At 45.8% G+C, this 115,343-nt stretch carries 78 protein-coding genes (1 of these 78 running past the window's edge); 63 read left to right on the top strand and 15 right to left on the bottom strand.

Annotated features, from left to right (window positions below):
- The 7 genes from H5336_RS00370 to H5336_RS00340 all read left to right on the top strand — a co-directional run.
- Window positions 1-475, top strand: partial view of an NAD(+) kinase gene (locus H5336_RS00370; protein WP_185230368.1) — the 3' portion only. Its footprint begins 410 nt before the window's first position; only the last 475 of its 885 coding nucleotides appear in the window; the start codon falls outside the window, past its left edge; the stop codon is at window positions 473-475.
- 18 nt (window positions 476-493) lie between these two features.
- Complete coding sequence (locus H5336_RS00365) at window positions 494-1,486, top strand: metallophosphoesterase (protein WP_185230367.1); 993 nt, start codon at window positions 494-496, stop codon at window positions 1,484-1,486.
- A gap of 17 nt (window positions 1,487-1,503) precedes the next feature.
- The gene (locus H5336_RS00360; RefSeq protein WP_185230366.1) at window positions 1,504-2,373 is read left to right on the top strand and encodes a rhomboid family intramembrane serine protease; all 870 of its coding nucleotides are present in this window, start codon (window positions 1,504-1,506) and stop codon (window positions 2,371-2,373) included.
- Window positions 2,370-2,636: a YeaC family protein gene (locus H5336_RS00355; RefSeq protein WP_185230365.1), complete on the top strand. Its 267-nt coding sequence runs from the start codon at window positions 2,370-2,372 to the stop codon at window positions 2,634-2,636. The genes H5336_RS00360 and H5336_RS00355 overlap by 4 nt, the downstream gene beginning before the upstream one ends.
- A 2-nt stretch (window positions 2,637-2,638) precedes the next feature.
- Window positions 2,639-5,308, top strand: a complete 2,670-nt coding sequence (gene pepN / locus H5336_RS00350; protein WP_185230364.1) for an aminopeptidase N — start codon at window positions 2,639-2,641, stop codon at window positions 5,306-5,308.
- Window positions 5,309-5,429: 121 nt separating this feature from the next.
- Window positions 5,430-5,975, top strand: coding sequence for a cytochrome b (locus H5336_RS00345; protein ID WP_221627953.1), 546 nt, complete (start codon window positions 5,430-5,432; stop codon window positions 5,973-5,975).
- Window positions 5,976-6,060: 85 nt separating this feature from the next.
- Window positions 6,061-6,693: a YceI family protein gene (locus H5336_RS00340; protein ID WP_185230363.1), complete on the top strand. Its 633-nt coding sequence runs from the start codon at window positions 6,061-6,063 to the stop codon at window positions 6,691-6,693.
- A 29-nt stretch (window positions 6,694-6,722) separates the two neighbouring features.
- Here H5336_RS00340 and H5336_RS00335 read toward each other — a convergent pair whose 3' ends face one another.
- Genes H5336_RS00335 through H5336_RS00310 form a run of 6 tightly spaced genes read right to left on the bottom strand, consistent with a single transcriptional unit; the run spans window position 6,723 to window position 14,184 of the window.
- Entirely contained in the window at window positions 6,723-8,450 is a 1,728-nt protein-coding gene (locus tag H5336_RS00335; protein ID WP_185230362.1) for a BatD family protein, read from the bottom strand.
- 31 nt (window positions 8,451-8,481) lie between these two features.
- Entirely contained in the window at window positions 8,482-10,557 is a 2,076-nt protein-coding gene (locus tag H5336_RS00330; RefSeq protein ID WP_246438981.1) for a VWA domain-containing protein, read from the bottom strand.
- Window positions 10,558-10,560: 3 nt separating this feature from the next.
- Window positions 10,561-11,613, bottom strand: a complete 1,053-nt coding sequence (locus H5336_RS00325; RefSeq protein WP_185230361.1) for a vWA domain-containing protein — start codon at window positions 11,611-11,613, stop codon at window positions 10,561-10,563.
- A gap of 1 nt (window position 11,614) precedes the next feature.
- Complete coding sequence (locus tag H5336_RS00320) at window positions 11,615-12,214, bottom strand: DUF4381 domain-containing protein (RefSeq protein WP_185230360.1); 600 nt, start codon at window positions 12,212-12,214, stop codon at window positions 11,615-11,617.
- On the bottom strand, window positions 12,214-13,188 hold the full coding sequence (locus H5336_RS00315) for a DUF58 domain-containing protein (protein WP_185230359.1): 975 nt from the start codon (window positions 13,186-13,188) through the stop codon (window positions 12,214-12,216). The genes H5336_RS00320 and H5336_RS00315 overlap by 1 nt, the downstream gene beginning before the upstream one ends.
- Window positions 13,189-13,218: 30 nt before the next feature.
- Window positions 13,219-14,184, bottom strand: coding sequence for an AAA family ATPase (locus H5336_RS00310; RefSeq protein WP_185230358.1), 966 nt, complete (start codon window positions 14,182-14,184; stop codon window positions 13,219-13,221).
- A gap of 263 nt (window positions 14,185-14,447) precedes the next feature.
- Here H5336_RS00310 and H5336_RS00305 point away from each other — a divergent pair, with 263 nt between their 5' ends.
- From H5336_RS00305 to H5336_RS00295, 3 genes are read left to right on the top strand one after another with little or no spacing between them, the layout of a single operon-like run.
- The gene (locus H5336_RS00305; RefSeq protein ID WP_185230357.1) at window positions 14,448-19,307 is read left to right on the top strand and encodes an NAD-glutamate dehydrogenase; all 4,860 of its coding nucleotides are present in this window, start codon (window positions 14,448-14,450) and stop codon (window positions 19,305-19,307) included.
- Between the two features lie 6 nt (window positions 19,308-19,313).
- Window positions 19,314-19,541, top strand: coding sequence for a DUF2835 domain-containing protein (locus tag H5336_RS00300; protein WP_185230356.1), 228 nt, complete (start codon window positions 19,314-19,316; stop codon window positions 19,539-19,541).
- Window positions 19,542-19,590: 49 nt separating this feature from the next.
- The gene (locus H5336_RS00295) at window positions 19,591-20,625 is read left to right on the top strand and encodes a quinone-dependent dihydroorotate dehydrogenase (RefSeq protein WP_185230355.1); all 1,035 of its coding nucleotides are present in this window, start codon (window positions 19,591-19,593) and stop codon (window positions 20,623-20,625) included.
- 221 nt (window positions 20,626-20,846) lie between these two features.
- On the opposite strand, the gene H5336_RS00290 is transcribed toward H5336_RS00295, so the two are convergent.
- Window positions 20,847-21,050 carry a BatR family protein gene (locus H5336_RS00290; protein ID WP_185230354.1) on the bottom strand — a complete coding sequence of 68 codons (204 nt, stop codon included), beginning with the start codon at window positions 21,048-21,050 and terminating at the stop codon, window positions 20,847-20,849.
- A gap of 359 nt (window positions 21,051-21,409) precedes the next feature.
- Here H5336_RS00290 and rlmKL point away from each other — a divergent pair, with 359 nt between their 5' ends.
- The 6 genes from rlmKL to H5336_RS00260 all read left to right on the top strand — a co-directional run bounded on the left by rlmKL (window position 21,410) and on the right by H5336_RS00260 (window position 29,921).
- Window positions 21,410-23,722 carry a bifunctional 23S rRNA (guanine(2069)-N(7))-methyltransferase RlmK/23S rRNA (guanine(2445)-N(2))-methyltransferase RlmL gene (gene rlmKL, locus H5336_RS00285; RefSeq protein ID WP_185230353.1) on the top strand — a complete coding sequence of 771 codons (2,313 nt, stop codon included), beginning with the start codon at window positions 21,410-21,412 and terminating at the stop codon, window positions 23,720-23,722.
- On the top strand, window positions 23,716-25,728 hold the full coding sequence (gene uvrB / locus H5336_RS00280) for an excinuclease ABC subunit UvrB (protein WP_185230352.1): 2,013 nt from the start codon (window positions 23,716-23,718) through the stop codon (window positions 25,726-25,728). Before rlmKL ends, uvrB begins: the two co-directional genes overlap by 7 nt.
- Before the next feature lie 33 nt (window positions 25,729-25,761).
- Window positions 25,762-28,623, top strand: coding sequence for an intermembrane phospholipid transport protein YdbH family protein (locus H5336_RS23560; RefSeq protein ID WP_185230351.1), 2,862 nt, complete (start codon window positions 25,762-25,764; stop codon window positions 28,621-28,623).
- A 10-nt stretch (window positions 28,624-28,633) separates the two neighbouring features.
- Window positions 28,634-28,825, top strand: coding sequence for a YnbE family lipoprotein (locus H5336_RS00270; RefSeq protein ID WP_185230350.1), 192 nt, complete (start codon window positions 28,634-28,636; stop codon window positions 28,823-28,825).
- 10 nt (window positions 28,826-28,835) lie between these two features.
- On the top strand, window positions 28,836-29,171 hold the full coding sequence (locus H5336_RS00265; RefSeq protein ID WP_185230349.1) for a YdbL family probable chaperone protein: 336 nt from the start codon (window positions 28,836-28,838) through the stop codon (window positions 29,169-29,171).
- A gap of 192 nt (window positions 29,172-29,363) precedes the next feature.
- Window positions 29,364-29,921: a porin family protein gene (locus H5336_RS00260; protein WP_185230348.1), complete on the top strand. Its 558-nt coding sequence runs from the start codon at window positions 29,364-29,366 to the stop codon at window positions 29,919-29,921.
- A 558-nt stretch (window positions 29,922-30,479) separates the two neighbouring features.
- Here the strand turns inward: H5336_RS00260 and H5336_RS22775 are convergent.
- Window positions 30,480-31,409, bottom strand: coding sequence for a cellulose binding domain-containing protein (locus H5336_RS22775; protein WP_246438980.1), 930 nt, complete (start codon window positions 31,407-31,409; stop codon window positions 30,480-30,482).
- 1,106 nt (window positions 31,410-32,515) lie between these two features.
- Here H5336_RS22775 and H5336_RS00250 point away from each other — a divergent pair.
- From H5336_RS00250 to H5336_RS00140, 24 genes are all read left to right on the top strand, one after another.
- Window positions 32,516-33,607: a hypothetical protein gene (locus tag H5336_RS00250; RefSeq protein WP_185230347.1), complete on the top strand. Its 1,092-nt coding sequence runs from the start codon at window positions 32,516-32,518 to the stop codon at window positions 33,605-33,607.
- A gap of 119 nt (window positions 33,608-33,726) precedes the next feature.
- A complete protein-coding gene (locus H5336_RS00245) occupies window positions 33,727-34,221 on the top strand; it encodes an SF0329 family protein (RefSeq protein ID WP_185230346.1) in 495 nt (164 codons plus the stop codon).
- 307 nt (window positions 34,222-34,528) lie between these two features.
- On the top strand, window positions 34,529-34,810 hold the full coding sequence (locus tag H5336_RS22565) for a hypothetical protein (RefSeq protein WP_221627952.1): 282 nt from the start codon (window positions 34,529-34,531) through the stop codon (window positions 34,808-34,810).
- A 502-nt stretch (window positions 34,811-35,312) separates the two neighbouring features.
- Complete coding sequence (locus tag H5336_RS00235; protein WP_185230344.1) at window positions 35,313-35,699, top strand: tautomerase family protein; 387 nt, start codon at window positions 35,313-35,315, stop codon at window positions 35,697-35,699.
- A 123-nt stretch (window positions 35,700-35,822) separates the two neighbouring features.
- Complete coding sequence (locus H5336_RS00230; protein WP_185230343.1) at window positions 35,823-36,152, top strand: hypothetical protein; 330 nt, start codon at window positions 35,823-35,825, stop codon at window positions 36,150-36,152.
- Window positions 36,153-36,267: 115 nt separating this feature from the next.
- A complete protein-coding gene (locus H5336_RS00225) occupies window positions 36,268-36,678 on the top strand; it encodes a hypothetical protein (RefSeq protein WP_221627951.1) in 411 nt (136 codons plus the stop codon).
- Between the two features lie 118 nt (window positions 36,679-36,796).
- Entirely contained in the window at window positions 36,797-37,180 is a 384-nt protein-coding gene (locus tag H5336_RS00220; protein WP_185230341.1) for a DUF5958 family protein, read from the top strand.
- An 867-nt stretch (window positions 37,181-38,047) separates the two neighbouring features.
- Window positions 38,048-38,413: a hypothetical protein gene (locus H5336_RS00215; protein ID WP_185230340.1), complete on the top strand. Its 366-nt coding sequence runs from the start codon at window positions 38,048-38,050 to the stop codon at window positions 38,411-38,413.
- 133 nt (window positions 38,414-38,546) lie between these two features.
- On the top strand, window positions 38,547-38,963 hold the full coding sequence (locus H5336_RS00210; protein WP_185230339.1) for a hypothetical protein: 417 nt from the start codon (window positions 38,547-38,549) through the stop codon (window positions 38,961-38,963).
- A 113-nt stretch (window positions 38,964-39,076) separates the two neighbouring features.
- Window positions 39,077-39,514, top strand: coding sequence for a hypothetical protein (locus H5336_RS00205; RefSeq protein ID WP_221627950.1), 438 nt, complete (start codon window positions 39,077-39,079; stop codon window positions 39,512-39,514).
- 95 nt (window positions 39,515-39,609) lie between these two features.
- Window positions 39,610-40,041 (top strand): hypothetical protein, encoded by a 432-nt coding sequence (locus tag H5336_RS00200; RefSeq protein ID WP_185230337.1) that lies wholly within the window; start codon window positions 39,610-39,612, stop codon window positions 40,039-40,041.
- 127 nt (window positions 40,042-40,168) lie between these two features.
- Window positions 40,169-40,642, top strand: coding sequence for a hypothetical protein (locus H5336_RS00195; RefSeq protein WP_185230336.1), 474 nt, complete (start codon window positions 40,169-40,171; stop codon window positions 40,640-40,642).
- A gap of 650 nt (window positions 40,643-41,292) precedes the next feature.
- Window positions 41,293-42,807, top strand: a complete 1,515-nt coding sequence (locus H5336_RS00190) for an IS1182 family transposase (RefSeq protein ID WP_185230335.1) — start codon at window positions 41,293-41,295, stop codon at window positions 42,805-42,807.
- A gap of 165 nt (window positions 42,808-42,972) precedes the next feature.
- Window positions 42,973-43,494 (top strand): hypothetical protein, encoded by a 522-nt coding sequence (locus H5336_RS00185; protein WP_185230334.1) that lies wholly within the window; start codon window positions 42,973-42,975, stop codon window positions 43,492-43,494.
- Window positions 43,495-43,617: 123 nt separating this feature from the next.
- Window positions 43,618-44,133 carry a hypothetical protein gene (locus tag H5336_RS00180; RefSeq protein ID WP_185230333.1) on the top strand — a complete coding sequence of 172 codons (516 nt, stop codon included), beginning with the start codon at window positions 43,618-43,620 and terminating at the stop codon, window positions 44,131-44,133.
- A gap of 122 nt (window positions 44,134-44,255) precedes the next feature.
- On the top strand, window positions 44,256-44,645 hold the full coding sequence (locus tag H5336_RS00175; protein WP_185230332.1) for a hypothetical protein: 390 nt from the start codon (window positions 44,256-44,258) through the stop codon (window positions 44,643-44,645).
- A gap of 146 nt (window positions 44,646-44,791) precedes the next feature.
- Complete coding sequence (locus H5336_RS00170) at window positions 44,792-45,631, top strand: alpha/beta hydrolase (RefSeq protein ID WP_185230331.1); 840 nt, start codon at window positions 44,792-44,794, stop codon at window positions 45,629-45,631.
- A gap of 767 nt (window positions 45,632-46,398) precedes the next feature.
- Complete coding sequence (locus H5336_RS00165; protein ID WP_185230330.1) at window positions 46,399-47,130, top strand: DCL family protein; 732 nt, start codon at window positions 46,399-46,401, stop codon at window positions 47,128-47,130.
- Window positions 47,131-47,706, top strand: a complete 576-nt coding sequence (locus H5336_RS23270) for an AAA family ATPase (RefSeq protein WP_221627949.1) — start codon at window positions 47,131-47,133, stop codon at window positions 47,704-47,706. It begins immediately after the preceding gene.
- A complete protein-coding gene (locus H5336_RS00160) occupies window positions 47,630-49,309 on the top strand; it encodes an AAA family ATPase (RefSeq protein ID WP_221627948.1) in 1,680 nt (559 codons plus the stop codon). The genes H5336_RS23270 and H5336_RS00160 overlap by 77 nt, the downstream gene beginning before the upstream one ends.
- Window positions 49,306-49,773 carry a hypothetical protein gene (locus tag H5336_RS00155; RefSeq protein WP_185230329.1) on the top strand — a complete coding sequence of 156 codons (468 nt, stop codon included), beginning with the start codon at window positions 49,306-49,308 and terminating at the stop codon, window positions 49,771-49,773. Before H5336_RS00160 ends, H5336_RS00155 begins: the two co-directional genes overlap by 4 nt.
- A gap of 433 nt (window positions 49,774-50,206) precedes the next feature.
- Complete coding sequence (locus H5336_RS00150; RefSeq protein ID WP_185230328.1) at window positions 50,207-50,500, top strand: DUF1330 domain-containing protein; 294 nt, start codon at window positions 50,207-50,209, stop codon at window positions 50,498-50,500.
- A gap of 1,293 nt (window positions 50,501-51,793) precedes the next feature.
- Entirely contained in the window at window positions 51,794-52,294 is a 501-nt protein-coding gene (locus H5336_RS00145; protein ID WP_185230327.1) for a LytTR family DNA-binding domain-containing protein, read from the top strand.
- Between the two features lie 152 nt (window positions 52,295-52,446).
- Window positions 52,447-52,989, top strand: coding sequence for a cytochrome b (locus H5336_RS00140; protein ID WP_185230326.1), 543 nt, complete (start codon window positions 52,447-52,449; stop codon window positions 52,987-52,989).
- A 415-nt stretch (window positions 52,990-53,404) separates the two neighbouring features.
- On the opposite strand, the gene H5336_RS00135 is transcribed toward H5336_RS00140, so the two are convergent.
- Window positions 53,405-53,935: a hypothetical protein gene (locus tag H5336_RS00135; protein ID WP_246438979.1), complete on the bottom strand. Its 531-nt coding sequence runs from the start codon at window positions 53,933-53,935 to the stop codon at window positions 53,405-53,407.
- A gap of 8 nt (window positions 53,936-53,943) precedes the next feature.
- The gene (locus tag H5336_RS23265) at window positions 53,944-54,072 is read right to left on the bottom strand and encodes a hypothetical protein (RefSeq protein WP_281385316.1); all 129 of its coding nucleotides are present in this window, start codon (window positions 54,070-54,072) and stop codon (window positions 53,944-53,946) included.
- A gap of 512 nt (window positions 54,073-54,584) precedes the next feature.
- Here H5336_RS23265 and H5336_RS00130 point away from each other — a divergent pair.
- Together H5336_RS00130 and H5336_RS00125 are read left to right on the top strand one after the other, a co-directional pair.
- Window positions 54,585-55,085 (top strand): RDD family protein, encoded by a 501-nt coding sequence (locus H5336_RS00130; RefSeq protein WP_185230325.1) that lies wholly within the window; start codon window positions 54,585-54,587, stop codon window positions 55,083-55,085.
- Window positions 55,082-55,741, top strand: coding sequence for a YoaK family protein (locus tag H5336_RS00125; RefSeq protein WP_185230324.1), 660 nt, complete (start codon window positions 55,082-55,084; stop codon window positions 55,739-55,741). The genes H5336_RS00130 and H5336_RS00125 overlap by 4 nt, the downstream gene beginning before the upstream one ends.
- Window positions 55,742-56,046: 305 nt before the next feature.
- Here the strand turns inward: H5336_RS00125 and H5336_RS00120 are convergent, their stop codons facing one another.
- Entirely contained in the window at window positions 56,047-57,414 is a 1,368-nt protein-coding gene (locus tag H5336_RS00120) for an immunoglobulin-like domain-containing protein (RefSeq protein WP_185230323.1), read from the bottom strand.
- Window positions 57,415-57,894: 480 nt separating this feature from the next.
- Between H5336_RS00120 and H5336_RS00115 the strand changes: the two genes are divergently transcribed.
- The 8 genes from H5336_RS00115 to H5336_RS00080 all read left to right on the top strand — a co-directional run bounded on the left by H5336_RS00115 (window position 57,895) and on the right by H5336_RS00080 (window position 90,779).
- Window positions 57,895-58,185, top strand: a complete 291-nt coding sequence (locus H5336_RS00115) for a winged helix-turn-helix domain-containing protein (RefSeq protein ID WP_185230322.1) — start codon at window positions 57,895-57,897, stop codon at window positions 58,183-58,185.
- 49 nt (window positions 58,186-58,234) lie between these two features.
- Window positions 58,235-58,429: a hypothetical protein gene (locus H5336_RS00110; protein ID WP_185230321.1), complete on the top strand. Its 195-nt coding sequence runs from the start codon at window positions 58,235-58,237 to the stop codon at window positions 58,427-58,429.
- A 1,265-nt stretch (window positions 58,430-59,694) separates the two neighbouring features.
- Complete coding sequence (locus tag H5336_RS00105) at window positions 59,695-61,545, top strand: TolC family outer membrane protein (protein ID WP_185230320.1); 1,851 nt, start codon at window positions 59,695-59,697, stop codon at window positions 61,543-61,545.
- Window positions 61,546-61,562: 17 nt separating this feature from the next.
- Entirely contained in the window at window positions 61,563-63,683 is a 2,121-nt protein-coding gene (locus tag H5336_RS00100; RefSeq protein WP_313555568.1) for a type I secretion system permease/ATPase, read from the top strand.
- Window positions 63,680-65,113: an HlyD family type I secretion periplasmic adaptor subunit gene (locus tag H5336_RS00095; protein WP_185230319.1), complete on the top strand. Its 1,434-nt coding sequence runs from the start codon at window positions 63,680-63,682 to the stop codon at window positions 65,111-65,113. The genes H5336_RS00100 and H5336_RS00095 overlap by 4 nt, the downstream gene beginning before the upstream one ends.
- A complete protein-coding gene (locus H5336_RS00090; RefSeq protein WP_185230318.1) occupies window positions 65,110-65,778 on the top strand; it encodes a response regulator transcription factor in 669 nt (222 codons plus the stop codon). The genes H5336_RS00095 and H5336_RS00090 overlap by 4 nt, the downstream gene beginning before the upstream one ends.
- An 89-nt stretch (window positions 65,779-65,867) precedes the next feature.
- A complete protein-coding gene (locus tag H5336_RS00085) occupies window positions 65,868-90,281 on the top strand; it encodes an immunoglobulin-like domain-containing protein (RefSeq protein ID WP_185230317.1) in 24,414 nt (8,137 codons plus the stop codon).
- A gap of 168 nt (window positions 90,282-90,449) precedes the next feature.
- Window positions 90,450-90,779, top strand: coding sequence for a tryptophan synthase subunit beta like protein (locus H5336_RS00080; RefSeq protein ID WP_185230316.1), 330 nt, complete (start codon window positions 90,450-90,452; stop codon window positions 90,777-90,779).
- On the opposite strand, the gene H5336_RS00075 is transcribed toward H5336_RS00080, so the two are convergent.
- Together H5336_RS00075 and H5336_RS00070 are read right to left on the bottom strand one after the other, a co-directional pair.
- Window positions 90,776-92,710 carry an EAL domain-containing protein gene (locus tag H5336_RS00075; protein ID WP_185230315.1) on the bottom strand — a complete coding sequence of 645 codons (1,935 nt, stop codon included), beginning with the start codon at window positions 92,708-92,710 and terminating at the stop codon, window positions 90,776-90,778. The two genes, H5336_RS00080 and H5336_RS00075, sit on opposite strands and share 4 nt — an antisense overlap.
- Before the next feature lie 19 nt (window positions 92,711-92,729).
- Window positions 92,730-93,395 (bottom strand): transglutaminase-like cysteine peptidase, encoded by a 666-nt coding sequence (locus H5336_RS00070; protein WP_246438978.1) that lies wholly within the window; start codon window positions 93,393-93,395, stop codon window positions 92,730-92,732.
- A 1,402-nt stretch (window positions 93,396-94,797) separates the two neighbouring features.
- On the opposite strand from H5336_RS00070, the gene hpf reads away from it, so the two are divergent.
- From hpf to H5336_RS23555, 6 genes are all read left to right on the top strand, one after another.
- Window positions 94,798-95,148: a ribosome hibernation-promoting factor, HPF/YfiA family gene (gene hpf, locus H5336_RS00065; protein WP_185230314.1), complete on the top strand. Its 351-nt coding sequence runs from the start codon at window positions 94,798-94,800 to the stop codon at window positions 95,146-95,148.
- Window positions 95,149-95,392: 244 nt separating this feature from the next.
- Window positions 95,393-95,974 carry a hypothetical protein gene (locus H5336_RS00060; RefSeq protein WP_185230313.1) on the top strand — a complete coding sequence of 194 codons (582 nt, stop codon included), beginning with the start codon at window positions 95,393-95,395 and terminating at the stop codon, window positions 95,972-95,974.
- Between the two features lie 503 nt (window positions 95,975-96,477).
- Window positions 96,478-99,555, top strand: coding sequence for a DUF2135 domain-containing protein (locus tag H5336_RS00055; protein WP_185230312.1), 3,078 nt, complete (start codon window positions 96,478-96,480; stop codon window positions 99,553-99,555).
- Window positions 99,556-99,853: 298 nt separating this feature from the next.
- Window positions 99,854-99,982: a hypothetical protein gene (locus H5336_RS23260; protein ID WP_281385314.1), complete on the top strand. Its 129-nt coding sequence runs from the start codon at window positions 99,854-99,856 to the stop codon at window positions 99,980-99,982.
- A gap of 39 nt (window positions 99,983-100,021) precedes the next feature.
- Window positions 100,022-100,198, top strand: a complete 177-nt coding sequence (locus tag H5336_RS00050; protein WP_221627947.1) for a BrnA antitoxin family protein — start codon at window positions 100,022-100,024, stop codon at window positions 100,196-100,198.
- Complete coding sequence (locus tag H5336_RS23555; protein WP_313557678.1) at window positions 100,189-100,272, top strand: BrnA antitoxin family protein; 84 nt, start codon at window positions 100,189-100,191, stop codon at window positions 100,270-100,272. Before H5336_RS00050 ends, H5336_RS23555 begins: the two co-directional genes overlap by 10 nt.
- A gap of 1,037 nt (window positions 100,273-101,309) precedes the next feature.
- On the opposite strand, the gene H5336_RS00045 is transcribed toward H5336_RS23555, so the two are convergent.
- Together H5336_RS00045 and H5336_RS00040 are read right to left on the bottom strand one after the other, a co-directional pair.
- Window positions 101,310-101,456: a hypothetical protein gene (locus H5336_RS00045; protein ID WP_185230311.1), complete on the bottom strand. Its 147-nt coding sequence runs from the start codon at window positions 101,454-101,456 to the stop codon at window positions 101,310-101,312.
- 100 nt (window positions 101,457-101,556) lie between these two features.
- Window positions 101,557-102,189, bottom strand: a complete 633-nt coding sequence (locus H5336_RS00040; RefSeq protein ID WP_185230310.1) for a Tc toxin subunit A-related protein — start codon at window positions 102,187-102,189, stop codon at window positions 101,557-101,559.
- Between the two features lie 671 nt (window positions 102,190-102,860).
- On the opposite strand from H5336_RS00040, the gene H5336_RS00035 reads away from it, so the two are divergent.
- The 7 genes from H5336_RS00035 to H5336_RS00005 form a co-directional block, all read left to right on the top strand.
- On the top strand, window positions 102,861-106,874 hold the full coding sequence (locus tag H5336_RS00035; RefSeq protein ID WP_185230309.1) for a TOMM system kinase/cyclase fusion protein: 4,014 nt from the start codon (window positions 102,861-102,863) through the stop codon (window positions 106,872-106,874).
- Window positions 106,875-106,924: 50 nt separating this feature from the next.
- A complete protein-coding gene (locus tag H5336_RS00030; protein WP_185230308.1) occupies window positions 106,925-107,737 on the top strand; it encodes a hypothetical protein in 813 nt (270 codons plus the stop codon).
- Window positions 107,738-107,777: 40 nt separating this feature from the next.
- Window positions 107,778-108,218: a hypothetical protein gene (locus H5336_RS00025; protein ID WP_185230307.1), complete on the top strand. Its 441-nt coding sequence runs from the start codon at window positions 107,778-107,780 to the stop codon at window positions 108,216-108,218.
- Between the two features lie 33 nt (window positions 108,219-108,251).
- Window positions 108,252-110,519: a TOMM precursor leader peptide-binding protein gene (locus H5336_RS00020; RefSeq protein ID WP_185230306.1), complete on the top strand. Its 2,268-nt coding sequence runs from the start codon at window positions 108,252-108,254 to the stop codon at window positions 110,517-110,519.
- Window positions 110,520-110,536: 17 nt separating this feature from the next.
- Entirely contained in the window at window positions 110,537-111,751 is a 1,215-nt protein-coding gene (locus H5336_RS00015; RefSeq protein WP_185230305.1) for an amidohydrolase family protein, read from the top strand.
- Window positions 111,752-111,803: 52 nt separating this feature from the next.
- A complete protein-coding gene (locus H5336_RS00010) occupies window positions 111,804-112,754 on the top strand; it encodes an FHA domain-containing protein (protein ID WP_185230304.1) in 951 nt (316 codons plus the stop codon).
- Between the two features lie 240 nt (window positions 112,755-112,994).
- Window positions 112,995-115,343: GNAT family N-acetyltransferase (locus tag H5336_RS00005; protein WP_185230303.1), on the top strand; the 2,349-nt coding region annotated here is incomplete at its 3' end.

Genomic DNA, 115,343 nt, shown 5'->3' with positions numbered 1-115,343 from the left:
AGCACTTTCAGAAGGGCTGGCCCTTAACGATGTCGTTATTCATCCGGGTAAATTTATCCGAATGATTGAGTTCGAACTCTATATCAACAACGAGTTTGTCTACCGCCAACGTTCCGATGGGTTGATTATTTCCTCTCCTACGGGTTCTACAGCCTACGCGCTAAGTGGTGGGGGCCCTATTATGCACCCTAATTTAGACGCTATTGCGTTGGTTCCGCTTTACCCACATACCCTGAGCAGTCGTCCTATTGTGGTGGCAGGTAGTAGTGTTATTCGCCTGATCGTGTCAGAACAGAATAACTTGAACCCTCTGGTTACATGCGACGGTCAGAGCCAAACGATGACACAGCCGGGTGATGAAGTAATCATTACAAAGTCTGAGAAGGCGCTAACCTTAATTCATCCAGAAGGTCACAACTTTTATGAGACCTGCCGAACAAAGTTAGGATGGGCCAGCGATACTGGAAATACTTAACGGATACAAACTGACAATATGGCTTACAGTGGTTACGACATCATCGGCGATGTACATGGTTGCGCCAATACACTGGAATTATTGCTCCAGAAGCTTGGCTATGAAAACTGTGCACCCACACAAACGTGGCCCTTATACCGTCACCCCACGCGTACGGCGGTTTTTTTAGGTGATATTGTTGATAGGGGCCCGCGCATACGCGAAGCGCTCCACGTTGTAAAAAATATGGTCGATGATGGTAGCGCGGTATGTATTATGGGCAACCATGAGTTCAATGCGCTCGGTTATACTACTGCGGCACCTGAAGCGAGCGGTAAAACCTACGTGCGAGAGCACAACACCCGGCACAATCGGTTAATTGCAGAAACACTCAGCCAGTTTGCCGGGTACCCTGAAGAGTGGCGAATGTTTTTGGACTGGTTTGCAACGCTGCCAGTACTTGTGGAGTTTTCGTCTTTTAGGGTGGTTCACGCCTGTTGGGATACTGCGTTAATTGATGAGTTTTTAGAGCGTAATGGCGGCTCCAATAGCATCTCTCACAGTTTTATCCAAAATTCCGCCATAATCGACAGCTTCGAAAACCGTTTTCTTAATCGCCTTACTCGAGGCACGGACATTAAATTGCCCGATGGCAGAAAAATAACCGGTGGAGACGGCTATGAAAGGCGAGCTTTCAGAACTAAGTTTTGGGCCGATTCCCCCGAAACATTTGGTGATGTAGCCTTCCAGCCCGACCCATTACCCAAAGACATTGACTCGATGCCTTTGGGTTCAGAACACAAAAACGCACTTTTATCCTACAGCGACACTGAAAAACCTCTGTTTGTGGGCCACTACTGGCTACAGGGAGATCCCGCGCCCATTAAAAAAAATCTAGCGTGCCTAGATTACAGTGCCGTTAAATTTGGGCGGCTGGCATGCTATCGCTACGATGGTGAGGCGGAACTCGATAAATCGAAATTCGACTGGATAGACGTAACACTTGAACTTAATGCTGGAAACTCAGCCTGAAATATTAGAATAATCGTATGGCCTGGACAAAAATTGCCGAGTATCCTGTTGATTCGAATCTTCAGCAGCTCCATGATTACCTTCAATCACAAAATGTTCAACATCGAATAACTGAACAGGCAGGCCTACAGGTTTTATGGTTGGCTAATCCTGCTCAAGTATCGCTTGTTAATACTTTTTTTTCGTCAGACTCCAAGGGTGACCTTTTCCGCGCCGGTAAGCCAGTAGTTGAAACAGGAGCTGAAAAGGGTGGGGGCCAAACCGTGCGGCCTTCACAGCTTACCTTCGCACAAATGCTGCGATTATTTCCACTAACGTTAGTGATAATAGCGCTTGGTGTCTTGGGCTACCTCATCGCCAGTGTATTGAACGTAGCATCGCTGGAAAGTGCGTTAAGGTTCTTGCCTTTTCAGGTGTCTGTATCTAAAGGTGAAATATGGCGTTTGCTGACGCCAACTTTCTTACATTACGGTAGCCTGCATATACTGTTTAATAGTTTATGGGTGTGGGAATTTGGCCGGCGTATAGAAGTGTTTGCTGGTAAACGAGGTTATTTGATCACTTTTTTAATTATTGCGATTGCAGCAAATTTTAGCCAGTTTTTCGCCATCTCCGGTAATCTCTTTGGTGGTCTTTCCGGCGTTGTTTATGGCTTTATGGGCTATTTGCTTGTGTGGGGTCGTTTTCACAAAAGCCCCTTAGTTAAGATGCCCTCTAGCATTTATATATTCTTTTTGGTTTGGTTAGCGCTTGGATATTCAGGCCTCATTGATTTGTTTATCAGTGGTAGCGTCGGCAATGCCGCACACTTGGGTGGCCTAATAGCAGGGCTTATTGTTGCCACCGCCGAAGTTTTGTATTTCAAACATAAAGTAAAACCGAAATGAATATTGAATCAATACTAAAATCGATGACACCGGAAATATATCGCCGGTTTAAAACCGCAGTGGAAGTTCGAAAATGGCCTGACGGCAATGCGTTAACGCAAAGTCAAATAGAGACGTGTATGGAGGCTATTATCGCTTACGAACATCGCTATATTAGTGAAACAGAGCGTACAGGTTTTATGCCTACCAAAGAAACGCCCTGTGAAGATAAGCACGAACATTCGCCAGACGAAGAAACAGAATTAAAATGGACAGGAAAATAACCGTGAAAGATGCCCAGCCCGCAGCGATCCATTTAAAAGATTATAAAGCACCCGATTTTTCCATCACTCGTACGCGTCTAGAGTTCGAGCTATTTGAGACTTATGCCGATGTGCGCGCAACCCTGACGATACAAAGACAAACCTCGGACAAAGAGGCGGCTCTGGTTCTTGATGGTCAAGAGTTGGAATTATTGTTTGTTTCCGTTGATGACGCAGAAATTCAGGCGACTAATTATCAGTTAACGGACGCTACGCTTGCGATAAGTAATGTTCCAGATAGGTTTAAATTAGTCTGCGTTACTCGGATAAAGCCCCAAGAAAACACCTCTTTAGAGGGGTTGTACAAGTCACACAAAATGTTCTGTACACAGTGTGAGGCCGAAGGTTTTCGGAAAATCACCTACTATTTAGATAGGCCCGATGTATTAAGCGAATTTACAACGCGCATCACGGCCGATAAAAGCAAATACCCTGTATTGCTGTCTAATGGCAATAAAATTGCTGAGGGTAACTCGGAAGAAGGCCGGCATTGGGTTGAGTGGCAAGACCCGTTTAAAAAACCAAGCTACCTTTTTGCCCTAGTGGCCGGAGATTTGGTGAGTCTAGACGATACTTTTACCACTATGAGTGGCAGAGAAATATCGTTACGTATATTTGTTGAAGAAAAAGATCATAATAAGTGCGATCACGCGATGATTTCACTTAAAAAGGCAATGACATGGGACGAGCAAGTCTACGGACGTGAATACGATCTAGATATATTCATGATTGTAGCCGTGGACGACTTTAACATGGGAGCCATGGAAAATAAGGGGCTGAATATATTCAACAGTAGCTGTGTGCTGGCCAGTAAAGAAACAACAACAGATGACAGTTTTCAGTCTATTGAAGCCATTGTAGCGCATGAATACTTCCACAACTGGTCGGGTAATCGGGTTACCTGTCGAGACTGGTTTCAGTTGAGTTTAAAGGAAGGCTTTACTGTATTCAGGGATTCGGAGTTTTCGTCCGACATGGGCTCGCGTACAGTTAAGCGCGTAGAAGATGTCAATATGCTGCGTACGCATCAATTTGCGGAAGATGCTGGGCCTATGGCACACCCGGTACAGCCAGCATCCTTTATTGAAATCTCCAACTTCTATACCCTAACGGTTTACGAAAAAGGTGCAGAAGTTGTACGCATGATTCACAGCTTACTGGGTGCTGAAGCCTTTCGTAAAGGCAGTGATTTGTATTTTGAACGCCACGACGGAGCTGCGGTAACCATAGACGATTTCGTTCGTGCAATGGCGGATGCATCCGGCCGAGATTTTAGCCAATTTATGAATTGGTACCGCCAAGCGGGAACGCCCAGGGTTTCGATTTCAGCTAGTTATCGAGAAAAAGAAAATGAATTCGAGCTAACGGTTAAGCAAAGTTGCCCGGCGACACCTGAATCGAATGTTAAAAAGCCCTTCCATATGCCAATGGCTTTGGCGCTTGTTGGTGAGCGGGGGCCTATAGAGTTGCAGTTAAAAGGGCAGTTGGGCAAGGGGAATAATGAGTGTGTGCTTGAATTAACCGAGAACGAGCAAACGTATATTTTTAGCGGTGTTAAAGAAAGGCCTGTACCGTCACTGTTCCGTAACTTTTCTGCACCTGTAAAAATTAACTACAATTATAGCTTGGAAGATTTACAGCGCATTATAGCTAAAGATACCGATGGCTTCTGTCGGTGGGATGCCAGTCAACAAATGGCGGTGAAATCAATATTTTCGGTGATGGATGCCCTTGGGAACGAACCGTCTCCCACCGTTAATTCGCAGCTGCTGGATGCTCAGAGTGATATTTTACAACAAGCCATTGATACAATTGATGGCAAGGATACGCAAGACTTGCAAATGCTTGCGTACACAATGGCCTTGCCCAGCGAAGAATATCTATCTGAAATTCAATCTTCCATTGATGTAGAAAAAACGCATCACGCACGCATTCGGGTAAAGCGAAAACTCGCAATTCAATTTTATGACCGCTACCTCGCGATTTATGAACGCTTGGCGTGTGATGAAATATTTTCTACCGACGCACAAAGTATTGCTCGACGAAGCCTCAAAAATACGGCTCTAAGCTATTTGGTCGCCAGTGGAAAAGCTGACGCGGTGGAACTTTGTAACCGGCAGTTGCAGAATGCAACGAATATGACTGATGAGCTGGCGGCCTTGACCAATATCGTTCACAGCAGCAGTAAATCAGCTGAATTGATAAAGAGCGATTGCCTGCAAAGTTTTTATAAGAAATGGCAGCATGAGACTCTGGTGCTAAATCGTTGGTTCGCGCTACAGGCGACGAACCCAAACCCCGGTACTTTGGAGCAGATACAGGCGTTAATGGGCCACGCTGCATTTGATATCAACAACCCTAATAAATTGCGGGCTTTGGTTGGCGGGTTTTCAAATCGTAACCCAAGCTGTTTTCACGATCGTTCAGGAAGTGGCTACGCGTTTCTGAGTGATAGAATTATCGAGCTGAATCAAAAAAACCCACAAATAGCTGCCCGTTTACTCACTCCGCTTACACGCTGGAAGAAGTACGATGAACAGCGTCAGGAAAACATGAAAAAGGCGCTTGGCCGGATACAAGCCGTGCCAGCATTGTCCAAAGACGTATACGAAGTTGTGTCGAAAAGTCTGTAGTACTGGAGTGAATTGTACTGGTGTTAACGGTGCCGGAGTTAATGGTACGGAAGTCAGTAAATTTAAGTGGGCGGTTCTGAAATGAGTTGTTGCAAAACCTTTGTGCAGAGGAGGAGGTATAATGAAGGTGACAAAGACGCAATCCTATAGTGTTTTACATAAAAGTATTCACTGGCTATCGGCATTAGCGATTGTAAGCTTATTCGGTTTGGGCCTGTGGATGGAGGGCTTAGATTACTACAGTTCCTGGTATCAAAAAGCACCTGCACTACACATGGGTATTGGCTTTTGTTTGGTATTGGTTACGCTCTATCGCTTGTTTGGGCGTTGGCGTAATGGTGTACCATCGCCGTTGACCAGCCATAAACCATGGGAAAAATGGTTGGCGCATGCGGTGCACGCTTTTTTTTATGTCGCCATTTTTAGTATGTTTATGAGTGGCTACTTTATTGCGACCTCTAAAGGTCAGCCCTTGGGTGTATTTGGCATTATTCATATTCCTGCACTAATAACGGAATCTGACGCACCATGGTTAAAAGAGTTTGCTCACGAGACCCATGAGATATTGGCTTATACTATTATTGCCATTATGTGTTTACATGCGCTTGGAGCGATAAAGCACCATATAATTGACAAAGATAACACGTTGCGCCGAATGACTCGTTAGTTATCTACACGAGCCAAGATTACTGAGTCATTAGTAGATAGTCATTAGTCGGGGGTTATCCCCACTCTACAACAGGAGATAAGACATGTTCAAAAAAACAGATGTAAGTGCGGTGCAAGCCGTTAAAAAAAGTATCGCGAAGTTTGCGCTCGTAGGCATAGCTAGTTTCGGTGCCGCCTTTGTATCTCAAGTCGTTGTCGCTGAAAAATATGTTATTGATACCAAGGGCTCACATGCGTTTATTCAATTTAGGGTAAAGCATTTGGGCTATAGCTGGCTGTACGGTCGCTTCAATACCTTTAGCGGCGAATTTCATTACGACCCGGCCGCCCCGGAAGCCAGTAAAGTTACGGTTGATGTGGATGTGACCAGTCTCGATACTAATCATGCCTTGCGGGAATCGCACCTAGCAGACAAAAAATACCTTAATTCCAAAAAGTTTCCAAAAGCGAGTTTTCAAAGTACCGCCTATAAAGTTACGGAAGGCAGTAAGGGCGTGCTAGAGGGTAATTTAACTTTAATGGGTGTAACCAAACCGATAACCGTTGATGTTGAATACATCGGTGGGGGCAAAGACCCCTGGGGTGGTTTCCGTCAGGGGTTTGAAGGTCGCGCAACTATTATGCCGAAGGACTGGGGTCTGGATATGGGCAGTAAATTGGGTGTAGCCTCTGCTAATGTCGAACTTATATTGTCTGTTGAAGGCATTAAGCAATAAAGATCCCTTAAAGACTTAGTTCTAGGTCTTTATGTGTTTGCCTCTTCGCTATAAAGGGGGGGCAAACGTTTTTCATTTTTTTCTTTCCCTTGTAGTGTCTTCCATTCCTTCAATGCGGCAAACAATGAGTTTGCATTCCACTTGCTGTCGCCGCTCTCTGAAAACATGGCGTGATCGAGTGCGGCTAAATAGTTTTGAACATTTGTTTGTCCGCACAATCGGCCTACATCAGAAAGGCTGTTAATAGCGTGGTCTGGCCAATGAAGTTTTGCCCAAGAGATCAGCGCCTCTCGCACCTGTTGAAGGTCGTTGTTAACACAGGATCGCTCTAGGTTTTTCCATGCGGCCTTTTCGTTGCTACTGTTGTTTTTCTGTAAGGTGTGGGCGCGATTACGCTTACCCGCGGGGCTGCTCTGTTTAAGTTTACTAAGAGTGAACAACCACAAAGCCGCAAAAACTAAACATAGAAACATAAAAATAATGGCCAACACTTGCCAAATGCGGTTCAGCTCTTGCGTTATCGGGGTTGCCGTTTGTGCAGACGTAACGCCTAGTGGTGGGGCGGTTGTAGGTTGTTGAACCTCGTCATCCCCGGCGGCTACCAAGAAAGTGCGTTCGGGTATTTCGGCGTATTGAAGTGTATTAGTGGTGGTGTCCCACCAGGGTACTTTTATACCCGGTAGTGTGACTTCGCCGCCTTCAGCGACCACAATTGCCATACTTTCAACACGTTCGGATACCAAGCCCATCTGGCCTGCGGTGGCGGATGTACTGGCTTGATCAGCGTAAATTTTTACGCGGCTATCGGTTGGTTCTATAACAACCTCTGGTAGCTGAGAAGACATTAGGCCCTTGGCCTGTAGTTTCAATTTTAAGGTTATGGGCTCGCCAACCTTAAAGCTGCTAAGCGGTTTGCTCCAATGTTCAGTTAGGGTTATACCCGTTGATGGTAGCCAGGTATGTGATTGGGGGAATACATCAGGTTGCGCTTCAACCTGAATGGTTTTCGCATCGGTCTTAAGGCGCTTTAACTGATAGCGGCCGCCGCCCATGCCAAAATTTCGCGTTTGCGAGCTGCGCCCAATTTTGGCTGTCCAGGTTTGGTTAGGAATCTCAATAACGCCACTGGATTGAGGGAAGAGAGCGTAGTTAAATTCCGCAACCTGATAAGGATTGCCACCTATATTTTTTTGGTAACGGCTATTTTCCAATTCCTCAATAAGTACGTTGTCTAGGCTTAAGTCCGGCTTGTCTAGCCCTTCAATGGATACTGAAAAATACAGGCGATAGGTCAGCCGAATCTGTTCCTGTACATAGCTTCGTGGGGTATCAACAATGGTTTCGATAAAGACATTATCGCGCACACCTGCCGGGCGTTGGGTCTGTGCCGATACGGTAATTTCAAGCGCGTCACTGAATTGGCCGTGAAATTTAAAGGATGGGATTAGTAGCCGGCCGGGTTGGCGGGGCATTAAAACCATGCTCCATTCGGTATAGGACTGAACCTGTCCATTTATGGATCGAAACTGGTTGCTTTCCTGCTGGTTCAAAATTTCAAATTGGCTACTGAGGGCACTGAAGTCTGGTTGGCCATTTTTATTACCCGAATAGCGAACGAACAGCGTCAGTGTTTCGTCTGCAGAGACTGTTGTACGATCAACTCTTGAAGTAAGAGTGGCCGCTGATGCCGCAGCTGAGATAAATACTGACAAAAACAGCATCAGTACCAAAAACGATTGAAGGGGTTGTTTAAACACGTTATCTATTCTCATGCACATTGGAGTTGGGTTACCAGCGTTCTTCATTTAAATTTTCGTCAGGTAGCTTTGGCTGTTGTTGTCTTAAGGTGCGCTTTCGCTGCCCGTGTTCGTATTGAAATTTATTTCTCAAAAGTCCGCTTGGGTCATCGGGTACCTTTCGTAACCATTGTTCGAGAGACTGCTCTGCTTCTTGTTCTTCGCGGCTGATCTGTGGACGAATAACGCTGCCATTCGCCGGCGCATCTTCATCGTTTTCGGCATTTTCTTCGTTAGATTGCTCGGGTTGTTCCTGGCCAACGGCGGCCTGCTGCTCATCTTTGCTTTGAGGTTTTTCGTCGGCTTCTTGCTCTGTGTCAGCGGCGCTAGTGGATTGATCTTCGCTTTCAGATGTGTCTTCGTTTTGTTCGCCGTAGGCCTGTTCCAGCGCCTGTTTTTGCTCTTCACTTATTGGCTGGTCAGATTCTTCGTTTTGCCCCTGTTGCGACTCTCCTTGTTCTCCTTGCTGCCCTTGCTCACCGTTTTTCTGGTCATCTCCTTTCTGAGGTGAATCTGAGTTTTGCTGCTGGTCCTTGCTGTTTTCTCCTGACGGCTGCTCACCACTGGATTTTTGGTTGGCGTCACTGTCGTTCGGGTTTTGTTGACTGTTTTTATCTTCGCTGTTTTGCTCCTGACTATCTTGATCCTGGCTGTTTTCGCCATCTTCGCCTTGCTGTTGATTTTCCTGCAGGGATTTCAATTTTTCCGCAATCGCAAGATTGTCGGCAGCTACTGTAAGGTTTGGGTCGAGAGAGAGTGCTTGGTTGTAGGATTGTATGGCATCGTCGTAGTTGCCCAGATGTGTTTGGGCAATGCCTCGGTTGTAATGTGCCTGCGCTGAATCGCCTTTAAATGACTCTAAAGCGCTGTCAAAATTCCCTGCCTTGTAGTGTGCGATGGCTTTCCAGTCTTCATTTTTAAAGGTGGTTGCGGCGGTCTCTGGTGCGCTTTGTAGTAGCTCGGCTGCCCGTTGGTCTTTTGTTTTCCAGAGGTCTTGCCACTCATAGGCATCTGCTGTTTGTGGTGTGCCTGCAACAATAAAAACAAAACCAAAAGATAACAGCCAGCCGCGACGAAAGGCTAGCGCTGCAAACGGAAGTATTAGCAGCAGTAAGTAGGGGCCTAATTCAAACCACTGGTCAAACTCTCGGTTTACTTCCCTAGTGTCTGTTTTAGTGGGGTGCAAAACGAAATTTTTAATGGAGATTAAATCAAAATCCGATTGTGAAAAAGGTATATACACACCGCCAAGCTCAGAGGCCGTTGCACTAAGCGTATTCTCGTTCAATTTAGCGATAACCATTTCGCCGTTACGGTCGTATGCGAATCCACCATTTTTGAGTGGGATGGGTGCGCCGCCGTTTGTGCCTACCCCCCAAATACTAACGGTGTGAGCTGAAGCGTCGTGTATTTGTCCAAGTTCGGTTATAGCGCTTTGGGCTATGCCGTCGGTTACAAATATTATGTCACCTTTGGGTATACCGCCGTCTTTTAACAACTGGTTGGCAAGCTCTAGTGCCATTTCAGTATTACTGCCTTGGGCGGGCATAACGTGAGGGTGTAGCCCTTTCAGTAAGCTAATGATTGTTTCGGTATCGTCGGTAAGTGGGGTTACAACATGCGCCTGCCCACTGTAAGCAATAAGCGCTGTAAGGCCTTCGTTTCTTTCTCTTAGTAAGTCAATTAGCTTTAAGCGCGAGCGTACCAATCGGGAGGGCTTTACGTCTTCCGCAAGCATAGAAGGGGACATATCCCATGCGATGACCAAAGCCGAGGTGCTCTGATGAATAGGCTGAGAAATTTTCCCCGATGTTGGTCCGGCTAAAGCGAATATTAGTAGCAGCCATATAACAAAAAGGCCGACTAGGGGGTAGCGGCTGGTACGTGTGGTTTCGCCATCCATTAAAAAGGGCAGCAAATGGCTAGCGACTACAGACTGCCAATTAGATGTCTGGCTTTGGAAGTGCCATAGCTTAAAGCTGAGGTAGGCCGCAGGCAGTAGCAGCAGTAGCCAAAAGGGCCGAATAAAATGGAATTGCGAAAGCGCGGTATTCAGTGCATCTATCATCGCTTAACCAACCTCATGCTGCTGTTGACTAAAAGGGTTTGGCGTTTTGCCTTTTGTTGAATTTATACGTAAAAGTTTTAGTATCGGCATTGCCATACTCAGTAAAATGGCTAAAGCAAGGGGCCAGTAGAATAATGCACGGGTAGGGCGAAAAGTATTCTTGGCCTGCTCTATAGGTTCTAGCTTATCCAGCAATGCGTATATTTGTTGCAGCTCTCGCGGGTCGTGGGCGCGAAAATAAGTGCCGCCGGTGGAGTCGGCTATATATTTTAAGGTGTCTTCGTCCAGCTCACTGGAAGGGTTTACCATGCGCGACATACCGCCGAAAATACCCATACGTTGAATCATTTCATTGGCGCCAACACCTACGGTGTAAATCTTTATTCCGGCTTGTTTTGCTAGGTCTGCGGCTTGCCGTGGTGAAACCTCGCCGGCGGTATTTGCGCCGTCGGTGAGTAATATGAGTACACGTTGGGAGGCGGGCCGGTCTCGCAAACGTTTTATGGCTAGGCCTATGGCGTCACCAATGGCGGTATTTTCACCGGCAAATCCAAGGCGTGATTCATCGAGCAATTGACTGACGGTCGCTCGGTCAAATGTTAAAGGCGCCTGTAAGTAGGCCTGGGTACCAAAAAGAATAAGTCCAATACGATCTGATTCACGGCGTTGAATGAAGTCTGATACAACATATTTAACAACAGCAATGCGCGGAATTTGCTCGTCGTTCACGAGCATGTCGGGAGTTTCCATGCTCCCAGAAATGTCCACAGCCAAAAGTAGATCCCGGCCACTTGCCGGTATTTCTATGGGGTCGCCAATCCATTGTGGGCGTGCGGCAGCTGTAACGATTAGCAACCACGCGCAAATATAGAGAAGTAGTGAGCTAAGCTTTCGCCGTGTTACACCTTGACCGCTATCATTCTGCAGGGTACTTGCACGCGTAAAAAAAGGAACGAGCAAAGCCGATTCTTGGCGTTGTACGGCGGGTAAAAATAGATAGGCTATTAAGGGTAGCGGTGCGAGTAAGAATACCCATGTCCAGGCAAATTCGAACATATTAAACGGCCCCCGGTAAACAGCGTTCGGTAATGGGTTTTAGCTGTGCAGTGGAATAGGTTTTATGGTGTTTGATCCAAAACCTACTGGCCTTGATAACCCGCGATAGTTCGATGGTGGTACCGGGTTGATATTTCGCTTCACCGGTAATGTGGATAAGTGCGCCCTGTTCTTCAATGGTTAGCTTATGCAGGGCGCAAGTATTGAACAGTAGAGCCTTCCAGTGTTCACCGTAGGTGCCTCCCATTTCGTTTCTAAGGGAGGGGTAGGCGCTAAAAAACGCCCGCTTTAACAGGCTGTTAATGGCAAAAATTTGCTTGTGCGCCGGTTCGTTGTGTTGAATGTTATTTAGCTCAGCTAACGCTAGCTTGCGGTACAGTGAACGCTTTTTGTGCTGTACCGTTTTAATAACCAAAATGGTAATGGCCGTTACCCCAATAAACAGCGCAAGCCACCAGCCAATAGCTAAAGGCCAAAGACCAATGGCGTCGGGTAGCGCTGGGTCGTGGAGTTGTGCTAACAATTGTTGTACAGGGTCTGGCTGCCCTTGGGGTGGCTGCAGGGGTTGTTGAGGCAGTAATTGCGCAAGAGACGGCAGCATTATCGAGCCCCCCTTGCGGATTTTTTATTGCGCGACGCAAATAGGTCATTCACGTGATGTTCAATTTTTTTACTGATATCAATCGCCCGTAGGGTGGCTCCGGCATTTTGACATTGGCTTGTGAGAAGCGCGTGCGCCTGCGAGAAATTCTGTTCGTAGCCGCTAAGCAAGGCGTTGTTTAATGTATCGAGGGTGAGTTTATCGTGTTTATTCGAGATACTGAGCGACATGGCTTTTGGTAGCGACTGCTCGAGCGGGTCGAATACTTTCAGCAGGGTAACGTCTGTGTGTTTGGCCAGCATGTGTAATGATTCTTCGCAGTCGCTGGTAATATCGTTAAAGTCACTGATCACGAATACCGCCGTACCGGGCTTTGCAACGCGACGCAGGTCGGTAAAGATTTCTTGTGTGGAAATACCGCCGGGTACGGCAATTGGGCTGGTTAAGCGGTGATTATAGTCTTGCAAACGATTAACCAGTGCCAGCAGCGCATGTTTACCACGCCGAGTACGTAAATCTTCTTGCGCCGTATCTCCAAAAATCAACGCGCCTATTCGGTCGTTATTTTGTAGTGCAATCCAGCCAATGGCTGCGGCCATTTGTGCCGTCGCATAGGATTTAAATACGGTTTGACTGCCAAAGAACATTGGCGAACGTTGGTCTACAGCGATAAGCACCGGCCGCTCACGCTCTTCTTGATAGAGCTTTGTATAGGCTTGCGTGCTGCGTGCAGTTACTCGCCAGTCAATGCTGCGTACGTCATCGCCGGGTTGGTAAGGTCGCACTTCGGCAAATTCCATTCCGCGACCGCGGAAATGGGTTTTTACTTCGCCGTCAGCAATAGCACTGCTGCGTTTACGCGCGGTTAATTGCAGGTCTTTGGTATAAAAACGTAAACCAAGCATGTCGTCTATGGATACATAAACGCCCTTTACATTTTTTTTAAGCGGGCTGTTAGTAGCAGCACTCTTCATGTAACAACAACCTCTTCGCTACACCGGTGGTTATACCGCAGGAACACGGTTAATTAACTCATCTACGATTTTGTTAGCGGTCTGGCCATTGGCCTCGGCTTCAAAGCTTAAGATCAATCTGTGTCGATACACATCATGGATTACCGCGCGTACATCCTCTGGGCTAACGTAATCTTTTCCATTCAGCCAGGCATGGGCGCGCGAGCAGCGATCTAGGCTAATGGTTGCGCGGGGGCTTACGCCAAAGTCTAACCAGCGTGGTAGGTCTGAACCATAATGGCTGCGGTTACGTGTGGCGTCGGTGAGTTGCACAATATAGGTCTCAACCGGTTCTGCCATATGTAGGCTCAACGCTTCCTCACGGGCGGCAAAAATCGCCGTTTGATTCACCGGCTCTGCCATGGTGTCTTTCGGTCTGGACTGGCTCGCCTCTCTGCGGCTCAGGTGCAGAATTTGCCTTTCAGCATCGGCGTCGGGGAAATCCACCTCTACATGCATTAAAAAGCGATCGAGCTGTGCTTCGGGAAGAGGGTAGGTACCTTCCTGTTCAATGGGGTTCTGTGTCGCCATTACCAGGAAAAGTTCGGGTAGCTTATAGGTGGCTTTACCCACACTTATTTGGCGCTCTCCCATTGCCTCCAGTAGCGCAGATTGCACTTTCGCTGGGGCGCGGTTAATTTCGTCGGCCAGTACCAAGTTGTGGAAGATAGGGCCCGCCTGAAACTCGAACGTACCTTGTTCTGGCCGGTAAATATCTGTACCGGTCACATCGGAAGGCAATAAATCGGGCGTAAACTGCACCCGATGGAAATCGCCCTCAATTCCCTCAGACAGGGTTTTAATGGCTTTTGTTTTCGCCAGCCCTGGAGCACCCTCAACTAACAGGTGGCCATCGGCGATTAAGGCGATCAATAAACGGTCATTTAAGTGGGGTTGACCAATAATCTGGCTGTCGAGCCAGGTGCGTAAATTATCAATGGCTGCTTTAGTACTCATCGTGTCGATATACCATTAGAAATCATATGAAACTTATTGATATTAAAGGGTTTTAAGGCTATACATAAAGGTTGAATCCGCGTTTTTTATTGTGGCGGAAAACCTAGCATCGCCAGCTTATTACGTGCGAATATTTTACTCGCTGGGTGCACTATGACTCTGCGATATGTGTCAGGTTCCCTCTACTGCACATACAGGTAAGGGCACTCCGGCGCTATATCAACTGCAAACCCCCAAAACTACAAACGAATGAGGACATATTCGTGGATATAACTTTGTCATCCCTTGCTAACCGCTCACATTTTAGCCACAACTTTGGTAAATGGATTCGGGAAAATAAGGGCAGTAAAGGCAGCGAGCAACTGTTGTCGTTTATCCGTGTGTATCTAGAGCGCTTTCCGCTTGAAGAATGGGTAGGGCGCAATATTGGCGACCTCTACGGTTTGTGTTTTGGTCTTTTTCATCAGTTTAAAAATCCACCAGCAGACGCTGCGAATGTGCAGGTGTTCAACCCTTCACTCGAAGAGCACGGCTGGCAGTGTGGCCGCAGCGTCATCATTATTCACCAGAAAGATATGCCCTTTTTGGTGGATTCTGTACGTATTGCACTCAGCCGTTGTGAAGTCCCCATTTACACCATAAAGAGTACGGTATTACGGGTTAGTCGTTCTGCCGATACCTTGGCATGTTCTCTTAGTGCGGGTAATGACAATATCGAGGGCGAAAAAGAAGCGCTCATGTATTTAGAGGTGAGCCTGCAACCGAGTGACGAAGAGCTTAAACACATTCGTAGCCAACTGGTGTCGGGGCTGAACGATGTTGCTGTGGTGGTAAATGACCACCAGCCAGTACTTGAAAAGCTGGATGTAGCGAAAGCTAACCTAGCAAAGCATTTTCCCAACAATAGTGAAGTACAGGAGTTTGTGGGTTGGCTTCGGCACCGTCATTTCGCCTTTTTGGGGTATCGAGATTACGAGCTGGTGACTAACGGCAAGAAAAAAGAGTTGCGAGAAATTATTGATCAGCGTCTTGGTGTATTTAGAAATGCATCCACAGAAACTGCCGTAGTACCCCAGACTGAATTCAGCTTAGGCATCAAAGATTTCTACGAAGGCGATAGCCTAATCTGTTTTTCCAAGGCGTCTACCCACAGTAGTGTGCATCGGGCGGTGTACCCCGATTATGTAGTGTTAAAAAAATACGATGACAAGGGTGAACTGTGTGGGGAGGTAAGGTTTTTGGGGCTGTTTACCTACGAAGTCTTTATGTTGTCGCCATTCGATATTCCGATACTGCGCAAAAAAGTAAACGACATTGTTGCACGCTCCGATATGGACCTAAGCAGCCACGATGGCAAAAACCTGCGTAGAACCATAGAAAGCTACCCGCGGGCAGAGCTGCTCTTAACCGATACCGACTCGCTGTTCACCAATATAATGTCCATTGTTGAAACCAATGAGCGGCATATGGTTCGCCTAATTGTACGGGCAGACCCTTTTGGCAATTTTGTAACCTGCAATGTTTTTGTCCCGCGCGAAGTATACAGCACCAGCGTTCGCCAAAAAATTCAGGACATTCTCTCGGAAACATTCTCTTCGAAGGACTTCGATTTTAATACCTACTTCTCTGAATCCAGCATGGTACGGGCACAATTTATTTTCAGAATAAGTAAGCCGTATCCACAGGAGTTAAGTCTAAGGGAGCTTGAGGATCAGGTCGTTGAAGTAACGCGTAACTGGGATGATAACCTTCGGGCATCACTCGTAGAGGAGATGGGCGAGAGTCGGGGTATCAGCAGCTATAATTTGTACAAAAACGGATTCGCTTCTGGCTACCAGGAAAATTTTGATGCGCGCTATGCCGTGCAAGATATTAAACTAATAGAAGGCCTGCAGTCTGACGATAACATCGCCATGAATTTTTATCAGCCCATTGGGTTTGACGAGAATCGAATGCGATTCAGAGTGTTACACCGCAACGAGGCGCTAGTGCTCTCCGATATTATACCTATATTGGAACACCTTGGTTTAAGAGTAATAGGCGAGCACCCCTATAAAATTTATAAGAAAGATGGCACGCGCTTTTGGTTACACGACTTTGAGTTGGACCTGGGTATTGGTGCCGATTTAGATGTACACGCGGTAAAGTCACTGTTTGAACAGGCATTTGCCGCTGTTTGGCGGAATCAGGCCGAAAGTGATGCGTTCAATAAACTGGTGTTAGGCGCGCGCTTGAATTGGCGAGAAGTGTGTTTGTTGCGAGCCTATGCGGGTTACATGAAGCAAATTGGTTTTAATGCGGACCAAAACTTTATTGCTGAAACACTAGCCAATCATACCGAAATTACCCGTAATTTAGTGGCTGTATTCAAAACCGCCTTTGATCCAAGGCTAAATAAAGAGTCTAAAACCGAAGAGCGTGTTCAGCGTTTAACGAGCAAAATAAAAACCGCACTCGATGACGTTGCCAATTTAAATGAAGACAGGGTATTGCGTAGGTACCTGGAGCTTATTGATGGCACACTGAGAACCAACTTTTTTCAAACCGAAAACGGTACAGCCAAAGACTATATTGCGTTTAAGTTTTCTCCACGGTCCATTCCCGATATCCCCGAGCCACGCCCGTTATTCGAAATATATGTGTATTCCCCTAGAGTAGAAGGTGCACACCTACGGGGCGGCAAGGTTGCACGTGGTGGCTTGCGTTGGTCCGATCGCCTGCAGGACTACCGAACTGAAGTGCTTGGCCTAGTAAAAGCCCAGCAGGTTAAGAATGCCGTTATTGTACCTAACGGCGCCAAGGGCGGATTTGTATGCAAAAAACCACCACTGCAGGGGGGGCGTGATGCCATTCTTGCCGAGGGTATTGCGTGCTACAAAACGTTTATCTGCGGGCTTTTAGATCTTACCGATAACCTGGTACACGGCAGTGTTGTTACCCCTGATGCGGTTGTGTGCCGAGACGAACAAGATCCCTACCTAGTTGTAGCCGCAGACAAGGGCACGGCAACATTTTCCGATATAGCCAATGAAATTTCATTGAAATACAACCACTGGCTGGGGGATGCTTTTGCATCCGGTGGCAGCCAGGGTTACGACCACAAAGGCATGGGCATTACCGCCAAGGGCGCGTGGGTGTCGGTACAGCGGCATTTTCGTGAAATGGGCGTTGATATTCAAAAAGAAGATTTCTCCGTTGTCGGTATAGGGGATATGGGTGGCGATGTTTTCGGTAATGGCATGCTGCTGTCAGAACATATTTGCCTTAAAGCCGCGTTTAACCACCTACACATATTTATAGACCCAACACCTCATTCCGCTACTAGCTACAAAGAACGAAAGCGGTTGTTCGAAACCCCACGCACCTCCTGGGCAGATTACGAAAAAACACTTATTTCGGCTGGCGGCGGGGTGTTTTTGCGAGCGGCGAAATCCATCGCGATAACGACGGAAATGAAAGCGGCCTTTGGTATAGACGCCGATGCGCTAACGTCAACGGAATTGATTTGCGCGTTGCTAAAATCGCCGGTAGACCTGATTTGGAACGGTGGTATAGGCACTTACGTAAAAAGCCATTCGGAATCCCATGCGGATGTAGGCGATAAAGCCAATGATTCATTGCGCGTTAATGGTGGTGAGTTACGTTGTAAAGTGTTTGGGGAGGGCGGGAATCTTGGCGTAACACAACGGGGTCGTATTGAATATGCCCTCGCAGGCGGCGCCTGTAATACCGATTTTATCGACAATGCAGCCGGTGTCGATTGCTCCGATCACGAAGTTAATATCAAAATCTTGTTAGACGAACAGGTTGTCAGTGGTGATTTGACCACCAAACAACGAAACAAATTACTGTCGGATATGACCCAAGAAGTATCTGATTTGGTGTTACAAAACAACTATCGGCAAGCGCAGGCTATTAGTATTGCGCAATTTCAAGCCAGTGTACGGTCTACAGAATATCGGCGTTTCGTCAGCTTTCTAGAAAATACCGGCCGCTTAGATAGAGGCCTTGAATTTTTACCCAGTGACGAAGAAATATCCGAGCGGGGCGGGCAGGGTAAGCACCTTACGCGGCCGGAATTGTCGGTATTAATCAGCTACGCCAAAGTTATGATGAAAGATGAGCTGATAAATTCCGATATTGCAGAAGACGCCTATATAGCCCAAGCCATAGAAACGGCGTTTCCCAAAACAATCATGAAAAAGCTAAAAAAGCCGCTTTACAAGCACCGGTTGAAAAAAGAAATTGTCGGCACGCAGATAGCGAATGACTTTATCAATAACTTAGGTATAACCGCCGGCCATCGGCTAATAGAAACAACCGGTGCTTCGGTGGCGGAAATAGCCCGCGCCTATGTTGTGTCGCGTGATGTGTTTGAGTTTGAAGCGTTTCAGCAGTACATCAAATCTCTGGATCACAAAGTGGCCAGTAGCCTTCAGGCCGAATTGTCGGCCAACATGATTCGTCGGGTGCGCCGGGGTACTCGCTGGTTTTTACGGAATCGGCGCCTTAACCTTAACCCGGAAGCGGATGTAGAGTTTTTCAAAAGTGGGTTAAAGACGGTTCACCGAACAACTGGCAATGTTATGGAGGGTGCCGCGCGGGAAGAATGGCTGGCGCGCTCACGCTTGTTTGAAGAACTAAAGGTACCCGAAGACTGGGCTCTGCGGTTGGCCATGCCGGACAACCTTTTTTCTGGGTTAGGTGTCATTGAATCGTCGCTAGCCGCAAAGGTAGATGTGGAGCTAGCTACAGAGGTTTTCTTCGACCTGCTAGACCGCCTCGACTTGAATTGGTTTGCCTCACAGCTGTCCAACGTAAAAGTCGAAAATTACTGGCAAGCTTTGGCGCGGGAATCCTATTTGGACGAGCTAGATAGCCATTTGCGGCGTTTAACCATAGCACTCGTGGGTTCAATGGAATCGACGCAGCAAGATGACATCGCCGCCGTTCTGGATGCCTGCTTCGGTGAGAATGAATCCCTTGTGGTACGTTGGCGGCGCATGATTACGGAGGTTCAAAGCTCCTCGGCTACGGATTATGCCATGTTCTCGGTAGCGCTTCGGGAGCTGCTGGACTTGGTGGTGGCCACTGATCATTATGCTCAAAAGACCAAAGGCTAGTGCGCTATGGCTGAGTCTACTGTCCAACTCCGCATGACCATAACCGCAGAGGAGTACTTGAAATCGTATGCGGGTACGGCCAAGTCAGTACATGCGGTTACCCTCGATGGCCGGCGTATTCAATTTCCTGCAAGTATATTGCGTCCGTTTGTAACACGAGAGGGTATTCAGGGCCACTTTGCCATCGACTATGATGAGAACAATCGGTTCAGTAAAATAGAAAAACTGGGCTGATTTCTGTATCCTTGCGGCGGTTAAAATCTTCCCTCAAGACAGGCAGTTTATGTATTCCCTCGCACGAAATATCCTCTTTAAGCTTGATCCAGAAGTCGCTCACGATATCTCCCTGGATGCCATGGGCGCTGCCGAGCGCCTTCATTTACTTCAACCCTTCGTTAAGAGAATGGTTGAAGACCCCGTAGAGGTGATGGGGCTCCGTTTCCCCAACCGGGTTGGGTTGGCGGCAGGGCTGGATAAAAACGGCGAATATTTCAATGCACTGGGTAAGTTAGGTTTTGGTTTTGTGGAAGTAGGTACCGTAACCCCTCTGGCTCAGCCAGGTAACCCTCAGCCACGGTTGTTTAGGTTGAAAAACGAGCAGGGCATTATCAACCGTATGGGTTTCAACAATAATGGTGTTAATCACTTGGTGGAGCGCGTACGTCGTCGACGCTACCAGGGGGTTTTGGGTATTAACATGGGTAAAAACAAACTTACGCCAGAAGAAAATGCCCTGAGCGATTACCAGAAATGCATGGAGGCGGTGTACACCTCTGCAGACTATATAGCCATTAATATTTCGTCGCCCAACACGCCTGGCTTGCGCAATTTACAATTTGGCGAGAACCTGGAGATACTTTTAAAGGGTATAAAAGCCAAGCAAGTGGAATTGCAGCAACGCCACGGCAAAAACGTTCCTGTGGCGGTGAAAATAGCGCCTGATATGAGCGATGATGAGTTAAAAAGTGTTGCCGATACGTTACTCAAGCACAACTTCGACGCCGTTATAGCCACAAACACCACTATTTCCAGAGAGGGTGTTGAGCATTCGGTTTTTGCTAGCGAGGCCGGTGGATTAAGTGGTTCACCCGTGCGGGACAAAGCAACCCACGTTATTCGAACGTTGGCTGAACATCTACAGGGCAAAATGCCGATTATTGGCGTAGGCGGTATTATGACCGGAGAAGATGCAGCCGAAAAATTGCAGGCAGGGGCCAGCTTAGTGCAGCTGTATACGGGGTTTATATACCGAGGGCCGGAATTGGTAGCAGAAGCCGCTAACGCCGTGTCGGCGGTAGCGGCTTCCAAAAGCCCCTGATTATGGGGCTTAGGTGCTCTGGCGATTGGAGCCGAGCATGGGCTGATCCCTCAGTATAGCTTCACACGTGTTGGGTGTGGTGTCCCTTTTGAATTCTATGGCCTGTTGTGGTTTAACAAGCGCACTGCAATGGGTTGAATGCGATAACAATAGGCTTTGCAGTACGCTTTTTCCGGCTGGGTAGCATTACGCAGTCGCCAGCTTAAGAGTGCAGCTTGCCATTAATAGCTTTGAAGCTTCTGGACTTGCGCCAGAGTATTGAAACCATTCCAATGGTCTTCCCGTCCTTCACGCCAACCGGAGAGCCATACGTGTCTGGCTTCGCCTGTACCGTGTGGGCATAGGCTTCGTGATCTGCCAGTGGTTCCGGCCATATATCCACGAGCGAAAGCTCGTTCAGAGTGGGCTCTTTTTTGGCGTTTCATACGGGTAGTACCTCGCTTGGTTTATGACAGTGCATACTCTATTGAAACAAGAGTTTCTAGGAACAGCTGTTCTCAAGAACGAATAGTATTCAGTAACTACCGTTTTCAGAAGCCAGAGTTTCTAAAAACTACAGCCCGCCTATTGCGGGCTAAGGTTAAAGTGATATTCCCTTTTTTAATCGCTCTATGGAGCATAGTAAATCCATTTGGTACAACAAGTTTGGGTTTTAAGTTAAACCCTAATATCGCCCTTTATTCGGCGAAGCGGACCGCTAGTCTCCCAAACAACAGATTAAAAGTGAACGATTTAAAATTCATAGCTACATCGCCTGATATGGCCTCAGAGAATAAAATAATCCATGAATAACCCCATACCCAGTTACTTTGCAACATGCCCCAAGGGCCTGGAAAGCTTGTTAAAACAGGAGCTTGAAGACCTGGGTTCAAGTAATTTAAAAGAAACAGTAGCCGGTGTTTACTTCAGCGGCGACCAAGGCATTCTTTACAAGGCCTGCATGTGGTCAAGGCTCGCAAACAAGATTCTAATGCCACTTTTTAACGACGGCGATAAACCCACCGTCGATAGCGCCGATGACCTTTATACTGCTGCAAAAACAATACCATGGGAGGAGCACTTCCCCGAAAATGGTACTTTACTGGTTGAATTCACCGGTACCAATGATGCCATTCGCAACACGCAGTTTGGAGCTCAGACCGTTAAAGACGCGGTGGTGGACCGTATTCGAGACAAAACCGGCAGCCGTCCGGATGTTAGTAAAACGTCACCCGACATCCGTATTAACGCACGTTTGGCGAAGAGCGTTATATACATAAGCCTCGAGATAAACGGTGCAGGTTTGCACAAACGTGGGTACAGGGTGGGCCAAGGTGGTGCACCCCTAAAAGAAAACCTCGCGGCGGCAATACTGCTACGGGCAGGCTGGCCTGAAATATACAAAGCGGGCGGTGCCTTACTAGACCCTATGTGCGGCTCCGGTACATTTTTACTGGAAGCCGGCATGATGGCGTGCAAAATGGCGCCGGGCTTATTGCGCGCACGGTTTAGCCGGCCAGACAGGCAAGACATCTTCCTAGCGGAAGGTGACGTGTTCGACCCACAGGTTGTTGGCTTTGGCTTCGAAAAATGGCAAAAGCACGACCCAGCCCTGTGGCAACAAATTGTTGATGAAGCCGAGGCCATACACAAGCAAGCACTGGAAAGTGCTCAACCTGAAATTCGCGGTTACGATATTGACCATCGAGTATTGGGTACAACGCGACGCAACATTACCGTTACTGGGTTAGACGATATTATTCGTGTCACTAAAAAAGATGTGTCTGAATTCAAAAAGCCCACCCATAAAGAGATGCAACCTGGCCTAATCATTTGTAACCCACCTTATGGCGAGCGCTTGGGTGAAGTTGAAGCCCTAAGGCAAACGTATTTTACCTTGGCGCAAAGATGCAAAGAGGAGTTTTCGGGTTGGCAATTGGGCGTTTTCACCGGCAATAAAGAGCTTGGCCGTGAATTGCGTTTGCGCCCTAAAAAGAAATACCAGCTATACAATGGTTTGATACCCAGTGAACTATTGATGTACGACGTTCGCGATGAGGGCACGGTAAAGCGCGCAACCGATGTAGAAGTTGTCGATGGCGAAGATGGCAGCAAAAGTTGGTTTAATGCACGAGAATTACCGCTGAAAGAGCGGCCATTAAGCTCTGGTGCTGCAATGGTGGCAAACCGGTTAAAAAAACGCCGTAAGCAATTGGTGAAGTGGACGAATAAAAACCGCATAAACAGCTTCCGATTGTATGATGCCGATATGCCGGAATACGCCGCCGCCATCGACCACTACCTACTCAGTAATGGCGACATACACTGCCATATACAAGAATATGCGCCGCCCAAAACAATAGATGAGGCGAAAGCCCAAGAACGTTTCGACGACCTAGTTCATGCGTGCGCCGTTGTTTTGGACCTGTCTGAATCGCAAATATCCACACGGGTGCGGCGAAGAAACAAAGGTAAAACACAGTATGAAAAAGAGCTCGCGAATACGCCTAACGTTCCGCTCTATACCCTAGAAGAGGGGGCCGAGCTAGAAGTAAACTTTGATGATTATTTAGATACAGGCCTTTTTCTGGACCACCGCCCCTTAAGGCGCAGAATACGCCAAGAAGCCCGCGGTAAAACATTTTTGAATCTGTTTTGCTATACGGCAACGGCAACGGTGCAGGCCGCGTTAGGTGGCGCCACTAGTTCGGTTAGCGTTGATATGTCTAATACCTATTTAGACTGGGCTCAACGCAATTTGGAAAGAAACGATATTAATCGTGATGAACACACACTTATACGCAACAATTGTGAAGATTGGTTGAAGGTCTGTCGTCAGGGCTTCGATTTAATTATGCTCGACCCGCCAAGCTTTTCCAATTCTAAACGAATGGAAGGCGTGTTAGATATTCAGCGCGATCATGTGGGTTTAATAACCCGCTGTATGGAAATACTTAACCCCGGTGGCACACTCTACTTTTCAAACAATTTGCGTAGCTTTAAATTAGATGAAGAAGCGTTGCAACAATATAACGTGCGTCAAATCAGCAAAGAAACATTGGACCCCGACTTTATCGCCAATCCAAGGATTCACTATTGCTGGGCGATTCAATGTTAGAAAAAACCTTTAAGCCGTTTAAGGTCCACAGCAAGTACGAACCTGCTGGCGATCAACCTAAGGCCATCGTTAGTTTACAGCGAGGCATTGAAGCGGGCTTGGCACATCAAACACTGCTCGGGGTAACCGGTTCGGGTAAAACCTTTACCATTGCCAAATTGATTGAAAAAGTTCAACGGCCCACATTGGTGATGGCCCACAATAAAACCTTGGCGGCTCAACTCTACGGTGAATTTAAGGAGTTTTTTCCTGAAAATTCCGTAGAATATTTCGTTTCATACTATGACTATTACCAGCCAGAGGCCTATGTTCCCTCCTCGGATACGTTTATTGATAAAGACGCATCGGTAAATGAGCATATAGAACAAATGCGACTTTCAGCCACGAAAGCGCTAATGGAAAGAAAAGATGCAATTATAATTGCAACCGTCTCGGCCATATACGGTTTGGGCGACCCCGATGCCTATTTAAAAATGATGCTGCACCTAGTACGTGGTGATCAGGCAGACCAGCGGCAGATATTACGCCGACTCGCCGAGCTGCAATATACCCGCAACGATATAGATTTTCATCGTGGTACTTACCGTGTTCGTGGCGAAGTAATTGATATTTTCCCCGCCGATTCTGAAACCGAGGCGTTTCGAATAGAGCTGTTCGATAATGAAGTAGACAACCTATCGTCTTTCGACCCGCTAACCGGGGAAGTACATGCCAGGCTTCCACGTATAACCATATACCCCAAAACCCACTATGCAACGCCAAGACAAACCATTCTCGATTCCGTCGTTTTCATTGAAAAAGAACTAAAAAGTCGGCTAGAGCAATTGCGGGAAATGGACAAGCTAGTAGAGGCTCAGCGGTTGGAGCAACGCACAAAATACGATATGGAAATGATGCGCGAACTTGGCTATTGCACGGGCATTGAAAACTATTCTCGCTACCTGTCGGGCAGAGAAATTGGCTTGCCGCCGCCTACTTTATTTGATTATTTACCTGCGGATGCACTGCTGGTCATAGACGAATCGCACGTAACCGTTCCGCAGATTGGCGGTATGTACAAAGGCGACAGATCCCGAAAAGAAACCCTCGTGGAGTATGGTTTCCGTTTGCCATCGGCGCTGGATAATAGGCCCTTAAGGTTTGATGAATGGGAGCGCTTAGCACCGCAGGCAGTATTTGTATCCGCTACCCCTGGCGCGTACGAGGCGGAGCACCAAGGGCAGGTCGTGGAGCAGCTCGTACGCCCAACAGGTTTATTAGACCCTGAAATAGAAGTGCGGCCAGCAACAACTCAGGTAGACGACTGCCTGTCTGAGATTAATCTTAGGGCCAGTAAAAGTGAGCGCATCTTAGTGACTGTGCTGACTAAACGCATGGCCGAAGATTTAACCGAATTTCTGGCGGAACATGGTGTGCGCGTGCGCTACCTTCACTCGGATATTGATACCGTAGAGCGGGTGGAAATTATTCGAGATCTACGTCTCGGTGAATTTGATGTGCTGGTGGGTATTAACCTATTACGGGAAGGCTTAGATATGCCCGAGGTGTCGTTAGTGGCCATTTTTGATGCCGATAAAGAAGGCTTTTTACGCTCCGACCGCTCGCTAATTCAAACTATTGGCCGAGCGGCTCGAAACCTTCACGGTAGAGCGATTCTCTATGCGGACAAAATTACCGGCTCCATGCAGCGCGCCATGGACGAGACCTCACGGCGTCGTGAAACGCAGATAGCCCATAACACCAAGCACGGTATTACGCCTAAAAGCATTATAAAATCGGTATCCGATATTATGGAAGGCGCGCGGGCGCCGGGTTCACGACCAGGCTCACGTAAAAAAGTGGCGGAAAATTCGGCTAGTTATTTGGCCGAAATACCCGAAGGAAAAGATTTGTGGCACCACATACAAGACCTTGAAAAAGACATGTTTGAAGCGGCAAAAAATCTAGAGTTCGAAAAAGCGGCACAATTACGTGATCGAATATCCGAATTAAAGTTAAAAGGGTAGTCAACCTTTCACAGGGAAAAGTTGGGGCTTTCAGTGACAAAAAAAAGCGCGCTACGTGCTTTAATTATTACACCTGCCATCTTACTGTTACTGCTAGTGACGGCGAGAATACTGCTGCCTTGGTATGGGCCTGCGCTTATAAATCTTGCGCTTGCGAACACAGGCGCACACGTAAATAGCTTGCAAATTAATCAGCTAGGTTGGCGCCGTGTGCAACTGGCACAGTTGAGTGTAACGCTAGAGCAGGGCGCAAATGTTCGGCTACACAATATTCAACTTGCTCGCCCTAGCAGTGAAGATAAGTATTATCGGGTAAGCATTGAGTCTGTAGGCATCACGGGCTTCGCGCAAAACCCTTCTACACCGCAAAGTCCCTCTAATAATAAGACACTACTATCGAATTTGTTACCCAGCAAACTGTTTAGTGGGGCGCCGTCAATTAAGTTGAATGTCGGCCAGTTAACCGTTAACCAAATGCCACAGCCAATAGCATCTGTTGTGTTAACGGAGAATATAGTCGTGGAGTTAAACCCAGAGGGCTTTCAACTTTCAGCGGTAATCAAATTGGCGCAACCGAAAGATGCACTGCATGTTTCCATCAGTGTTACACAGGGCGATAGTTTAGCGTTGACTATACTGCCAGAAAACGCCGAAGCGCCAATGATAGAGTTGCTGGCAACCATTACGGAGGAAAAAAACCAGCTTATCGGTGATGTCGATATCACCGCCGACGAAAGAGTTCTAGCGCTTATTGAATACGAGGTTATGGATACGCTGCCATTATCGCAAGGCCACCTAAAAACTGAAATGCGGTTTAACGTGCACGACCAACCCCTTGAAGCGTATAAAAACGCGCTCAATCAAAAAGTCTCCACAAACGAGTCCCTTAGTTTTGAACTTAGCGGTTCACTGGGCGTACTTGCAAAACTGGAATCACAACAACCTCTTCAATCACCGCCTCAACCAGAAGTAAGCATACTTCATTCGCTTCCCAGTAGCCTTGTAGAACTTGAAGCCGACTTCAATGCGGGTTTTACCGGCGCTACGGTCGAAAACGCGAGTGAAGGCTGGGTTACCGTTTTTAGCCGCCCAAATACAAACAATCCGCTTTTAAAGGCAACGAGTCTGTGGCAGAAGAAACAACACCGTATATGGGTAGAGCTGCCGAAGCCGTTTAAGTTTTCGTTTGGCAGCGGTGAACCCACTGACCCCCTAAATAAAAATAAAAGTAAAATTAAATTTACAGAGAACAGCGCGTGGTTCATGCGATATACAATTGATAACGTTAATGCCATAGCCGCTCAGTTTACGCCTATCACGATTGAGGGGCTTTTGGGGAAGCACGAACCACTAGGGTTTGCATTGAACACAAAAATGGAGGCGAATGCGTTACCGTTAATGTTGCAGTTTGGACTTATTGGCGAGCAGGGTTTCATTACAGACGCGGAAAAATCAGTCGCAAAACTAGCGGCAAATCTACGCTATTCAGCTAACCAGCTGAATATAACAATTGAAGAGCAGGCTGAGTTTGGCCTATGGGCAGCACAAAGTAATGATGTGTCTATTGAACGGCTGGCGATAACACTGCCCCCGCAGGCGATTGCACTGACGCTTGCTAGCGGGCTAGTGGACCAATTACATTGGTTGGTAACGTTGGAAGGCCTCCAGTTTGGCGATAACAGCATTTCAGCTGTGAACTTTGAGGGGCAAATAAACGCAACCGCGAAAGACTTTGAAGGCAGGTTAGCGGTAGACAGCTTTAAACTAAATCCGCTCGATAAGTCTCGCCGGTTTACAGTATCGCCTTACCATTTGTATGCGCAGTTTCCTGTCGTAAGTCCTCAATTGCTTACAGGCGCTGAAATTACAGCGAGAGAGGTTATAGAGGCCGCGAAAAACACCTATTTTACGGTGTTTAATCAATGCGACGAAAAACTACTTTCCGGTGAGCTTAGTCAGTTTTCGACACTGATTCTGACGGCTGAAAAAACCTTTACCGCGCAAGGTACGCTATCGCAGTGGCTCGACCTACCCTCGCCAGACCTAGATTTGGTGTCGGGTGATGCTTCGCTGGATTTTAAATGGCGCTTTAACGACCCATTGCCATCCATCAGCGTAACCCTTAACGACGGAGAGTTAGCCGGTGGCCTGGGTACAGTGAGCGGTGTTCAGCTAGGGTTAAGTACACAGAAGGCAGAATTGGCTACTCGTTATGCACTTACTGGAGCAGCCAGCGCAATGAATGTAGGCATATTGGCCGAAGACATAAGTTTCTCAACGCATATGACCGCGGTTGAGGAGGGCGTTGAAGTTGCGATAAACGCGCTGAATGCCAATGTGTTTGGCGGTACACTATCCATTCAAGACGAGCGATGGCGAGCAGGTAGTGATGAAGTGGTTGTTCTCAAATTCAAGAATATTAGCTTGAGCAATATAATTGAAAGCCAGAGTTTAGAGGGGTTACATACGTCAGGCTATTTAAGTGGTGAGCAACCGGTATCGGTATCGGCTAATGGCGAGTTCGCACTTCTCAAAGGTAGGCTAGAAAATGTCGAAGGCGGTGTAATACAGTACGAGAACGCCTTATCGGAAAGTGTAGACATTAACGATCAGCTTAAGCTCACCATGGACGTACTCAAAAATTTTGAATATGAATCCCTTAAAACAGAAACAGAGTACCAACAGGGCAAGCTTATTTTGCATTCGAAAATCTCGGGTAGTAACCCTTCTGTAGCGGGCGGGCAAAAAGTAGATCTCAACTTGAATACAGAAATAGGGTTAAACTCTGCAATCGAGGTCATGCGCTTACAGGCTGGCCTGGAGGCAGAGGTAAGTAAAATGTATGATTCCAAATCGCGCTATACTTCAGGCAAATATTGCCAGAAATCTTACTAAGGAGTTTATTATGCGCCTATCACTATTGGCGTTTTCGATAGTTGGTTTGTTAATGGCTACAGGGTGTTCACCAACGGTGAGAGTAGAGCCTTCCGACAAACCCATTACCATCAACCTAAATGTAAAAATAGAACACGAAATTCGTGTAAAAGTGGATAAAGAACTCGATTCCGTTCTTTCCGACGATTCTGGTTTGTTTTAGGAGAATAGCCATGAAAACTGCTCAAAATATTTTAATGGCCGTTATGGCTATGCTGTTTATCGCGCTACCAGCTCACGCTTTAGATTTACGTCAAGCCAAAGCACAGGGCCTTGTAGGTGAAATGGTTAGTGGGTACCTGGGTTCACCGCAGGCTCAGCCTTCTTCTGAAGTCAGCGCGCTTATCGACGATATCAACACAAAGCGTAAGGCGCAGTACCAAAAAATAGCCAATAGCCAAAAACTGCCGTTAGCATCGGTAGAAAAGCTTGCAGGTGAAAAAGCGTTTGATAAAACGGCCAGTGGTCATTACATAAAAGCGCCGGGTGTTGGCTGGAAGAAAAAATAGCACCGCGCGATATTTGATGCCCCGAGGCATATATTGGCGCCAACGCTCGAAAACTAGGCGGCGATCATAGTCGTTATAGCCATGTTTGGCGTACAAATGACTTAAAATGAGTGCCTGTGATAGTTTTTGTGATAGTTTTTCCGGTGTGCTCCGCGTACTATTGCTGGTTCAGGGATATTGGGAGTACTTATAATGAAAAATCTTAAAACTTTGCTTTGCGTACTGGCCATAGCTCCGCTCAGTTCCATGGTGCAGGCCGGCTCCGATAGCGGCATCTACGTTGGGGGTTCCCTTGGTACCGCTAAGCAGTCGATGACTTTCGAGCTGGTAAAAGGTGAGATCGATGAGTCCGATATGGGCTACAAGTTCTTTGCAGGCTATAATTTTGGCTTGTTTCCGTTGGTCGACTTGGCAGTAGAGGCGTCCTACATAGATTTTGGCTCTGTTTCGAGTAACGTAATCAATCAAGAGTTTGATGTAGAAACCTCAGCCTGGAATGTATACGGTGTTGCCGGTATTAACCTTGGTCTCGTTGGGTTGTTCGGTAAGGTAGGCACGGTTGCCTGGGAGAGTGATGTTACTTTTGACACGCTTGATCAGGATAGAGCCCTAGATGGCACCGACATGGCCTACGGCATAGGCGCAAAAATTCAGCTAGATTCCTTCGCTGTTCGTGCCGAATATGAATATTTCGATTTTGAAGATATTGATACCAATATGTTTTCCGTTGGCGCTTCTATTACCTTTTAATAGATTCGTGTAGCCAAGTACTAAGTACCATTGTAAAAACGCCTCTATATAGAGGCGTTTTTTTTGCCAAAAATTTAATTCGAATACGCACAACAACTGAATTTTTTGGTTACTTGAAATAGAGTTGCGCGCGCTAATTGCCCGTTCACGAAGCGGTAATGAAATAGAAATGGCCATTGAGTATATCGAAGGTAAAGAAAGCTAAGCACTATGTGCCGAGTCTCCACAAGGTCAACGCTGCTACCGTAATATGTAGCCCATAAACCAATGCTATCTTTGATTATCAGGCGCTAGGGTGCGTTTGCTGTTAGTCGTCTAAACCGAAGCCTGCAGGTAAAGATAAAATTTAAAGGGTTGCTCTCGAGGGCAGGCCAGCCATTATATTGACGACATCTGATGAATAACGTAGAGCCCTATATCTGAGAGTCTGTTTCGAGCAGAGTAGTAGCTTTCATTCTGCTCTTAGCTAGCCGTGTAGGTGTAATTGACTAATTTAAGTGGCGAGTAAAGAGCCGACGCACTTCAGTGCGTCGGTTTTATTTCAAAGTATAAAAGTAATTACTGGCAAATAGCGCTTGATATTTGTGTGTCAGAAATAGCGTGGGCAACCGTTGTAATGGGGCCCATAATACCAAAAGTTACTTCTTGGCCAGGCTGAATATTTCCATTCCAGTCAAGGTTAGATGCGCTAAAGAATGGGCCCGCGCCGGAAAGGGTTGCGTTCCAGGAGTTGGTAATGGTCGCAGAGCCGGGTAATGTTAAATCTAAATTCCAACCTTCGATAACGTCCTGAGACATATTGCGAATACGCACGTCTGCTGCATAGCCGTCTTGCCACTGAGAGTGAACAACGATATCGCAAACCGCAGGTGGCACATCTACGGCCATGACCGTGGCTATTCCCACGCGAGACGCCGAGGCTACACGATCTTTAAGGAAGTATTCTTCAACGTCAAATTGTGTGCCTATAGTTGAGAGCAGCGCAATAATTGAATCGTCGGTGTCGTTGCCTAGGGGTAAATAGAGGGTGCGCTCAAAAAACCAAGTGTAACCAGGTTGAAAACTAGCCGTTCCAAGTGTTCTGTCGGTGAGTTGTACCGGGCTTGTGCCGTCATTTCTACCATTGAAAACGTAATCGGCTGAGCCAATACCGATATGTCCCGTTGCAGGCTCCAAACCTTCTGGGACCGACGTTGTGGATACGACATTAAAATGCACTGGGTGCAGGTTTTTTTCGTAGAGGCCATCTTGATAGGGGCCGGGCTGAGTTAGATCAAAATCACCGAGTTCTGCGGTTATTGTCCATGTGTCAGTTGCAGAATTAAGGGCTTGAGCCACTTCCGTGTCTGAGCCGGTAGTCTCTTCCCATGTGATTTCCAGTTGCAGAGTTACCGCTGTAGATTGTGCGAAGGCCGCTGAAGAAGCTAGGCTCGCAAGAAAAACAGACATAAAAATAAATACAGAACGTAACCTTTTTGTTAAAAACATATCTAATCCCTATAAATATTAACATTTAAATAGTAACAAGAGAAACACGCCATAACGCGTTCACTTGTTAGTTGGCGAACAGAAAAAATATTTTGTACGACGGCAGCGGAGTGCCCCACACCTTTTAAAGGGCGAACATAAAGCTGAAAAGAAAAGAATTACTGAAGTACCAATATTCGAATGTCCTTATTCGTGGCGTACCGGAGAACAGAAAAAACCGATCTTATTGCCGTACCATTTCGGTTGAGTGAAATATTATAAGGTTAAAAGTCGTTGCAAAGTAAAGAAAGTAAATTTCGGCACATAAAATAACATGTTAAGTAGATATTGGAAATGTAAGTCGTTCGATGTGCTGTCGTTGATATGCATCATTACCCAGAAGAACAAAACGATATTCTCGTAATGGACGACTTACTGCTCCATGTTGTAATTGCTATTAGGTCGGGTATATCGGTGAAGCGGGAAAATTAACAGCGCCTTTCTTTGTGCCGATTCAGAGACGAGCTGTGTTTGTAAACTGAAAATCGGCAAATACGACCTGTGTCAGTAAACTATTGGGAATAGATGCGGAATGGAGAGGGTTCGATAGATTCTGCCTAAGTGGCCCCTAATGATCGGCGCTTCCCGATGCCACCTGGATATTACTTAAAAAGGGAGATGTGTTAGACGGCGAGCATTTGGATTTTCATGGAAATGCGACCTAACACTATTTGCATTAGGTTTGGCGTGAAAATAACCAATAGTTAATGGGAGCGTAACCTTTAAATAACGGTACTAGTCGAGAACCCTAAAAAAATAGTCGATTTTTTCCTCATATATCTGGGGCTGTTGTAAAAATAGCCTGTTTGTTTAATAAATTCAAAGAGTTACGTGGGTTGAGGGAATTCGGTGATATGAGGCCATTGGGACCATTTGTCCTTTTGGGATTTAGGCGCCACTTGGCGGAAAGCTTGACGTGGCGGGGGTTTCAGCGTAGTTTTCGGGTTTCCAAATAAAAAATATGCGCGCCCCGAAATATGACGCCTGGGGCGCGATATACAAATGTTAGGATTCCATCAAACATGAACCAATAGGCGAGCATGGGAAGAGTAGGAAAAAAATTAAAAATGAAACGATTCAAGCAGGCAATGAAAGATATTGCCAAGAATCGTGGATTTCAGTCAAAGGAAACCATATTGGAAAGTTACGTTGTTCCATTACCAAGGCGGATGACATTAGAATCAACTATTCAATTTGCTAACGACCTTCATAGTCTACCTAAAGCCTTAGAGTATGTTCTAGATTTTCAGCATGTTGGGAGAATAGAGCCATACTCTCTACTTTTCCTGAGTAGTGAAATTCAGCGGTGTAGAGAAAGGTACTCTGAATGTAAATTTTTAGTTATGAATCACCAAAGTAAAACATATGCTGCACATATGGGATTTTTTAAGGCTTTCGGCTGTGACTTTGGTAAAGACCCGGGGGAGGCCTCGGGCAGTGCAAGATACTTGCCGATAAATATATGGAGCGCAGATAGACTAAGAGAAAAAGCTGCAGAGAATTACGAGGCTGTAGGAGAATTTATTGAACGTGAAGCTGAAAAAATGTCCGGAATACTAACACAGTCGGACAGCGGAGATTTATTTGATACGCTAACCTATTCTATCCGTGAAGTTATCCGAAATGTTGTAGAACATAGTGAAGCTTCGCAGTTTGGTTTTTGTGCTCAATATTGGCCATCTTATGGAAAAGTTGAACTTGCATTATTGGATCGTGGAATCGGAGTTCGCGAGGGGTTATCCTCTAACCCGCACCTAAAAATTGAAAGCGATCACGAGGCGCTTAATTGTGCATTGATGCCCGGTATATCAGGTAAAGCGTTTAAGGGAGTGCGAAGGGATAAAAATGACGTATGGGCTAATTCTGGTTTTGGGTTGTATATGACTAGCCGTTTGTGTAGAGAAGGAGGTAGCTTTTTTATAGCAAGTGGAGAGACTGGTTTGTATTTGTCAGAAAACAAGAAGCGCAATCTAAATACGCCATTTAAAGGTACTGCGCTCAGGTTAGTGCTAAATACCGAACGTTTGTCTAGCTTAAGTAGTATGCTTTCTAAATATCGTAAAGATGCTAGTGAATTTAAAAATACATACAGTGAGAAAAATAATATTGCTGCCTCAACTGCTTCAAAAATGTTACGAAGAGATTTTAAAAAATCCTAACAAAAGTGTCATAAGGACATTTTTTACTTCGCTTCGTTTTGGGGTGGCTACGCCACTTTACCCCAAAACTACACTACATAAAAAATGCCTCATACACAGGCGTTAAGTACCCCCATACTATGAAATGGACTAAGTTAAAGAAAAATGTCGAATCGTTCTTTTCTGAGAAGGTAAAAGGAAGAGTTGAGCTTCGAGCCGCAAGCTATAATGGAACTCACGACAATGATGGTCGCGGCTATATTACTGTTGATGGAAAAGAAGTGTGGAATATGTGCACTTTGAGTTATTACTCCAAAGAGCATGAGAAAATTTTAAAGCAACTCGATGCTGGAGCAGAAAATATATGCGATGCTCAAATTAAGGGTATTGCTGAACTAGATAAAGAAGGCACTTATAGCCAGTGGGGCTATTACAATCACCTACAAGATTACTGCTCATATTCAATAGATTTAAGTTTAGTGTCGGATGTGCCGCTTATTAAGTCCCTCGCGATGTTGGACTCTAGAGTTGGTAAGCGAAGACTTAAATCGCTAGATGTTTCCAGTGATCATGAAATGGTCGTATATTTCTTTAATTTACGGTGTCAGCTAGAAAATATTCAGTTCAGTACTTAACAAATAGCTGCACGCGGACCCATTTTGCTACGCTCGTTTTGTGTAGTCGCTGCGCTCCATTTTACACAAAACGCTCTCCGTAAAATGGGCCGGTGAGCTAGGCGTTATGTACCCAAGTTACCCAGAAATATGAGTAAATATAGTGGCTAATCCGAAATTTGAATTCGAAATAGGAAGCAAATTACTGACTATCGAGTGTAGTCATTTTGGTAAAGAAACGGTCAAACTCGATGGTAATCTGATATCCGAATCTAATGCGTTGGTTATTAGAAATAGACATCACATAGAGGTCGACAGTTGCAATTATATGGCTGAGCTACAAGTAAACAATATTTTTACCGGTAAGTTAACCTGCAATTTATATCAATCGGATAAATTGCTATTTTCTCAATTCACTAAGGCTGAGCTTGGTGAAAAAAACAAAGTGATTAGCTTGGTCTTGCTGCTGGTTTTTTGTGCGCTTCTTGGCGGCATAATTCCAAAAATGGGTTCATGGGTATGGTTAAGTCCTGTACTATTTATAATTTGTGTTGTTGTGGCTATGTCTGGTAGAGAGCGGATATACAATGTTCAAACCAAAAATACATAACCAGCGTCTGCTGCCGACATTTTCTCCGTGGCTTCTTTTGTGCTAAGGCACAAAAGAAGCCACGGAGAAAATGCGGCAGAGCCAAACGTTATGAGCGCGGTTCGAAAATAAATAAAACGAGTCATGTGCTTGATTTACGGCACGTTGTAGCGGGTCTCTCGGCGTTAAAGTAAGTCGGTTTTTTGTATCTCACCAGTTTCTTTCCTGGTGCCAAATAGTAGTTTTATAGGTGGTGGTAAATAGCACTTCGCATTTAGCCACCACTTTCATAATATGGGGTTTGTTGGTGGGGTGGTGTGTTCTTTCCTGCTGCCATCGGCAAACTAAATTAAAAACGTGGTTTTGTTGTGGTACTTACTGCCGTCGCATAACCAGTCGGTCACCCTGACGCTGCATACTCCGCCGCTTTTTTGTGCATTCCGCTTCGCTACATTCTTGCACAAAAAGCAGCTCCATATGCAACGCAGGCTACCTTAGCGTTATACGTAAACATGGACTCAGTATGATCGTAGTATATGGAATAAGAGAAAAGCTAAATCCAATTAAAAGTCGGCTGTCTGATATTATTCATGGCTGCATGCAATCGACACTTGGCTTACCAGAAGACAAGCGTGCTCATCGTTTTATCCCCATGTCGAAAGATGATTTTTATTTTCCAGGGGGCCGAAGTGACGCTTACACTGTCATTGAGGTAAATATGATGTCTGGTAGAAAAGTAGAGACCCAAAAGGCTCTAATTAAATCGCTTTTCAAAGAAGTGGAGCGACATCTGTCAATATCTCCAGTTGACTTAGAAATCACAATAAAGGAGCAGGCTCCGCATCAGTGGGGTTTTCGAGGCATTACAGGTGATGAGGCTAATGATCTCAAGTATAAAGTCAACGTATAACCAAGCTAGTAACCTGACACTGCATGCTACGCTTCTTTTTGGTGTGGCTGCGCCACAATACACCAAAAATCCGCTACGCACGCAGTGCAGGTTCTAGCGGCGTTATACGTCAAGGAGGGTTCAGTGCTAAAAAAAATATGCCCTTGGTGTGGCGAGAAAACTACATTAAACCAACTCGGTCGAAGGCCAGTTAAGAAGAAGCCGCAGTGGTATGAGTTTTCTAGAAGTGTGCGGGTTTGTCCATACTGTGCGGGTGCAGTGAAGCCTGGCGGTAAATCGATGTGGTTTATGGTTCTAGCTTTGCCTGCATTTATGTCGTTCATGATAGATTCATTCACGGGTTTTAACGTGCTGAAAGAGTTGGATGCCGAAACCGCTGGCTGGGTACTGTTTTTACTTGGGTGTATTGGTGCATATTATTTTGGAATATTTGAAAAAGTAGAAAACGTATAACCAGGCTATCAAGCAGACCTCCATTCCGGTGTTTGATTTTGTGCTGGCCGCTAACGCTAGCACAAAACAATCACCTCCATTACGGCTGCTTATAGCAGCGTTATGTGAAGTGAACATGGATCAAATATATACCATTGATGAATACTACGATGGACCGGTTTGTGGCGTCGCCGATCTAAATGGTGAGCCTCATTATTATGAGTGTATCTTTGATGAGAGAAACGATGAGTACTCGAAAAATTATCGGCTTTCCCCAATCACCAACGGAACTTTCTTGTTGGCTCAGGAGCAGTGGGCAATTTGGCTTCGCTGGAATGAAGCTTTTGAGAAAGGAGAAGTTGAAGCTAGTACGCATCCAGCATTACCTAAAGATCAAGAACGAAATAGAGAAATTGATAAAATCACAAGTATTGAGAAATCAATCAACGAAAAAGACCATTGTATCAAGCAAGCACAATTTGTTGTCCCCCAAAAACCTGGTTGGGCTTCTTGCTGGTATGTTGAGTGGAAACCTAGCATCACATAACAAAGCTATGCACCGGAAAACAAAAGCTACGCGTTTTTGTGCAACTCGCGCAAGCGCTCAAACATAGCACAAAAACACTCCGCTTTCGTTTCCGGTGATAGCGGCGTTATGACTCAATATGAATGAGCGCGAGATTTCTATAAATAAAATTGCGCAGGGGTTAATTCCCTTGGAGCAAGGTATGGAATGGTTTCAGTCCTCCGACGAAGAAACTCGTACCGAAATAATGAAAACACTAGATTTATGTATATATCAGTCTCATCCGAGTAAAGAAGATATAGAGAAAGGAATTGTAGCGTCTGGTCTAAAAAATACGTATTCGCCATGCGTTCTGATTCGAGTGAAACCGTTTAATGAAGTTCGCCGAAAAGTGTTACGCATGTCGGGTATAGATCAAATTAGGTCTTTCAAACTGTTCGTTAATGTTTTTAGTGTTGCAGATGAAAGGCGTAGAAAAGAACAGTGCGAGAGTGGCTGTACACATGATTGGCATAACCTGTAAAAGTTATAACAAGGCCAGTCAATCTGACCTCCGTAAACTGTCTTCTTTTTTGCAAAAAAACGCAAAAAAGCAGCCAGTTCACTCCGGCAGTTGCTGGCGGCGTTATGAGCGCGGTTCGAAAATGAATTAAATGAGTCATGTGCTTGATTTACGGCACGTTGTAGAGAGTCTCTCGGCGTTAATGTAAGTGGGTTTTTTGTATCTCACCAGTTTCTTTCCTGGTGCCAAATAGTAGTTTTATAGGTGGTGGTAAATAGCACTTCGCATTTATCCACCACTTTCATAATATGGGGTTTGTTGATGGGGTGGTGTGTTCTTTCCTGCTGCCATCGGCAAACTAAATTAAAAACGTGGTTTTGTTGTAGCGCCAACCGCCGCCGCATAACCAGTCGGTCAACCTGACGCTGCATACTCCGCCGTTTTTTGTGCATTCCGCTTCGCTTCATTCTTGCACAAAAACAGCTCCATATGCAGCGCAGGCTACCTCAGCGTTATGAGCGCGGTTCAAAAATAAATAGAACGCGTCATGTGCTTGATTTACGGCACGTTGTAGAGAGTCTCGCGGCGTTAATGTAAGTAGGCGCTTTGTATCTCACCAGTTTCTTTTCTGGTGCCAAATGTAAGTTTTATGGGTGGTGGTAAATAGCACTTCGCATTTAGCCACCACTTTTATAGTATGGGGTTTGTTGGTGGGGTGGTGTGTTCGTTCCTGCTGCCATCGGCAAACTAAATTAAAAACGTGGTTTTGTTGTAGCGCCAACCGCCGCCGCATAACCAGTCGCTCCATAAGACGCCTACTGCGCAGTTCGTTTTACGCATTCCGCTTCGCTACATTTTAGCGTAAAACAAACTACACAGTAGGCGCTTATGAGCTTAGCGTTAGATTTACAAATGAAAAAGTATACAGATTATTTTATTAAGACTACAGGTGGGCAGTTCCTCTGGAGTGAATTCCGAAGAGAGGCTATGGCATCATATTTTTTGTATAGCACTATATATGCCGTGGCCGGTGTAATTCTTGGAGCAGTGTTTGGCCAGGTATTTGCGCTCTTGGTGGTTGGTAGTATTTTTTGCTTTGTTGGTATGATCGGAGTACTTACGTTTGTAAGTGGCAGAGTCCAGAGCGTCATACTTATCGAAAATGCAGATATAAACAAGGCTAAATATGCGCTGTACCTTTGCATTTATACGGGTGCATTTGGCTGCCTTATCGTTTTATGGTCTTTTGTGTGAGTGTGCAAAAATCTAACAATTTGCTCCATTTGACGCAGCGGTCTACGTTCCTTTTTGTGCATTCGCTGGCGCTCATTGTTGCACAAAAATCCACTACAACCGCTGCGCGAATGAGCAAGGCGTTAGGCATTAAATGAGCATCATGAAATTTAGCTGGGCTGAGCTTATAAATGAAATAGCTAGGATGCATATTTCAGGCCTAGGCGAGTCTGAAATTTCATCTAAGCTTGCCGAAGCTTCTCTGAGTGGGTGCGGGGAAATTGAGCGTGTAGAAATTGACTCCACAATTGCATCACCATTTATTCAGCTGAATATGCCGCGGATTGAAGTGTCACATCATGACAAAGTCATAACTGGGAATTTTCTAGCATTGAATTTTTCTGCAGTAAACGTCGACGATCTGGATGGTTTAGAAAAAGGTACTTCTATCAGCTTTAGTACACGTATAATTAAATCAAATGGTCCGTTTCCCGGTGTCGGTATTTCGGAGTTTGATGATGAAAGGGAAATATTAATAATGTTGGGCACTAAGGAATCCGAACTTGCCTAACAAAGCCAGCAAATCTGACTTCCGTGAGCTGTCTTCTTTTTTGCAAAAACACGCAAAAAAGCAGCCATCTCACTCCAGCAGTTTCTGGCGACGTTATGCACAAAGTTGAGATTATGAAATTACTTAAAGTAAGCATGTTAGTCGCGATATTTATTTTGTCGGGTTGTGCCGGATTTCCTCTTTCCAATCCTACAGAAAATGACCTTAACGGAAGCTGGGTATCCGTAGGCTTGGCTCCGTACGCTATTTTGGAATATAGAATTGGTGGGAAATCTATTCTCGCTATGGGTGGTGCTGAAGGCGAAGTAGATATTGCCACCGTAGACCAGTTCTCACCATTAGAAAATGAATTTATAGTTCTGGTTACATCAGTGACTGATAAAGGGGATGTTACAGAATTTGTCGGTAGTTTTTGGGGCGGTCAGTTGGCTCTTAGGGAAAAGGATGTGGAAGAGATTACGATGTGGTTTAGCCGGGCTGAAATTACTGAGAAAGCAAAGCGTCGAGTAGAAGATTCAGTTAAAAGCTTCCTTGAAAATACTAATGAGTAAATGCATAACAAGTGTAGCCACCTGACAAAAATTGCTACGCGCCTTTTTGTGTTTTCGCTACGCTCAATTTTACACAAAAAGGCACTCCGCAATTTATGCAGGTGCTACAGGCGTTATGTTTAATCGTCAGTTCAATTGGTAGATTGATGTATAGCGAGATTTTAAGTGGATTATTAGGTGTTCTAATTGGAGGGCTTATTGGCCATCGCCTTTCTTTAGGTCGTGATATGAGGCGTGAGTATAACGACGTAGTTCAGCCAGTGCGCTTATCCATTCTCAAAGCACTAGACGATATTGATAAAGGGCATGCATGGAAAGCCTTCACCGAAAACGACATTGATAAAATTAGAAATATTTTAGATGAAAATAAGCGGTTAACCTTAGATAGTTTGGTAAAAAAATATTGGGAAGCTTATAAGCAAGCCCATAATTCTGATGGATGTAGTGGGCAAATAATCATTAAAGAAAATATTGACCCCGTTATTACTGTGGCAAAGGAAATTCGTGAATTCATCAAGCCCAAATAAACATAACAAGCCGCTCAACCATCAGCAGCTAAAGCTGCTTGGACCTCCGCTGCGTTGCTCGTTTTGCGGTTTCACGCTACGCTACCGCAAAACCATCAACACAGCTCCGGCCGGTTAGCGGAGCGTTATGCGTAAATCCAATGCAGTACCTCAGGTAAAAGGAGTTGATTATCCGGTGGTTAATTATTTTATAGCTATAGTACTTTTTCTGTTTTCTGGTGCGGTACTGGCTGTAGATGGCAACAGTTGGGGTAGTATGAGTAAGAGTGAAAAACTCTACTATCTAGCTGGTCTTAGGGATAGTTATACTGGTTACTATCTAGAAGTAGTTAATGCAGCATGTGATAGTGTAGATGCCAAGACGAGTTCTTGTGCCAAAAAGGCTATGGATCAATATTTTGAAAGTGACTACCTATCAAGTACGAATCTTCTGTTGTTGGTAGATTTGCTGGATCACATGTACGCCAATCCTTTTAATCGAGCTATCGATGTAACTTCTCTTAGTGAGCTAGCGGTTAAAAAGAGCAAGGGTATCGATATAGAGAAGGAGTTAGTGAGCGCTCGGGAAATAGCAGCGATCAGTGCAAAGTATAAAAAGTAGCTAATAAAGTGTGTCGAAAACGCATAACCAACTCAGCAAGCGGGACCTCCGTTACGGCGCTCGTTTTTGTGTTGGTCGCTACGCTTACACAAAAACAATCGCCTCCACTGCGGCCCCTTCTGCAGGGCGTTATGCGCCACCCGTAAATATTGCGAAAAGTTAGGTGGTTTCTATTTGAGCATTGTGCCGACTCAATTGGAGTTCTTTCTTAATGTGTAAGTTGTAGCCGTAGGCAACAACTAAGCGCTTCGTAGAAAACGAGTGCGAGTTATTCACCAAACCAAATTGTAAACAGCACAAATTGGTTTGGCTTAAAGCTGTAGGTGAGTCTAGTTTATTGGTGTTCGTTCCTTTCAAGTGCCTTTTGTGTAAATCATATTGGCAAGAACGAATGTAGAGTTAAGGCGCAGTTGTTTATGCGTTCAATATAGGTAAAGTGCCAAGCACATAACCAGTGGGTCAACCTGATGCCGCATGCTACGCTCCTTTTTGGGCTGCTGCGCAGCTTACCCCAAAAAGGTGCTCCACACGCGGCACAGGTTACCCAAGCGTTGAAGCTGTCGAATTACTCCAAAAAACGCAATATTTCGGCTGAATTGACTACTTTCTTCTAGTAAAATGAACCTACTATCCATTTACTGGAAATGCAGATGGGCAATAACTTCAAAGAAAGTGATTCGAGTCAAGGTCGATTTATTTCTGTTATCCCGGATGAGCAAATAACGGAGGGCAGCTTTGATGAAACGGTTCAGCTTTTAATCGATAAAGTTGCTGATTTAAGCTCGTTCGAAGCGAGTTACAATAATTCTCAGGGTGGAGCCTCAGCTTACCCGCCATCAATGTTGTTAAAAATTATACTGGCCGCTTATTCTCGCGGCATTACCAGTAGCCGAAAAATAGAAAACCTTTGTAAGTTCAACACCGTTTTTATGTGCTTGTCTGGATTTCTTACTCCGGATCACTCGACAATAGCGGCATTCGTATCTAAGCAGCATAAGCAAATCGAAGATCTATTTGTTCAAATCGTCGTTGAATGCGATTACTTGGGCTTGATAGGCGGCAATTGTTTTTCAATAGATGGCACTAAATTGTCATCTAATGCCAGTAAAGACAATTCGGGCACAATTTCTGACTTCGAGAAGAAGTACGAGAAAATAAAGAATGGTGTTAATTATCTGATAAGACAGCACCGCGAAGAAGACAAAGCCGGTAAGGTGGACCCTGATCGTCGAGAGCGAGAAAAGAAGAAAATCAAGAAATTGCGAAAACTCGCTAAGGACCTCGAATCTCCGCTTAGTGACATGACGGACAAAATTGGCCGTACAGGTAAGCCCAAAAAGACCAACCTTACGGACCCGGACAGCAGTACGTTAAAATCTGGAGGTGGTGGTGCCGAGCAAGGGTATATGGCCGTTGCTGTTGTAGATGATAAACACCAGGTGATTTCTGGTGCGGGAATAGCGCATGACACAGAGCAAAAATGCTTCATTCCAATGCTTGAACAGGTCGAGAAAAACTTAGGGGTAAGCCTTGAGGGTCGAAAGGTTCTTGGAGATGCAGGGTTTAATACCATTGAAAACGTTGACTACTGTTTTGAGCATGAAATTGATGCATATTTAGCGGACGGGGGTATGCGAACCAGAAACCCGCTCTATAAAGACAGGGATCGTAAGAAACCAGAATGGCGAAGACGAAAATATTTTAAGGTTAGTGACTTTCACTACGATGAGGAAAGCAATACTTGTAAATGTCCGGCAGGAAACAGTATGCGGTTAGCGATGGATGATTACATCCTTCATGGCGAGCACTATCGAAAGTTTGTGGGTCTACTAAATGATTGTCGGACCTGTGCGTTTCAGAGACAGTGTATGAAAAGCGCACCCAGACTACAGGGGCGACAAGTATCGATTAAAAAGGACGTGGAATCGAATCCTCAGAGACCTTATGATTTGATGAAAGAAAAGATAGATTCACCGGAGGGGCGTGACATATACGGCGGTAGAATGGGTACTGTAGAGCCGGTGTTTGGCAACCTTAAGCATAACATTGGATTAAAGTGGCTGAGCCTGCGAGGCCTAGAGAAGGTCACCGGTCAATGGTTGCTATTCACAATGGTACATAATATGGTAAAGATACAAAAATACGGCGAATATGAGCCCCTGTAGGGGTTTTGCGTCTTTTATATTTAATGTTAGGGCATTGGTTTTCCATTTTTGATAAATAAATGTGCTTTGATAAATTAGAATAAAACACGAAAGGTTAGTTGTATTTATTCGGTTGGATAAATGAGTAATTCGACAGCCTCGTTACATGTCTATTGAGGTTATGAAATGAGAAGCCAATTGTTGATTTTCAGTTTTTTTGTGTTTTTATCTTCGAGCTCTTTTTGTGATGGGGTACAGGATAAATATATAGGAGCATGGCAACCCTCTTATGCTTTTAACGGAAAAATACCTTGGTTTAATGGCGTTATGCTTATCCAGCAAGATTTTGTTATTTTTGAAACTGAAGGGAAGGAGTTGGAAAAGTGGAGAGTCTATTCTGCTAGACAAAAAACAACGTTCTCGAATGGGGTTCAGAGCGAGTTATATGGTCTGCAAGTAAAAAAGGATCAAGATCATCGATTGTTTGTATTTGAAATAAATCAACGTTATGGATGTAAGCCTAAGTCAATCCTCAAAAAGGACGAAAGTTGCTCTCAGCGGGATAGTCACGAACGCTTTCTACTTAGAGTCTGTAAGAACCACGAAAATTCAATGGAAGCGGTGGCTAACTGTAGGGTTAGAGAGAGATACTATGCGTTTGATGAAAAGTCGTTGGGTAAACTTAGAGATATGAGCGAGAACATGTAACAATTTGCTCAATTTGACGTAGCGGTCTACGCGCTTTTTTGTGCATTCGCTACGCTCATTGTTGCACAAAAATCTGCTCCAACCGCTACGCAAATTAGCAAGGCGTTATAAGCATTCGAAACGATGAGATATTTATTCTTAATCATTGGTTTAATAGCTGCGTCCTCTTGGGGAGATGAAGCACTTTCATGTGACTATTCTCATGAGGGGTATGTTTCTATTTTCGGAGATGATGACGTAACCCTTCGGGCTTCTGTAAAAGGTAGAAAATGCTACGAGGCGGCTCTGGAAATCAAGATTATGGATAAAGAGCGTGTCCTATACAGTTATAGCGCTCCCTTTAAGCCTCATGTTGCAACCCATTGGAAAGATGTCGAGTTACGCGATGTTCAAAAGTATGTGGATAGTTTATTTGATGAGTATAGGTTTTCTTCGTGTGCGGAGTTGTTGCCACAGAAACTAAGCCCATTAGATGGCTGGAATTACAATAAATTGCTAGTGACTGAAGTTGAATATAGCAAGTATAAAGCAATGCATTGCAAGTCATATACCCATCAAACTCACTACGAGTCGCATCGTGTAATTGTTTTCCCTATACCCAAAAAATTAGGTGTTCCAGTTAGTGAGTATGGCTTATAACAAACAGCTCAAACCGACCTTCACTGCGTTGCTCATTTTGTGCTTTTCAGCTACGCTGGCACAAAACAATCAACTTCGTTCCGGCGGCTTAGCTGGGCGTTAGAAGCCCCATGGAATTAGCTATGAAATATATAGCAGTGGTATTGTTAGTTTGCATGTTTAAGCAGGTTTTTGCTAATGAGTGCTCAGATATTGCAGCGAAAACGCCCGAGGTGGTTTCTGATCCTATAGCAGATGCTATAAACAGCTTTGACGGCGGAGATAGATCTTTTTATATCCGCTGGGGGTTTCGGGTTAACGTAGTTGGTCTTAATGTAGATCACGATTGTGTTTTAAAACAGCATGGTGAAAAGATTACATCACCATATGGCGAGTTAATGCACTATATCCAAGGTGATGCAATTTTGTGTGAACAGCAAATAAAGCTTCGTGAGTCTGCTCTTAAATACCTTGCTGCATATAATCAGCAAATGGCAGCAAAGCTAGCTGCAATTGGAGGGGAATGCTTCTAACAAACTCAGCCAGTCGGACTTCCGTTCCGGAGTTCGTTTTTTGCGGTAAAACGCTAACGCTACCACAAAAACAAACTCCTGCACTCCAGCCGCTGCTGCAGGGCGTTAGCTGAATAGTGAACTCATGAGTTTTTAAGGATAAGAATATGTATTTGAAATTCTCCCTAGCATTAATGCTAGCGCTGGCGTCGGTGGTCGCGCTATCAAAACCATATACCATGGATAATACCGATTCGGTGGTTCTCGAAGATAAGAAGACTAATCGAAAATATGAAGTATTCATTAGAGTTCCTGAAAGATATGATCAAGCCAAGAAATATCCGGTTGTCTATCTTACAGACGCATGGAATAGATTTCCGATAGTTGCAGCGGCGGTACAAATACCGATACTTACAGGGTCGATGGAAGGCGTCATTGTAGTCGGCATATCCAAAGATGTGAACGAAGATCGTGATGATGCCAGGGTTCGAGACTTTACTCCTACGAGTCCAACGGATTGGAAGAAAAAGTCTGGAGAGGCGGATACATACCATAGCTTTGTTTCTGGCGTGCTATTTGACTATATAGACCGGTCATACAGTACCGATCCGAAAAATAGAACTTATGTTGGTGGTTCTCTAGGTGGCCTCTGGGGTGCGTATGTACTATTCAAGTACCCAGAAACATTTAATAATTACATTTTGGCAAGCCCAGCCTTGTGGTTCGATAACTATTATATATTCGGTCTGGAAAAACAATTTTTAGAAAAAGCAAAAAATTCTAGTATCAATGTGTACTTGTCAGTTGGGGAGCTTGAGGTAATTAAAAGCAAAGATTTTAATGTCAATATGGTAAAAGATGCTGAAAGGCTTTATGACGTTCTCAACAATAAAAAAATTGGCGGACTTAGAGTAAAAAATGTAGTGGTTGATTCCGCAAATCATGATGTATCCTTTCCTACATCGTCAATTATGGGGCTTTTTTGGCTGTTCAGTGGTGACAGCTAACAAGGCCATCAATTTGACAGTTTTTCCGTTACGCCTTTTGTGCTTAAAAATGGCACAAAAGTCTCCGCTCCAAAACTGCAAATTATGGCAGCGTTATGTATGAATTCCTCGAGAAGTTGAGTGAAACATGAAAATTATTACACCGAAATGGCGTTTTGATGGTTAGTGCTCATAATCGATGGAAAACCGTACTCCTAGATATGGCTGCTATACTTGTAGGCTTTACTTCGTTTTCTGTATTGGCACCTTCCGTTTTAGCTGATGAGTATTATTTTGGTGTTGTTTGGATTAACTGGGTTTTCATTTATGCTTTAATAATCGCTATTCCGGTTTTAGTGGTAGTTCAGTGGAAGAGCAAAGAGGTCAAGAAAGTCGGTTGGGCAGTTCTTATATTTTTTTTGTTCTTTCGATAACAAGGTGAAAAATACCTGAGTTATCAAGTGAAGTGCAACAAAATTGATTACGCAATTATGGAGTCCGTAGCAGGGGGTCGCCGTCGAGTTTTCCCCGTTTGTTCTTCGTGGTAAAAATTAAATTGTAGTGAGAGTGTAGGGCGGTTTTCTATCGCCGGTTGTTGGCAAAGGTTCGCAACGTAGTGTCGCTGTACAAAGTGGTTCGTCACATAACCAGTTGGTCAAGCAGACCCCCAAAAGCTACTCTTCGTTGTTTGCAATTGGCTGCGCCAATGTTATCGCAAACACTCCGTTCCCGCTTTGGGGGCGGCTTACCAAAGCGTTATGTGATTAAGCACCAACGGAGAATTGAGTATGGCTAGAGAGCCGATAATTGTTGGACCCAAAGAGTTCAAATTTCAAAAGGATGCTCTTGCCTTCTTTAAAGATATGCTCAACTCCAATCGTGCAAATAAAACTATTGAAGGCGAAGAGCATGACCTTTTGCTAGCGGTTCTTGAAAGACATCCAGATGCATCACAAAAAATAGGTGTCGGTGTTGAAAGGTTTTATAAGGCCCCTACAGAAATGGGAACTAGTTGCTTTTGGATAGAAAGAACTGATGGTAGTAAAACTGATTTTTCCTACATCACAGCAGTAAAAGCTAAAGGAAAATCACTTTATCAAGAATTTGCTGAAGCATGTCGTAATACTGTAAGAGCTGACCTTATTAAAACTAAAGAAGTATTCTTCAACGAACATTCTGATGAAGAAGGAAAAGTTGAATGTGAAGTTTCTGGTGAAAAGATAGCCATCTATGAAAGTCACTTAGATCACAAAAAGCCTCTAACGTTTCAAGTTCTAGTCAATACATTCATTGCAGCAAACAACATAACAATTACCAAAGAGATGCTTAGTTCGTCCCAAGATGAGCAGTTTGAAACAGAATTCCTTGACCAAACAATAAAAGAGAACTTCAAGAGCTACCATCATGAAATGGCTCAACTTAGGATTATCAATCCAAAAGCAAATTTAAGTTTGGGCAGCTCAGAGAGAATCACCAAACGTAAACGGCCTGTCGAAATAGTGCCTATGGAGATGACGTAGATGATATCCAAGCTTCAAATGGATGGCGTCGCTAGTTACAAAAGTGCGGCAACTATTGAGACGGACAAAAAAATAAATCTTGTGTATGGATTAAATGGCACAGGAAAAAGCACAATATCAAACTACTTATACGATAGAGGCGGAAGTGAATTTGATAAATGCTCGGTTGATGTAGGGGCTGACGAAGATATCCTCGTGTACAACCAGAGATTTATTAAAGACCACTTCTATGAAGCAGATAGCCTAAAGGGGATTTTCAGCCTTTCAAAAGAAAACAAAGAGGTGGAGGAGAAGATTAAAGCAGCTGAAGCAGAGTTAGACGGCTTGCTTATTACTGAAGAGTCTGAGAAAAATGCTATACGTAAGGAAGAACAGCGCATAGGCGATTTAAAAAATGGATCATGTGAAACCACATGGGAAATAAGAAAGAAGTACACCGGTGGAGATAGGGTTCTAGAGTTTTGCTTAGAAAATTTGAAAGGAAAAAAGGAAACTCTATTTGATTATTTGGCTGACATACCAAAGTCAGAAAACAAACCAAGCAAAAGCATCGAAAAAATTAAAAAAAGATGTTGAGGCAATACAGGGCGACTCTGCACAACCATATACATCACTTCCAACAGTGGAGTTTGATGGTGAAGGTATTGAAACTCATAAGGTCTATAGCGAAATTGTAGTAGGCAGTTCAGACAGCCCAGTTTCTTCGCTCATAGAAAAACTCAACAACTCTGATTGGGTTAGGCAAGGGCTGAACTATATAAGTAAAGTTGACGCCGGAGAAACATCAGAATGTCCGTTTTGCCAAGAAAAAACTATAACTAGCGATATTTCATTGGAAATATCGAACTACTTTGACGAATCTTTTAATGATTCCATTTCTCTGATTTCAAATCATCTTTCGATATATGAAAATTCTGCCAGCAACCTACTGGCTCTTGATGTATACAAGGGCAATCCTTTTGCGAAGGATCGATCGTCAGAGCTAACACAAAAGCACAGAGCTTTAGAAAAGAGCCTGTCTAGAAACTTAGAGACTATTAAAAAGAAAGTTTCCACACCAAGTCTAGCGCTATCTTTAACTAATACTGTAATTGATCTACAGAACTTTAATGATTTAATCTCAGAAATTAATTCTGATATTTCTGCTCATAATATTCGACTTGGTAACGTTGCAACAGAGATAGCAAAATTAAAGAGTGAATTTTGGGATGTAATGAGATGGGGTTATGATCAAACCATATCTCCCTGGCTAAAAGAAAAGGAAGAATCTGACGACACTCTTTTAGAGGCCAAAGTCAGAAAAGAAAAGATTGAAATAGATATCAAAGAAAAACGGAATAATATTTCTGCGCTTCAAAAATCAACGGTAAATATTGATGCTGCAATTATTAGTATAAATAATGGATTGGTGAATCTTGGAATTACAGATTTCTCTATAAAGAAACATCACGACCATTTATATAAAATAGTACGAACGGAAACAGAGGCTGCAGAATTTCTTTCTCTTAGTGAGGGGGAAAAGATGATTATCAGCTTTCTTTATTTTTGCGAGCTTTGTAGGGGTAAACGATCCGCGACAGAAACCATGAAAAAGAGAATCGCCATTATTGACGACCCAATATCAAGCCTTTCTCACATTTTTGTGTTTAATATTGGACAGATGCTAAAAGCTGAATTCTTTCGATCAGATAACTTTGAGAAGATTTTTGTGCTAACTCATAGTTTGTATTTTTTCTACGAATTAACAGATACGAATCACGAGAGAAGAAAGAAAACACAGAATTTATTCCGTCTTTCAAAAAACGATCAGGGAAGTAGCATTTCGAGTATGAGGTACGAAGAAATTCAAAATGATTATCACTCTTACTGGCTTATTGTAACTGACTCAAGTCAGCCGCCAGCATTAATCGCAAACTGCATGCGGAATATTATTGAATATTTTTTTAATTTCGTTCAAAAGGCTGACTTTAGTAACGTGATTCAAATGCCAGAACTTCAAGATAATAGGCATCAAGCGTTCTGCCGATATATAAATCGAGAGTCTCATTCTCTTGGGCAAAATATATTTGATTACAAAGAGTTCAACTATGATGACTTCCGAGATGGTCTAAGATTGGTATTTGAGGCTTCAGGCTATCCTGAGCACTATAAAAAAATGACACAGGTACTTGCAGTGTGAGTAAACCAGCACATAACAAGGCTATGCACCGGAAAACAAAAGCTACGCGTTTTTGTGTTACTCGCGCAAGCGCTCAAACAATAACACAAAAACACTCCGCTGTCGTTTCAGGTGATAGCGGCGTTATGAGCCCAACCAATTTAAGTTGTCAGAAAATAAGGAAAGTAGAAGTGATAAATATTGATTTAGGGATCATGGGGATAGCTGTTGGTATCTGTTTGACGTTCGGGGGAATGTTGCTTTCAAACAAAATGACAGGATTTGGTGCATCGCCGCAAGGCCTGGCGGGTGTATCTTTCGGTTCTATAATTTTGGGGATGATACCTTCATATGGAATGTTGATCTCATTGGTGGGTACGTTTGTAATGCTCAGAGTATTATCCAAAGATGGTGTAATATTAATGATGATTGTATCTTGGGTAATGATGTTCCTTATTCTTGCTACAATTGCAAAAATACTGTAATAATCTCAGTAAGCAGGGCCTACGCTCCGGTGTTATTTTTGGCGGTGAACGCTACGTTACCGTAAATAGAATACCTCCACTCCGGCCGCTAAAGAGGGCTTCGTAGCTATAAGGCACGAAGTTATCACGCCACACTAAATTGCAAATGGCGCAACATAGCGTGGCTAGAACTGCATTAATCGTTACTTTTAGTGGTTTTTGTTCTTTAATTAGTCGGCATCAAAGCAAAAACGCTGTAAATAGTAATACTAGGTTGCTGATTTTTTTGTGGCGGTCAACGTGGTAGAGCCTGTGCCACGCATGCTAACCATGCGGTCAACCTTACGCTGCATACCCCGCTGTTTTTTGTGCATTACGCTTCGCTTCATTTTTGCATAAAAAGCAGCTCCATATGCATCGCACGTTACCTTAACGTTAGAGCAGGAAATAAATAATGCGCGGATATATAGTTGTAGATGTAAATATTAAGGACATGGAAGGGTTCATTGAATATGCTTCACGTATTCCTGAGCTTATTGATAAACATGGAGGAAGGTATGTCGTAAAAGGCGCAGAGCCTGTTGTAATACGAGAAAGTAGCGATGTCCCGAAATTTCTAGTGGTTATCGAGTTCCCTTCAGTTGAAGCAGCTGATAACTTCATTGATGAGCGTTCAAAATCAGATCTCATCGAATTATTTAATCGCTCTACTGTGGGCCGCATACTTAGAGTTGAGGGTTGCATTTAGTTTGCTTCAAATTTTAAAAGTATTTATAAGCTCTTTTAAAGCTAGGCGATTAACTTCGGGGTGTACAAAAGCGAGTTAGGTTGCCAGCTGGTACTACGCGATTTTAGTGTTAGTCGCTATCGTTCAAACAATAACACAAAAACAGCTCCATACCAGCTGTGGCTGAAGCGGGCGTTATGCATCATTATGAAATTTGGACGTTATGTAATTACAACGGTTTCGGGAGTGATCACAGGGTCGATTGGGCTTTGGATATTTTCTTTTCCTAGATCAATGGGTGAGGTTGGTATATTGGCCTGGCTTACAGCGCCGTATATCTATATCGCTTTCTTGATAGCAATCACAAGTAATAGGACTACTTTATTTATAGAGGATACGATTTGCGTGGTATTTTGCGCTCTAGGTGCTTGGTTTATTTATGACAGCTTTTACGTCAATCCAGATGCACAGGGGGCTCTGACTCTAATTTTTATACCATTGTGGCAAATGGCTATTTTGGCTATTTCCACTTTGCCTATAGTTATCTCAAGGAAACCGATAAATGCATAACTGACTCGGCAAGCGGGACCTCCGTTCCGGTGTTTGGTTTTGTGCTGGTCGCTACGCTTGCACAAAACCAACCACCTTCACTGCGGACCTTTCTGCAGGGCGTTATGAGCACGGTTCGAGAATAAATGAAACGAGGCGTGTGTTTGATTTACGGCACGTCGTAGCGGGTCTGGCGGCATTAAGGTAAGTCGGTTCTTTGTGTCTCACCAGTCTCGCTCCTGGTGCCAAATAGTAGTTTTGTAGGTGTTGGCAAATAGCACTTCGCATTTAGCGGTGATTAATAGGGCAGCCACATCAATAAAAATCGAATCAGGGTTGGAATGTGCAGCTTGGCTAGGGCGTGGTTGGTTTGGTGCTTATGAAATAGTCGTTGTTGGTTTTAGGTCAGTGCTGCCCCCGTTATATCACAAATTTCTACTGTAAAATGATCCGTTCGTTACTATGATTACCTCTAAATACCCTTTGTTATCGAAACACTACCGCCAATTGCTACAAATGAATTACTTGGCGTGGCTAACATACTTTTTGGTATACCTGCTCTATGCGTATTTCTGGCGTCAGTTTTCGCAGAGCGACGAATTCCAATATACCCCTTTAAGTTCGTTAATATGGTTTGCCAAAGAGTGGGGGGTATGGTTATTTATTAGCCCAATTATGCTGGGGTGCTTACACGTATCACAGTGCAGAAGCGCATTGTCTTATGTACCCATGGCTGTGGTTTTCGTCGGTTTATTGGTAGCCCTAATGGTTAGAACATTTTTGATAACCGGCGAATACTCATCGAGCTGGATAGCAACCATTCTATTCACTCTCCCAAAGTATGTGCCTGCAGCGATTGCTATAGGCGCTGGTTGGTATCTATTGCGTAACTATTCGTGTAACGATTTAGGTGCTGAACCTACACCAGAAACGTGTGAAGCTGAGGTGTATGTGGAGCATAAGGGTTTAAAGCAAACCGTTAAGGCCAAAAATATCGTTTTTCTCAAGTCTGCGGGTAACTATGTTGAAATTGTTTGCGATGCGGGCTGCTTTATACAAAGGGGCACGTTTAAGCAGCTACTCGACTCAATGCCAAAGAGCATGTTCGCTCAAGTTCACAGAAGCTATGCGGTTAACCTAACAAAGCTTGAAAAACTAAGTAGTACTGAAAACGGTAACAGTGTTTTAACCTTGTCGAATCAACAGAAAATTCCCGTTAGCAAACGTTACAAGCGCGCGATTAAATCGATAGCGCTCTCCCAGTAGCGCTATTAACGCTCCCAAAACTATTCTTTAAACAAACACTGCATTGTGGCTTGGCTATTCATCCCAAAAACATCCGTTTTGCCCCTGAGCCCTTTGTTCATGGCGCATGCAGCTCTATGATCAAACCTTAGTTCAATTTTAAGGGGCGATATATGACGAGAAAAAATCGAGCGCTTGGGGCAACAAGGCTTATTCATTGGAGCATGGCGGTATTGATTGTGGGTTTACTAGCGCTTGGGTTCTATATGGCAAATACGCATAGTTATGGCTTTTATGCCCTGCATAAGTCCTTAGGCGTACTTGCTATTCTATTACTGGTACTTCGTCTCTCATGGCGAGTATTGCACCCGTGGCAATCTTCAGCTTATGGGACGCCTAGCGAAAAATGGGTGAAACAAGTGCACTTAACATTGCTGACCCTGTTGGCATTTATGCCGCTATCGGGGCTGTGCTTGAGTGGGTTTGGTGGCTATGGTGTAGAGTTTTTTGGTGTTCAACTCATACCCAGTCAGTTCGACGAACTGGGGGCGGCCATTCCCTACCATTCAGGTTTAGCGGAGTTGGGCTATATTGCCCATGAGCTTGTTGCTTATTTGTTCACTGCTTTACTGGTGTTACACATTCTTGCAGCGCTTAAGCACCACTTTCTAGATAAAGATAACACGCTGAAACGTATGCTTGGCGCTGCTGAATGAGCTAGGGGCCTGGTTAGCCTAATTATGCATAGATCTGGCTAACTTAGGCACGGGAAATACTTATCCATATCATTTTTTAGTGTGTCATTTGAGTTGATGCTCAGTACTAACTGGGCATTTGGACGAATCGATCTTCCCGCGTGAAGAAAATGGGTATTTCTTACTCGGCTCAAAGCTTCGAATACCCAGAAAGCCGCGCGTTTTGCGTTCGCCTTACGAGAAAAAAATAGGACAGGCACGTTAAGAATAAATACAGCCGAATAGTTGGTTCGTTTGTAGGCTAGGTTGTTGTTATTTGTCCTCGTTGTCTGCGTGCTATATATAGGCGATAAATGGCCAAATTAGGCAAATTTCGAACAAGATTAATCCTTTCTCCAGGAGAAAGTGGGGCGGGATTTAATGTTGAATGGAAATGTTAGTGGAATATTGCTTCACAGTTAGCGTATGCGGGTCTTCTCTGTAAGCCTAGGGCCTTTGCTGCAAGCATTAGCTTCTCCTTACAGCCAACCAAACTTATGAATTTAGATTCAATCTGGGTGGTAAGTACAAGCCATTCATGGCTGGAGATATTGAGGCGCTCAAGAACAGGAGGTAAGTTGTTGTCGATAAAGCCACGCTTGTCTTCACGAATAGCTCTTCCGGTAATATCCACAAGCTGCACGTAATCTTGTAGATGAAAGGCTAGGCCCTGGGGCATGGGTTCTCTTGGGTTACCCACAAATTCGGCGAGCCTTAATGGCTGCGGATTATCTGTTTTTAGGGTATCAATACGGCGTTTAATCGAGGTGTGGTCAGAGCTTTCTGGGGTTTTTGCCATTTTGGCTCGAATGGGGTTTAAATCCACGTAGGCCATACAGGCGGCTAAGGCTTTTTCATCGAGCAACGCTTGTGATTTTAACCGGCGCTGACCAACATGGATGTTGGAAATTCGGTTTTGCAGGAGCAAAAACCAGTTCAGAAGCGCCCGGTACACTGGTCTTCGGCATTTGCCATACGGGCAATGGGTTCGTTTAAGGCCCACATAAAGCGGCTGATATTGGCCCAAGTGTTAATGTGGGTGTCCAAAAGTGTTGCTGTCCGCATTCTCCTTCACTGCCTCGCACCGTGTGTCATCGAGACGTTTATCCTTTGGTAGGCTTTGGGTTTAGGGCTGTGTACTTTTATATAAATTGGATCAACGTTAACCTGTCTTTGGGGTAGTCATGCTGTGATATTGATGAGCAATACCGGGTGGCGGTCGTTACTCATTACTGTATAGGCACATACATCAATACAGAGCATCTCTTCGAGGGATAAAATATGGTTTTTATCCACCGGCGGCGGTATGCATAACGGTTACTATTTGGCGTATCAACGCCACTGAGGAAAGCGATTAGTACGCGGCGGGAACCTATGATTGCAAGACGCAAGGGTGAAGCGACTAGGAAAATCAAATCTAAGCGTTATTTGAGTCTGGCTTATAGGGCGATTTGTTGCTTCCTAATGCGAAGTTTTTTCATATCTATAGATTGCGTTTGCTGTGTTAAGGTTTGATGGCGTTTTATTGAGTTTAATTATTGCTGTATATTATTTTGATTGATTCGAAGAGAGGTTATATGGAAAACAACATCTATTCTGCCCCAGAATCCGACTTGAATGAGAAGAAAGAGTATGAAGAAATTATTGCAAGCCGATGGAGCAGGTTGGGGGCTGCCATTCTCGACGCACTTATCACAATACCGTTTTCAATCGCTGTTATGTATTTTACTGGGGGGTTTGAGTATATTCAGCAAGGAGTGGAACCGCCCAGCGCGTACACTTTTGCTATGGGTGTTGCTGGCGTATTATTTTTTATAGCGATACACGGGTACTTACTTGTGTCTTACGGTCAGACGGTTGGAAAAAAGCTAGTGGGTATAAAAATTGTTGCCGCAGGGGGGGAGGCGCTTGAGAAGGTCATGTTAATAAAACGGTATGTGTTGTATATGGGGCTTGGTTTAGTGCCTGTCGTAGGTTCATTTTTAAGCATCATCAATGTGTTGTTTATATTTTCATCGTCAAAAAGATGTTTGCATGATCGCTTTGCGAATACCCGTGTCGTAAGAGTTGAGAGTTGATTTCAAAATTACCAAAATGGATAGAGTATGGCGCCTTTGTTTTGGCGTTTGTTGCCGGGTGCATAAATGCCATCGGTCTTCTGGGTTTTGAGCATCAGTCGGTATCCCATTTGTCCGGAACTGCAACGTTAATGGGCACAAGTATTGTTAATAGTTCATTTTCTGTTTTTTTTCATCTGGCGGCCATTTTGGTTTCATTTGTTTTCGGGGCTTCATTGTCCGGTTTTTTTCTGCATGGAAGCATATTAAGGCTGGGTCGTCACTACGATACGGTTTTAGTGATTGAGTCTCTGCTTATATTCTTGGCGTTGTATCTGCTCTCGATAGGCTCTTATTTTGGCCACTTTGCTGCATCGGCGGCTTGTGGAGCTCAAAACGCTTTGGCGACGACTTATAGCGGTGCAGTACTACGCACAACGCATTTGACCGGAATATTCACTGATTTAGGTATTATGGTGGGTTCAGTGTTGAGGGGAGAGGCTTTTGATAAACGGAAAGCTATTCTTTTCTTGCTGATTATTTTGGGTTTTATTATGGGAGGTACGTTTGGCGCATACTTGTTTATTCATTTTCAGTTTAATGCGCTATTGGCTCCCGGCGGGATTTGCTTGGTGTTGGCCGGTGTTTATCGTGTTTACTCGGGTAAAAACACCTAACAATATTGACACGAAGGGGCAAGAGTTTTCATTCACTATGCGTTACTACGGTGTAAGTCAGAAAGTATTCGATGGAAAAATATCACCTGAAAAAACGGTAAAGTAGAGCATACATATACATTTATGCTGTTAAATATTTGATCCATCCGCGGCGCCAATTTGACGTTGTTCTACCGGCTATTATTTTCAGCGGTTATCGGCATTGGTGGACAGGGCGCCGCAGGCCTTCGGGATATAACAGTTTTGGCGTTATTTTTTGTTAAATTAACAAAATGGGCGCCGCTCTTTTTATACTGAATTAAACATTAATGTCGTTCATGCTCTAGAAACCACTCAAAAATACTTTGATCGTAGATGTCGTATTCGGGAAGGCCAAGGTTAAGAAAATTTAGATTGTATATGTCGTCAGAAATAATATGACCACCGTTTTCAAAAATGGTCAGTTTAGGGGGGTATCGGCCAACACCACAGTTGAGGAGGTTCGATACCATATTGACTACATTCGGGTAGTGAGTGGTTGGGTCATCTACGGCATTAAAGGCCCAGAGTGGTACATGTTTATGAGTGCAAACCTGGGTATGATCGCCGTAACCTGCAATAGGTGCCGCCGCCGCGATTACATTCGGATAAGCACGTAAATATTCCCAGGTTACCCAGGCACCATTACTTAAGCCCGTTAAATATATTCTCTTTTCGTCAATAGGATAGTTTCGTACCATCCAGTTGATGAATGTGTTGAGCGCATCCATTTGATATTGATCTACTGATGACCAGCATCTCTGCGGGGTAACGACGACCATGGGTAAGCTGTTATCCCATTCTCCAGTTTTTATAATTTGTACAATGGGTAGTGTATCCAAAAGTGCAGCTCTGGATGAGGTTTCAAATTCTTTGGAAGTAGACCATCCATGAGCGTATACAACAAGTGGGTATAATCTATTGGGGTCATCACCTAGGAACGTAGGTAGGTGCTCCCAGTATTCCATTACCGAATCTACTTCAGAGAATAGTCGTTTACTTCCCGAGGGGGGCGTGTCCTTAAAAACACGGACAATTCGATAGATAGGTAGAGCGGAATTACCATCGCTGTCGGTGACCTCATAACGAATCATGTGGTCTCCTTGGGTGGTCGTTGTTAGCTCTTCCGCCCCCACAATCACTATGCTTGTGGTTAGGTCTCCGTCTTGCTCGTCGCTGGCTAATGCTCCTGACTCAATATAGGTTTCCCCCATTTCTAGTAGCTCTACCTTATTGCCTAGCAGCTGAATAGCAGGTTTTTCTGGAGAGGGCGACCATTGATTAAAGTTTGAAATGCAATTGCTAGAATAGTTGTTTTGCGGTGCTTGAGTAATCGTTCCAGCTGTAAGGCTATTTTCGGTATTGTTGTCACTTTGTCCGCCACATGCTGATAAAAGTAAGCTTGCGCATAGACAAACTAGCCACAAACGATTTTTCTTTAGATAATAGGTTGGTAATGTGTAGGGGCTCATATGTACCTTCCTAGATTTCATGTTTTTTGTGGTGAGCATAAGCGTTTTACTATTCTTCAATTCAATAGCTGTATCGATAGCCGTTTGCTTGCGTGGAATTGCAGTATAAATTGTTTGCAGTAGAGCATTCGTTTGAATATGCGTTGTTAAGGAGCCTGAGAGTATCAACAAAAATCTGGGCATACAGCTATCTTTAACACAGCATAGCGTGAACTTAAGTTGAGGCACATGCCTTGTTGGGCAGCGTGAAAGACCCTCCGCAGAAATCTGGTAACTGCAGTTAGTAATGGACGATTATTTATTGTACAGGCTGCTTCTTGTGGCTGTCTATGCGTTAACGTAGAGACAGTACTTCCGGGTGTGACAAGGCGTAAAGATAATGCGTTAAGTGATTACGGGGTTTCTAAATAAAGGATTGTTCTGGCCGGTCTTAATGGCAGTGATTAGATTTAGTGTATGGTGTAAAAATGTTCGTGTGGGCGCTATAAAATTAGGTGCTCTATAGCTGAGACTCGAGAGGTATCCACTGATCGGACGAAACCACAAAGGGGTAGCACGGCGTATATTTTGGTGTCGCGTGGGAATATGTATCGCTGCCTCATAGTGCGGTTGGGTAATGGACCCGTTCAATTAGGCTGTCTGTTAGAAGAAGGTTAATCATTAATGGAAAACGAAAAACCAAGCAAAACGAAAACAAGCTTCTATCGCAGGCTGTACTTGGCCTATTTAATTGATAGTGGCGTTAATACAGTGCCAGCGATAATCAATGCTACAGGCATGCCAAAGCGAACGGCTCAAGACACAATACTTGCATTCAAGGAACTAGGGATTGAGGTTGAGTTTGTGGGCGGCACGAAAAACGGGGTTTACCAGGTTAATGATTGGGGCGCTATTTATAAAGACTGGATTGAGAATAATATACAGCAGGTCAAAGACGTGCTGGAATATCCGTAGGTTTTAAAGTTAAAGGCAGCTCAATTAATTTAGCGGAAGAGGTACAGGTATGAGCGACGATTACAAAAAGCTTGAATATGATAATGATCAGCTGCTGATGCAGCTTGGTTGGCTGTTAGAGCGTGTTATTGTTCGGGACGGTTACGTAGAGCTGGCAAGCGAAAAATTAAACGAAAAGGATGTTCTTGAGTCTTTGACCGAATTGAAACGAGCTGTCGATAAGGAGGTTCAAACGGTCGAGTAGGCCCATTATAAATGAATAGGATAGAAAGTACGGGGGCCTTAGGTCATGCGTTGGACCTTCGGTTTTGTCCTGTTAGGCTTTGGCTAATATTAGGGGAGGGTGTTGTCAGCGTCACCGGTAGATTTGTCATACATACTGGCTGCTGGAATCCACTACCCTGTTTATAGAAACGCAATCTCCTGCTCCCTTCAATTCTATGCAAGGGGATGAACTTCCTCTGCAGTCGTTAAACGTATCCTCAATGGCAAGCCCCCTTTGCCGGAAGCAAAATTGACAGTACTTTTCCAAGACACGTTTTTGAAAGCCGTTATTGCGTTTAGCTAGGCCAGGATACACGCCAATAAATGTAAGCTAAGTACCACGGGTTGTATGAAAACTCCGATTTACAGTGTGATTTATGATTGGTAGTCAAGGTGGTTGAGGTCTTTCGAGTGCCTGAATAGCAATGAAAGCCTTTATAGGTTTGGTCAAAATAACGGCTAAGTAGGCAAGCTATATGCTTTGGCGATGCCTCAATAGGTAGATTGCCCGTCATTTCTAGTAAAAAAGTGCTTGGAGAAACTTCGTGTTTAACGTACAACGGTACGACAAGCGGGAAGTACTAAAGTATTGTGCGCATTTTGTTCACATGCAAAGTTTATATCCTTTTTGGGGGCAGTCGCAATTTTTGGGGGGCAGTCGCAAAAGGTGGTTTTTAGCTAAGAGGCGGTAGAGCAACTGTTGGGGCGCTTGATAGTAAAGGCTGTTATTTAAAACTGATTGGTTTTGTTCATGAATAGCGAAGTTTAGGCATGATTGCCTACTTTATCGATTCGTGGAGAGGTGGGATCGATGGGCTCCTTGAAAACCTATAGGCTGGTGTAAAGGTGTCTAATTAGTTGAAGGAGCGGCTGTAAGCAACTGTTTTTGCAGTAAAAGTGGACTTTAAGCCTCACAATTGGCGCGCAGGGTTGGCACAGTAGCTGCCAAAATGCTATATGTATCGTTCGCGACTGTTAGTTTTAAGGTGGGACGTTGTAGGTTGCTCTGGTCGCTAGGCTATTTGTTCCATTATCACGGTCTTGGCGCCTGCCTTTGCTTGGTTTCTACCGTGTTGGCAATGAAGCAATTGATGCAACAACGATAGCATCAGCATCTCTTGCTGTTGCTGGGTAATGTGTTGAACTGTGACCTTGAACTTACGTCCTTTTGGGCCGAAATCAAATCTATGTTTTAACAGCGTGGATTTTAACTTTAGCTAATAAACGAGAATTTGGGTTTTGCTTTTGATAATACGATGGTCTCTGTGGGCATTCACTTGCCTCAACTTGAGCTTTTTAAGTGCTTATGCCGTTGCTAAGCCTATGGGCAATGACACATTAAAAGCTGCGGTGGCCCGCGCTGCGGTCAATAATCCTGGTGTTCAGGCTGCTTGGAATGCCTTTGAGGCGGCTAATCAGGGGGTTAGGGCATCCAAAGGGGGGTACTTTCCCAAGCTGGATTTAACGCTTGAAGCCGGGCAAGAGCGCACTGAAGACCCTCAGCAGATAGCTGAATCCTACGACACTAAGAACTATCAGCTGGTTATGACGCAGATGCTATTTGATGGCTTTGCGACCAAGCAGGATGTTGCTAAGCAGAATTATGCAAAGTTAGCGCGTTACTACGAGTTCAGACAGGCGGCAGAGGAGACAGCACTGGAGACGGCCCAGGCTTATCTGGATGTGTTGCGGTATCGCGAGCTGGTTGAAATTGCAAAGGACAACTATTTTCAGCATTTGCGCTATCACAGAGATATAGAGAATCGAGCAAATTCGGGTATTGGGCGGGGCGTGGATTTTGAACAGGCAAAAGCGCGTTTGGCGCTTTCTGAATCCAATGTACTCACCGAGACCACTAATCTTCACGATGTGTCTGTGCGCTATCATAGGCTGGTGGGGCGCTTTCCCCAAGAGCAAATGAGCCCTCCTAGTTTACCTGTAAGAAAGATTCCCTCGCAGCGTAAAGATGCTTTAGAGCGAGCATTTCTCTCAAACCCTCAGTTGAATGCTTCCATCGAGAATATTCGCCTTTCACGGGCAGACTTTAAGGGCAGAACGGCCCCGATGATGCCGCGTTTAGACCTCAGGCTTCGCAAACAGCTTGATGAGAATACTCGGGGCTTTCCGGGTGAATACGATGAAGAAGCCGTGGAGCTTGTGCTTTCATACAACCTTTACAATGGTGGAAGTGATCGGGCTAGGCGTAAGCAATCCCAATATTTAATGTATGAAGCCACGGATACGCGAGACCGCATTTGTCGTGAAGTAAGGCAAACGGTGTCAATTGCTCATAATGATATCTTCAGTAAAAAAACCTTAATCGGGTATTTAGAGAAAAATGTCGATGCAATAGCAAAAGCACGTGCAGCCTACAAAGACCAATTTGATATTGGCCAGCGTACGCTGCTGGATTTGCTTGATACAGAAAATGAATACTTTGAGGTAAAGCGTGCGCTGGTAAACGCCAATTATGATTCATTACTGGCACAAATTCGCACTATGGCCGGTATGGGTGTGTTTCTTTATGCGTTGAATATCGAGACCTTAGATAAAGCTATTTTTGATGATTTGGATTTAAGTCAGGAGGAGTCTTTAAAGGCGAGATGCCCGGCACAAGCACCGGCTATGCAAAGCTTAGTGTTCGATAAGAAGAAAATATTAGGTGACAGAAAAGTTAAAGTAATGCCTTTGAGCCAACGTGAAGTTATGCGGCTGGATATTAAGTTTAACCACCAGTCCGCCGATATAAGCACTGGAAGTTGGCCGGAAATTGAGCGAGCGGGCTCATTTCTGTGTGATCACCCGGATATTCGCGGTATTGTTGAGGGGCACACCGATTCACTGGGGTCGGACGATTACAATTTGACCCTGTCGCAGGCTCGCGCAAAATCGGTGCGTATTGCGCTGGTTCAAGTGTGTAGGAGTGCAAGCATTCGCCTTTCGTCGGTAGGTTTGGGCGAAGCTCGCCCTATCGCTCGCAATGATACAGAGCTTGGGCGCGCCACCAATAGGCGCGTAGAGTTGGTACTGGAAAGTGAGCAGGGCGGCTATACTCAGCAGGATGACCAAGACAAAACTCATTCCTCTGAATACTGATCGCGGGAGAACGGTGCGTGAATAGTGCGGACTCACTGCTTGACTGCTTATTAATTCTTGGGTCTATCCACGGTCAAGTGACGACGCGGGAATCGCTTACTGCAGGGCTACCGCTAGAAAATGCGCGCCTTGACCCAAAACTGTTTTCTCGAGCCGCTAGTCGTATTGGATTGACAACCAAAATCCACAAAAAAACGCTAAGTCATATAAACCCTTCTTTACTTCCGGCTGTGTTGTTATTGCATGACAACAAGGCATGTTTGTTGTTGCGATTTACTGAAAATAACCGTGCCACGGTGGTTTTTCCTGAGCTTGGAGACGCAACAGTTGAGATCAGCATTGAGGAGCTTGAACAGCAATATTTAGGGCGGGTTATTTTTGCTCGGCCGCGATTCCGTTTTGACCAACGTAGCCCGGATTTAAAAAACAGCCATACCCATAACCATTGGTTTTGGGGTAGTTTTAAGGCCAGCTTCAGCCTTTACCGTGATGTGTTGGTGGCTGCGTTTTTTATTAATCTTATGGCCATAGCATTGCCCTTGTTTACTATGAATGTGTATGACCGGGTAATACCTAACAGCGCAGTGGAAACGCTGTGGGTGTTGGCCATTGGTGTTGCCATTGTTGTTATTGCCGATGCTATATTGCGCACCATTCGTGGCTATTATTTGGACCTTGCCAGTAAGCGTATAGATATTCGTTTGTCCGCACAAATTATGGAGCGGGTATTGGGCTTGCGTATGGAATCGCGGCCTGTGTCTGCCGGTTCCTTTGCTGCAAATTTACGTTCCTTTGAGACCATTCGTGATTTCATTACGTCCGCTACTATAACGGCGGTTATCGATTTACCGTTCACGCTTATTTTTTTAGTGCTGATATTTTGGATAGCAGGGCCTATGGCCCTACCTGCTTTGGTTGGTATGACTGTAATAGTGCTCTTTGCACTTACTACGCAAGCCAAAATGGAAGAGCTTACCGAGACGACCTATAGGGCAAGTGCTTTGCGTAATGCGACGCTTATAGAGAGCCTTGTTGGGTTGGATACGGTAAAAGCCATGGCGGCTGAAAGTATTATGCAGCGCCGATGGGAGCATTCGGCCACATTCCTTGCTCGGGTATCTATACAGCTCCGGTTGCTGGCTTCCTCTAATGTTAATTTAGTAATGTGGGTGCAGCAATGGGTCACCATTGGTGTGATTATCACGGGTGTGTACCTTATTAGCGCAGGTGAACTTTCCATGGGAGGTTTGATTGCAAGCACGATGTTAACGGCGCGCGCCATGGCCCCGTTTGGAGGGATTGCAGGGCTTCTTACTCAGTATCACCACGCACGTACGGCGTTTTCGTCCTTGGATGAAATTATGGACACGCCCCAGGAGCGCAGCGAGGATGCGCGCTTGGTACACCGCCAAAAATTAAAGGGAAAAATTGAATTTCGTAATGTGTCTTTTACGTATCCCGGCGGCGATACACCAGCGCTGAAAAATGTTTCTTTTACCATTCAGCCCGGCGAGCACGTGGCATTTCTTGGTCGTGTTGGCTCAGGGAAAAGTAGTGTGCAACGATTGGCAATTGGCTTGTACCAAGCGACCGAAGGTTCGGTATTGGTGGACGGCATAGACGTTAGGCAGCTGGACCTGTCCGAGCTTCGCCAGCAGGTGGGTTATGTTTCGCAAGATGTAACACTTTTTTACGGTAGTTTGCGTGAAAATATCGTGCTCGCGCACCCGCAAGCCGATGATCAGGACGTGGTTCGCGCTGCCGAATTTGCCAATTTAGGTGACTTTGTTAATACCCATCCTAAAGGCTTCGACATGATTATTGGCGAGCGCGGAGACTCGATTTCGGGGGGGCAAAGAAAATCTATTGCGCTCGCCCGAGGGGTGGTGCACGACCCACAAGTGTTGTTGCTGGATGAGCCGACGGGGTCAATGGACCACTCGACTGAAACCTGGATTAACAATCAGCTTCAAGAGTACGGTGTTGGTAAAACTATTTTGGTGGCCACTCATCGAACTTCTGTATTGAGCTGGGTGGACCGCATTATTGTGATCGATAACGGTCAGGTGGTGGCAGATGGTCCGCGCGACAATGTTGCAAGCGCATTGCGGGAAGGCCGTATTGGGAAAGCGTCATGAGTAAGCCTGTGATACCTGACAGCGGCGCCGCGAACAAAAATGACGCAACCGAGAATAAAAAGCGCCTGAGAAACATTGCAGTAAAACCGCTAGATAAAATTCTGGAAGCCATTGATACCGCACCGGATGAAGCGGATTCCTTAACATGGGAAGAGAGCGCAGATCGCGCGCGCGTAGAGCAAAACCCGATAAAAACACGGATAATGTTTTATACGCTTTGTACCACAATAGTAGTATTAATTGTTTGGTCTGCCTTTGCCGAAGTGGACCAGGTAACGCGGGGCGAAGGTAAGGTTATACCTTCGCAGCAAGTGCAGATTCTGCAATCACTGGACGGTGGTGTGATCACTGATATTCGCATGAAAGAAGGCGATATTGTTGAGAAAGGCCAGTTACTGATAAAGCTAGATGCCACTCGCTTTCAATCCAATTTTTCTGAGAGTAATGCGGAGCTACTGGCGCTGACGGCGAAAATTGTTCGGCTTCGTGCGGTGGTTGAGGATACTGATTTCATTCCAGGAAATGACCTCCAAACCGCTGCGCCAGCGCTAGTTAAGCATGAGCGGCGGCTGTTTGAAACCAGTCATGAGGAACTGGAGGTGCTGAAAAAGATAGCCCAGCAGCAAATTACCCAAAGAGAAGAGGAGTTTGTGGAGGCCGAAGCCGCTCGTGATCGCGCCATAAAAACCGCAAGATTGGCGGAGCGTGAGCTGGAGGTGACCCGACCATTGGTGGCATCGGGTGCAGTATCGGAAGTGGAGATTTTGCGCTTGCAAAGGGATTTAGCCAATATGGTTGGCGAGCGAGATCAGGCCCTCGCACAAATTCGTCGCTTGCATTCAGCCATAGCTGAGGCCAAGCAAAAGTTTATTGAGGTAGAACTCAATTTTAAAAATGATATACGCGAGAACATGTCTATTGCCATGGCGCGGCTCAGTGTGCTGCAGGGGGCTTCGTCAGGTTTGAGTGATAGGGTAAAACAAACGGCTGTGCGCTCTCCGGTGCGGGGAACAATAAAAAGACTCTTTTATAACACTATCGGTGGGGTGGTGCTCTCTGGAAAAGAGATTGTAGAGATTATTCCGTTGGATGACAGTCTGTTGTTGGAGGCGCGCATTAAGCCCCAAGATATTGCTTTTTTACATCCGGGGCAACTTGCTAACGTTAAATTTACGGCCTACGATTTTGTCGTGTATGGCGGGCTCGATGCCAAGGTAGAACATATTGGCGCGGATACCGTAATGGATGAGAACGGTAACCCCTTTTATATTGTAAGAGTACGCACTTTCGAATCTAGCCTTGGTGTAGGTAAACCGATTATCCCTGGAATGGTTGCCACAGTAGATGTGTTAACAGGCAAGAAAACTATTTTAGCCTATATGCTCAAGCCGCTCTTGCGTGCTAAACAATACGCATTGTCGGAAAAATGAAGACGCCTATTTTTATTAGCTCTTCGTCACAACACCTGCCAAGTTGGAAGGAGGCCTTTCCTGGTTCGTCCTTTTTTTGTGGGCTTCCCCCGCGTTTTGATAACTTTGATGAATCCCTTATTTTTGTTGATTATTCGAACCTCCAAAACGATGAAAAACACGCTTGGTTAGAAAGCTGTGTGGCAACAGGGCGTAAAGTGTTTGTGTTAAGTCGAACGCCTAATTTGATCGAGGCCATAGAGGTTATAAAAGCAGGTGCAGTGGGTTATGGCCACACGCTATCGGCTCCCAGCCGTATGCGGGAAATGATGCTGGTGGTTAGTCATGGTGGCCTTTGGGTTGGCAATAAGCTGCTCAAGCGGGTAATGGCGGCGTTAAGTCAAAAACCTTGGCCAAATACTGAACAAAAAAAAACCGGGGTTGAACGATATGCAGGCATACTCAGCCAGCGAGAAATTACCGTGGGCCAATGGGTTGCTCAGGGCGCGACCAACGCTGAAATATCCGCTGCAATCAATATTAAAGAAAGAACGGTAAAAGCCCACATAACCTCCATTTTTAGCAAGCTTAACGTGCGGAATCGCGTTGAATTGGCCTTGCTCCTCAATAATATCCAGGTTTCCCGCCCATCTATCCAAAATTCGTCTAACAGACCTGCCCTTTAGTGCAGTATATGGCGCGCATATTAATTTATGCTTCTCCCCTAAATTCCATTTTTTTGTTCAAAGCAACTGATTGCAACTAGGACTGACCTATGAACCCTATCGCGACCGTCTCTTCCGTGTCTGGAGTTAACTATGCCAAAAGTGCTGCTGGTGATTGGCGTGAACTCAAGCCCGGCGATGTTGTATTCGAGGGCGACTCCATTGTTAACGGGCCTGGGGGCAAGGTAGAGCTTGCTTTGAACGACGGTAATACAGTGGTTGTGGATGAATCCGGGGAAGTGCTCGTCAGTACGGACTTGTTAAGTATAGAAGCGCCGGTAGCCGACGAGAATGCGATTGAAGGGGAGGATGTAGCGGCTTTACTGGAAGCGCTTGAGACCGGTGTGGATCTTAATGAGGTGCTAGAGGAAACCGCTGCAGGAGGCGGCCCAGCGGACGAAGGCCACGGATTTGTGCGTCTGGCGCGAATCGTGGAGGCGCTTCCCGACCTGGATATTACTGCGAGTCCGCTGGCTCCAGCGGAAATTGTAGATTTGGATTCCCGTGGTGATGATCCGGTAGGCGTACTATTTCCCAGTTCAAACCTAACGATTTCTGGGCCTGCGACGGTTACAGAGGGTGCACCTATTGGTTACACCGCTACTCTGGATGACCCCGCAGAAAGCGACATGAGCGTAACGCTGAACAATGGTTTGGTGATTACAATTGTTGCCGGTGAAAGCTCTGGTTCTGCTGAAATCACGGCCTTCGATGATGTTTATCTGGGAGGAAGCAGTATTAGTACTGCCATTGCTGACGTTGATGGCGGCGGTTTACGAAACCTGAGTGTATCCAGGACACCGGTGGTCACTGTAATTAACGATGACAACGATTCCACCAATGTGCAGCTCAGTGCTACGGCTACTGTGTTGGAAGGTGGTGATATCACTTACACGGTGACTGTTCCCAGCCCAACTATTGAAGCGCTAAACGTAGTTTTGAATGACGGGACGGTAATAACCATTCCGAGTGGGCAATCCACTGCAAGCGCTGTGATTCAAGCCGGAAACAATGTTTATGCTGGGGCGAATGCAACGGCTAATACAATTGAAAGCGCCTTAGGTGGAGGCTTTGAGAGCCTTGAAATTGATAGTACACCAGCCTTGGTATTGGTGTCGGATGTGGTTGATCCCACGACCTTAAGCCTTACCGCTTCTGAGCTGGTGGTGGAAGGTGGAATGATCACCTATGCCGCAGTGCTGGATAACCCTGCCGGCAGCGATATGACGGTTACTCTCGACAATGGCGGAATAATTAATATTCCCGCAGGTAGCACTTCGGGTGAAATTGAGCTGCAGGTGGAGGACGATGTTTACCTAGGCGGTGGCCAGTTTACGTCTGCCGCCATTGTGGCGACTACGGGCGGTAATTTCGAGCAGTTGGTGGTTAATTCCACCGCGACGGAAGTTGTTGATACCACCAGCATCACCAACTTAGTACTTACCGCGACGGATAGCGTTGTGGAGGGCGGGGCTATCACGTATCTCGCAACTCTCGATAATCCCGCCGGTAGTGACATGACGATCACTTTAAGTAACGGGTTGGTGATTTCTATTCCTGCAGGCGCCAGTGCTGGTGCGGCATTGTTTGCCACCAGCGATGATGTTTACGCGGTAGAAAATACACTTAGCACGGTAATTGTTAGTGCTGTTGGCGGAAATTTTGAGTCGCTAAATGTAAGTGGTGAAAGCGTTGTGACCACTGTGTTAAACGACAGCGACGACACCACACTGCGATTAAGCGCAAACACTTCGGTAAGCGAAGGTGAAGACATTGTTTACACGCTTAGTTTAGATAATCCGGCGAATAGTGACCTTACCGTTAGCCTAGATAACGGCGAAACTATAATAATAAGTGCTGGCAGTTCACAGGCCAGTATTAACGTGCCTACCAATAATTTTGGTTCGGTACTGGTGGCAATTTCAGATACCTCTGGCGGCAATTTTGAGAACCTAATTGTCGATACACTGCCTGTGTTGACTCAAGTGCAGCAAGTTACTCAACTTTCTTTAAGTGCTGATCAGTCTGTTGGAGAGGGAGAATCGATAGTTTACACCGCTACCCTGAGTTCATCTGCCGCAGCGCCTATGGAAGTTACGCTCAGTAATGGTTTGATTATTTCCATCGCGGCGGGGGAAGCAAGTGGCGAAGCCAGTATTCTCTCAGCCGATGATGTTTATGTTGGCGGTGGCACAGCCTCCGCTTTTATCGAGTCTACAGAGGGCGGCAATTTTTCAGTTTTACAAATAGATAGTACTCCGGTTACTACTTCGATTATTGATGACAATGATCAGACAACGCTGAGAATTTTCGGCCCGGCATCAGTGAATGAAGGCGAGCCAATCGTTTATACCGCAACATTGAGCAACGCTTCGGCCAGTGATGTGACTGTAGAGCTTTCTAACGGCGAAGTTATTCTAATTGCTACGGGAGAAACATCGGGTTCAATTTCTATCAGTACCAGTGACGACGCGTACCAGTCTGCTACCACTGAGAGTGTTTCCATTAGCCGCGCGTCTGGCGGTAGTTTTGAAAATCTTACTCTTGATGGCAACGTAATAAGCACCGCTATCAACGATATTGTTGATTCAACAACCGTTTCTCTATCGGCTACGGGTTCCATTACCGAAGCCGGTGGAACGATTACCTACACCGCAGCGGTTAGCAATCCCACCGATACCGCGATGACCGTTAATCTAAGTAATGGTGCAACCATCACTATTGCGGCCGGAGATACTTCCGGTGCAGTCGATGTAGTGGTTGCGGCTGATGAAGATGTTTACCTGGATGGTTCCAATGTTTCAGCGACAATCGCTAGCACCTCCGGTGGTAATTTTGAATCCGTCATAATCGATTCAACAGCGGCTGTAACTTCAATAAGTGACACCATTGATGCAACCACGGTTTCTTTAGGTGCAACGGGTTCGATTACCGAAGCGGGTGGCACGATTACCTACACCGCGACGGCTACTAATCCAACCGATACTGCGATGACCGTTAATTTAAGCAACGGTGCAACCATTACTATTGCAGCCGGCGATACTTCCGGTGCAGTCGATGTAGTGGTTGCGGCTGACGAAGATGTTTATGTCGATGGGTCTTCAATCTCAACCACTATCGCTAGTACCTCGGGCGGTAATTTTGAATCGGTCATAATCGATTCAACAGCGGCTGTAACTTCAATAAGTGACACCATTGATGCAACCACGGTTTCTTTAGGTGCAACGGGTTCCATTACCGAAGCCGGTGGAACGATTACGTACACCGCAGCGGTTACCAATCCGACCGATACCGCGATGACCGTTAATTTAAGCAACGGTGCAATTATCACCATTGCAGCCGGCGATACTTCCGGTGCAGTCGATGTAGTGGTTGCGGCTGATGAAGATGTTTATGTCGATGGGTCTTCAATCTCAACCATTATTGATAGCACCTCGGGCGGTAATTTTGAGTCGGTCATAATCGATTCAACAGCGGCTGTAACTTCAATAAGTGACACCGTGGATGTAACCACGGTTTCTTTAGGTGCAACGGGTTCAATTACCGAAGCGGGTGGAACGATTACGTATACAGCAGCGGTTACCAATCCCACTGATACCGCGATGACCGTTAATTTGAGTAATGGTGCAATCATCACTATTGCAGCGGGGGATACCACGGGCTCGGTTGATATAGTAGTTGCAGCGGATGAAGATGTTTATCTGGATGGTTCCAATGTTTCAGCGACAATCGCTAGCACCTCGGGCGGTAATTTTGAAACGGTCACGATTGATTCAACTCCTGCCGTAACAACTATCACTGACACGGTTGATGCAACCACGGTTTCTCTATCGGCGACCGGTTCTATAACCGAAGCGGGCGGAACCATTAGCTACACCGCTGCGGTTACCAATCCAACCGATACCGCGATGACCGTTAATTTAAGCAACGGTGCAATCATCACCATTGCGGCCGGAGATACTTCCGGTGCAGTCGATGTAGTGGTTGCGGCAGACGAAGATGTGTATGTCGATGGTTCCAATGTTTCAGCGACAATCGCTAGCACCTCCGGTGGTAATTTTGAATCGGTCATAATCGATAGCACGCCAGCGACAACTGCAGTAACGGATACCGTTGATGCAACCACGGTTTCTCTATCGGCGACCGGTTCTATAAACGAAGCGGGCGGAACGATTACCTACACAGCAGCGGTTAGCAATCCAACCGATACTGCGATGACCGTTAATTTAAGCAACGGTGCAATTATCACCATTGCAGCCGGAGATACTTCCGGTGCAGTCGATGTAGTGGTTGCGGCTGATGAAGATGTTTACCTGGATGGTTCTTTATTATCAGCCACTATCGCTAGCACCTCGGGTGGTAATTTTGAATCGGTAACGATTGATTCAACAGCGGCTGTAACTTCAATAAGTGACACCGTTGATGCAACCACGGTTTCTTTAGGTGCAACGGGTTCGATTACCGAAGCCGGTGGAATGATTACGTACACCGCGACGGTTACCAATCCCACCGATACCGCGATGACCGTTAATTTAAGCAACGGTGCAATCATCACCGTTGCGGCGGGCGATAGTTCGGGCTCGGTTGATGTGATTATCGCGGCAGACGAAGATGTTTACCTGGATGGTTCTTCAATCTCAACCATTATTGATAGTACCTCCGGTGGTAATTTTGAATCGGTCATAATCGATTCAACAGCGGCTGTAACAACCATCGCTGATACCGTTGATGCAACCACGGTTTCTTTAGGTGCAACAGGTTCCATTACCGAAGCCGGTGGAACGATTACGTACACCGCAGCGGTTACCAATCCCACTGATACCGCGATGACTGTTAATTTGAGTAATGGTGCAATCATCACTATTGCAGCGGGGGATACCACGGGCTCGGTTGATGTAGTAGTTGCGGCAGACGAAGATGTTTACCTGGATGGTTCTTCAATCTCAACCATTATTGATAGTACCTCCGGTGGTAATTTTGAATCGGTCATAATCGATTCAACAGCGGCTGTAACTTCAATAAGTGACACTGTGGATGCAACAACTGTTTCTTTATCGGCGACCGGTTCTATAACCGAAGCGGGTGGCACGATTACGTATACCGCTGCGGTTACAAATCCAACCGATACCGCCATGACTGTTAATTTAAGTAACGGTGCAACCATCACCATTGCAGCCGGCGATACTTCCGGTGCAGTCGATGTAGTGGTTGCGGCAGACGAAGATGTATATGTGGATGGTTCTTCAATCTCAACCACTATCGCTAGCACCTCAGGTGGTAATTTTGAATCGGTCATAATCGATAGCACACCAGCGACTACTGCAGTAACGGATACCGTTGATTCAACAACTGTTTCTCTATCGGCGACCGGTTCTATAACCGAAGCGGGCGGAACCATTAGCTACACCGCGACGGTTACCAATCCAACCGATACTGCGATGACCGTTAATTTAAGCAACGGTGCAATCATCACCATTGCGGTGGGGGATAGTTCGGGCTCGGTTGATGTTGTAGTTGCGGCGGATGAAGATGTTTATCTGGATGGTTCGAATGTTTCAGCGACTATTGCTAGCACCTCGGGTGGTAATTTTGAATCGGTAACGATTGATTCAGCAGCGGCTGTAACTTCAATAAGTGACACCGTTGATGCAACCACGGTTTCTTTAGGTGCAACGGGTTCCATTACCGAAGCCGGTGGAACGATTACCTACACCGCTGTGGTTACTAATCCAACCGATACCGCGATGACCGTTAATTTAAGTAACGGTGCAATTATCACCATTGCAGCCGGCGATACTTCCGGTGCAGTCGATGTAGTGGTTGCGGCAGACGAAGATGTGTATGTCGATGGTTCCAATGTTTCAGCGACAATCGCTAGCACCTCCGGTGGTAATTTTGAATCGGTAACGATTGATTCAACTCCTGCCGTAACAACCATTACTGACACCGTTGATGCAACAACTGTTTCTTTAGGTGCAACAGGTTCCATTACCGAAGCCGGTGGAACGATTACCTACACCGCAGCGGTTACCAATCCCACTGATACCGCGATGACTGTTAATTTGAGTAATGGTGCAATCATCACCATTGCAGCGGGGGATACTTCCGGTGCAGTCGATGTAGTGGTTGCGGCAGACGAAGATGTATATGTGGATGGGACTTCAATATCAACCACTATCGCTAGCACCTCGGGCGGTAATTTTGAATCGGTCTTAATCGATAGCACACCAGCGACTACTGCAGTAACGGATACCGTTGATTCAACAACTGTTTCTCTATCGGCGACCGGTTCTATAACCGAAGCGGGCGGAACGATTACCTACACCGCTGCGGTTACTAATCCAACCGATACTGCGATGACGGTTACGTTAAGCAATCTTGAAACCATTACCATTGCAGCGGGGGATACCACGGGCTCGGTCGATGTAGTGGTTGCAGCTGATGAAGATGTTTACCTGGATGGTTCTTCAATATCAGCCAATATTGCTAGCACCTCCGGTGGCAATTTTGAATCGGTAACGATTGATTCAACTCCTGCGACAACTGCAGTAACGGATACCGTTGATGCAACCACGGTTTCTTTATCGGCGACCGGTTCCATTACCGAAGCCGGTGGAACGATTACCTACACCGCAGCGGTTACCAGTCCAACCGATACCGTGATGACCGTTAATTTGAGTAACGGTGCAACCATCACCGTTGCGGCGGGCGATAGTTCGGGCTCGGTTGATGTTGTGGTTGCAGCGGACGAAGATGTTTACGTAGATGGTTCTTCAGCCTCAGTCACTATTAATAGTACGACTGGTGGCAGTTTTGAAAGTGTGTTGATTGACAACACGCCAGCCGTAACGTCAATTGCTGACACAATAGATACAACGGTGTTATCACTCAGCGCAACACCTACAGTCAGTGAGGGCGGTGCTATTACTTATACTGCTTCACTCACGAATTTAGCAGGTAGTGATTTAACTATTAACCTGAGTAACGGACAAAGCCTTACGATTCTTGCTGGAGACAATAGCGCCACGGTAGATGTGGTTGCAGCGGATGACCTTTATTCGGGTTCAAAATCAGAAAGTGTCACAATCTCCAGTGCCAGTGGCGGTAGCTTCGAAAATCTTACGGTCGATCCAACGTCCGCTACCACTACAATTATAGACGATAGCGATACTGTTTTTGCTCGCTTGGTGCAAGACACCTCTAGTTTTATAGAAAATGGCGGTAGTGGTACCTACTCTGTTCAGTTGGTTGATGGCGGTGGTAATCCGGTAGATGTAGCCCTGGGGGAAACAGTAACTGTCGCGCTAAATTATAGCGGTAGTGCCGCCGCAACCGAATATGATGGTGAGCAAATTACTGTCACGATCAATGGCGGTACATCAGAGGCTAACTTTACGGTCAGTAGCGTTGATGACGCGGTATCGGAAAGCAATGAAACGATTATTGTCGACATGGTTTCTGTCGTAGATAGCGGTAGTTTTGAAAGCATTACTCTAGATACAGAATTTAGCCAGGTTACCACCACAATAATCGATGATGATGGTTTTCCGCAATTGAGTATTAATGATGTAACGATTGATGAAGACGCTGGAGTGGCTGTATTTACTGTAACTCTTAGTCCTGTTTCTGCTTCTACAGTATCAATTGAATACGATACCGTTGATGGTACCGCCACTGAAGGTGAAGACTATACGGGAAGCAGTGGATCTTTAACCTTCTTGCCGGGTGAATCAGTACAGTACATTAACGTGCCTATCTTGGACGACAATTTTGCCGATAATGGCGAAACTTTCTCAGTAATTTTGTCCGCGCCTATTAATGCCAATATTGCCGATTCATCTGGGCTTGCAATAGTTAATGATGATGCTGATACCGCTAATTTGACTTTGTCAGCAACTAATTCAATAGCTGAGTCGGGCGGAATGATTACCTATACCGCAGCGGTTACTAATCCCACCGATACCGCGATGACCGTTAATCTAAGTAGTGGTGCAAGCATCACTATAGCAGCCGGCGACACTTCCGGTGCAGTCGATGTAGTGGTTGCGGCAGACGAAGATGTGTATGTCGATGGTTCGAATATTTCAGTGACAATCGCTAGCACCTCGGGTGGCAATTTTGAATCGGTAACGATTGATTCAACACCTGCGGTGACTTCTATTGCAGACACTGTTGATGCAACAACCGTTTCTTTATCGGCGACCGGTTCCATTACCGAAGCGGGTGGAGTGATTACCTATACGGCAGCGGTTAGCAATCCCACCGATACCGCCATGACCGTTAATTTAAGCAACGGTGCAACCATCACCGTTGCGGCGGGCGATAGTTCGGGCTCGGTTGATGTGATTATCGCGGCAGACGAAGATGTTTACCTGGATGGTTCTTCAATCTCAACCATTATTGATAGCACCTCCGGTGGTAATTTTGAGTCGGTCATAATCGATTCAGTAGCGGCTGTAACAACCATCGCTGATACCGTTGATGCAACGACGGTTTCTTTATCGGCGACCGGTTCCATTACCGAAGCGGGTGGAGCGATTACCTATACGGCAGTGGTTACCAATCCGACCGATACCGCCATGACCGTTAATTTAAGCAACGGTGCAACCATCACCGTTGCGGCGGGCGATAGTTCGGGCTCGGTTGATGTGATTATCGCGGCAGACGAAGATGTTTACCTGGATGGTTCTTCAATCTCAACCATTATTGATAGTACCTCCGGTGGTAATTTTGAATCGGTCATAATCGATAGCACGCCAGCGACTACTGCAGTAACGGATACCGTTGATTCAACAACTGTTTCTCTATCGGCGACCGGTTCCATTACCGAAGCAGGCGGAACGATTACCTACACCGCAGCGGTTACCAATCCCACTGATACCGCGATGACTGTTAATTTGAGTAATGGTGCAATCATCACTATTGCAGCGGGGGGTACTTCCGGTGCAGTCGATGTAGTGGTTGCGGCAGACGAAGATGTGTATGTCGATGGTTCCAATGTTTCAGCGACAATCGCTAGCACCTCGGGTGGTAATTTTGAGTCGGTCATAATCGATTCAGCAGCGGCTGTAACAACCATCGCTGATACCGTTGATGCAACGACGGTTTCTTTATCGGCGACCGGTTCAGTAACCGAAGCGGGCGGAACCATTAGCTATACCGCGACGGTTACCAATCCAACCGATACTGCGATGACCGTTAATCTAAGTAATGGTGCAACCATTACTATTGCAGCCGGCGATACTTCCGGTGCAGTCGATGTAGTGGTTGCGGCTGATGAAGATGTTTACCTGGATGGTTCCAATGTTTCAGCGACAATCGCTAGCACCTCGGGTGGTAATTTTGAATCCGTCATAATCGATTCAACACCTGCGGTGACTTCTATTGCAGATACTGTTGATGCAACAACCGTTTCTTTAGGTGCAACGGGTTCCATTACCGAAGCGGGTGGAATGATTACGTACACCGCTGCGGTTACCAATCCCACCGATACCGCGATGACCGTTAATTTGAGTAATGGTGCAATCATCACTATTGCAGCGGGGGATACTTCCGGTGCAGTTGATGTAGTGGTTGCCGCCGACGAAGATGTATATGTGGATGGGGCTTCAATATCAGCCAATATTGCTAGCACCTCGGGCGGTAATTTTGAATCGGTCACGATTGATTCAACACCTGCGGTGACTTCTATTGCAGATACTGTTGATGCAACAACTGTTTCTTTATCGGCGACCGGTTCCATTACCGAAGCCGGTGGAACGATTACCTACACCGCAGCGGTTACGAATCCAACCGATACTTCGATGACCGTTAATCTAAGTAATGGTGCAATCATCACTATTGCAGCGGGGGATACTTCCGGTGCAGTTGATGTAGTGGTTGCCGCCGACGAAGATGTATATGTGGATGGGGCTTCAATATCAGCCAATATTGCTAGCACCTCGGGCGGTAATTTTGAATCGGTCACGATTGATTCAACACCTGCTGTAACTTCAATAAGTGACACCATTGATTCAACAACTGTTTCTCTATCGGCAACGGGTTCGATTACCGAAGCGGGCGGAACGATTACCTACACCGCAGCGGTTACGAATCCCACCGATACCGCCATGATCGTTAATTTAAGCAACGGTGCAACCATCACCATTGCGGCGGGCGATAGTTCGGGCTCGGTTGATGTTGTGGTTGCAGCTGACGAAGATGTTTACCTGGATGGTTCTTCAATATCAGCGACTATTGCTAGCACCTCGGGTGGTAATTTTGAATCGGTAACGATTGATTCAACAGCGGCTGTAACTTCAATAAGTGACACCATTGATTCAACAACTGTTTCTCTATCGGCAACGGGTTCGATTACCGAAGCGGGCGGAACGATTACCTACACCGCAGCGGTTACGAATCCCACCGATACCGCCATGATCGTTAATTTAAGCAACGGTGCAACCATCACCATTGCGGCGGGCGATAGTTCGGGCACGGTTGATGTGATTGTTGCCGCCGACGAAGATGTTTATGTCGATGGGTCTTCAATCTCAACCATTATTGATAGTACCTCCGGTGGTAATTTTGAATCCGTCATAATCGATTCAACAGCGGCTGTAACAACCATCGCTGATACCGTTGATGCAACAACTGTTTCTCTATCGGCGACCGGTTCTATAACCGAAGCGGGTGGAGCGATTACCTATACGGCAGCGGTTACCAATCCAACCGATACTGCGATGATCGTTAATTTAAGCAACGGTGCAATCATCACCATTGCGGCCGGAGATACTTCCGGTGCAGTCGATGTAGTGGTTGCGGCAGACGAAGATGTTTACCTGGATGGTTCTTCATTATCAGCCACTATCGCTAGCACCTCCGGTGGTAATTTTGAATCGGTCACGATTGATTCAACTCCTGCCGTAACAACTATCACTGACACGGTTGATGCAACCACGGTTTCTTTAGGTGCAACGGGTTCCATTACCGAAGCCGGTGGAACGATTACCTACACCGCAGCGGTTACCAATCCGACCGATACCGCCATGACCGTTAATTTAAGCAACGGTGCAACCATCACCGTTGCGGCGGGCGATAGTTCGGGCTCGGTTGATGTGATTATCGCGGCAGACGAAGATGTTTACCTGGATGGTTCTTCAATATCAACCATTATTGATAGTACCTCCGGTGGTAATTTTGAATCGGTCATAATCGATTCAGCAGCGGCTGTAACAACCATCGCTGATACCGTTGATGCAACGACGGTTTCTTTATCGGCGACCGGTTCAGTAACCGAAGCGGGCGGAACCATTAGCTACACCGCTGCGGTTACCAATCCAACCGATACTTCGATGACCGTTAATTTAAGTAACGGTGCAATTATCACCATTGCAGCGGGGGATAGTTCGGGCTCGGTTGATGTTGTAGTTGCGGCGGATGAAGATGTGTATGTCGATGGTTCGAATATTTCAGCGACAATCGCTAGCACCTCGGGTGGTAATTTTGAATCGGTAACGATTGATTCAACTCCTGCCGTAACAACTATCACTGACACGGTTGATGCAACCACGGTTTCTCTATCGGCGACCGGTTCCATTACCGAAGCGGGCGGAACCATTAGCTATACCGCGACGGTTACCAATCCAACCGATACTGCGATGATCGTTAATTTAAGCAACGGTGCAACCATCACCATTGCGGCGGGCGATAGTTCGGGCTCGGTTGATTTAGTGGTTGCAGCGGATGAAGATGTTTACCTAGATGGTTCTAATGTTTCAGCGACAATCGCTAGCACCTCGGGCGGTAATTTTGAGTCGGTAACGATTGATTCAACAGCGGCTGTAACTTCAATAAGTGACACCGTGGATGCAACAACTGTTTCTTTATCAGCGACCGGTTCAGTAACCGAAGCGGGTGGAACGATTACCTATACGGCAGCGGTTACCAATCCAACCGATACTGCGATGACCGTTAATTTAAGCAACGGTGCAATCATCACCATTGCGGCCGGAGATACTTCCGGTGCAGTCGATGTAGTGGTTGCGGCTGACGAAGATGTTTACCTGGATGGTTCTTCAATATCAGCCACTATTGATAGTACTTCGGGTGGTAATTTTGAATCGGTCACGATTGATTCAACTCCTGCCGTAACAACTATCACTGACACGGTTGATGCAACCACGGTTTCTTTAGGTGCAACGGGTTCCATTACCGAAGCCGGTGGAACGATTACCTACACCGCAGCGGTTACCAATCCGACCGATACCGCGATGACCGTTAATTTAAGCAACGGTGCAACCATCACCGTTGCGGCGGGCGATAGTTCGGGCTCGGTTGATGTTGTGGTTGCAGCTGACGAAGATGTTTACCTGGATGGTTCTTCAATATCAGCGACTATTGCTAGCACCTCGGGTGGTAATTTTGAATCGGTAACGATTGATTCAACAGCGGCTGTAACTTCAATAAGTGACACCATTGATTCAACAACTGTTTCTCTATCGGCAACGGGTTCGATTACCGAAGCGGGCGGAACGATTACCTACACCGCAGCGGTTACGAATCCCACCGATACCGCGATGACCGTTAATTTAAGCAACGGTGCAACCATCACCATTGCGGCGGGCGATAGTTCGGGCACGGTTGATGTGATTGTTGCCGCCGACGAAGATGTTTATGTCGATGGGTCTTCAATCTCAACCATTATTGCTAGCACCTCCGGTGGTAATTTTGAATCGGTCATAATCGATTCAACAGCGGCTGTAACAACCATCGCTGATACCGTTGATGCAACCACGGTTTCTTTAGGTGCAACGGGTTCCATTACCGAAGCGGGTGGAACGATTACGTACACCGCTGCGGTTACTAATCCCACCGATACCGCGATGACCGTTAATTTAAGTAATGGTGCAACCATCACTATTGCGGCGGGCGATAGTTCGGGCTCGCTTGATGTAGCGTTTGCGGAAGACGAAGATGTATATGTCGATGGTTCCACTGTTTCAGCGACAATCGCTAGCACCTCGGGTGGAAATTTTGAATCGGTCACGATTGATTCAACGCCTGCCGTAACAACCATCACTGACACCGTTGATGCAACAACCATTTCTTTAGGTGCAACGGGTTCCATTACCGAAGCGGGCGGAACCATTACCTATACCGCCGCGGTTACCAATCCAACCGAAACCGCCATGACCGTTAATTTAAGCAATGGTGCAACCATCACTATTGCGGCGGGCGATACTTCGGGCAATGTTGATGTGATTATCGCGGCAGACGAAGATGTTTACCTGGATGGTTCTTCAATATCAGCCACTATTGATAGTACTTCGGGTGGTAATTTTGAGTCGGTCACTATCGATTCAACTCCTGCGGTGACTTCTATTGCAGATACCGTTGATGCAACAACCGTTTCTCTATCGGCAACGGGTTCGATTACCGAAGCGGGCGGAACGATTACCTACACCGCAGCGGTTACGAATCCAACCGATACTTCGATGACCGTTAATTTAAGTAACGGTGCAATTATCACCATTGCAGCGGGGGATAGTTCGGGCTCGGTTGATGTTGTGGTTGCAGCGGATGAAGATGTTTACCTGGATGGTTCCAATGTTTCAGCGACAATCGCTAGCACCTCGGGTGGTAATTTTGAATCGGTCATAATCGATTCAACAGAGGCTGTAACTTCTATTGTAGATACTGTTGATGCAACAACCGTTTCTTTATCGGCGACCGGTTCCATTACCGAAGCGGGCGGAACCATTAGCTATACCGCGACGGTTACCAATCCAACCGATACTGCGATGACCGTTAATCTAAGTAATGGTGCAACCATTACTATTGCAGCCGGCGATACTTCCGGTGCAGTCGATGTAGTGGTTGCGGCTGATGAAGATGTTTACCTGGATGGTTCCAATGTTTCAGCGACAATCGCTAGCACCTCGGGTGGTAATTTTGAATCGGTAACGATTGATTCAACTCCTGCCGTAACAACTATCACTGACACGGTTGATGCAACCACGGTTTCTCTATCGGCGACCGGTTCTATAACCGAAGCGGGCGGAACCATTAGCTACACCGCTGCGGTTACCAATCCAACCGATACTTCGATGACCGTTAATTTAAGTAACGGTGCAATTATCACCATTGCAGCGGGGGATAGTTCGGGCTCGGTTGATGTTGTAGTTGCGGCGGATGAAGATGTGTATGTCGATGGTTCGAATATTTCAGCGACAATCGCTAGCACCTCGGGTGGTAATTTTGAATCGGTAACGATTGATTCAACTCCTGCCGTAACAACTATCACTGACACGGTTGATGCAACCACGGTTTCTCTATCGGCGACCGGTTCCATTACCGAAGCGGGCGGAACCATTAGCTATACCGCGACGGTTACCAATCCAACCGATACTGCGATGACCGTTAATTTAAGCAACGGTGCAACCATTACTATTGCAGCCGGCGATACTTCCGGTGCAGTCGATGTTGTGGTTGCGGCAGACGAAGATGTATATGTCGACGACTCATCAATATCAGCCACTATCGCTAGCACCTCGGGCGGTAATTTTGAATCGGTAACGATTGATTCAACAGCGGCTGTAACTTCAATAAGTGACACCGTTGATGCAACCACGGTTTCTTTAGGTGCAACAGGTTCCATTACCGAAGCAGGCGGAACGATTACCTACACCGCTGCGGTTACTAATCCAACCGATACTGCGATGACCGTTAATTTAAGTAATGGTGGAACCATCACCATTGCGGCGGGCGATAGTTCGGGCACAGTCGATGTGATTGTTGCCGCCGACGAAGATGTTTACCTGGATGGTTCTTCATTATCAGCCACTATCGCTAGCACCTCCGGTGGTAATTTTGAATCGGTAACGATTGATTCAACTCCTGCCGTAACAACTATCACTGACACGGTTGATGCAACCACGGTTTCTTTAGGTGCAACGGGTTCGATTACCGAAGCGGGTGGCACGATTACCTACACCGCGACGGTTACTAATCCAACCGATACTGCGATGACGGTTACGTTAAGCAATCTTGAAACCATTACCATTGCGGCGGGGGATAGTTCGGGCACGGTTGATGTAGTGGTTGCGGCGGATGAAGATGTTTACCTGGATGGTTCTTCAATATCAGCGACTATTGCTAGCACCTCGGGTGGTAATTTTGAATCGGTAACGATTGATTCAACTCCTGCCGTAACAACTATCACTGACACGGTTGATGCAACCACGGTTTCTTTAGGTGCAACGGGTTCCATTACCGAAGCCGGTGGAACGATTACCTACACCGCAGCGGTTACCAATCCAACCGAAACCGCCATGACCGTTAATTTAAGCAATGGTGCAACCATCACTATTGCGGCGGGCGATACTTCGGGCAATGTTGATGTGATTATCGCGGCAGACGAAGATGTTTACCTGGATGGTTCTTCAATATCAGCCACTATTGATAGTACTTCGGGTGGTAATTTTGAGTCGGTCACTATCGATTCAACTCCTGCGGTGACTTCTATTGCAGATACCGTTGATGCAACAACCGTTTCTCTATCGGCAACGGGTTCGATTACCGAAGCGGGCGGAACGATTACCTACACCGCAGCGGTTACGAATCCAACCGATACTTCGATGACCGTTAATTTAAGTAACGGTGCAATTATCACCATTGCAGCGGGGGATAGTTCGGGCTCGGTTGATGTAGTGGTTGCGGCTGACGAAGATGTTTATGTCGACGGCTCATCAATATCAGCCACTATCGCTAGCACCTCGGGTGGTAATTTTGAATCGGTCATAATCGATTCAACAGCGGCTGTAACTTCAATAAGTGACACCGTTGATGCAACAACTGTTTCTTTAGGTGCAACAGGTTCCATTACCGAAGCCGGTGGAACGATTACGTACACCGCAGCGGTTACCAATCCCACTGATACCGCGATGACCGTTAATTTGAGTAATGGTGCAATCATCACTATTGCAGCCGGAGATACTTCCGGTGCAGTCGATGTAGTGGTTGCGGCAGACGAAGATGTGTATGTCGATGGTTCCAATGTTTCAGCGACAATCGCTAGCACCTCGGGTGGTAATTTTGAATCGGTCATAATCGATTCAACAGCGGCTGTAACAACCATCGCTGATACCGTTGATGCAACAACTGTTTCTCTATCGGCGACCGGTTCTATAACCGAAGCGGGTGGAGCGATTACCTATACGGCAGCGGTTACCAATCCGACCGATACCGCCATGACCGTTAATTTAAGCAACGGTGCAACCATCACCATTGCGGTGGGCGATAGTTCGGGCTCGGTTGATGTAGTGGTTGCAGCGGATGAAGATGTTTACCTAGATGGTTCTAATGTTTCAGCGACAATCGCTAGCACCTCGGGTGGTAATTTTGAATCGGTAACGATTGATTCAACAGCGGCTGTAACTTCAATAAGTGACACCGTGGATGCAACAACTGTTTCTTTATCAGCGACCGGTTCAGTAACCGAAGCGGGTGGAGCGATTACCTATACGGCAGCGGTTACCAATCCAACCGATACTGCGATGACCGTTAATTTAAGCAACGGTGCAATCATCACCATTGCGGCCGGAGATACTTCCGGTGCAGTCGATGTAGTGGTTGCGGCTGACGAAGATGTTTATGTCGACGGCTCATCAATATCAGCCACTATCGCTAGCACCTCGGGCGGTAATTTTGAATCGGTCACGATTGATTCAACTCCTGCCGTAACAACTATCACTGACACGGTTGATGCAACCACGGTTTCTTTAGGTGCAACGGGTTCCATTACCGAAGCCGGTGGAACGATTACCTACACCGCAGCGGTTACTAATCCAACCGATACTGCGATGACCGTTAATTTAAGTAATGGTGGAACCATCACCATTGCGGCGGGCGATAGTTCCGGTGCAGTCGATGTAGTGGTTGCGGCGGATGAAGATGTTTACCTGGATGGTTCTTCATTATCAGCCACTATCGCTAGCACCTCGGGTGGTAATTTTGAGTCGGTAACGATTGATTCAACTCCTGCCGTAACAACTATCACTGACACGGTTGATGCAACCACGGTTTCTTTATCGGCGACCGGCTCTATAACCGAAGCAGGCGGAACGATTACCTACACAGCAGCGGTTACCAATCCAACCGATACCGCGATGACCGTTAATTTAAGCAACGGTGCAACCATCACTATTGCAGCCGGCGATACTTCCGGTGCAGTCGATGTTGTGGTTGCGGCAGACGAAGATGTATATGTCGACGACTCATCAATATCAGCCACTATCGCTAGCACCTCGGGCGGTAATTTTGAATCGGTAACGATTGATTCAACTCCTGCCGTAACAACTATCACTGACACGGTTGATGCAACCACGGTTTCTTTAGGTGCAACGGGTTCGATTACCGAAGCGGGTGGCACGATTACGTACACAGCAGCGGTTACGAATCCAACCGATACCGCGATGACCGTTAATTTGAGTAATGGTGCAACCATTACTATTGCGGCGGGCGATAGTTCGGGCAATGTTGATGTGATTATCGCGGCAGACGAAGATGTTTACCTGGATGGTTCTTCAATATCAGCCACTATTGATAGTACTTCGGGTGGTAATTTTGAATCGGTCACGATTGATTCAACTCCTGCCGTAACAACTATCACTGACACGGTTGATGCAACCACGGTTTCTTTAGGTGCAACGGGTTCCATTACCGAAGCCGGTGGAACGATTACCTACACCGCAGCGGTTACCAATCCGACCGATACCGCGATGACCGTTAATTTAAGCAACGGTGCAACCATCACCGTTGCGGCGGGCGATAGTTCGGGCTCGGTTGATGTGATTATCGCGGCAGACGAAGATGTTTACCTGGATGGTTCTTCAATATCAACCATTATTGATAGTACCTCGGGTGGTAATTTTGAATCGGTCATAATCGATTCAGCAGCGGCTGTAACAACCATCGCTGATACCGTTGATGCAACGACGGTTTCTTTATCGGCGACCGGTTCAGTAACCGAAGCGGGCGGAACCATTAGCTACACCGCTGCGGTTACCAATCCAACCGATACTTCGATGACCGTTAATTTGAGTAACGGTGCAATTATCACCATTGCAGCGGGGGATAGTTCGGGCTCGGTTGATGTTGTAGTTGCGGCGGATGAAGATGTGTATGTCGATGGTTCGAATATTTCAGCGACAATCGCTAGCACCTCGGGTGGTAATTTTGAATCGGTCACTATCGATTCAACTCCTGCGGTGACTTCTATTGCAGATACCGTTGATGCAACCACGGTTTCTCTATCGGCGACCGGTTCCATTACCGAAGCGGGCGGAACCATTAGCTATACCGCGACGGTTACCAATCCAACCGATACTGCGATGACCGTTAATTTAAGCAACGGTGCAACCATTACTATTGCAGCCGGCGACACTTCCGGTGCAGTCGATGTAGTGGTTGCGGCAGACGAAGATGTTTATGTCGATGGGTCTTCAATCTCAACCATTATTGATAGTACCTCCGGTGGTAATTTTGAATCCGTCATAATCGATTCAACAGCGGCTGTAACAACCATCGCTGATACCGTTGATGCAACCACGGTTTCTTTAGGTGCAACGGGTTCCATTACCGAAGCGGGTGGCACGATTACCTACACCGCGACGGTTACTAATCCAACCGATACCGCGATGACGGTTAATCTAAGTAATGGTGCAACCATTACTATTGCAGCCGGCGATACTTCCGGTGCAGTCGATGTAGTGGTTGCGGCAGACGAAGATGTTTATGTCGATGGGTCTTCAATCTCAACCATTATTGATAGTACCTCCGGTGGTAATTTTGAATCGGTCACGATTGATTCAACTCCTGCCGTAACAACCATCGCTGATACCGTTGATGCAACGACGGTTTCTTTAGGTGCAACGGGTTCCATTACCGAAGCCGGTGGCACGATTACCTACACCGCAGCGGTTACCAATCCAACCGAAACCGCCATGACCGTTAATTTAAGCAATGGTGCAACCATCACTATTGCGGCGGGCGATACTTCGGGCAATGTTGATGTGATTATCGCGGCAGACGAAGATGTTTACCTGGATGGTTCTTCAATATCAGCCACTATTGATAGTACTTCGGGTGGTAATTTTGAGTCGGTCACTATCGATTCAACTCCTGCGGTGACTTCTATTGCAGATACCGTTGATGCAACAACCGTTTCTCTATCGGCAACGGGTTCGATTACCGAAGCGGGCGGAACGATTACCTACACCGCAGCGGTTACGAATCCAACCGATACTTCGATGACCGTTAATTTAAGTAACGGTGCAATTATCACCATTGCAGCGGGGGATAGTTCGGGCTCGGTTGATGTAGTGGTTGCGGCAGACGAAGATGTTTATGTCGATGGGTCTTCAATCTCAACCATTATTGCTAGTACCTCCGGTGGTAATTTTGAATCGGTCATAATCGATTCAACAGCGGCTGTAACTTCAATAAGTGACACCATTGATGCAACCACGGTTTCTTTAGGTGCAACGGGTTCCATTACCGAAGCGGGTGGCACGATTACCTACACCGCAGCGGTTACCAATCCGACCGATACCGCCATGACCGTTAATTTAAGCAACGGTGCAACCATCACCGTTGCGGCGGGCGATAGTTCGGGCTCGGTTGATGTGATTATCGCGGCAGACGAAGATGTTTACCTGGATGGTTCTTCAATCTCAACCATTATTGATAGCACCTCCGGTGGTAATTTTGAATCGGTCACGATTGATTCAACTCCTGCCGTAACAACTATCACTGACACGGTTGATGCAACCACGGTTTCTTTAGGTGCAACGGGTTCCATTACCGAAGCGGGTGGCACGATTACCTACACCGCGACGGTTGCTAATCCAACCGATGCCGCGATGACGGTTACGTTAAGCAATCTTGAAACCATTACCATTGCGGCGGGGGATAGTTCGGGCACGGTTGATGTAGTGGTTGCAGCTGACGAAGATGTTTATGTCGATGGGTCTTCAATCTCAACCATTATTGATAGTACCTCCGGTGGTAATTTTGAATCCGTCATAATCGATTCAACACCAGCCGTTACTTCAGTTGTCGATACGCTCGATGTGACCAACATTGCGCTTGCCGCAACTAACAGCGTAAATGAAGGTGAGCTGATTACCTACACGGCAACATTAACCAACCCAGCAGAATCTGCTACAACGGTCACATTGAGCAACGGTGCGGTTATTGCCATTGCTGCTGGTGCAAGTTTAGGTGCTGTATCAGTATTGGCGGGTAATGGCAGTAGTGCCAGTGTCACCATCATTGCAACCAGTGGAGGTAATTTTGAAAGTTTGGTGGTGGACAACACCCCGGCAGTAACAGTAATTGTCGATCTACCACCTCAGATAACAGTAACAGCACTCGATGTTACGGAGGAATCACTTGTTTCAGGTGATGTTGTTGCAACTTATGTTTCGAGTGACCCTGGTGGTGACCCACTTAGCCATCAATTGCTCAACAACGCCAACGGTTATTTTGTTTTGGTGGGTAACCAAATTCAGCTGACCCAAGTAGGCGTTGATGCAATTAATAACGACGTGCTAGATCTAACATCTTTAGACATTACTGTAGAAGTCACCGCAGACGCTATTTCAGTTAGTGATACAGATACCAGTAATATCACCCGAATTGACGAGGTACCCTCAACCACGCCAGAAAATTATTCGGCTGTGGAAGGCTCCACCTTAACCGTTACCGCTGCTGCTGGTGTGTTGGCAAATGATAGTGACCCTGAAGGCAATGTACTGAGTGCATTGGAGTTTGCCACCGACGTAGCAGGTAATAACTCAGCAACGGTCAATGGCAGTAATACGGTAACAACAGCGCTAGGGGGAACTGTAACGCTGTTCAGTGATGGTTCGTTTAGTTATGTTGCTCCGACGTCACTCGATCATAGCTTGAGCGAGAATTTAGTCGATAGTTTTACCTATCGTGCAAGCGACGGTGTAAAGAATTCTGATTGGACACAGGTCACCATTGATGTTTCCGACACAGCACCGATAGCGGCCAATGATAATGACAGTGTTGGTTTTGGCGAAACGGCGATAGGTAGTGTTATATCGGGGCTCGGTGGAGATGGAAACGGGGCTGATACGCTAGGGCAGGACGCAAGCCAGGTTATTTCCGTAGAATTTAAGGGCGTAACCTATAGCGGATTTAATGGCAGCGGGGACTTGGTCATTAATGCCGATTACGGAACACTCATCGTTAATCAAAATGGCTCCTACAGTTACGCGTCTTCGCAGGCGCTGTCACCGGTGGCAATAGGTGGTGGTGATGTTTCTACCTGGACTTCTGCCGGAGTAACACTTTACGGTTTTAATGCAGGTACGGCGTTCGAGAATGCTGGTGTTCTAAACTTAGCGGCCGGAAATGGTACAGGCAATATCACCTATTCGGCTGACGAGGGACTTGGCCTGAACTCCCCTGGTGGTGCAGACCGGAATAATGAATTAGACCAACGAAATGGGAATGCGGAAGCTATAGCACTGGACCTTAACGCTAACGCGGCGGTGGCAACCTTCACGCTAGGCGCTGTTGGAGGAAATGACGGCGGGCAATGGTACGTCTACGATGCGTCTATGAATTTGGTCGATACTTCAACTTTTCCTAGTGGAGCAACGGAAGTCAATATTAACCCGGGAAGTACTTTTAGGTATGTTGTATTTACCGCGAACGACAACGACGACGACTATAGGGTTCTTAGCGCAACGTACACGCCCGATGTAAATCTATCCGAGAGCGTCATTTACCGAATTGAAGATTCCGACGGGGACCAAACTAGCGCTGTTTTAACCTTGAGCCATGATCCCGTGCCGTTCGCTATAGATAACAGTAATACGGCTTATGAATCCTCGCTCGCTAATGGCACCGAGGTTGGAACCCGGTCAGCGATTTCTTCGGGCAATTTACTGGACAACGACGAGGGGCTTAATAGCACGGCTGATATTAGTGAAATTGTATTCGGGGGCACTGTTTACACGCCGGATGCAGTAGGGGTGATAACCGTAAATTCCTCCCAAGGGCAACTGGTGGTTTATACCCAAGATGACCTAGCCAATGGTGTTCGAGCAGGGGACTACGAATACACCATACTCAGCAATAATCTTGCTGGAGACAACTCAAGTGAGGTGTTCAGCTACACATTAGATGATGGCGACAATGTTTCTTCGGCCGATTTAACCATTAATTTCGTAGACGATGCGCCAGTGGGTGGCGATATAGTTTCCACAATACGAGCTTCCGAAGAAGTTAGCACCTATAACCTTGTTGTGGTATTGGATAGATCCGGCAGTATGGGTGGCAGTCGTATTGAAATCGCACGCAATGCCTTGAGTGAGTTGTTCGATTCATACGACGGTGTTGGCAATGTAAATATCCAAATTTTTGATTTTTCGGCAGATGTGACTAATTCAGGTTGGTATAGCGACAATATCAATGGCGCGGTGGATTACTTAAATAACATTAACACCGGCGGAGGCACGCAATACAGTACGGCGCTCAACGGTGTAATGACCGACTTCGCACCACCCGCCGGAGACAAAACACTGGTCTACTTTATTTCTGATGGCGAACCCAGCGGCGGCTACGATGTGGACAGCACTTTGCAGTCCACATGGGAAACCTTTCTCACAAACAATAATGTCGATATCTCGTTCGGTATTGGCGTAGGCGATGTTTCCTTGGCCTCGCTCGAGCCCATTGCGTTCCCAAATCAAGACCTTAGCGGCAATGGTACCGATGACTACGCTATCCAGGTTGCCGATGCTAGCGCGCTCTCCGATACGCTGCTGGCCACACTGGATTCTGGTTTAGTCAGTGGCTCTATTTCAATACTTGAGGGCGACGGTACAAGTGGCTTCTTCGTCGGTGCCGATGGAGGATATATCGAAAGTGTTGTTATAGATGGAACCACCTATACCTACAGCCCAGGCGTGCTGGAAGACATCGCTATTACAACAGAACTAGGAGGAACGATATCGGTTGATTTCCAAACAGGCGCATACAACTACCGTGTTGAAGTCGATGCGACGATTACAGGCGCACAAGAGCAGTTCACCATAACGGCCGTGGACAGCGATGGCGACAGCCTAACGGCTGGTTTAACCATTAACCTGGAATACAGCCCGCCTCTTGATGCCAACCGCGATACTATAATCAGCAATAGTCAGGACGGTACATTTTCGGTTACGGACGCCGCGCTATTACATAACGATATAGCTGCACAAAATGGTGCTGTTACCTTTGTTGGAAATGCCGTCAATGGTTCAGTTTCCGGCCCCGGGCCAAGTACCTTTAGCCTTGCAGCGGTACTGCTCAGTGAAGACGATTTCGGTATGGTCGCCGGGGAAATAAACGAAGTGGCTGGCGATGGAGAGACTGCCCCGGTCAATAACAGCATTGCAACAGCCGTTGATTTTACCGACCGTTCACTATTTGGCAGTGATGGTTCGGCCTTAGGTGGACTCAACAGAACTGGTTACAGTGCGGCCTACTACGGTAGCCTCAATAGTGACGGCGCGGCGGCAAACGGTTCAGATGAAGACTGGTTACATCTACAATTGGTCGAGGGTGAAAATATATGGTTTGACATCGATAACGCTGGCGTTGGTGTGGACATGTCTATCTATGACGCGAGCGGAAACTTTATTCAAACCATAGCCGATAATGGGCAGCCCTGGGGAGGATATACCGCAGCCAGCACTGGAGACTATTACGCACAAATTACCACTACCGACACTGGCAGTGGTAACTATGAACTCTACATGACAATTGATACCAGCGGAGCGAATTACGAAGTTACCACATTTGAATATACGGTGGCCGAAGGTATGTTAACGGATTCCAGTTTTGCCGATGTAAGATTTGTTAGTGGTACTACCATTACAGGTAGTGATAGTGACGAAATACTAATTGGCGGCGTAAATGATGATTCGCTTGTGGGTGCTGAAGGAAAAGATGCTCTGATTGGCGACGCAGGTAACGATATTTTGGATGGCGGTGCCGGTAACGATCTTCTCTTTGGCGGAACGGGTAATGACACCTTAACAGGTGGATTTGGCGCCGATGTGTTTGCTTGGGAATTAGGCGATGGCGCATCGATGGGCTCGCCGGCGAATGATCAAATTACCGATTTCGATACATCAAATACCGGCGATGCCATTGATTTGCGTGACTTACTCATCGACGAAACAGATGCAACTTTAACCGACTACCTCTACGTTGAAGTGCAAGCTGGAAATACTATTATTCATGTAAGTTCAAATGGCGGCTTCGATGATGGAATATACAACAGCGCCATGGAAGACCAAAGTATAGAGCTTACAGGGGTTGATCTTGTAACGGCCTTTGGTGGTGATCAAAGTGCCATTATTCAAGACTTAGTTAGTCGTGGAAAGCTCCTCACAGAGTAATACGTTATTGAAAACGACTTCAAGGCAGGCCTGTATTTAAGGTAAGAACAGGCGAATAATATTATTATTTAGGGTAAATAAAATTTTTAACCTGTTTTAACGTCGCAACGACCGCGGATGTAGATTGTTCAATAATCTGCAAGTGTCTGTTAAAAGGGAAGGTGTAACATGCCGTACGTGAAGCGAAATAGCGAAGAAGAAGTTATAGCGATAAGCCAGTCACCCGACAAAGAATTTTCGGAGCTACTCGAAAAAGATGACCCCGCAATACTGAAATTTATTGAGTTAGTGGGAGACAGCCAAACTAAAATGGCGGAATCCGATCTGGATTTCATTCGAGTTGTGGAAGATTTAATAGACGTTCTAGTGGCAAAAAACTATATTTTATTTACAGATTTACCCGAAAAAGCGCAAGAAAAAATGCGGGACAGGAGGTCCTTGCGCGGTAAGCTAGCGACACACTTGGATTTGTTTTCGGATGATGAGGGCTTTTTTTAGTCTTCGTTTCCCCCCGGGCTATCAACAAAATGTTTACCGGATCCGCCATCGATACCCAGGTGAACAAGAGCCTCCCACTCATCGATATGGCTCACGCCCATAGCAATGGCTTGTAAGCCAATTGAATGCAGAATACTGCAAAACCCTCTTAGGTACACCTGGTGAGCCGGTGTATCGTTTATATTTTGAATGAAAGTCTGATCAATTTTTACATAGTGCAAGCCTAGGTCATGCACCTTACCAATATGTTTAATTTCTTGCCCTGCATGCGCAATACCTACCTTGCATTTATAGGGCGCAAGCAATTGGCAAAAAGCCCTTAAGCCATCAATGTTTTGACAGACACCATGTTCAGAGAATTGGATACTAAGGTAATGCGAAAGCTGAGAGTTTTGTTGGATAAGTGCTGATATTTTTCCCATCAATGGCGGGTTCGTTAGTGTGCTGGCGGACAAGTGAATCGCTAAGGGAATAGCATTTTTCTTGATATGGTCAATAGCCATTTCAACCACCCTATAATCGAGTTGTGTGCTTAGCCCCAGCCGGGAGACATGAGGCATGAACGCTGATGCTTGAATATAACTTCCCTGTTCATCTAACAGCTGCAATGACGCCTCCCAATGTATTAGGGCCTTTTGCACCGAATAAACAGGTACAAGTTGCATATTAAAGAGGCATTTTGACAGCGCTGTATTGAGGTACTGCCGCCAGTCGTGTTGTTTTACATGGGGGGGCGTAGGCACTTGAGCATCGATAAAAATGCACGAAGGCGTTTCTTTGTAAGCAGCGTTCTGAAGCCCATTGTCTAATCGAGTCAGTATCTTGCTCGTATCTTCATCAGCGTAATAAGCGGTGCTAGATGCCAGCAATTTTGCGTGCCCAAGCCCGCATTCACGGCATACCGTTAATAATTTTTCATAGATCTCCCGGCCAGCACTTTCTGCCGCGTCGTCACAAGCAGGCAGTACAACAAGAAAGTCAGAACCGTTTAAACGACCCGTCAGGCCGTTGCTTGAGTGGCTAGCACAAACCTCTGTTAATGTAATGCCAAAACGAGATAGCAGTAAATCGATTTCCTGCCGGCCTTCCTTTTGGTTTAAAACTAAAAGATCAATAATTCTAACAAGAATAAGTGCACCATGAGCGTATTCATCTTGTTTGTTTAACAAAGAAGTAAGATGCCCAAGCAAAGGTTCTCGATTATAGAGCCCTGTTACCTCATCTCTTTGCGTTTTCTGTATGTGGTTTTCTAGCTTACTCGATTCGTCTTCCAACATATTCTGGACATGTGCGGAAAGTTTATTCAAAGAACGAATAACCGCACGAAACTCTAAAGTGCGAGGTTCTTTAGTGGTTACAAAGCGTTTGTTGCCAATAGCGTTTGCCTGTGAAACAGCTTGCTGAAGGGGTTTTGTCAGCCAACGAAGAGTGACACTGCCCAGTACGCCGAACGTGAGTGTAATCAACGAAAAATAGTAAAATAACTGTTTTACATTAATCCACAGCTGCTTGTAGGCAAATCGCACATGGCTACTTAGCGTTAAAGTTGCAACCTGCTGCCAGCCGTTACTTACATTGGCAATACCGGGCTTAATGTTTATGGGAAATAGGGTGGTTAACCACACAGGTGCCTCCCTGTAGTCTCTATCATCGTATTGCACTGCAATTATTTGCCCTTGCGAATCCACTAGGCTAATAAATTGATAGTGACCCAGATCGAACTGAGAGTTAACAAACAGTTCCATCGTAAGGCTATCTTGTGGGCTTGAGGAAAGAGATAATGCCAAGGTTGTGGCATTATCGATATTTTTAACAGATAGCTGTTCCTCTAAATAGTTTTTGGCTGAAATACAACTAAAGTAAAAGCTCCCAATGAAAGAAGCTATCATGAGCAAAATAAGTGATATCCAAAGCTGTTTATACAAAGACATTGCCGTTATCCAGTTCCAATTATTGTATGCCTTCAAGTTGCATTCGGGTTAGTACTTCACGCCAGCGAGATAGGCGTGTCTGAGGTTTTTTGACTTTGGGCTCCGTACTATTCCCCACCCACAAACCGGCGCTATTAAAACTGAATACAGGTGTTAAATCTGGGCGCTTTGACGCAGGTAGTATTAGGGTGCTGAGGTTGTCGAGAATGAGTGGTTCGGCTTTGGGCTTGGCATAGTAGGCCAATACCATATGTGCCTGCACCCGGCCGGTGTTAAGTTTGGCTTTTACATACACAAGCCGGAGCTTATCAACAGAGATACCAAGTTTTAACAGGCTAACATATTTTGCGATACTAAAATCCTCACAGTCACCCTGTAAAGTCCCCATTGTTTCCAGCGGCGTAGCCCAATAATCTTTCTTTCCCCAAATCGCGATATCACTATTAAAACGTACACGTTGATTGAAGAAATCATTAACCTGCATTAGCTTAGCTGTTTCTTGAGCAGTTTCGTTAACCTCCAGAAGCACGCGCCATTGGCCAACAGTGTGTTTTCCCTTGGTACCGTAACGCTGTTCTGCTAGATCCACCAATTTGTCCCAATAGGGTTCGCCATTGCTTACCAAAGCAACGCAGAGCAGCAATGCAATACAATACCATTGAATAGAGTGGCTTCGACTGATCAAGCAGCAGGAGTACCTTTACATAGGTGACAAACACAATGTCGTATGAGCGGAGGCTTTATAAAAGCATAGTCTTTCAGCGAAGAAATGGGGCAAAAATTATAGGGTTAGGGCGTGGAGCCGACGATAAAGAAGTGCTAGGCGGGAAGCCCGCAATAGTCCGCTTGAGTAAGGTGCTGAGAACACCATATTTGGGGGGAATTGGATATATATGTAGTTTGGCCAAATTGTCGTACCCTATCCTTCAAGACCGCCACAGCACACGTTCTCGGCTTAATCAGAGGGTAAAAGGTGCGCTAGGTGTTACATTGAAAATTAACATTAATTGTGACTGTGCCGGATCCTCCGGTATCTAAAGTACCTCCCGCTTAAACCGGCTACTGGCATGTCCAGACCACTCCGTAGAGCCAAAGCTAACACGCTTAAGTAGGCGTCGCGAAGCGTGGGAAATACTCAGAAACTTCAATGCGGTTCAGTCGAGGTCTGAATCGGTAGGGGATGATATAGAGAGTATAAGGAATAACCGTTTCGCGTGTGTCAAGGATACGCCCGGAATTGCCTATAGCAGGGTTAACGGGGTGTAAGTTAACGGGGTCAAAAATCCGCTGAACGACGAGCTTTTGGCCAAATCGATCAGTTAGTCATCCAAACGCTGATGAGAGGTGGTTGAAATATCTTCGCTTTTTGCGCTGTGGACGACTTCCGGTAAGTTATGAATCGTGGCATGTGTATAGCTTGTTTGCGCCATTTGTACGTGCTAATTTGAGTTCAAAATCGTCGATAAGGAGATCTGAACTGTTGTGGCAAGGCCTGAATATCACACGGAAGATGACAGAGATAGGTTGTTTAGAAATACCCTCATAGATCCCGAAAATGGCATTAGGGATCATGCCATATTGCGACTTCAATATGGCCTCCCCATGCGCCCAATAGAGCTCATACGATAAAAGACCAGCGATTTGTCTGATGATGCAGGCAAGGTATTTTCGAGACGAGATCGAATAATGCGTGGGGCGCTTCTTTTAATGGTTGTAAGCGGACGTTGACTGTCAACGGTAACTCGTAGTATTAGCGGAAATGCTGTTCTATGGCTGACTCCATCTAGAGCTGACCTAGGCTAAGCCCAACCTGTCGATTGAGTCGTTGCGCTCAATTATTAAACGGTCTTAAATGCAAACTCTTACGGGGCCATATCTCGAGTCTTGACGCGCGCACCAAATTAGCTAAGAAAGCCGTCCGTAGCGACTTGAAACCCAACCTAATTTAAGTCGAAAATGCTCACAGATGTTCATTCTTAGGGTTGCTAGAAATCGAAATATTGATATATTGGATTCTCGAGTATAAATGCTTTAATGAACGCATTTTTGTAAATGTTTAAACATCAGAATTGGTACGGGAGTACGACTTGAAAATTGAATTGGAAGGGCATCACGTAGATATTACCGATGGGATGAAATCCATTGCTGTCAAAAAACTCGGCAAACTCGAAAGGAAATTTGCAGGCATTGAATCACTACAAGTCAATATTAAGATTGAACGTAACGTCCAGAAAATTGACGTAATAACACGGTATATGGGTGATTCCATTAGTGCTTCAGCAAGCGATAAGGACTTTTATAAGGCCGTTGACATGGCGGCAACCAAGCTCGCTAGCGCGCTTGAATCTAGAAGGGGGAAAATCGACACTATAGCGCGTGATAAACCACCCATAATCGATTCTGATAGTGATGATGATTCGGAGCTAGAAGACTATTAGTTATGCGAAGCAGATGAATTGCTACCCGCTGGAGTAACAACATTAGTCACAATCGATGTGCTCTCCACAATAACACGCCAAAGGCCGGGTTTTTGTGTTCTTCAGAATAAGTTAGAGGGAATGCAGATCGATCGTTCTCAGGCGGCGGCGGGGCATTCCCATGACAATACGGATTCGACGATATTTCAAGATGATGGATATCACAAAAATCCGTTAGTCGAGTACATATAGCCAAGGAATAAATATGAAGAAAACACATATTTTTGAAGCGATTGGCATCGTTGTAATACTTCTTCTAACTTTTTTATCTATAGCCGTAGGTAATTTTTTCCCGATTGAATTTAAAGCTATATCTGACTCAGATATAGCAGCTATTGTGGCGTCAATGTTTGTGATCTCAGTGTTTATGGAAAGGTCGATTGAGGCCATTCTTGTACCTGTTAGGGCTCCAGATAGGCAAATCCTTAAGCAAGAAATTGCTAGACTTCAGGGGCTAGATTCATCTAGCAGTAATAATAGTGATATAGAAGCTCTAAAGGAAAAAGAAAATGAATTTGAGCTCTATAGGTTAGGGACAGCCAAAAGAGCATATTGGATAAGTTTTGTGTTTGGTTTATTAATAAGCTTAGTAGGTGTTAGGGTATTGTCAGGATTTGTTGATTTAGACACGGCGGATCACTTAACTCAGGTGCAGGCAAACCTTTTTACGTTCATCGATGTCGTTTTGACCGGTGGTGTAATTGCGGGTGGAAGCGCTGCGATTGACAAAATAGGACGTAAAATTAGCGGTTTTTACAACTTGAAATCAGCTACTAACCAAGGATAATTAGCTGTGACCTACGATGAATATAGGGCTATCGAACTGAAATAGCCGAATCGAACTAAAGTTGGACAGCTTTAGAATAAAGGCGGCTGGGCGAACACGAATGAGCAGCACGCTACCAACAAGAAAGATCGTGATGGCAAAAAGATTTTAAAAACGCCTGTTTATGCACGGGCACTTACTAATCAAAAACATGAAATACCTGAATCGGATTATTACCCTTCCTCTCTTTTGAAATATCTCGGTAGAGAAGTGTGGCGGTCAAACATGAAGGAGGTCTTAGCCTTTATTCCTGCCGAGGAATGGCAGCGGTCAAGTGACAGGAGTCAGGCCTTACATTTGATACGCTATTTTCAACGTCCGCTTTTGGCCGATAAGCGTCAGCCTTATTAAGTCGGCCCTCAAGCCTGAAATGTATGCGTTTTTGTTCCCCAATATTAGGGGAGGGTAGTGTGTTATAGGTAGTATCGCGACGCTAAGTTCGTCATATAGAATAGGGAAAAATAATGAATAAGTTTTGTTTGCACATCGCACTCTATTTATCAATTATAGGTTTGCTTTCTTGCTCTTCTACCTATGACTTCGCTCCAGCTGATGCTACGGATGCGGCGTATTCAGGAGAGCCCAGGGTTGAGGAAGTCGTTGTCTCTGGTGTTAGGGCTTCTGGCATAGGCTCGGAAGATGATGAGGACTCATTCGATAGCGAAGCGAAAGCGAAAGAAAAAACATGGCGTGCTGCAGGTGAACAAGCTAATACAGCGGTAGTATCAGTTGGTGATGATGAGGCAATCGAGCCAGAAGCGATCGATGTAAAGGTTCAAATCGATGGGTTTAGGGCTAGGGTCGTGATCGAAGGTTTATATATCAACCCACACGACCAGACTTTAGAGGGGGATTTTAAGTTTCGCTTACCCGATGGCGCAAAGCCTTACTATTTCGCATTTGGAGAAGCCCAAAAACTTAATGAAGTTTCATTAACTGGTGAGCTAACGGTTTCTGAAGAAACTGTTTCGGCTGGTTATTTGAGTACAAAGGCTCTAAGCGAGAAGCATAAGGCGTTATGGAAAGAGCCGAAAGAAGCCGTAATGGTGTCGCGGAAAAAAGCAGCTTTCGCATATGAAGACACCGTTTCGCGACAAATTGACCCTGCTTTGCTGGAGTGGGCTGGAGCAGGAATTTTTACGGCTAACGTATTTCCTTTAATGCCAAAGTCGGTTAATCGTATCGTGATCGGGTACGACATAGATTTGCAGCGTTTTGACGATGAACTTTATTTAGACTTGCCGTTGGGAAGTACATCGATAGAAAAACGCGTTCATCTTAGTTTTGGTCATATTCACCCAGATGCTGTAAGTATTCAGCGTATCGTCGACACAGAGCTGAAAAGCCTAGTAGTGCCAGCGGTACAAAATGGCGTTTTACAAGGAACGTTTACTGGGAAAATGTTGAATGGTCTTAGAGTGAAAGTTGGCGCTGATCAAATCCCGGCTTTGGTGGGCATGGATGAGGTGGAAGAGTATGTTGCTATTCAATGGCTCGCCGAACTCCCACAAATTCCGGCTAACAATAATCCTAAAGCGGTGTTTGTATTAGATACCTCATTGAGTGCATCTCCTGAAAAATTTCATCTTTGGGTGGAGCTATTACTGGAGACGCTCGTTAAAAATGAAAAAAACATCGAAACATTTTCGCTTCTAAGTTTTAATACGAGCGCGCATTGGTGGAAACCAGAGTTTGTGGCTAATACTCAGGCTAATCGAAAAACGCTCGAATCCTATCTGTATAGCTTAATCCTAGAAGGGGCGACCGATTTGTCTAGAGCCCTAGAATCTGCTGTTGATATTGATTGGCTCGAAACACAAGCATCTTACGACCTTTTTTTATACAGCGATGGTTCTGTAACTTGGGGCGATCAGAATCCATGGTCATTATCTGAGAAGTTAAAAAATAGTCTAAATGGAAAGTTGTTCGCCTATCGGCTTGGCATGGAGGGAGAAGATAAAGAATTATTGGATCACCTTGTTCGCGAAATCGGTGGTGCAAGTTTTCATTTGCCAGACAAAAGCAAAATCAGTTCGCTTGCGACAGCTCACAATGCGTTGCCCTGGTCGATTGATAGTGTTGAATTAGTTGGTGCTGAAGATGTTTTGTTAGCCGGACGACCTGGCGTGATTTACCCAGGGCAATCTATAACAATTGCTGCTCGTAAAATAGGCGAGCTGGGTTCAGAGGTGCGTTTTGCTTTGTCGGCCCCGAATAAGACTCTCGATGTCGAAGTGCCACTTAAAAGATTATTACCCTCAACCTTAACGGCAAGAGTATACGGGCAAGTCGCTGTTGCCCAACTAGAAGGCTTAGGTGATCTAGAGCGAAAGGTCGCGGCCGCATACGCCAATCACTTTAAAGTACCTGGGTCATCTAGTTCATTATTGATGTTGGAATCAGACGAGGATTACAAGCGATACAATATTGAACCAGAGCAAGATGCCTATGTGGTAAAGTCGACTCAGGTTACTGATTTATTTAGCGCGTTGGCCGAGAATATTGCAACGCTTTTAAGTGATCCAAAGAAAGCGTTTATTGAGCAGTTGAAAGAGCTTAGCGAGTTAAAGAGTGTCAGCATGAGCCTTCCTCATTCCGTTAACTTGTTGATCGAACGATTGCCTCAAGAGTCCTTCAATAAACCTTCAAGTGATGTAAATGCGAAGGTCGTACTACAACGCCAGGTTAGTGATTCTTATTTAGAGGGTATGAGGGAGGAAAAAATCTATGCGCTTGTTGTTTCGGAGTCGGAGCGGCGTTTTAAGTCATTCGGTTCCGGCGACGCGATTAAAGTTATGAGTAACTTGGTGGAGCGAGCACCTTCAGATGTGTCAATTTTGCGTGATGTTGCCTATGCCGCAGAGTACTGGGGGCATCCAGATGTGGCTTATGAGCTACATCAGCGTGCACTTGATTACAGGCCTTTCGAGCCTCAGTCTTATCATTTTCTCGCGAACCTTTCTGAAAAAATCGGGATGTATGATCTAGCGCTATTGTATTTTGAAATGGGGTTATCAGGATCCTGGGGTAATAGGTTTAAGGATTTTGAGACAATTCACAAAATGGATTATTTGAGTTTTATTGAGCGTACTCTTGAAAGCGAGGTGGATTTTCATAGCGCAGATTACGCAAAAATTAAGCAAAAACAGTTAAAGGCGGAGTTTCCCGAGTCACTAGATCTGCTCATTGTTACTAGCTGGAATACTGACCGCACTGATGTCGATTTACATGTTGTCGAACCAAGTGGTGAGGAATGTTTTTACGAACACAAAGTAACGCGATCAAAAGGCATAATGTCTAATGACGTGACTCAGGGGTATGGGCCGGAATTTTATCAAAATGAACGTGCTCCAAATGGAAAATACCAAATTTTTGCCAAGTATTTCTCTGATAACCCAAATAAGCTTGGCTTGAAGACAAAGGTTAATGTGCGAGTGATCGAAAACTGGGGCACACGAGAGCAAACTGAAGTTTCGAGAAATATCGTGCTAAACAAACCTGATCAAAAACAAAAGGTACTTAAGTTTAGAATAAGTAACTAGGATTTTGGTGATTAGGGATAATACCTTGGGCGCGAATCTTTTCAATCGGGGGCAAGCTTCATCAGGTTATGGTAACGAAGAGGAGATATGTCACGAAATTCACGATACCACTTTTATAAACATATATAGATCAATGAGTTAGGCTGATTTCGTGAAACAATTGGTTCGATTACGTCAAATAGCCTATTTTAAGAAGTTTAGGTAGATAATTTAGAGCTTATCCTTTAAAAACAGCAATATACAAAACCAGTGAGAGAATTCCCCTTCAGGTCGTCAACCACCCTTAAAACAGCAAACCGTGTTTGTGCGCGAAGGTAAAGACAGGCTGGTACCCATGGGCGACAGCGCCGCCCAATGGTTGAATAAATACTTAGAAGATGTGCGTCCAGCACTCCCGATACACAGCCAAGAGGCCTTATCCGAATAATCTCGGCCCGAAAAGCAACCAAACACGAGGCGCGCCGCTATGAGCAAAGTATCTAAAACAGACTGGGAGCGACTGTCTGATATGGGCGATAAAGACATCGACACGAGTGACATCCCCGAACTGGATGACGCCTTTTTCCTTAGTGCCGAATTGAAAGTTCCGCCCAAACAGCCTGTCACTTTGCGTATTGATAGCGATGTGTTGGTGTGGTTTTAAAACACAAGGGCAAGGGATACCAGACTCGGATTAACAAGCTGTTACGTGCTTACATGGAAAGTCAGCAGCGCTAGACATTAAACACTTATCCGCGTGTCATGCTTGTTGCGCACTGGAAATAAGGCCGCTAAGGTCCAATACTGCTCTCCCTGCATAAATTCCGATAATAGCAATTATCGGAAGTGTTATAGGGATTATGGCCTGCTTCGTAATAACTCGTTACAAGCCCTCTCACACGCTCAAGCACGCGATCACTGGTTTCAGTGGGTTTGGCCAAGCCATAACGTTTAAGGCGGTCGGATAAGTCCAATATCATGGAAAGCCTGATAACGATCGCGCCACGGCTTTTGGGTGAACCTACTTGATCGTAGTGTTTTATTTGACGTGCGAATTGATCGTAGTGTTTTAGGCGCAGCCCAACCTCCCGAGCTTTCGTCCGATTGATGTTTGATAAGTGCTCTGGGTGCGTTATTGAAAATTTCGCCAAATTGAAAGCAAGCCGACGGGTTGACTCTGTCCTCCCAGAAATTGCAATAGAGACAGAGATAGCCATTGTCCTTGGCCAAGGGCATCCGATCCTCAAGCAAAAAAACCGACTTACCCTTACGGCGCTCAGCGAATACAGCCAGGCTGGCCTACCCAGAAATCAATGCGTTCAGCCACAGTGCAGACAGTTCTGCTCGAGGAAAATGCCATCAAAGCTCCTCTGGCAGTCGCTTTTTCATACCAATTCACCTGCATTACATGAATTCATGTATTTCAGATGAATACAGATGAATAGCAACCACATATGCAGCCATCGGGGGCACGAGTTGCGACAAACGCGAGACAACATCTTCGCTTTTTTAGGTTGTGAAACTGCGTAAAAGCCATAGAACACTAGCGTCAATGAAGGTGTGATAGGTCGAGGGTTACGTGCGAAACCGGGACAACTCCGAACACCGCATCTTAGTGAAAATCCACCCCATCTAAAAAATGGGTGACATCAAATGTTAACACGTTCGTGTAGACCTCCGTCGATTCGATGCACTTGTGACCCAGCAGTTGGCTCGCACATTTGAGGGGTCTGGGATCGGGTTTCGTAAGATACCCATATCTGCGCACTTCCAAACTATACCTGAGCCCACTCATAAACAATGTATAAATCATCAAGTTTATTTGTGTTGATATGCAGCATATAGGGCTTCTCACCCTCATCATAAAAGCTCTTTTCCAGTAAAAATGAATCATTATTTTCTGCCAGCTCCAAATATGCCATCTTCCCTGCGTTACTTCCGTTTAAAGCTAGCCTAAGCGTTTTTCTTTTTTCCTCGGAATAATTTCCAGCAGAATCCGATAGGCTAACCGAAATTTTTGGATCAATTGTTACTGCGTATATTTTTGATGCAATTACTTTCTTTTCTATGCACTGTTACGGCAACAGACTTAATACGACGAAAATAATGACCAGGAAATTCGAGGTCAATCGCTGCTTCTGGAACCTCCACTTCGCAGCGGCCCGTCTGTTTTGATTGAATTAAAGCAGCTGGATCAAGTTGCAACAGGCTCAAATGAACCGTTTGTTCTTTTTCTCGCTTATTCATTCTTAAAAACGCTTCTGCCATACGTTTAACATCAAAGAACAATTTGTCACCGGCCAACAGTCCCTCTTTTCCGCTCTGGTAATCGTACTTAAGGAACGTTAAGTTGTGATCGCCTAACTCATGTTGTAAAGCACGCTCTGCTTGCTTCGCAGTATCAAACGCGAATTGAAAACATCGGGTATAAAGCCCCCTCACCTCCCGTTGCATCCACGTATACAAGGCCTTATTACTTGTCTTTCCGTATTTGTCGGTGTCGTCTTCATTAAAGAACCTGTGTAGCTCTTTCGCTTGTTCTATTTGTTTTATCTGGTTGTTGTATTCCAAGTCCGCTAGGCCGTGACGAAGTGCGGCAGCGCTGTGCTGTTTTAAAATCTGTGTGAGTTCCCCAGTGATAGCCTGAGCATTCATGATTCTTTAAACACTTATCAATGAACGAGGATACAAAGAAAATGGCGCCAGACACCCGTTCCCAAGCTGCTCATCCTCTGGGGGAGAATCTCTACGAACCCTGCTATCATGCTGGTTTCACGAAAGAAAAAATGTTTCACGAGATAAAATTCCCATTTTTACTCAGTACCCGTAATACATTTGCAATAGGCATACATCTGGTAAAAAACGCCCTTCCCTCAATCATTAAGGGCACAAATTTTTTTATCGTCTTTTTTTTTCTATTCGCGCGCGCGCAATAAGATAATAATTAAATTCTTTCTATGAACATCCATTTTGATTTACATTTTTAATGCTTTTTCTGATCAGTTTATAAATCCCCGAAATCATGAAGAGCCCGGTTTTATTTGTTTTGCCAACTTAGGCAGTATCCTTTGCTATAGACAAACAGCTCTTTAAGTTAGGCGAGATAACAACAACTTACTTTTGTTAACCAACTGTCTCCACTGATAAAGTCTTGGCGTGAATCGAACATTTTGACGTAGAACTCAGCTTTTGGGCGTCGAAAATCGATCTGCGACATTTCCTATTGTTAAATCTTTTGTGTACCATCCTATTTTCGACACTTAATCAGAATATCAATCATATTTTCAATCCAATGCGCAAGCGTGGCATATCAAAAAGGGAGCAGTATGACTGACATTCTATCGAAATTTAAATCATCGGTTTATACAATATTACACAAAGTAGGGGAAGGCGGATTTGGTGAAGTTTACAAAGCGATAAACAATAATACGCGCCAAACAGTTGCGATAAAATTCTTAACGCTTAACCCCGATTTTGATGATAATAAACGACGTCGCTATATAGAACGTTTTGAACGTGAGACCCTCCTGGGAAGCAAGTTGCAACACCCGCACATTGTTCGTTTGTTGGATAAGGGAAAATGTGGCGATGACATAATTTATGCCGTCTTTGAATTTATTGAGGGGGTTTCACTAAAAGAGCGCCTAGCCGAATCTGGTCCGCTTGCTCCAGCAGATGCAGCAGAAGTAATGGCGCAAGTGTTAGATGCGCTGGCACATGCCCACGATCGGGGCGTGGTACACAGAGATATAAAACCCGCCAATATAATACTTACAGAAACGGGCGCAAAAATTCACGCAAAAATTCTGGACTTTGGGATTGGAGCATTAGTCAACGAGGCACGCCAGTTAGACTATAAGAGTATTACATTAACGCAAGAAACCTTAGGTACGCCCTCCTATACTGCACCTGAACAACTCCGAGGTGAACCGCCCACACCCAAAACCGACTTATACGTGTGGGGATTAGTGTTTATTGAATGTTTGACGGGCCAGCCAGCGGTTTCGGGGCCAAGTTTAGCCGCGGTTTTTCAAAAGCAACTGAACCCAGAAAATATCCCCCTGCCACCAGCCATTGCAGGCCATCCTATTGCCGCCATTCTACGCCGCAGCCTAAACAAAAAAGTGCATGAACGTGCATCCAGCGCACAAGAACTATTTGTGGCAATCTCAAAACTAAACTTTTCATCTCTTGTTGGTTGCCTTACACCACAAAAACAGAATGACAGCTCAACGCCATATGATGAAACATCCATTTTTGGCTCTAGCCCGCCTAATTCAAGCAAAGTAGAGCGCAAACAAATCACCGTTCTGAGTATCATACTAAATTTAACAACAGACATAGATTTACCCGAGCCGGACGTTGCCACCGCCTTACTGAACGATCAGCTATCACAATGTGTCGATATTGCCATACGATATGGCGCAGCCCATGTCGGTACACTCGGAGATACCCTACGATTTTATTTTGGCTACCCCACCTCAAGCGATAACGATAGTCGATTATGCGCACGTGCTGCACTCGATATAATTAGTCAGCTAAATAACCGCAATTCGGTACTGCAGAATTCGCAAGGGCTTCGAACAAACGCCCACATCGGCATTCACTCCGGTATGTTAACCCTCTTTGCCGACTCAATTCCCGAAGGCGAGACCGCTAATATTGCCATGGCCTTGGCGCGCAGGGCTGAACCCAATCAAATATTGTGTTCCGATGTTACCTACCAGCTGCTCACTAACCACATCGATTTTGACGAGAAAGGTTCGATACAGCTTGGCGTCGAAGCAAACGCCACCCCGGTTTTCGCATTAACGGGCGAACGTCAATCCGAAGCTTACGGATTTCTCAGGCTCAACCGAAAGAACCACTTTTACGTTGGGCGGGAAACCGAACTTAATCAACTTCACACCCTCAATATTATAGGCTCTCGCAAAAACGCTTATGTATTTGGTGAGGCAGGAGTAGGTAAATCTAGATTACTACATGAGTATAGGGCTTCCTTAAAAGGGCTCACCCAATACATTGGGCAGTGCCTACCCGAATACGCTAATAATGCACTCTACCCTATTTTAAAAATAGTGAACGAAAAGTATGCTATTAAGGCTGTGAGCGAGCCCCAGGTCATTCTCAGCTTTCAGCAGTCATTAGAGGGCGCTTCAGATGTAACATTGCAAAGCGCAATGCCTGTTCTGTGTGCCTGGTTTGGTTTTTCAATACCACAGCAATTTGCAGGTCTACCCCCCGCACAAGACATTAAAAATATTTTATTCTGCGCGTTATCACGCTTACTTACTCACAAGCAAACAACAGAAAAAAGTCATCAAACGCTTTTTATACTGGAAGATCTGCACTGGGCAGACCCTACAACGCTCGAATTCCTTTGTTTTTTTGCAACACATTCAGCCTGTTCAAGCGAAAAAACTAGGCTTATCGGCACGTCTCGAACGCCGCCAAACGAATCCCTTCAAGCAGTTTTTAAAACAACAATAGAGCTCACTAAATTCGGAAGCACGGAAGTCAAAGCATTCACAAATATTTTGCTTGACGGCCGGAATGCAAGCGACGGGGTAATCGCCTTTATTGAAAATAATACCGATGGTGTGCCACTGTTTATCGAAGAACTTGTCGCAATGTTAAAACGCCGGTCTTTAGTCAGTGAAATCAATGGGCGAATTGACTTTACATCAGGCAGCAGCCCAATAGAGGTGCCCAATACTCTACGCGATTTGTTACAAGACAAGCTAGATAGCCTTAAACGCGCAAAACCCACGGCGCAACTGGCTGCAACATTTGGCCGCGACTTCTACTACGACAGCCTATTGGCGGCATCGGAAGAAAGTGAAGAATCTCTTTTGAACAATCTAGAAGAAATGGTTAACGCCGAGCTAGTATTTAAACACCGTAAAACAACATTGGATGCCTATACATTTAAACATGCCTTGGTGCAGCAATCGGTTTATCAATCAATGATTGACTCTCGCAGAGTGCTAAACCATCAAAAAGTTGCAAATGCACTCGAGCGCCTTACATCAACTGGAAATAAACAAAATACAGGTAAAATCGCAAACCACTACGCAAAAGGCGAGTTATTCTCTAAAGCTGTACAACTTGGTGCGTTAAGCGCCCAAGAACAATCGACGCGCGCAGCACATAGAGAATCCATTGCCGCAGGGCTAGAGGTTATTGATTGGGCCAGCAGCCTACCAAGTAGACTAGACCAAATCCAAGCCGAATTAACCACCTACGAAATCATATTACCCCCGGCCATGGCATTCTACGGCTATGGTTCAAGCCAAGTGGCCGACTGGTCCCAGAAGATTAACCTGTTGGTAGAAGAGTTAAAAACTCTCGCGGTTTCCGACGATCAAAATCAATACGAGGAACTTTTAAAGAAAACACGCTGGATCAAATTAATCAATATGCACTTTTCGGCCAATCGAGTTGAAGTTATACGCTATGGAATACAGTGCCTCGACAGCTTCAAAAACGACGAAAAAATGAAAATGCTAGCACTCGGGCCACTTGGTCAAGCTTATCAAGTAGAAGGCATGTTTAACGAATCAATAGATTGCTTTGAAGAAGCCCATGAAATATTTAACCGCAACCCCTCCTTGTATCAAAGCACCCACTCAACCTATGGGTTTGATGCTGAATCAAGTCACTGCATAGTATCCTTGTCCTACCTTCATGTCGGCAGAATTTCCGACGCCATAAAGACAAGTGAAATGGCTATTGAACAATCACTCAACAAAAATGCAAATGCTATAGTCATTGCCTACAATATGAGCGCGCTCAACTATTTTTTAATGCGCGACTTTCAGAAAGTGATCGACATTAGGAATGCGTACTACCATAAGCACCACGATAAAAATAACAAAGTACTGTTTTCGATATTTTTAGACATCATGTACTTAGTTGCCAGCGGTCAGCTCAAAGAAGCTAAAAGTACATTAGTAGACTTTAGAAATTCAGACACCGCATTTGCTACGGGCTGGTACTTCCCTATGTTAGCGCGCGAGATCCTTAAATCAGGCGACATTGCCACAACGAGAGAAGCATTATCCATCATAGAACTTTCCTTCGAAACATCCACCAAGAGTAATGAGCACGGCGCTATGCCGCTAATCTATCACGCACTTGGCGAAACAGAATATCAATTAGCTCAGCTCACCGGGCAGTTACATGCCTCACAGCAGTTAACTAGCATCTATTTAAAGCTTAACAAAGCTATTAGCATCGCTAAAGAGCAAGGAGCAAGTTATTTCGAGAACGAATCTCAAGGCTTGTTACAACGTATTGAATCTGAAACAAAAAAGTCCCCCGTGACTGTTCTTGCATAATAATCCACACACCACCACTCCACCCACAGTTTAGACCAGCGGAACCAACTATGAATATAGCAGCTAGCAGCCATGCACCGTCTCAATACTTATCCAATATGCAGTGGGCAAGAAATTACATTCTAGTTTATTTAGATGAAGATTACCGAGACCCCAATAAAAATGCGAAGTACAAAGAATATACAGACCATATGGAAAGCGCTCTTACCATCGCCAAGCAAGGGGATGATGATTTTTTTGAGCTTCTCACTCTGTTCCTAAAATTAGTTATCAATGACAGCCCCGAAAGATATGAAATCCGAAACCTCAGTTATTATTGTGATGAGCTCAAGAAAACCGTTCGTCACATTAAGCCAAAGCAAGCCTTTAAAGATGCAATGGAGCTCAACATATTATGGGGAACCCGCAACAGTATTATCTATTCGTTAGCGATCATCCTTTATGCCAATGGCGTAACAACAAAAGACACAAGTTCACAGAAAGATCTATTAAATAATTTCATTACACTTTTTGAAAAAACCATACAAAGCGCACAGCCAGATTTCTCATTCAACAGCCAAATGACAAATTCTGTAAAGCTAGATGAACAAAAGGGCTTTGTTGAGCAGTTTAAAGAAATATTTTCGGAGCAACTGAATGAGCTTACTAATGCTCAGCAAGAAGAGATAGTGAATAAAATTAATTCCCTGCTAACCGTATTTCTAGACTCCATTTACAACCTATTCTTCATTAAACCGCTACATGCAGACCCTATACCCAGCTGCATTGATGGCTACACCATTGAAAAGCTCGAACAAATTGTCGAATGTACCGATAAAACAAGTGTAGGCATGACCCTCCCTGCAAGTGCGTCCTCTACTTAAGCCCCTAACAATTCTTAGCTCATGAAAAACGGAGATAATAATGACCGACAACAGCCCCCCCAAAAAAGAGTATATGAATACAGCCAATAGCGCCAAATTAGTCGCATACACTTGGTTGAACGCAAAGTTTTTTGATGAATTAGAGTACGATCCAGTCCAAATATTGGCGAAAGCTGCGGAGGGAGCATACGGCAACGCTTTAGACGTAGAATTTAAGACTGAGCCAATGGTGCTTGCACGCTGTATAGATGAGAGCAGCGAAGACAAAAACAAAATTATCGAAATGACACCAAGCCAATGGGAGAGTGTCGAGCACAGTGGCAAATTTGAGCTCGTCGAAGAGTATTACGAACCTATCACCCGCCTATCAAAAATCCCTGGCAACCCAGGTTACTCATTCACAGACCTCAAAGCAGTGTTTAACGGCGAACGGCTAATTCTCCCGCTAGCCAGCTGGAGTGTATTTGGTGTTAACAAATAACCTATAGCCAATGAATAAGAGGCATACTCAACAGTGAGTGCTCAAGCTACCAACTATCTACGGCTAAAAAGTCACTGGGTGTATCACATCGCCAAGCCAACTGAGGTGTTTTTTCAAAACGAAGCCGAATCTTTTCGGCTTCAGGGCAGAGCATTTAGCTACTTACTGCCGCTACTAAAAAAAGGCGGCACCGATGACGATTTTTTTCACAATGTGCCAAGCGGCCTCACTCACCCCGAGATAGCCTTTGCCTTGCAGCACTTAAAACAAAGCGGCTTTTTAACCCATGCTCCGCACTATGCCCCACCGGCCAATTTACCTCGCTGTATAGAAGAAAACGATCAGCATTATTTCGATGCGCAAGGCCTAGACACAGGTCAATCACTGTCGCGCATTGCAAATACCTCAATTGCGCTAAACAACCTATCCGGGCTTGCACTCGCGCCGCTGAGGCAGCAGCTTCAACAATGCGGCTTTCACATAGTTGAAGCTGAACAACATGCACCATCGCTTCAAGTTGTTATCACTGATAATTACAGCCAGCAGGCCTTGCAACAACTTCACTATAAAAATCAACAACAGCAAACACCCTGGCTACTGATAAAACCGATCGGCCGGCAATTATGGGTTGGCCCTCTTTTTTTACCCGGCGAAAATGCGTGTTGGCAATGTTTACAGCACAGGCTCAAATTTCGGCAACAGTTAAGCCAATACTTGATCGCCGCCGATGCAAAGCAAACCATAACAACGCCCCCGGCCACAAGCTTAACCTGTCTTGCCCCCATTGCTTACGGTATTGCCGCGGCCGAGCTCGTTAAATCTGTGACCAAACCCGCTTCTTGTCTGTTGTCGCAAGGCCTAATTAGTATTGATACCGAAAACTATCGCCAACAGTTTCATACGTTAATCCGCCGGCCACAATGCCCCAGCTGTGGTGATGCAAAGTCTGTAATCAGGCAACAACAAACGCCCATTCAATTACAACATGGCGCCAATAGCCCGTTGTTGGAATATCGCAGCTGCACAGCGGCAGATGTAAAGCGGCAACTCGATAAGCACGTTAGCCCCATTACCGGTGTGATCAGCTCACTCGAAAAAATTACCGTCCCCGGCGACACCCAAGAACACATGACAACCTATGCCGCCGAGCACAATTTTGCTCTTATTGGGGCAAATACCAGCTATTTTCAGGAACGGATTCGCCGTCGTGCCAGCGGTAAAGGGCGTACGCCCTTACATGCAAAAGTCAGCGCCATGGCCGAATCGATTGAGCGTTACTCGGGTGTTCTTCAGGGTGATGAAGCCATTGTTCACGGCAGTTTTGAAAAAATTGAAAATGCCATTCACCCTAATGACTGTATGTTATTCAGCGAAGAGCAATACCGTAATCGCACAACGCATAACCAAACGAATGCTCGCTTTACCTGGGTGCCTGAACGTTTCGATACCACCAGCACTGTCGCCTGGAGCCCCGTATGGTCCATAACTCAGGGGCGTTGGCACCACCTTCCTACGGCGTATTGCTATTACGGTTACTCCGACCCACACTCAAGCCATTTTGCCCGAGCAGACTCTAACGGCTGTGCGGCAGGCGCCACCATAGAAGAAGCCTTTGTGCAGGCGTTTTTTGAATTGGTAGAACGCGACGCTGCCGCCTTGTGGTGGTACAACCGCAAACGGGTTGCGCAAGTGGATATTCACAGCTTTGCAGACCCATATTTAACAGAATTGCAAAACACCTACGCCCGCCTTGGCAAAACGTTTTGGGTATTGGATATAACCAGCGATTTAGGCATCCCTGTTTTTGCGGCACTGTGTGCAGATGCGGCAACCGGCGGCCGTATTTGCTACGCCTTCGGCTGCCATCTAGACCCTAACATTGCCATTAGCCGTGCCGTAACAGAGCTGCATCAAATACTGCCAACACTTGAATGCGCACCCCATGCCATAGGCGCAAGCTTAGGAGAGCAAGCGCTCGCGTGGTGGCAACATATCACGCTGGATGAGCAGCCCTATTTAACCGGTAATGAAGAGAGTCACCGGCAACGTGAATGCTATGGCGCCCTGCCCAACAGCAGCCTTAATCACGCTATAGATCACTGCTTGTCGCTGGCTGCCCAGCAACAACTCAATGTACTGGCCTTAAATCAATCCCGGCCCGATGTTGGCCTAAAGGTCATCAAATTATTTATACCGTCACTGCGCCACTTTTGGCCGCGCTTTGCGCCGGGGCGATTATATAGCAGCCCAGGCAGCGCCAATGCGCAAACCGAACTAAACCCCTACCCAATTTTTATTTAACCTGACGGCATCCACTCATGACAGTATCTACCCCCAATAGACCCACCCAATGCAACAAGCCAGTCGACAATGCAAACACACAGGCTTGCGGCTTTAGTGCAATAGACGCCGATCGCCATATTATTGAAACCGAACAGCTATGGCGCGAAATTTTGCCGCCCGCGCTCTACCAAAGCTGCCAATTCGAAACTGTAGACGATACACCCCATGCCATGCTCGGTCGCATACAACGGCTCGGTAACGCCGGCGCCACCCTGCTCCCCACCGAGCAAAAACTAAAAGGCCAACCGTTACTGAATAACTGGGGGGAACCGCAACGCCTCACCAGCACGCAGGCTTGGTCCAGCAAACTGGCCGCTGTGCAACAGGCCACCACACCTTCAGGCCAATTAGCCTCAATGGACGAGGGCGAAATCGGTACCGCGCATTTGTTCCCCACCTATGGTGGCCTAGTAATTAACAACCAGTTTTTATCCTCGGCAGAATCGGTAACCATCGCCAAAGCCTACAATACTTGGCTTTACGATTATTGCCGTGCCAACCCACAGCGCCTGCGCGCGGTCGGCGTGATTAGCCGCCACGCTCCCGAACAAATGCTCAGCCAACTCCAGCAGGTTATCGATTTCGGCTGGCGCAGCATCACGTTGCGACCCGAACCCATCGCCGGGCGCACATTAGGTCACAAGGATTACGAGCCCTTTTGGGCGGCCTGTGCCCAGCAAGGCATAGCCATTGCCTTTCATGGTGGCACGCATTTACAAGGCAGCACTGTCGGCATTGGCCGCTTTAACACGCGCTTTGCTTTACATGCATGCTCGCACCTTATGGAAGCACAAATGGCCTTTTTAGCACTGCTCGAAGGCGGTGTATTAGAGCGCCACCCCACCTTAAAAGTCGCATTTTTGGAAGCCGGCGCAGGCTGGCTACCCTCTTGGCTGTGGCGGCTAGATAACCTGTGTTACAAAAACTTACCTGGCGAATTAAAAGGCGTACTCAGCATGCTGCCTTCCGACTATTTTAAACGCCAGTGCTGGATAGGCTTTGAACCCGACGAACCCGGGCTACGTGAAGTGGTGAATACCATTGGCGCAGAGCGCCTGCTGTTTGGTACAGATTTTCCTCACCCGGATCACGATAGCCCAGCCTCCCCAGCGGCAACCTGCAAGCACCTTTTTAACCAAACCGAATTAAAAGCCGTACTGGAAACCAACCCTCAGGTGTTTTTTGGTTAATGTCAAAACACACCCAAGAAATCGCCATTTTAAAATCATAGCGGGCCCCACCATGGCACAACTCATTCACAGCACCCAACACCAAATACTCTACCTACACAACAACCACACTCTGGGCCGCGATACCTGCACCAATATTACAGCGCTAAACGCCCCGGCAGCCTCGCGCAATCATGCCATCATTGCGTGGGATGGCGCACACTGGAAAATAAAAGACATCAGCAAAAATGGAACCTTTGTAAACCGCCTGCCCATAAAAACCGGATGCTTTCATACCCTGCATTTACAGGATCACATTCAATTTGGCGACCTCTCGGCCGACACGTGGGAAGTGGCCGACCTGGCACCACCCATTACGTGCCTTGCCCCCTTGGTTAACGGCCTGCCGGTTATAGAATTGTTTGATATCGAAATAATTAACACCGGCAATACCGAACTTATGATTTACCTGGATGAACGCGGCCAATGGCAATGCGACGACGGCCAAAGCCCAATGCCACTGGCCGATGGCGACCGCGTGGGCGCCAACGGCCAGTTTTGGGCCTTTTTAGATACCCGCGCCGCCACCGCCACACAAACCTTCGAGGCTGCGCGCAGCGCGGATGATGTTATTTTTCACTTTAGTGCCAGCAGTAACGAAGAGCACGTATCGCTAAAAATTGATATGAACAACACCACCGTTGACCTGGGCGAGCGCAACCACCATTACTTACTGTTATTACTGGCCAAACAACGCCTGGAAGATACCCGCAAAGGCCTGCCCGATCACGACCAGGGCTGGGTGAATAAAGACGTACTTTGCCACATGATGGGCATGATAGAGCAACACATAAATATTCAAATTCACCGCTTTCGCAAACAGGTAGCAGCAGTAATGCCGCAATCACCGCTGCAACAAATTATAGAGCGCCGCCCCGGCGAGCTGCGCATTGCCCACCGGCAGCTCACAATAAAGGGTGGCTTTCAACAATTACAAGGGGCGCAAACCTCAGTAAATGCATAACGCTAAATACAGCCGTTAAGCCTAAAAAAACCTAAGCCACTGCTCAGAACTTCGTGAGTTAACCGCGGTTTACAGGGTTATCGATGGCCGCCAAACGCAGCCGGTAATAACGCGTAATATTTTCCTCTAGCGCGCAACGTTAAAGTTTCGTCATAGCACTTACCCACCCGGCAGTAATGCCAAAAGGTGCAACCAGGGTAAAAAACGTAACCGAAACAGCAAAGGCACAGGGGAAGCAACATGAGCGCAGCGCTTAGCGAACAAGGCACCACAACCACCGCCCCGCTACTACCCGTTCTACCCGCTTCCACACAACTAGCGGCGGGCCAAAAAAAGCCGCCGCTGGCAGCGCTAAGCCCTCAGCATGTAAAGCCAGAAACGCCTACAGGCCCTACCTTCCACCGTTTCTCAGAATCGCCCATTTGGCAAAAGCAGCGTGATTTTTTTGAATGCATGGGAGCCAACGCTTGGCGCCAGGGCATTGTGCCCCACTACGTCACCAGCAACCCCATAATGGCCAATGCCTATGTAGAAATGCTAATGGCCTTTTGGCAAGACAACTATGCAAACGGCACGTTAAAAGGTAACGAGCCCTTGTATATTTTAGAGCTCGGCGCCGGCAGCGGTGTATTCTCACACGCAATCGTAACGCAATTAATCAAGCGTATAGAAAAATCCCCGCTTAAACAGTGCAAGCCCGTGTTAATAATCAGCGATTTCGTTCAAAGCAATTTAGATTTTGCCAAGCAACACCCCAAACTAAAAACCTACATTAGCAAAGGCCACGTAGACTTTGCATTACTCGATGCCGGAACCGATACCAGCTTTCTATTACAACTCAGTCAAACCCGTGTCTCTAAGGCTAGTTTGAACAACCCTCTAGCGGTGATCGCTAATTATGTGTTTGATGGCTTAACCCAAGACCTAGTGTGTGTACACTACGGCAAAGTTTTTGATGGCTATATGGCCATCAAAGAACATCAGGAAAATACACCGACAAGTAACCCCTTAGTCAATGAGCCGGTATACGATTGGCGCCCCCTCGACCAGCCTGTTCAATATTATGATGAGGAATTAATAGAACACTACCTACGCTACCTGGACAGCAACCCGGTATTAATTCCCACCGGAGCAATGCGCTGCATAGAACACCTGCAAGGTTATTCGCAGTTACCGTTACTTGTTTTATCGGCAGACAGAGGTTTAAGTACGTTAAAGCAATTGCGGCAACAATCGGAACCCGGCTTTGCCAGCCACGGCAGTTTTTCTTTGCCGGTTAATTATCATGCCCTTAGCTGGTTAGCAAGCCAACACGGTGGCAAGGCCTTTGTGTGCCAGCGCCAAGATGAAGGTTTGGCCCTGTCGGCACTGCTCTACCACAATAAAAATGCAATACAATTTAATCATACGGAACAAGCCTTCCACTGCTATGTGGAGCAATTTAATCCCGACGATGCCTACAACCTAAAGCGCGCAATGGAAACCGTGGGCCAATACTTAGGCGCCGAACAAATGTTGGCACAACTGCGCTTAAGCCGTTGGGACTACCGAATATTGGATTTATTCTATGAAAGTCTGTTAGCGCAAATTCACAGCCTACAGCCGGATGAGCGCTGGCAATGGAAGCAAGCCATTCAACACACCTGGGCAAGCTACTATCCCCTGGGCGATAAAATAGAACCGTGCATTCAAATAGGCACCTTGGCCACCGAGTTGGGAATATGGGGCTTAGCAAAAGAATGTTTTATGGCGTGTTTTGACTACCATCAGCACCTGACATTAGATGACGCTGTAATGGGGCCCTGCTATTTTAATCTGGCCTTGTGTTGCTTTCAGTTAGGCGAAATGGCAACCGCCAAAAACTACGCACACAAAGCGCAAGTACTCGCAAAGCGCTTAAGCGTTCAAGAACAACACCAAGAACAACACCAAGAAGTACAGCAAGAAGTACAGCAAGAAGAACACCAAGAACAGCAAGCACAAAACAGTTTAGCCGCACACCCTAGCGCGGTGGGCACACAACCATTTAGCAACCCAGCATGTGATCACCAACAGACTGAAAACCAACATTTTCCAGAAGCGTTACAACAACTGTTAACCAGCCTGCAAGGTGAACAACCACTCGAACCTCAACACGCGCACGAGCCTTATCAAAATGCCGAAAATGGCAGCTTACCTGCAGACAACAACCTCGGCCCTCTCTCCCCAGAGCAGCAATGTGAACAATTATTACAAGATATAACGCAATCGCCCCCCTTGCCACAGTGGTATAAAAAAGAATGTTTTAGTGCGGGCGATATTACGCTACAGCCTTTAGCAAACCACCACGCGCCAGAGGTGTATGACCAAACCCGAGACCCCAGCATAGCCGTGATGACGCGCATACCCGCGTTTGATTCGTTGCCGTCGGTAGAACAGTGGGTTAAAGAATGCACGGCGAATATATGCGAACAAAAATACTGCTTCGCCATTATCCATAAAACATGGGGTTTTATAGGCTCCGTGGCATTGCATTGCGCAGGCGAGGATGCCTTCTTTTATTTTTGGATCGGTGTAGATTACCAAGGCGAAGGTTATGGCCCCAAAGCG

The sequence above is a fragment of the Teredinibacter franksiae genome, assembly GCF_014218805.1.
Classification (GTDB): Bacteria; Pseudomonadota; Gammaproteobacteria; order Pseudomonadales; family Cellvibrionaceae; genus Teredinibacter; species Teredinibacter franksiae.
Note: the sequence above shows the minus strand (reverse complement) of the source record. Positions and strands in the feature narration are given on the sequence as shown.

Bases quoted from the DNA above. Each gene is read 5' to 3' on its own strand.
- H5336_RS00365 (WP_185230367.1), top strand. From the start codon at position 494: ATGGCTTACAGTGGTTACGACATCATCGGCGATGTACATGGTTGCGCC.
- H5336_RS00360 (WP_185230366.1), top strand. From the start codon at position 1,504: ATGGCCTGGACAAAAATTGCCGAGTATCCTGTTGATTCGAATCTTCAG.
- H5336_RS00355 (WP_185230365.1), top strand. From the start codon at position 2,370: ATGAATATTGAATCAATACTAAAATCGATGACACCGGAAATATATCGC.
- H5336_RS00345 (WP_221627953.1), top strand. From the start codon at position 5,430: ATGAAGGTGACAAAGACGCAATCCTATAGTGTTTTACATAAAAGTATT.
- H5336_RS00340 (WP_185230363.1), top strand. From the start codon at position 6,061: ATGTTCAAAAAAACAGATGTAAGTGCGGTGCAAGCCGTTAAAAAAAGT.
- H5336_RS00330 (WP_246438981.1), bottom strand. From the start codon at position 10,557: ATGATAGATGCACTGAATACCGCGCTTTCGCAATTCCATTTTATTCGG.
- H5336_RS00325 (WP_185230361.1), bottom strand. From the start codon at position 11,613: ATGTTCGAATTTGCCTGGACATGGGTATTCTTACTCGCACCGCTACCC.
- H5336_RS00320 (WP_185230360.1), bottom strand. From the start codon at position 12,214: ATGCTGCCGTCTCTTGCGCAATTACTGCCTCAACAACCCCTGCAGCCA.
- H5336_RS00315 (WP_185230359.1), bottom strand. From the start codon at position 13,188: ATGAAGAGTGCTGCTACTAACAGCCCGCTTAAAAAAAATGTAAAGGGC.
- H5336_RS00310 (WP_185230358.1), bottom strand. From the start codon at position 14,184: ATGAGTACTAAAGCAGCCATTGATAATTTACGCACCTGGCTCGACAGC.
- H5336_RS00300 (WP_185230356.1), top strand. From the start codon at position 19,314: ATGGCTGAGTCTACTGTCCAACTCCGCATGACCATAACCGCAGAGGAG.
- H5336_RS00295 (WP_185230355.1), top strand. From the start codon at position 19,591: ATGTATTCCCTCGCACGAAATATCCTCTTTAAGCTTGATCCAGAAGTC.
- H5336_RS00290 (WP_185230354.1), bottom strand. From the start codon at position 21,050: ATGAAACGCCAAAAAAGAGCCCACTCTGAACGAGCTTTCGCTCGTGGA.
- rlmKL (WP_185230353.1), top strand. From the start codon at position 21,410: ATGAATAACCCCATACCCAGTTACTTTGCAACATGCCCCAAGGGCCTG.
- uvrB (WP_185230352.1), top strand. From the start codon at position 23,716: ATGTTAGAAAAAACCTTTAAGCCGTTTAAGGTCCACAGCAAGTACGAA.
- H5336_RS00270 (WP_185230350.1), top strand. From the start codon at position 28,634: ATGCGCCTATCACTATTGGCGTTTTCGATAGTTGGTTTGTTAATGGCT.
- H5336_RS00265 (WP_185230349.1), top strand. From the start codon at position 28,836: ATGAAAACTGCTCAAAATATTTTAATGGCCGTTATGGCTATGCTGTTT.
- H5336_RS00260 (WP_185230348.1), top strand. From the start codon at position 29,364: ATGAAAAATCTTAAAACTTTGCTTTGCGTACTGGCCATAGCTCCGCTC.
- H5336_RS22775 (WP_246438980.1), bottom strand. From the start codon at position 31,409: ATGTTTTTAACAAAAAGGTTACGTTCTGTATTTATTTTTATGTCTGTT.
- H5336_RS00250 (WP_185230347.1), top strand. From the start codon at position 32,516: ATGAAACGATTCAAGCAGGCAATGAAAGATATTGCCAAGAATCGTGGA.
- H5336_RS00245 (WP_185230346.1), top strand. From the start codon at position 33,727: ATGAAATGGACTAAGTTAAAGAAAAATGTCGAATCGTTCTTTTCTGAG.
- H5336_RS22565 (WP_221627952.1), top strand. From the start codon at position 34,529: ATGGCTGAGCTACAAGTAAACAATATTTTTACCGGTAAGTTAACCTGC.
- H5336_RS00235 (WP_185230344.1), top strand. From the start codon at position 35,313: ATGATCGTAGTATATGGAATAAGAGAAAAGCTAAATCCAATTAAAAGT.
- H5336_RS00225 (WP_221627951.1), top strand. From the start codon at position 36,268: ATGGATCAAATATATACCATTGATGAATACTACGATGGACCGGTTTGT.
- H5336_RS00220 (WP_185230341.1), top strand. From the start codon at position 36,797: ATGAATGAGCGCGAGATTTCTATAAATAAAATTGCGCAGGGGTTAATT.
- H5336_RS00215 (WP_185230340.1), top strand. From the start codon at position 38,048: ATGAGCTTAGCGTTAGATTTACAAATGAAAAAGTATACAGATTATTTT.
- H5336_RS00210 (WP_185230339.1), top strand. From the start codon at position 38,547: ATGAGCATCATGAAATTTAGCTGGGCTGAGCTTATAAATGAAATAGCT.
- H5336_RS00205 (WP_221627950.1), top strand. From the start codon at position 39,077: ATGAAATTACTTAAAGTAAGCATGTTAGTCGCGATATTTATTTTGTCG.
- H5336_RS00200 (WP_185230337.1), top strand. From the start codon at position 39,610: ATGCAGGTGCTACAGGCGTTATGTTTAATCGTCAGTTCAATTGGTAGA.
- H5336_RS00195 (WP_185230336.1), top strand. From the start codon at position 40,169: ATGCGTAAATCCAATGCAGTACCTCAGGTAAAAGGAGTTGATTATCCG.
- H5336_RS00190 (WP_185230335.1), top strand. From the start codon at position 41,293: ATGGGCAATAACTTCAAAGAAAGTGATTCGAGTCAAGGTCGATTTATT.
- H5336_RS00185 (WP_185230334.1), top strand. From the start codon at position 42,973: ATGAGAAGCCAATTGTTGATTTTCAGTTTTTTTGTGTTTTTATCTTCG.
- H5336_RS00180 (WP_185230333.1), top strand. From the start codon at position 43,618: ATGAGATATTTATTCTTAATCATTGGTTTAATAGCTGCGTCCTCTTGG.
- H5336_RS00175 (WP_185230332.1), top strand. From the start codon at position 44,256: ATGAAATATATAGCAGTGGTATTGTTAGTTTGCATGTTTAAGCAGGTT.
- H5336_RS00170 (WP_185230331.1), top strand. From the start codon at position 44,792: ATGTATTTGAAATTCTCCCTAGCATTAATGCTAGCGCTGGCGTCGGTG.
- H5336_RS00165 (WP_185230330.1), top strand. From the start codon at position 46,399: ATGGCTAGAGAGCCGATAATTGTTGGACCCAAAGAGTTCAAATTTCAA.
- H5336_RS23270 (WP_221627949.1), top strand. From the start codon at position 47,131: ATGATATCCAAGCTTCAAATGGATGGCGTCGCTAGTTACAAAAGTGCG.
- H5336_RS00150 (WP_185230328.1), top strand. From the start codon at position 50,207: ATGCGCGGATATATAGTTGTAGATGTAAATATTAAGGACATGGAAGGG.
- H5336_RS00145 (WP_185230327.1), top strand. From the start codon at position 51,794: ATGGTTAGAACATTTTTGATAACCGGCGAATACTCATCGAGCTGGATA.
- H5336_RS00140 (WP_185230326.1), top strand. From the start codon at position 52,447: ATGACGAGAAAAAATCGAGCGCTTGGGGCAACAAGGCTTATTCATTGG.
- H5336_RS23265 (WP_281385316.1), bottom strand. From the start codon at position 54,072: ATGCGGACAGCAACACTTTTGGACACCCACATTAACACTTGGGCCAAT.
- H5336_RS00130 (WP_185230325.1), top strand. From the start codon at position 54,585: ATGGAAAACAACATCTATTCTGCCCCAGAATCCGACTTGAATGAGAAG.
- H5336_RS00120 (WP_185230323.1), bottom strand. From the start codon at position 57,414: ATGCCCAGATTTTTGTTGATACTCTCAGGCTCCTTAACAACGCATATT.
- H5336_RS00115 (WP_185230322.1), top strand. From the start codon at position 57,895: ATGGAAAACGAAAAACCAAGCAAAACGAAAACAAGCTTCTATCGCAGG.
- H5336_RS00110 (WP_185230321.1), top strand. From the start codon at position 58,235: ATGAGCGACGATTACAAAAAGCTTGAATATGATAATGATCAGCTGCTG.
- H5336_RS00095 (WP_185230319.1), top strand. From the start codon at position 63,680: ATGAGTAAGCCTGTGATACCTGACAGCGGCGCCGCGAACAAAAATGAC.
- H5336_RS00090 (WP_185230318.1), top strand. From the start codon at position 65,110: ATGAAGACGCCTATTTTTATTAGCTCTTCGTCACAACACCTGCCAAGT.
- H5336_RS00085 (WP_185230317.1), top strand. From the start codon at position 65,868: ATGAACCCTATCGCGACCGTCTCTTCCGTGTCTGGAGTTAACTATGCC.
- H5336_RS00080 (WP_185230316.1), top strand. From the start codon at position 90,450: ATGCCGTACGTGAAGCGAAATAGCGAAGAAGAAGTTATAGCGATAAGC.
- H5336_RS00075 (WP_185230315.1), bottom strand. From the start codon at position 92,710: ATGTCTTTGTATAAACAGCTTTGGATATCACTTATTTTGCTCATGATA.
- H5336_RS00060 (WP_185230313.1), top strand. From the start codon at position 95,393: ATGAAGAAAACACATATTTTTGAAGCGATTGGCATCGTTGTAATACTT.
- H5336_RS00055 (WP_185230312.1), top strand. From the start codon at position 96,478: ATGAATAAGTTTTGTTTGCACATCGCACTCTATTTATCAATTATAGGT.
- H5336_RS00050 (WP_221627947.1), top strand. From the start codon at position 100,022: ATGAGCAAAGTATCTAAAACAGACTGGGAGCGACTGTCTGATATGGGC.
- H5336_RS00045 (WP_185230311.1), bottom strand. From the start codon at position 101,456: ATGGCATATTTGGAGCTGGCAGAAAATAATGATTCATTTTTACTGGAA.
- H5336_RS00040 (WP_185230310.1), bottom strand. From the start codon at position 102,189: ATGAATGCTCAGGCTATCACTGGGGAACTCACACAGATTTTAAAACAG.
- H5336_RS00035 (WP_185230309.1), top strand. From the start codon at position 102,861: ATGACTGACATTCTATCGAAATTTAAATCATCGGTTTATACAATATTA.
- H5336_RS00030 (WP_185230308.1), top strand. From the start codon at position 106,925: ATGAATATAGCAGCTAGCAGCCATGCACCGTCTCAATACTTATCCAAT.
- H5336_RS00025 (WP_185230307.1), top strand. From the start codon at position 107,778: ATGACCGACAACAGCCCCCCCAAAAAAGAGTATATGAATACAGCCAAT.
- H5336_RS00015 (WP_185230305.1), top strand. From the start codon at position 110,537: ATGACAGTATCTACCCCCAATAGACCCACCCAATGCAACAAGCCAGTC.
- H5336_RS00010 (WP_185230304.1), top strand. From the start codon at position 111,804: ATGGCACAACTCATTCACAGCACCCAACACCAAATACTCTACCTACAC.